The 114,786-nt window shown below is 52.7% G+C and carries 112 protein-coding genes, 1 other RNA gene and 1 other annotated feature (2 of these 114 running past the window's edge); of the genes, 51 read left to right on the forward strand and 62 right to left on the reverse strand.

What is annotated here, in order from left to right; all coding sequences use genetic code 11:
- Window positions 1-813, forward strand: partial view of an ATP-grasp domain-containing protein gene (locus RAHAQ2_RS15895; RefSeq protein WP_015698203.1) — the 3' portion only. It extends 468 nt beyond the left edge of the window; 813 of the gene's 1,281 nt are visible here — the last part of the coding sequence; the start codon falls outside the window, past its left edge; its stop codon occupies window positions 811-813.
- Window positions 814-815: 2 nt separating this feature from the next.
- On the forward strand, window positions 816-1,916 hold the full coding sequence (locus RAHAQ2_RS15900; RefSeq protein ID WP_015698204.1) for a phosphoserine transaminase: 1,101 nt from the start codon (window positions 816-818) through the stop codon (window positions 1,914-1,916).
- 77 nt (window positions 1,917-1,993) lie between these two features.
- On the opposite strand, the gene ypfH is transcribed toward RAHAQ2_RS15900, so the two are convergent.
- From ypfH to dapA, 7 genes are all read right to left on the reverse strand, one after another.
- Entirely contained in the window at window positions 1,994-2,644 is a 651-nt protein-coding gene (ypfH, locus tag RAHAQ2_RS15905; protein WP_015698205.1) for an esterase, read from the reverse strand.
- 108 nt (window positions 2,645-2,752) lie between these two features.
- The gene (locus tag RAHAQ2_RS15910) at window positions 2,753-4,738 is read right to left on the reverse strand and encodes a tRNA(Met) cytidine acetyltransferase TmcA (protein WP_015698206.1); all 1,986 of its coding nucleotides are present in this window, start codon (window positions 4,736-4,738) and stop codon (window positions 2,753-2,755) included.
- A gap of 1 nt (window position 4,739) precedes the next feature.
- On the reverse strand, window positions 4,740-5,192 hold the full coding sequence (locus tag RAHAQ2_RS15915) for a DUF441 domain-containing protein (RefSeq protein ID WP_015698207.1): 453 nt from the start codon (window positions 5,190-5,192) through the stop codon (window positions 4,740-4,742).
- A gap of 114 nt (window positions 5,193-5,306) precedes the next feature.
- Complete coding sequence (gene ypfJ, locus RAHAQ2_RS15920; protein ID WP_015698208.1) at window positions 5,307-6,182, reverse strand: KPN_02809 family neutral zinc metallopeptidase; 876 nt, start codon at window positions 6,180-6,182, stop codon at window positions 5,307-5,309.
- 224 nt (window positions 6,183-6,406) lie between these two features.
- A complete protein-coding gene (gene purC, locus RAHAQ2_RS15925) occupies window positions 6,407-7,120 on the reverse strand; it encodes a phosphoribosylaminoimidazolesuccinocarboxamide synthase (RefSeq protein WP_015698209.1) in 714 nt (237 codons plus the stop codon).
- Between the two features lie 56 nt (window positions 7,121-7,176).
- The gene (gene bamC / locus RAHAQ2_RS15930; protein WP_015698210.1) at window positions 7,177-8,256 is read right to left on the reverse strand and encodes an outer membrane protein assembly factor BamC; all 1,080 of its coding nucleotides are present in this window, start codon (window positions 8,254-8,256) and stop codon (window positions 7,177-7,179) included.
- Window positions 8,257-8,272: 16 nt separating this feature from the next.
- Window positions 8,273-9,154, reverse strand: coding sequence for a 4-hydroxy-tetrahydrodipicolinate synthase (dapA, locus tag RAHAQ2_RS15935; protein WP_013576553.1), 882 nt, complete (start codon window positions 9,152-9,154; stop codon window positions 8,273-8,275).
- Window positions 9,155-9,482: 328 nt separating this feature from the next.
- On the opposite strand from dapA, the gene RAHAQ2_RS15945 reads away from it, so the two are divergent.
- Window positions 9,483-10,115, forward strand: a complete 633-nt coding sequence (locus RAHAQ2_RS15945) for a type VI secretion protein (RefSeq protein ID WP_015698211.1) — start codon at window positions 9,483-9,485, stop codon at window positions 10,113-10,115.
- 65 nt (window positions 10,116-10,180) lie between these two features.
- Here RAHAQ2_RS15945 and RAHAQ2_RS25060 read toward each other — a convergent pair whose 3' ends face one another.
- Together RAHAQ2_RS25060 and RAHAQ2_RS15950 are read right to left on the reverse strand one after the other, a co-directional pair.
- Window positions 10,181-10,423 carry an Ogr/Delta-like zinc finger protein gene (locus RAHAQ2_RS25060; protein WP_015698212.1) on the reverse strand — a complete coding sequence of 81 codons (243 nt, stop codon included), beginning with the start codon at window positions 10,421-10,423 and terminating at the stop codon, window positions 10,181-10,183.
- A gap of 46 nt (window positions 10,424-10,469) precedes the next feature.
- Window positions 10,470-11,597 (reverse strand): phage late control D family protein, encoded by a 1,128-nt coding sequence (locus RAHAQ2_RS15950; RefSeq protein WP_015698213.1) that lies wholly within the window; start codon window positions 11,595-11,597, stop codon window positions 10,470-10,472.
- A 160-nt stretch (window positions 11,598-11,757) separates the two neighbouring features.
- Between RAHAQ2_RS15950 and RAHAQ2_RS15955 the strand changes: the two genes are divergently transcribed.
- Genes RAHAQ2_RS15955 through RAHAQ2_RS15980 form a run of 6 tightly spaced genes read left to right on the forward strand, consistent with a single transcriptional unit; the run spans window position 11,758 to window position 17,352 of the window.
- A complete protein-coding gene (locus tag RAHAQ2_RS15955) occupies window positions 11,758-12,954 on the forward strand; it encodes a phage tail sheath subtilisin-like domain-containing protein (RefSeq protein WP_015698214.1) in 1,197 nt (398 codons plus the stop codon).
- Between the two features lie 12 nt (window positions 12,955-12,966).
- Window positions 12,967-13,482, forward strand: a complete 516-nt coding sequence (locus RAHAQ2_RS15960; RefSeq protein ID WP_004956533.1) for a phage major tail tube protein — start codon at window positions 12,967-12,969, stop codon at window positions 13,480-13,482.
- Window positions 13,483-13,496: 14 nt separating this feature from the next.
- The gene (locus RAHAQ2_RS15965; RefSeq protein WP_015698215.1) at window positions 13,497-13,835 is read left to right on the forward strand and encodes a phage tail assembly protein; all 339 of its coding nucleotides are present in this window, start codon (window positions 13,497-13,499) and stop codon (window positions 13,833-13,835) included.
- 50 nt (window positions 13,836-13,885) lie between these two features.
- Window positions 13,886-13,960, forward strand: coding sequence for a GpE family phage tail protein (locus RAHAQ2_RS25995; protein ID WP_326490683.1), 75 nt, complete (start codon window positions 13,886-13,888; stop codon window positions 13,958-13,960).
- Window positions 13,961-16,891: a phage tail tape measure protein gene (locus RAHAQ2_RS15975; RefSeq protein WP_015698217.1), complete on the forward strand. Its 2,931-nt coding sequence runs from the start codon at window positions 13,961-13,963 to the stop codon at window positions 16,889-16,891.
- Window positions 16,892-16,902: 11 nt separating this feature from the next.
- Window positions 16,903-17,352, forward strand: a complete 450-nt coding sequence (locus tag RAHAQ2_RS15980; RefSeq protein WP_015698218.1) for a phage tail protein — start codon at window positions 16,903-16,905, stop codon at window positions 17,350-17,352.
- Window positions 17,353-17,468: 116 nt separating this feature from the next.
- Here RAHAQ2_RS15980 and RAHAQ2_RS15985 read toward each other — a convergent pair whose 3' ends face one another.
- From RAHAQ2_RS15985 to RAHAQ2_RS16060, 16 genes are all read right to left on the reverse strand, one after another.
- The gene (locus RAHAQ2_RS15985; RefSeq protein ID WP_015698219.1) at window positions 17,469-18,068 is read right to left on the reverse strand and encodes a tail fiber assembly protein; all 600 of its coding nucleotides are present in this window, start codon (window positions 18,066-18,068) and stop codon (window positions 17,469-17,471) included.
- Entirely contained in the window at window positions 18,068-19,162 is a 1,095-nt protein-coding gene (locus tag RAHAQ2_RS15990; protein WP_015698220.1) for a phage tail-collar fiber domain-containing protein, read from the reverse strand. Before RAHAQ2_RS15990 ends, RAHAQ2_RS15985 begins: the two co-directional genes overlap by 1 nt.
- Window positions 19,152-19,769 (reverse strand): phage tail protein I, encoded by a 618-nt coding sequence (locus RAHAQ2_RS15995; protein ID WP_015698221.1) that lies wholly within the window; start codon window positions 19,767-19,769, stop codon window positions 19,152-19,154. Before RAHAQ2_RS15995 ends, RAHAQ2_RS15990 begins: the two co-directional genes overlap by 11 nt.
- Window positions 19,762-20,673, reverse strand: a complete 912-nt coding sequence (locus RAHAQ2_RS16000; protein WP_015698222.1) for a baseplate assembly protein — start codon at window positions 20,671-20,673, stop codon at window positions 19,762-19,764. The genes RAHAQ2_RS15995 and RAHAQ2_RS16000 overlap by 8 nt, the downstream gene beginning before the upstream one ends.
- Complete coding sequence (locus RAHAQ2_RS16005) at window positions 20,670-21,035, reverse strand: GPW/gp25 family protein (RefSeq protein ID WP_015698223.1); 366 nt, start codon at window positions 21,033-21,035, stop codon at window positions 20,670-20,672. Before RAHAQ2_RS16005 ends, RAHAQ2_RS16000 begins: the two co-directional genes overlap by 4 nt.
- Window positions 21,032-21,667 carry a phage baseplate assembly protein V gene (locus RAHAQ2_RS16010; protein WP_015698224.1) on the reverse strand — a complete coding sequence of 212 codons (636 nt, stop codon included), beginning with the start codon at window positions 21,665-21,667 and terminating at the stop codon, window positions 21,032-21,034. The genes RAHAQ2_RS16005 and RAHAQ2_RS16010 overlap by 4 nt, the downstream gene beginning before the upstream one ends.
- A 179-nt stretch (window positions 21,668-21,846) precedes the next feature.
- Window positions 21,847-22,479 (reverse strand): phage virion morphogenesis protein, encoded by a 633-nt coding sequence (locus tag RAHAQ2_RS16015; protein WP_015698225.1) that lies wholly within the window; start codon window positions 22,477-22,479, stop codon window positions 21,847-21,849.
- Window positions 22,480-22,947 carry a phage tail protein gene (locus RAHAQ2_RS16020; RefSeq protein ID WP_015698226.1) on the reverse strand — a complete coding sequence of 156 codons (468 nt, stop codon included), beginning with the start codon at window positions 22,945-22,947 and terminating at the stop codon, window positions 22,480-22,482.
- A 2-nt stretch (window positions 22,948-22,949) separates the two neighbouring features.
- Window positions 22,950-23,486 carry a DUF2514 family protein gene (locus RAHAQ2_RS16025; protein WP_015698227.1) on the reverse strand — a complete coding sequence of 179 codons (537 nt, stop codon included), beginning with the start codon at window positions 23,484-23,486 and terminating at the stop codon, window positions 22,950-22,952.
- Window positions 23,483-23,872, reverse strand: coding sequence for a M15 family metallopeptidase (locus tag RAHAQ2_RS16030; RefSeq protein WP_015698228.1), 390 nt, complete (start codon window positions 23,870-23,872; stop codon window positions 23,483-23,485). Before RAHAQ2_RS16030 ends, RAHAQ2_RS16025 begins: the two co-directional genes overlap by 4 nt.
- Entirely contained in the window at window positions 23,865-24,194 is a 330-nt protein-coding gene (locus RAHAQ2_RS16035; protein ID WP_015698229.1) for a phage holin, lambda family, read from the reverse strand. Before RAHAQ2_RS16035 ends, RAHAQ2_RS16030 begins: the two co-directional genes overlap by 8 nt.
- A 9-nt stretch (window positions 24,195-24,203) precedes the next feature.
- Complete coding sequence (locus tag RAHAQ2_RS16040; protein ID WP_015698230.1) at window positions 24,204-24,407, reverse strand: tail protein X; 204 nt, start codon at window positions 24,405-24,407, stop codon at window positions 24,204-24,206.
- Entirely contained in the window at window positions 24,407-24,895 is a 489-nt protein-coding gene (locus tag RAHAQ2_RS16045; RefSeq protein ID WP_015698231.1) for a head completion/stabilization protein, read from the reverse strand. Before RAHAQ2_RS16045 ends, RAHAQ2_RS16040 begins: the two co-directional genes overlap by 1 nt.
- 98 nt (window positions 24,896-24,993) lie before the next feature.
- Complete coding sequence (gene gpM, locus RAHAQ2_RS16050; RefSeq protein ID WP_015698232.1) at window positions 24,994-25,824, reverse strand: phage terminase small subunit; 831 nt, start codon at window positions 25,822-25,824, stop codon at window positions 24,994-24,996.
- Between the two features lie 44 nt (window positions 25,825-25,868).
- Entirely contained in the window at window positions 25,869-26,915 is a 1,047-nt protein-coding gene (locus tag RAHAQ2_RS16055; protein WP_015698233.1) for a phage major capsid protein, P2 family, read from the reverse strand.
- Between the two features lie 38 nt (window positions 26,916-26,953).
- A complete protein-coding gene (locus RAHAQ2_RS16060) occupies window positions 26,954-27,793 on the reverse strand; it encodes a GPO family capsid scaffolding protein (protein ID WP_015698234.1) in 840 nt (279 codons plus the stop codon).
- 146 nt (window positions 27,794-27,939) lie between these two features.
- Here RAHAQ2_RS16060 and RAHAQ2_RS16065 point away from each other — a divergent pair, with 146 nt between their 5' ends.
- Window positions 27,940-29,655, forward strand: coding sequence for a terminase large subunit domain-containing protein (locus tag RAHAQ2_RS16065; RefSeq protein ID WP_015698235.1), 1,716 nt, complete (start codon window positions 27,940-27,942; stop codon window positions 29,653-29,655).
- Window positions 29,656-29,657: 2 nt separating this feature from the next.
- Window positions 29,658-30,704, forward strand: a complete 1,047-nt coding sequence (locus RAHAQ2_RS16070) for a phage portal protein (protein WP_015698236.1) — start codon at window positions 29,658-29,660, stop codon at window positions 30,702-30,704.
- Between the two features lie 404 nt (window positions 30,705-31,108).
- Here the strand turns inward: RAHAQ2_RS16070 and RAHAQ2_RS16075 are convergent, their stop codons facing one another.
- The 8 genes from RAHAQ2_RS16075 to RAHAQ2_RS16110 form a co-directional block, all read right to left on the reverse strand.
- On the reverse strand, window positions 31,109-31,417 hold the full coding sequence (locus RAHAQ2_RS16075; protein ID WP_015698237.1) for a hypothetical protein: 309 nt from the start codon (window positions 31,415-31,417) through the stop codon (window positions 31,109-31,111).
- A 108-nt stretch (window positions 31,418-31,525) separates the two neighbouring features.
- Window positions 31,526-34,033, reverse strand: a complete 2,508-nt coding sequence (locus tag RAHAQ2_RS16080) for a replication endonuclease (protein ID WP_015698238.1) — start codon at window positions 34,031-34,033, stop codon at window positions 31,526-31,528.
- Window positions 34,034-34,044: 11 nt separating this feature from the next.
- Window positions 34,045-34,959: a DNA cytosine methyltransferase gene (locus RAHAQ2_RS16085; RefSeq protein WP_015698239.1), complete on the reverse strand. Its 915-nt coding sequence runs from the start codon at window positions 34,957-34,959 to the stop codon at window positions 34,045-34,047.
- The gene (locus tag RAHAQ2_RS16090) at window positions 34,956-35,891 is read right to left on the reverse strand and encodes a Dam family site-specific DNA-(adenine-N6)-methyltransferase (RefSeq protein ID WP_015698240.1); all 936 of its coding nucleotides are present in this window, start codon (window positions 35,889-35,891) and stop codon (window positions 34,956-34,958) included. Before RAHAQ2_RS16090 ends, RAHAQ2_RS16085 begins: the two co-directional genes overlap by 4 nt.
- The gene (locus tag RAHAQ2_RS16095; RefSeq protein WP_015698241.1) at window positions 35,888-36,457 is read right to left on the reverse strand and encodes a 3'-5' exonuclease; all 570 of its coding nucleotides are present in this window, start codon (window positions 36,455-36,457) and stop codon (window positions 35,888-35,890) included. Before RAHAQ2_RS16095 ends, RAHAQ2_RS16090 begins: the two co-directional genes overlap by 4 nt.
- 101 nt (window positions 36,458-36,558) lie before the next feature.
- Entirely contained in the window at window positions 36,559-36,789 is a 231-nt protein-coding gene (locus RAHAQ2_RS16100; RefSeq protein ID WP_015698242.1) for a phage filamentation protein Fil family protein, read from the reverse strand.
- A complete protein-coding gene (locus tag RAHAQ2_RS16105) occupies window positions 36,789-36,983 on the reverse strand; it encodes a DUF4761 family protein (RefSeq protein WP_015698243.1) in 195 nt (64 codons plus the stop codon). Before RAHAQ2_RS16105 ends, RAHAQ2_RS16100 begins: the two co-directional genes overlap by 1 nt.
- Before the next feature lie 47 nt (window positions 36,984-37,030).
- Entirely contained in the window at window positions 37,031-37,291 is a 261-nt protein-coding gene (locus RAHAQ2_RS16110) for a hypothetical protein (protein WP_015698244.1), read from the reverse strand.
- A 106-nt stretch (window positions 37,292-37,397) separates the two neighbouring features.
- On the opposite strand from RAHAQ2_RS16110, the gene RAHAQ2_RS16115 reads away from it, so the two are divergent.
- Together RAHAQ2_RS16115 and RAHAQ2_RS16120 are read left to right on the forward strand one after the other, a co-directional pair.
- Window positions 37,398-37,691, forward strand: a complete 294-nt coding sequence (locus tag RAHAQ2_RS16115; protein WP_015698245.1) for a helix-turn-helix domain-containing protein — start codon at window positions 37,398-37,400, stop codon at window positions 37,689-37,691.
- A gap of 64 nt (window positions 37,692-37,755) precedes the next feature.
- On the forward strand, window positions 37,756-38,730 hold the full coding sequence (locus tag RAHAQ2_RS16120) for a phage integrase (RefSeq protein ID WP_015698246.1): 975 nt from the start codon (window positions 37,756-37,758) through the stop codon (window positions 38,728-38,730).
- A gap of 44 nt (window positions 38,731-38,774) precedes the next feature.
- On the opposite strand, the gene RAHAQ2_RS16125 is transcribed toward RAHAQ2_RS16120, so the two are convergent.
- Entirely contained in the window at window positions 38,775-39,401 is a 627-nt protein-coding gene (locus tag RAHAQ2_RS16125; RefSeq protein WP_015698247.1) for a hypothetical protein, read from the reverse strand.
- Window positions 39,402-39,808: 407 nt separating this feature from the next.
- On the opposite strand from RAHAQ2_RS16125, the gene RAHAQ2_RS16130 reads away from it, so the two are divergent.
- Together RAHAQ2_RS16130 and bcp are read left to right on the forward strand one after the other, a co-directional pair.
- Window positions 39,809-40,375, forward strand: a complete 567-nt coding sequence (locus RAHAQ2_RS16130; RefSeq protein ID WP_015698248.1) for a glycine cleavage system transcriptional repressor — start codon at window positions 39,809-39,811, stop codon at window positions 40,373-40,375.
- Window positions 40,376-40,400: 25 nt separating this feature from the next.
- Entirely contained in the window at window positions 40,401-40,868 is a 468-nt protein-coding gene (bcp, locus tag RAHAQ2_RS16135; RefSeq protein ID WP_015698249.1) for a thioredoxin-dependent thiol peroxidase, read from the forward strand.
- A 73-nt stretch (window positions 40,869-40,941) separates the two neighbouring features.
- On the opposite strand, the gene RAHAQ2_RS16140 is transcribed toward bcp, so the two are convergent.
- Complete coding sequence (locus RAHAQ2_RS16140) at window positions 40,942-42,006, reverse strand: AI-2E family transporter (protein WP_015698250.1); 1,065 nt, start codon at window positions 42,004-42,006, stop codon at window positions 40,942-40,944.
- A 260-nt stretch (window positions 42,007-42,266) separates the two neighbouring features.
- On the opposite strand from RAHAQ2_RS16140, the gene bepA reads away from it, so the two are divergent.
- Both bepA and arsC read left to right on the forward strand, forming a co-directional pair.
- Window positions 42,267-43,799 (forward strand): beta-barrel assembly-enhancing protease, encoded by a 1,533-nt coding sequence (gene bepA, locus RAHAQ2_RS16145; protein WP_193785527.1) that lies wholly within the window; start codon window positions 42,267-42,269, stop codon window positions 43,797-43,799.
- 27 nt (window positions 43,800-43,826) lie between these two features.
- Window positions 43,827-44,183 (forward strand): arsenate reductase (glutaredoxin), encoded by a 357-nt coding sequence (gene arsC / locus RAHAQ2_RS16150; RefSeq protein WP_015698252.1) that lies wholly within the window; start codon window positions 43,827-43,829, stop codon window positions 44,181-44,183.
- Between the two features lie 49 nt (window positions 44,184-44,232).
- On the opposite strand, the gene hda is transcribed toward arsC, so the two are convergent.
- The 3 genes from hda to upp form a co-directional block, all read right to left on the reverse strand.
- Window positions 44,233-44,940 carry a DnaA inactivator Hda gene (hda, locus tag RAHAQ2_RS16155; protein ID WP_015698253.1) on the reverse strand — a complete coding sequence of 236 codons (708 nt, stop codon included), beginning with the start codon at window positions 44,938-44,940 and terminating at the stop codon, window positions 44,233-44,235.
- A gap of 176 nt (window positions 44,941-45,116) precedes the next feature.
- On the reverse strand, window positions 45,117-46,409 hold the full coding sequence (gene uraA, locus RAHAQ2_RS16160) for a uracil permease (protein ID WP_015698254.1): 1,293 nt from the start codon (window positions 46,407-46,409) through the stop codon (window positions 45,117-45,119).
- A 210-nt stretch (window positions 46,410-46,619) separates the two neighbouring features.
- Window positions 46,620-47,246, reverse strand: coding sequence for a uracil phosphoribosyltransferase (gene upp, locus RAHAQ2_RS16165; RefSeq protein WP_013576561.1), 627 nt, complete (start codon window positions 47,244-47,246; stop codon window positions 46,620-46,622).
- Window positions 47,247-47,594: 348 nt separating this feature from the next.
- On the opposite strand from upp, the gene purM reads away from it, so the two are divergent.
- The 5 genes from purM (at window position 47,595) to ppx (ending at window position 54,050) form a co-directional block, all read left to right on the forward strand.
- On the forward strand, window positions 47,595-48,632 hold the full coding sequence (gene purM / locus RAHAQ2_RS16170; RefSeq protein WP_015698255.1) for a phosphoribosylformylglycinamidine cyclo-ligase: 1,038 nt from the start codon (window positions 47,595-47,597) through the stop codon (window positions 48,630-48,632).
- A gap of 36 nt (window positions 48,633-48,668) precedes the next feature.
- Window positions 48,669-49,307 (forward strand): phosphoribosylglycinamide formyltransferase, encoded by a 639-nt coding sequence (gene purN / locus RAHAQ2_RS16175; protein WP_015698256.1) that lies wholly within the window; start codon window positions 48,669-48,671, stop codon window positions 49,305-49,307.
- Window positions 49,308-49,527: 220 nt separating this feature from the next.
- Window positions 49,528-50,103: a spermidine N1-acetyltransferase gene (gene speG, locus RAHAQ2_RS16180; RefSeq protein ID WP_015698257.1), complete on the forward strand. Its 576-nt coding sequence runs from the start codon at window positions 49,528-49,530 to the stop codon at window positions 50,101-50,103.
- A gap of 310 nt (window positions 50,104-50,413) precedes the next feature.
- Window positions 50,414-52,483 carry a polyphosphate kinase 1 gene (gene ppk1 / locus RAHAQ2_RS16185; protein ID WP_015698259.1) on the forward strand — a complete coding sequence of 690 codons (2,070 nt, stop codon included), beginning with the start codon at window positions 50,414-50,416 and terminating at the stop codon, window positions 52,481-52,483.
- Between the two features lie 22 nt (window positions 52,484-52,505).
- On the forward strand, window positions 52,506-54,050 hold the full coding sequence (ppx, locus tag RAHAQ2_RS16190) for an exopolyphosphatase (protein ID WP_015698260.1): 1,545 nt from the start codon (window positions 52,506-52,508) through the stop codon (window positions 54,048-54,050).
- A gap of 78 nt (window positions 54,051-54,128) precedes the next feature.
- Here ppx and RAHAQ2_RS16195 read toward each other — a convergent pair whose 3' ends face one another.
- On the reverse strand, window positions 54,129-56,360 hold the full coding sequence (locus RAHAQ2_RS16195) for an EAL domain-containing protein (protein ID WP_015698261.1): 2,232 nt from the start codon (window positions 56,358-56,360) through the stop codon (window positions 54,129-54,131).
- Between the two features lie 744 nt (window positions 56,361-57,104).
- Here RAHAQ2_RS16195 and mgtE point away from each other — a divergent pair.
- A complete protein-coding gene (gene mgtE / locus RAHAQ2_RS16205; protein WP_015698263.1) occupies window positions 57,105-58,544 on the forward strand; it encodes a magnesium transporter in 1,440 nt (479 codons plus the stop codon).
- A gap of 203 nt (window positions 58,545-58,747) precedes the next feature.
- Entirely contained in the window at window positions 58,748-61,024 is a 2,277-nt protein-coding gene (locus tag RAHAQ2_RS16210; protein ID WP_015698264.1) for a diguanylate cyclase, read from the forward strand.
- A 13-nt stretch (window positions 61,025-61,037) separates the two neighbouring features.
- Here RAHAQ2_RS16210 and alkA read toward each other — a convergent pair whose 3' ends face one another.
- The gene (alkA, locus tag RAHAQ2_RS16215) at window positions 61,038-61,910 is read right to left on the reverse strand and encodes a DNA-3-methyladenine glycosylase 2 (protein WP_015698265.1); all 873 of its coding nucleotides are present in this window, start codon (window positions 61,908-61,910) and stop codon (window positions 61,038-61,040) included.
- A 173-nt stretch (window positions 61,911-62,083) separates the two neighbouring features.
- Window positions 62,084-63,475 carry a cysteine--tRNA ligase gene (cysS, locus tag RAHAQ2_RS16220; RefSeq protein ID WP_015698266.1) on the reverse strand — a complete coding sequence of 464 codons (1,392 nt, stop codon included), beginning with the start codon at window positions 63,473-63,475 and terminating at the stop codon, window positions 62,084-62,086.
- Between the two features lie 227 nt (window positions 63,476-63,702).
- Here cysS and ppiB point away from each other — a divergent pair, with 227 nt between their 5' ends.
- Both ppiB and lpxH read left to right on the forward strand, forming a co-directional pair.
- Window positions 63,703-64,197 (forward strand): peptidylprolyl isomerase B, encoded by a 495-nt coding sequence (gene ppiB / locus RAHAQ2_RS16225; RefSeq protein WP_013576575.1) that lies wholly within the window; start codon window positions 63,703-63,705, stop codon window positions 64,195-64,197.
- 11 nt (window positions 64,198-64,208) lie between these two features.
- The gene (gene lpxH / locus RAHAQ2_RS16230; RefSeq protein WP_015698267.1) at window positions 64,209-64,931 is read left to right on the forward strand and encodes a UDP-2,3-diacylglucosamine diphosphatase; all 723 of its coding nucleotides are present in this window, start codon (window positions 64,209-64,211) and stop codon (window positions 64,929-64,931) included.
- A 6-nt stretch (window positions 64,932-64,937) separates the two neighbouring features.
- On the opposite strand, the gene RAHAQ2_RS16235 is transcribed toward lpxH, so the two are convergent.
- The gene (locus RAHAQ2_RS16235; protein WP_015698268.1) at window positions 64,938-65,555 is read right to left on the reverse strand and encodes a MiaE family protein; all 618 of its coding nucleotides are present in this window, start codon (window positions 65,553-65,555) and stop codon (window positions 64,938-64,940) included.
- Window positions 65,556-65,735: 180 nt separating this feature from the next.
- Here RAHAQ2_RS16235 and purE point away from each other — a divergent pair, with 180 nt between their 5' ends.
- Entirely contained in the window at window positions 65,736-66,245 is a 510-nt protein-coding gene (gene purE / locus RAHAQ2_RS16240; RefSeq protein WP_013576579.1) for a 5-(carboxyamino)imidazole ribonucleotide mutase, read from the forward strand.
- Entirely contained in the window at window positions 66,242-67,306 is a 1,065-nt protein-coding gene (purK, locus tag RAHAQ2_RS16245; RefSeq protein WP_015698270.1) for a 5-(carboxyamino)imidazole ribonucleotide synthase, read from the forward strand. The genes purE and purK overlap by 4 nt, the downstream gene beginning before the upstream one ends.
- 97 nt (window positions 67,307-67,403) lie before the next feature.
- Here purK and ybbP read toward each other — a convergent pair whose 3' ends face one another.
- Together ybbP and ybbA are read right to left on the reverse strand one after the other, a co-directional pair.
- On the reverse strand, window positions 67,404-69,836 hold the full coding sequence (ybbP, locus tag RAHAQ2_RS16250; protein ID WP_015698271.1) for a putative ABC transporter permease subunit YbbP: 2,433 nt from the start codon (window positions 69,834-69,836) through the stop codon (window positions 67,404-67,406).
- A complete protein-coding gene (gene ybbA, locus RAHAQ2_RS16255) occupies window positions 69,833-70,519 on the reverse strand; it encodes a putative ABC transporter ATP-binding protein YbbA (protein ID WP_015698272.1) in 687 nt (228 codons plus the stop codon). Before ybbA ends, ybbP begins: the two co-directional genes overlap by 4 nt.
- Here ybbA and tesA point away from each other — a divergent pair.
- From tesA to RAHAQ2_RS16280, 5 genes are all read left to right on the forward strand, one after another.
- Window positions 70,490-71,119 (forward strand): multifunctional acyl-CoA thioesterase I/protease I/lysophospholipase L1, encoded by a 630-nt coding sequence (gene tesA, locus RAHAQ2_RS16260; protein WP_049796156.1) that lies wholly within the window; start codon window positions 70,490-70,492, stop codon window positions 71,117-71,119. The genes ybbA and tesA overlap by 30 nt on opposite strands.
- Window positions 71,120-71,240: 121 nt before the next feature.
- On the forward strand, window positions 71,241-72,017 hold the full coding sequence (locus RAHAQ2_RS16265; RefSeq protein WP_015698274.1) for an SDR family oxidoreductase: 777 nt from the start codon (window positions 71,241-71,243) through the stop codon (window positions 72,015-72,017).
- Window positions 72,018-72,225: 208 nt separating this feature from the next.
- Window positions 72,226-73,077, forward strand: coding sequence for a co-chaperone YbbN (locus RAHAQ2_RS16270; RefSeq protein WP_015698275.1), 852 nt, complete (start codon window positions 72,226-72,228; stop codon window positions 73,075-73,077).
- Between the two features lie 237 nt (window positions 73,078-73,314).
- A complete protein-coding gene (locus RAHAQ2_RS16275; protein ID WP_015698276.1) occupies window positions 73,315-74,235 on the forward strand; it encodes an SPFH domain-containing protein in 921 nt (306 codons plus the stop codon).
- Window positions 74,235-74,690 (forward strand): NfeD family protein, encoded by a 456-nt coding sequence (locus tag RAHAQ2_RS16280; RefSeq protein ID WP_015698277.1) that lies wholly within the window; start codon window positions 74,235-74,237, stop codon window positions 74,688-74,690. The genes RAHAQ2_RS16275 and RAHAQ2_RS16280 overlap by 1 nt, the downstream gene beginning before the upstream one ends.
- On the opposite strand, the gene cueR is transcribed toward RAHAQ2_RS16280, so the two are convergent.
- Window positions 74,687-75,091, reverse strand: a complete 405-nt coding sequence (gene cueR / locus RAHAQ2_RS16285; protein WP_015698278.1) for a Cu(I)-responsive transcriptional regulator — start codon at window positions 75,089-75,091, stop codon at window positions 74,687-74,689. The two genes, RAHAQ2_RS16280 and cueR, sit on opposite strands and share 4 nt — an antisense overlap.
- 91 nt (window positions 75,092-75,182) lie before the next feature.
- Between cueR and copA the strand changes: the two genes are divergently transcribed.
- From copA to ybaL, 5 genes are all read left to right on the forward strand, one after another.
- Complete coding sequence (gene copA / locus RAHAQ2_RS16290; protein WP_015698279.1) at window positions 75,183-77,726, forward strand: copper-exporting P-type ATPase CopA; 2,544 nt, start codon at window positions 75,183-75,185, stop codon at window positions 77,724-77,726.
- A gap of 49 nt (window positions 77,727-77,775) precedes the next feature.
- Window positions 77,776-78,576, forward strand: a complete 801-nt coding sequence (locus RAHAQ2_RS16295) for a TraB/GumN family protein (RefSeq protein WP_015698280.1) — start codon at window positions 77,776-77,778, stop codon at window positions 78,574-78,576.
- A gap of 254 nt (window positions 78,577-78,830) precedes the next feature.
- Window positions 78,831-79,310 carry a Cys-tRNA(Pro)/Cys-tRNA(Cys) deacylase YbaK gene (gene ybaK, locus RAHAQ2_RS16300; protein ID WP_015698281.1) on the forward strand — a complete coding sequence of 160 codons (480 nt, stop codon included), beginning with the start codon at window positions 78,831-78,833 and terminating at the stop codon, window positions 79,308-79,310.
- Window positions 79,311-79,355: 45 nt separating this feature from the next.
- Window positions 79,356-80,567, forward strand: coding sequence for an MFS transporter (locus RAHAQ2_RS16305; protein ID WP_015698282.1), 1,212 nt, complete (start codon window positions 79,356-79,358; stop codon window positions 80,565-80,567).
- Window positions 80,568-80,804: 237 nt separating this feature from the next.
- A complete protein-coding gene (gene ybaL, locus RAHAQ2_RS16310) occupies window positions 80,805-82,496 on the forward strand; it encodes a YbaL family putative K(+) efflux transporter (protein WP_015698283.1) in 1,692 nt (563 codons plus the stop codon).
- 61 nt (window positions 82,497-82,557) lie between these two features.
- Here ybaL and RAHAQ2_RS25065 read toward each other — a convergent pair whose 3' ends face one another.
- The 8 genes from RAHAQ2_RS25065 to dnaX form a co-directional block, all read right to left on the reverse strand.
- On the reverse strand, window positions 82,558-82,818 hold the full coding sequence (locus tag RAHAQ2_RS25065; protein WP_015698284.1) for a helix-turn-helix domain-containing protein: 261 nt from the start codon (window positions 82,816-82,818) through the stop codon (window positions 82,558-82,560).
- A 528-nt stretch (window positions 82,819-83,346) separates the two neighbouring features.
- Window positions 83,347-84,666, reverse strand: coding sequence for an inosine/guanosine kinase (locus RAHAQ2_RS16315; protein ID WP_015698285.1), 1,320 nt, complete (start codon window positions 84,664-84,666; stop codon window positions 83,347-83,349).
- Window positions 84,667-84,704: 38 nt separating this feature from the next.
- The gene (gene hemH, locus RAHAQ2_RS16320; protein WP_015698286.1) at window positions 84,705-85,667 is read right to left on the reverse strand and encodes a ferrochelatase; all 963 of its coding nucleotides are present in this window, start codon (window positions 85,665-85,667) and stop codon (window positions 84,705-84,707) included.
- 269 nt (window positions 85,668-85,936) lie between these two features.
- Window positions 85,937-86,581 carry an adenylate kinase gene (gene adk, locus RAHAQ2_RS16325; protein WP_015698287.1) on the reverse strand — a complete coding sequence of 215 codons (645 nt, stop codon included), beginning with the start codon at window positions 86,579-86,581 and terminating at the stop codon, window positions 85,937-85,939.
- A 252-nt stretch (window positions 86,582-86,833) separates the two neighbouring features.
- Entirely contained in the window at window positions 86,834-88,699 is a 1,866-nt protein-coding gene (htpG, locus tag RAHAQ2_RS16330; RefSeq protein WP_037040127.1) for a molecular chaperone HtpG, read from the reverse strand.
- Between the two features lie 167 nt (window positions 88,700-88,866).
- The gene (gene recR, locus RAHAQ2_RS16335; RefSeq protein WP_015698289.1) at window positions 88,867-89,472 is read right to left on the reverse strand and encodes a recombination mediator RecR; all 606 of its coding nucleotides are present in this window, start codon (window positions 89,470-89,472) and stop codon (window positions 88,867-88,869) included.
- Entirely contained in the window at window positions 89,472-89,801 is a 330-nt protein-coding gene (locus RAHAQ2_RS16340) for a YbaB/EbfC family nucleoid-associated protein (RefSeq protein ID WP_013576599.1), read from the reverse strand. Before RAHAQ2_RS16340 ends, recR begins: the two co-directional genes overlap by 1 nt.
- Window positions 89,802-89,842: 41 nt before the next feature.
- Window positions 89,843-91,786 carry a DNA polymerase III subunit gamma/tau gene (gene dnaX / locus RAHAQ2_RS16345; protein ID WP_015698290.1) on the reverse strand — a complete coding sequence of 648 codons (1,944 nt, stop codon included), beginning with the start codon at window positions 91,784-91,786 and terminating at the stop codon, window positions 89,843-89,845.
- Window positions 90,443-90,507: a sequence feature (DnaX frameshifting element), on the reverse strand. (Overlaps the previous gene by 65 nt.)
- Before the next feature lie 321 nt (window positions 91,787-92,107).
- Between dnaX and RAHAQ2_RS16350 the strand changes: the two genes are divergently transcribed.
- Window positions 92,108-94,171 carry an alpha-amylase gene (locus RAHAQ2_RS16350; protein ID WP_015698291.1) on the forward strand — a complete coding sequence of 688 codons (2,064 nt, stop codon included), beginning with the start codon at window positions 92,108-92,110 and terminating at the stop codon, window positions 94,169-94,171.
- A gap of 64 nt (window positions 94,172-94,235) precedes the next feature.
- On the opposite strand, the gene apt is transcribed toward RAHAQ2_RS16350, so the two are convergent.
- The gene (gene apt / locus RAHAQ2_RS16355; protein WP_013576602.1) at window positions 94,236-94,787 is read right to left on the reverse strand and encodes an adenine phosphoribosyltransferase; all 552 of its coding nucleotides are present in this window, start codon (window positions 94,785-94,787) and stop codon (window positions 94,236-94,238) included.
- Between the two features lie 183 nt (window positions 94,788-94,970).
- Window positions 94,971-95,339, reverse strand: a complete 369-nt coding sequence (locus tag RAHAQ2_RS16360) for a DUF454 family protein (RefSeq protein ID WP_015698292.1) — start codon at window positions 95,337-95,339, stop codon at window positions 94,971-94,973.
- A gap of 114 nt (window positions 95,340-95,453) precedes the next feature.
- On the opposite strand from RAHAQ2_RS16360, the gene priC reads away from it, so the two are divergent.
- A complete protein-coding gene (gene priC / locus RAHAQ2_RS16365) occupies window positions 95,454-95,990 on the forward strand; it encodes a primosomal replication protein PriC (protein WP_015698293.1) in 537 nt (178 codons plus the stop codon).
- A 95-nt stretch (window positions 95,991-96,085) separates the two neighbouring features.
- Window positions 96,086-96,259, forward strand: a complete 174-nt coding sequence (gene rsmS, locus RAHAQ2_RS16370; protein ID WP_015690305.1) for a pleiotropic regulatory protein RsmS — start codon at window positions 96,086-96,088, stop codon at window positions 96,257-96,259.
- Between the two features lie 60 nt (window positions 96,260-96,319).
- Here rsmS and mscK read toward each other — a convergent pair whose 3' ends face one another.
- Both mscK and acrR read right to left on the reverse strand, forming a co-directional pair.
- Window positions 96,320-99,715, reverse strand: a complete 3,396-nt coding sequence (gene mscK / locus RAHAQ2_RS16375; protein ID WP_015698294.1) for a mechanosensitive channel MscK — start codon at window positions 99,713-99,715, stop codon at window positions 96,320-96,322.
- Between the two features lie 169 nt (window positions 99,716-99,884).
- A complete protein-coding gene (acrR, locus tag RAHAQ2_RS16380) occupies window positions 99,885-100,523 on the reverse strand; it encodes a multidrug efflux transporter transcriptional repressor AcrR (protein WP_037040112.1) in 639 nt (212 codons plus the stop codon).
- A 141-nt stretch (window positions 100,524-100,664) separates the two neighbouring features.
- Here acrR and RAHAQ2_RS16385 point away from each other — a divergent pair, with 141 nt between their 5' ends.
- The 4 genes from RAHAQ2_RS16385 (at window position 100,665) to ykgO (ending at window position 105,546) form a co-directional block, all read left to right on the forward strand.
- The gene (locus RAHAQ2_RS16385; RefSeq protein WP_015698296.1) at window positions 100,665-101,840 is read left to right on the forward strand and encodes an efflux RND transporter periplasmic adaptor subunit; all 1,176 of its coding nucleotides are present in this window, start codon (window positions 100,665-100,667) and stop codon (window positions 101,838-101,840) included.
- A 16-nt stretch (window positions 101,841-101,856) separates the two neighbouring features.
- Entirely contained in the window at window positions 101,857-105,009 is a 3,153-nt protein-coding gene (gene acrB, locus RAHAQ2_RS16390) for a multidrug efflux RND transporter permease subunit AcrB (RefSeq protein ID WP_015698297.1), read from the forward strand.
- A 121-nt stretch (window positions 105,010-105,130) separates the two neighbouring features.
- Window positions 105,131-105,385: a type B 50S ribosomal protein L31 gene (locus RAHAQ2_RS16395; protein ID WP_015698298.1), complete on the forward strand. Its 255-nt coding sequence runs from the start codon at window positions 105,131-105,133 to the stop codon at window positions 105,383-105,385.
- A gap of 20 nt (window positions 105,386-105,405) precedes the next feature.
- Window positions 105,406-105,546, forward strand: a complete 141-nt coding sequence (gene ykgO / locus RAHAQ2_RS25070) for a type B 50S ribosomal protein L36 (protein WP_015698299.1) — start codon at window positions 105,406-105,408, stop codon at window positions 105,544-105,546.
- Window positions 105,547-105,666: 120 nt separating this feature from the next.
- Here the strand turns inward: ykgO and RAHAQ2_RS16400 are convergent, their stop codons facing one another.
- From RAHAQ2_RS16400 to RAHAQ2_RS16410, 3 genes are read right to left on the reverse strand one after another with little or no spacing between them, the layout of a single operon-like run.
- A complete protein-coding gene (locus RAHAQ2_RS16400) occupies window positions 105,667-106,545 on the reverse strand; it encodes a metal ABC transporter substrate-binding protein (protein WP_015698300.1) in 879 nt (292 codons plus the stop codon).
- 43 nt (window positions 106,546-106,588) lie between these two features.
- Window positions 106,589-107,446 (reverse strand): metal ABC transporter permease, encoded by an 858-nt coding sequence (locus RAHAQ2_RS16405; RefSeq protein ID WP_015698301.1) that lies wholly within the window; start codon window positions 107,444-107,446, stop codon window positions 106,589-106,591.
- Window positions 107,443-108,171, reverse strand: a complete 729-nt coding sequence (locus tag RAHAQ2_RS16410) for a metal ABC transporter ATP-binding protein (protein ID WP_015698302.1) — start codon at window positions 108,169-108,171, stop codon at window positions 107,443-107,445. Before RAHAQ2_RS16410 ends, RAHAQ2_RS16405 begins: the two co-directional genes overlap by 4 nt.
- A 376-nt stretch (window positions 108,172-108,547) precedes the next feature.
- Between RAHAQ2_RS16410 and RAHAQ2_RS16415 the strand changes: the two genes are divergently transcribed.
- The 3 genes from RAHAQ2_RS16415 (at window position 108,548) to RAHAQ2_RS16425 (ending at window position 109,756) form a co-directional block, all read left to right on the forward strand.
- Window positions 108,548-108,907, forward strand: a complete 360-nt coding sequence (locus RAHAQ2_RS16415; RefSeq protein ID WP_231572460.1) for a hypothetical protein — start codon at window positions 108,548-108,550, stop codon at window positions 108,905-108,907.
- A 231-nt stretch (window positions 108,908-109,138) separates the two neighbouring features.
- Window positions 109,139-109,507, forward strand: a complete 369-nt coding sequence (gene tomB / locus RAHAQ2_RS16420; RefSeq protein ID WP_015698304.1) for an Hha toxicity modulator TomB — start codon at window positions 109,139-109,141, stop codon at window positions 109,505-109,507.
- A gap of 45 nt (window positions 109,508-109,552) precedes the next feature.
- Window positions 109,553-109,756: an HHA domain-containing protein gene (locus RAHAQ2_RS16425; RefSeq protein ID WP_013576617.1), complete on the forward strand. Its 204-nt coding sequence runs from the start codon at window positions 109,553-109,555 to the stop codon at window positions 109,754-109,756.
- A 75-nt stretch (window positions 109,757-109,831) separates the two neighbouring features.
- Here the strand turns inward: RAHAQ2_RS16425 and RAHAQ2_RS16430 are convergent, their stop codons facing one another.
- The gene (locus RAHAQ2_RS16430; RefSeq protein WP_238532092.1) at window positions 109,832-110,791 is read right to left on the reverse strand and encodes a LysR family transcriptional regulator; all 960 of its coding nucleotides are present in this window, start codon (window positions 110,789-110,791) and stop codon (window positions 109,832-109,834) included.
- A gap of 136 nt (window positions 110,792-110,927) precedes the next feature.
- On the opposite strand from RAHAQ2_RS16430, the gene RAHAQ2_RS16435 reads away from it, so the two are divergent.
- Together RAHAQ2_RS16435 and RAHAQ2_RS16440 are read left to right on the forward strand one after the other, a co-directional pair.
- Window positions 110,928-112,739, forward strand: coding sequence for an adenine deaminase (locus RAHAQ2_RS16435; protein ID WP_015698306.1), 1,812 nt, complete (start codon window positions 110,928-110,930; stop codon window positions 112,737-112,739).
- Window positions 112,740-112,790: 51 nt separating this feature from the next.
- Window positions 112,791-114,140, forward strand: coding sequence for an NCS2 family permease (locus RAHAQ2_RS16440; RefSeq protein ID WP_015698307.1), 1,350 nt, complete (start codon window positions 112,791-112,793; stop codon window positions 114,138-114,140).
- 127 nt (window positions 114,141-114,267) lie between these two features.
- Here RAHAQ2_RS16440 and ffs read toward each other — a convergent pair.
- Window positions 114,268-114,364, reverse strand: an RNA gene (ffs, locus tag RAHAQ2_RS24690) — signal recognition particle sRNA small type.
- Between the two features lie 191 nt (window positions 114,365-114,555).
- Between ffs and RAHAQ2_RS16445 the strand changes: the two genes are divergently transcribed.
- Window positions 114,556-114,786 carry the 5' portion of an MGMT family protein gene (locus RAHAQ2_RS16445; protein ID WP_015698308.1) on the forward strand. 78 nt of this gene lie beyond the right edge of the window, so only the first 231 of its 309 coding nucleotides appear in the window; its start codon is at window positions 114,556-114,558; its stop codon lies beyond the right edge, outside the window.

A 114,786-nucleotide genomic window follows, 5' to 3' on the forward strand; every position in this document is an offset into this window, starting at 1 on the left:
ACGGAAAATCTGTTTCTGTTGCAGCAACTGGAAAATGTCACGGAACATTGGCCGGTGCCGGTCATCAATGCGCCACAGCATATCCCGAACTCCGAGCGCCATACCGCCAGCGGCCTGTTGCAGAACAAGCCGGGTCTGGTGATTGCACAGGCGCATCCGGTGACGTTTGCAGCGCTTACGGCGGTTGCGGCAGACGAAACCACGCTGCGCGATACGCTGCCTGACAGCGATTATCCGGTGATCCTGCGCCCTGCGGGTTCGCACGGCGGTCACGGCCTGGAAAAAATTACCTGTCAGGAAGAACTGGCTGACTACCTGACCCGCGTGCAGGTTGAAGATTATTTCCTGTCGCAGTTTATTGATTACAGCAATAAAGACGGTCAGTTCCGTAAGTACCGCATTTCGTTGATCGACGGCGTGCCATATGCCTGTCATATGGCAATTTCATCCCACTGGATGGTGCATTACGTGAATGCCTTCATGTATGAAGATATCCAAAAGCGTGAAGAAGAAGCCGCATTCCTCAACAACTTCCAGGTATTCGCGCGCCGCCACCAGCAGGCGCTGAAAGCGATTTATGACACGACGCAACTCGACTATCTCGGCATCGATTGCAGCGAAACGCCGGACGGCGAGTTACTGGTGTTTGAAATTGATCCGGCCATGGTGGTGCACGCGATGGATCTGGAAGTGATGTTCCCGCACAAACAAATCCACATGAATAACGTTAAAACAGCATGCCGCGAGTTGCTGTTATCCCGTGCCTTTGCGCACACCAACACCTCTGCTGATGCGTTTAAAGGACAAGAATAACTATGATTTCACGTAACGCCCTGAACTTCTCCGGTGGTCCTGGCGCATTGCCAGAAACCGTTCTCGCTCAGGTTGAAGCCGCGATAAAAGAAGTGCCGGAAGTGGGCCTGTCGATCCTCGGTATCAGCCACCGCTCAGACTGGTTTGCCGCCATTGTGCAGGAAACCGAAAACAACATCCGCACCCTGCTCGGCTTGTCGAAAGATTTCCATATCCTGTTCCTGCAGGGCGGCGCAACGCAGCAGTTTTCCATGGTGCCGATGACGCTGTTGCGCGGCCAGAAGCATGCGGCAGAATATCTTGATACCGGTTACTGGAGCAGTAAAGTTGTCACCGAAGCGCGTCGTGAAGGGCCGGTAAAGGTGCTATGGAGCGGCGAATCCTGCGGATTTAACCGACTGCCCTCGGACGACGAACTGGCATTTTCGCCTGATGCGCCGTATCTGCATTATGTCTCGAACGAAACGGTGGAAGGGTTACAGTTCCAGCGCGTTTTGGGCCGCGACGATGTGCCCCGTGTCTGCGATATGTCTTCCGATTTCCTGTCCAAACCCTGCGATGCCAACAAGTTTTCCGTGATCTACGCTCATGCGCAGAAAAACATCGGCCCGGCGGGCGTCACCATCGTGCTGGTGCACGATACCGTGGTGAAAGCGTCGTCTGACGAATTGCCATCATTCCTGAACTACCGCCGCCAGGTGGAATCTCATTCCAACCTCAACACGCCGCCGGTATTTGCGATTTATGTAGTGCTGCTGGTCACCCGCTGGCTGCTTAACGACGTCGGCGGTCTGGAAAATATGGAACAAACCAACCGCCATAAAGCAGAACTGCTGTATGCAATGCTCGACAACAGCGACGGTTTCTACAATGGCTGGAGCAGCAAAGCCGACCGTTCACAGATGAACGTTGCGTTTAAGTTGCCGGATGCGGATCTGGAGAAGAAATTCCTGGCCGAAAGTCAGGAAGCTGGCTTCTCCGGTCTGGCAGGGCACCGTGCGATTGGCGGCATCCGTGCCTCTATCTACAACGCCCTGTCGCTGCCAGCGGCCGAAAAACTGACGAACTTCATGGATGATTTCATGCATAAAAACCGCAGGTAATCCCCCTCAGTCAGACATAAAAATGCCCCCGGTTGTGATGCAGCCGGGGGCATTTTTTAATAAAAGTGGCAGCGAAATCAGTGCTGATGCGACTTCGGTTCGTAATTTTGCAAATGCGCTATCGCCGTATTAATCATATGGGAATCCAGCCCGTGTCCCATACCCGGCTGAAGATTGAGCGTACATTCACAGCCCAATGATTTCAGACGTTCTGCCGCACTTTTCGACTGGAATGGATTAATCACCGGATCCTGTTCGCCATGAATGAAATGCACCACCGTACCGGCGGCAATGGGTTTTTCCGGCAGCGTTGAAAAACGCCCGCTGAACGCGATAATGCGCGACGCCAGATGCTCTTCCACTTTCGTCGATTCCAGCGCCATGATGGTGCCCTGCGAGAAGCCGACTAATGTAGTGTGTTCCGGCGTGACGCCGGTTTTCTGCTGCCAGTCACGGACAATCTGCACAAACACGGGCATTGCGGCATCCACACGCGGCTGGCGATTTTGTTCAGTCACGCCCTGCACGGAAAACCACTGGAAGCCCCGGCCAAAATCACAAATATCCGGGCTGCCGACGCTGACCACCTGCGCCTGCGGGAATGAAACAGCGAAAAACTTACCGATTTCGCCCATAGAAATCGGGTTATCACCCACGCCATGAAATAATAAAATCAGCTGATTAGCCCTTTCTTCCGGTTCCCGGACGATGATCTGTTCTGAGCTCATGGCTCTCTCCCGTTGTCATTTAATGGGTTCACTATACGCCGCCTGCCGGTCAGTAAAATCGGGTTTTATTGAACGAGTCTTTCCATTTTTTGCAATGAAACCGCTGAGTTATCCGGTCATACCCGCGTCTTTCAATACCTGCTGCGCTTCCTCACGCCAGCGGGAAACCAGCGCTTTGCGACCGGAAAGCTGCAAGCTTTGTACAATGTCCGCCACACTTTTCCCCTGTTGCAGACAGGCACGCAACGCCGTCAGCGGCAAATCACTGTGCAACAGCACGCGGCTGAGTGCCGGTAAACTGCTCTCCAGCGGACGATGGGCGAACGCAAACCCGCGCAGTTCGCGCCAGTCGGCGTCATCGGGTTGCGTATCCGCAGGGGGGCCGGGCGGCAGGGTTAATTCCATCTGAGGCGCCAGCCAGCGCCAGTCACGGTGAAGCTGATGCACGGCGCTGTCCGCCAGTGCCTGCCCCGCCGCGCTCAGGGGTAATATCGCCATCGCGGCATAACATCCGCTGCTGGCTTCTTTGTGCGTACTGACGCGCACCAGCCGGAATCCGGCCTGTTGCCACAATGCCGCCAGATCCGGCGTATAGCCAAAACTGACTGACAGGAAGTCCAGTCCCGCCTGCTGCGCACGCTGTTTCTGCTCTGCTAACAACTGCCGGGCAATGCCCTGACGGCGAAACGCCGGATGCACCGCAATCCGGCTGACGCGCCGTGAACGCATCACGGCAGCCTCCGGGAATCCCGCGTGCGCGGCAAGGGACTGAGCCACCAGATTGCCGCGCGGACGCCGTCTTCCGGCCCAGACTTCCTGTGCCAGCGCTGCGCTAAGCCCGCCCTCATCCACCAGCCATAACGCGCCGGTCAGTGTATTTTTCTGTCGTGACGCGCTGAACGTCATGCCCGGCGCATCCAGCAGACGCCGCAGATCCAGCGGCGATGTGCGGTAATGTGCGCTGGTCAGCAGGCCGTAAAAATCCTCTAACAGCACCGGTTCACTCAGCCAGTCATCGGCATGAATCGGGAATATTTCTGATGTGCCGCCCGTCTCACCGGCCACCGGCAAATGCTCGTCAAACAGTAATAAATCGCTGATAAACGGCTCAAGCGTGTCGGATGATGACCAGCGGATAGGTGCGTTCAGTCGCAAGTCATGCCACTGCGGCAAAGACGTACAGAATTTGAGTAAGAATCCGCGTCCGGTGCCTTCATATCCCTGAACCGTGGTGGTGAGCAACACGCGCGGAAAAGCCGCGATAATTTCCGCCAGCATCGGTGCCGGAATAGCGGCGGCTTCATCGATGATCAGCCACTCAGCGCCGGTTACTGCGCCTTCGCGACATAAGGCAAGCAATGCATCGGGTGCGATAAAGCGGGCAGAGTCTGTTTGCGGATTAAGGATCTGGCTGGCTGAGGCTTTAGCCGGTGCGGTCACCCAACAGATGCCCGGCCACTGTCTGACCAGCATTCCCGCCAGCGTCGATTTCCCCCGCCCGCGCGGCGCGGTCAGCACCCACACGCCGGACTGAGCCTGCATCAGTTGTTTTAAAATCTGAGATTGCTCAGCGGTCGGCTGGCCATCGGGTGGCAACCAGTCGGGCGCAACCGGCAGCGGGGGGATATCAAAAGGCTGATCCTGCCGCCTCACCGTAATGCTGCGGTCTTGTTCGAGGAAAGACTGAAAACGGCGAATAAAACGTGGCGTCGGGATCGCCTGCGGTTGTTCGCTCCAGCGCAGGCTGTCCGCATCCGGCGTGTCAGCCCAGTCGTCCCATGCCGGTATCAGCAAAATCAGCCAGCTTCCGGCTTTCAATGTGCCCGAAAAGGCCGCCAGCGCCTCGATATTCAGGCCATAACGCGCATCAAACACACCGTGAAAGATCTCCTGCCCGAGCAGCGTATGCGCCGCTGAAGGCAGGCAGGATGTGACACCCTCAGGCGGCGAATCACTCAGCCAGAGCCAGTCACCGGCATTTTGTGCACAAAACTGTACGGCCTGTTGCTCACACCACTGCGTTTCGCCACTGAACACCAGCAAACGCCGGACACCCAGCCGCTGCATCTGTTGCTGTAGCAAAGTGACAGACATGTCAGGTTTTCCCGATAATCATCGATAGCAGACCGGCAGCAATCAGCGGCCCGACCGGCACACCTTTAAACAACGCCACGCCCAGCACGGTGCCGACTAACAGGCCAGCCACCAGATGCGGCTGCGTGCCCATCAGCGTCAGGCCACGTCCGCCAAGCCACGACACCAGCACACCGACCAGAATGGCGGCTATCGATTTCCAGTGGAAGAAGGAGTGCACGACGGTGCTGGCGCTGATTTTGCCGCTGGCAATCGGTGCCATCACGCCAATGGTCAGAATAATAATGCCGATGGTCAGTCCGTATTTTTCTATCCACGGGAAAAAGCTGTTCAGCGGCGTGATGCGTACCGTGAGAAGGAAAAACATGGCGATGGTAACGGCGCTGTTATGGCTGATAATGCCCAGTCCGGCGAAGACAAGTAAGATCAAAAGGGTTGGATCGAGAAAAGCCATGGCGTTCCCAGCGGTTCAACATGAAAATAAAAGAGAGGCTCGGGGAGCCTCTCCGGGTCGGTCATTGATTATTGAACAGTTTTTAGCGACAGACCAGCGCTTGTTGCCACTTCATCAGCGGCTGGCAAAGGTATTACACTGGTCAGGGTTACCGGTATCAAATCCACGTTTGAACCAGGTATAACGTTGCCGGGACGTACCGTGGGTGAAGCTGTCCGGCACCACGCGGCCCTGACTTTGCTGTTGCAGCCGGTCATCGCCGATGGCCTGTGCGGCATCCAGCGCTTCTTTCAGATCGCCCTCTTCGAGAACGTTTTGCTGCTGCATCGCGTGTCCCCAGACACCGGCGTAACAGTCAGCCTGTAATTCCATTTTTACCGATAGCTGGTTTACCACAGTCTGCGAAGCGCCCTGTTGCAACTGGCGAACCTTGCGTTCAGTGCCCAGCAGATTCTGCACATGGTGGCCCACTTCGTGCGCCACCACATACCCCTGCGCGAAATCACCGCCTGCCCCGAGCTTATCCTGCAATTCCTGATAGAAAGAGAGATCGATATAGACCGTGCTGTCCGCCGGACAATAGAACGGCCCCATTACCGACTGGCCGGTGCCACAACCGGTGCGGGTCGCGCCGCGATACATCACCAGTTTGGGTTCACGATAAGTCATGCCCTGCTTCTGGAAAATGTCTTTCCAGGTGTCTTCTGTCGAGGCAAGGATCACTGAGGTAAATCTGGCCTGCTCGTCATCTTTCGGGCTGATGGATTGTGATTGTGTTTGTTGCTGCATGCCGCCGGACTGACCACCATCAATCAGCGGCGTCAGGTCGATACCGTAATACCCGGCGACCAGCACCACGATGATGATCACGATACCGCTTTTGCCACGGATCGGCAGGCGCATTCCTCCGCCACCTAAACCACCACCGTTAGCTCCCTGTCCGCGTCTGTCTTCTACATTGTCGCTTTCGCGACGCCCTTGCCAACGCATAATCACCTCCAGACTGTTTTTGTAAGACTAGCCAGCACACGCGGTTAATACCATCCGCGAAGGGACGTAATTTTAGGGGAGTCAGAATTAAATGAAAGAAAACAGGGCAGGAAGACAAAAATAAAACACAAATAAAAGAACGGGAAGCGGGATCCGCCCCCCGTTTAGCGCCAGCGCAGACTGCGTAAACGATTGCGCAGTCTGGCTAAAAAATAATGCGCAGCTTAGTCCAGTTTCACACCAATACGGTGCGCGACTTCTTCGTAAGCTTCAATCAGGCCACCCAGACTCTGGCGGTAACGGTCTTTGTCCATCTTGTTCAGGGTTTCTTTATCCCACAGGCGGCTGCCGTCCGGTGAGAATTCATCGCCGAGCACCACTTCACCGTTGAACAGACCGAATTCCAGTTTGAAATCGACCAGGATCAGACCGGCGTCATCAAACAGTTTGCTCAGCACGTCGTTGGCTTTGTAGCTCAGCTCTTTCATGCGCGCGAGGTTTTCTTCGTTCACCCAGCCAAAGGTCTTGCAATACGATTCGTTAACCATCGGATCGTGCATCGCATCGTTTTTCAGGAACAGATCGAACAACGGCGGGTTCAGTTCCAGACCTTCTTCAATGCCCAGACGTTTTACCAGCGAACCCGCAGCACGGTTACGGATAACGCATTCAACCGGGACCATATCCAGTTTTTTCACCAGCACTTCGGTGTCAGACAACAGGCGTTCCATTTGGGTTGGAATACCGGCTTCTTCCAGCTTAGCCATGATGAAATGGTTAAATTTATTGTTAACCATACCTTTACGGTCGAACTGCTCAATACGCTGACCATCCAGTGCTGACGTATCGTTACGGAACTCCAGTACCAGAAGGTCCGGGTTTTCGGTGGTGTAGACGGTTTTCGCCTTGCCGCGATACAACTCAGCTAACTTTTGCATCTTTACTTACTCCAGTGGAAAAAACAGATGTAAAAAGGGGCCGGAGCCCCTTGGTATTATTTTGCGCTGCTCTGGCTAAACGCGGCCTGCATGACCGCCACCATCGCATCGTTCTGCGACTGGCTGAGAGCATGTCCTTTCGGATCAAGGAACTGCAAGCTACTACGGTTGTCGAGATCACCAACCTGAAGTTTGTAGTCACCGGAAGTCAGGCCCGGATCTTTCGCACCCAGTGTCTGCCACGCATCGTCGTTCAGTGGTTTGTAGGTCACAGACAATGTGCCTTGCGGACGGCTGCTGTCGGTCACTTTCATGCCAGCTTTTGCCAGGGCATTTGGCAGGCGATCCCACACAACACCGTAGTTCTCACGGACAATCAGCACCGGCAGGCCGGTATCATCTGCGCCGCTCTGAACGTCAATCTCACCGACACGACGGTTGTCGAGGCGTGCCTGAGTATCCTGCTGCACTTTATCCAGACTCGCCGTGATGGCGTTCATCATCTGGCTGTTGTAACGCTGGATTTCAGCCGATGTGGTCACCGGTTTATCCTGCTGTTTCAGCTCAAGCGTTTTCACCGTCAGCGCTAACTGGTAACTCTGCTGTTTCACGCTGACCTGATAACGGCCCTGATACTGGAAGTCTTCATCCGCACGATTCCAGTCAATGAAATCGGTGGTCAGTGTCTGGTTAGCATCATCACGGTTGGCAATTTTGAAGTTATTTTGCTCAACGGCTTTCACGACGTTATTCCACAGGTCACGGTTCTGCGCGGTATTTTCCAGCAGCACGGTACTGCTGTCGCCGGAGAACTGTGTCTGGGAGCCGTTAAGCAGCGCCAGTGGCTGGGACGGTGGACGGATGTCGAGCTGTTTGCCCACCGCGCCCTGCATTGAGCCTGCCTGAACTTCGTACGTTCCGTTCTGCACGGGCAGAATCATTCCGACCGGCGCTTTCAGCTCATGCAAACCTGACGCATCCAGGTAAGCTTCATCGCCACTCACCTGGCGTTTGTAACGTTGATCACTTGAACAGGCAGCCAGTAGCATGATCAGGGAAACCCCGACCACTTTCGCCACGGCCGTTTTCTGCAATCGGGTCATCTGGAAACTGTTCTTGTCAAATAAAGAGGCCATCAAATCTTCCTAAGAGTTACAGCAAACCGGCGCTTTTTAATGCTTCTTCCACGACCGGACGGGCAGCATCTGTTAACGGCGTCATAGGCAGACGCATCGTATCGGTTGCCATCAAACCCAGTGCCTTACAGGCCCATTTCACCGGGATTGGGTTTGCTTCTACAAACAAATTCTGATGCAAAGGCATCAGGCGCTGATTCAGGCGACGCGCTTCGGCAAAGTTGCCAAGCGCAGCCAGCTCACAAAGTTGGGCCATTTCACGGGCAGCTACGTTAGCCGTAACGGAAATAACGCCCTTACCACCAAGTTGCATAAAGTCCAGACCGCTGGCGTCATCGCCGCTCAGCAGAATGAAATCTTCATCATCAACCAGCACTTGGATCTGACTAACGCGACTTAAGTTCCCTGTTGCTTCTTTAACAGCAACAATATTCTTCAATTTTGCTAAACGCGCGATGGTCTGCGGCAACATATCGCAGCCGGTACGTGAAGGCACGTTGTAGAGAATTTGCGGCAGAGAGGTATTTTCAGCGATGGCTTTGAAGTGCTGATACAGACCTTCCTGCGTCGGACGGTTGTAATAAGGCGTGACTGTCAGGCAGCCAACAACGCCACTTTTTTCAAAACGTTGCGTAAGAGAAATCGCTTCAGCGGTCGCGTTTGCGCCGGTGCCTGCGATAACAGGAATGCGTCCATCAGCCAGTTCCAGCGTCTGTAAGACCACGTCACCGTGCTCTTCATGGCTCAACGTGGCCGACTCGCCGGTCGTGCCAACGGAAACGATCGCCGCAGTACCACTGGACACATGATAATCAATCAGTTTTTTCAGACTCGCGCGATCGACAGCACCTTTGGTGTCCATCGGCGTAACCAGTGCAACAATACTTCCCGTAAACATTGACCTTCCCCTCCACAAACAGGTCACTCATGGTACTTTTATAACTCATGTAACATGATGATTTTATTGATTTATCTTTAAATCACGACCACATATTGACCACGACTCAGCAAAGTACTACAAGCGCGTCCAACGGATTGTATCAGCGTTTATCTGCAATCGCAGCAGTTCAGATAATGCATGTAGCATAAAAAAGCACGGCATTATCTGCTTAGCAGTTTGGTTTTGACAACGCTTCGACAGAAACGCAGTCCGGTGGGCTTTTGCTTTTGGCTTAAGGTGATAGCATGTGGCGTGAAAGTCAGCATAAACATTAAGGATGATTTCCATGAAAAAATTAGTACCTGTTCTCTTTCCTCTCCTTGTAACCTCTCACGCCTTCGCGGCAAGCGAACCATCTATAACTAGTCAAATACCATCTGCGGCTATATCAAAGTGCCAATCCATCGCAGGCAGCAACGAGCGATTACAATGTTATGACAACCTTTTACCACCGGCCAAAGCTGAGGCCCAAACGGGTGATGTTGGTAAATGGCAGGTAACCATTGAGCAATCGCCCGTCGATGATTCTGAAAATGTTTCTCTTGTGCTCCAAGCCGATAAGTCAATAAATACACAATTTGGACAGTCAGTTTATCCAACGTTGGTAATCTCATGCACAGAAAAAAAATCAAGCCTATACATCAATTGGAACCAATATTTAGGCCTTAGCCAAACCACCATATTGCATCGTATTGATAAGAAAAAAGCCCTTAAAAATGCATGGAATAATTCGACGGATAATGAAGCTGCCTTCTATCCAAGCAGCAAAGTGATCCCGCTGGTAAAAGAGCTATCGGGGGCGCAGAAACTTTACTCACAAGTTACGCCATATAGTTCAAGCCCTGTTGAAGCTATTTTCTCATTGAATGGTTTATCTGAAGCGATGAAACCATTACAGAAAGCCTGCAAATGGCAATAAACAAAAAAAGCCCCGATAATTTCGGGGCTCAGATTACTGACCCACCTAAGTTGGTAGGTTTGCTTTTACAACACCAAACTTAACTGATCTTCGCCGTGATGACTTCGCGGGAAAACATCTTGAGGAACCAGCGCGCCGGGGGCGGGTTGTGTCTGGTTTAAAGATCCGTCAATTTCCGTCATGCTGGTAAAGCAATAACCGCATAACATGTTTTGACACTGGTGATAACTGCGCCGCACTAATACGCTCAACTCAACACTGGTACGAGTCTTTGCGATTGCACGGCAGCGAGGACAGCGCATTGCCATACGCGGGCCTCCTCTGGACTGGTTAATATCACGTCAAGTATAACGCTTAACCCGTTGATTCGTCACCCGCCTCAGCCGTCCATTCATCGATCTTAACTTCCAACTCCAGTGAGGTGGTAAAGCCTCCGCTACCGATATCATGTACACAACGGGTAATCGTCCAGTAACCATTATCAATCGTGGATTTAAAGCCCGATACGCTTGCCGGTTGTTCCGGGTACAAATCCGCCCGGCCTCGCGCCAACGTGATGGAGAATGACGCCGCGCCACGTTGTAACTGGCTCCACTTCGCCGCCGCTGCCCGCTTCGCAGCCTTCTCAGTTTTGAACGTTTTGCGGATCACGAATACGTTACCCTCCGCGCCTGCCATGTAATCCCCTTCCTTGCTGCTTGAGGCGGGTTCTTTGGTTTTCTTCGGCTTCGTTGTCCTGCGGCGTCTGCGGGTGTTTGTCTGTACCGTAGTTGCGGGCTTTTTCCCAAAGTTAAGATCCAGCCAGTAAGCAGTAACACCGGTATAAGCATCACGATCGGCAATGCTAAAGCTGTGCTTGTCGCCGCTGGCCCGCACAATGCTGATCGCAGGAAGTGGCTTACCGCTCTGGGTTAAACCCTGCCCCGGAGTAATGAACAACAACATGCCATTTTTGACGGTGGCAACCGCACCCAGCATATCCGCCATTCTGGTGAGAAAGCTGATATCTGATTCGCTGGTCTGGTCTGCGTGGTCGATCTCAAGCTTCGCCAGCTCTTCACTCACCCCGGCGCGCAGGTCATACCGGCTTGCTATGCTGGCAACAACATCGCCAACAGAAATATCATGCCAGGAGTATTCACGCTTCACGTTGAACGTGTCGCGAAAGTCTGCGCTGCGGGCGCTTATTGTGAGCTGGTCAGGCGGGCCACGGTGTGCAACCTCGTCAACTGTATACAGCCCTTTAAATACCAGCGGGTCATTATCCCAACCCAATGAAACGGAAATTTTCGCGCCGCGCGATGGCATAACGATCTGTCCGTCTGAATCATCCAGCGTGAGATCAAGTGTATCCGCCTCAAATCCCCGGTTATCCGTCAGCGACAACGAGATCAAACGATCATCAAGCGCCGTGAGTTGCTTACCCTCAATCTGAATACTGAACGCGGGGCGTGGTGAATAGCGCGCATCATCATCCAACATCTTATTGGTTCCCTCATTCGTGAAGGTACCATCGTCGCCACGCGCGCGCGAACAGACAACGCGGGGCTGTTGTTGCGGTCTGCTGACAACGCCCGTCTCTCGCACCAGTTGGCAATTGCCGCAATGATAAGTGGCAATCATTGACTGGCGAGGCAACTACATGGCCACAAATTACCATCACGGTGTAACCGTCACGGAAACCACCGATCTAAGCACGATGATCACCGATATTGATTCGGCGGTTATCGGTGTCGTTTGTATCGCTGACGATGCAGATGAAGACGCTTTCCCGCTGAATACCCCTGTACTCATTACCCGCGTGGCTAACATGCTGGGCAAGGCGGGCAAAACCGGCACCCTGTTCACCACCCTGAAAGCCATTTCAGACCAGGCCAGCCCGCAGACCATTGTCATCCGCGTGGCTGATGCGTCAAAAATCGTACCCCCGGAAGGCGGCACGGCACCGACACAGGATCAACTGGTTATTGGCGGTACTGACCCGGACACCGGACTTTTCACTGGTATGTATGCGCTGCTATCAGCGGAGATGCGTGTTGGCGTCCGCCCGCGCGTGCTTGCCGTTCCCGGCCTTGATACTCAGCCAGTGGCGGCGCAACTCGGCGTGATGGCTGAGAAGCTGCGCGCCTTTGCTTACGTGTCCGCAAATGGCTGTAACACCATCGCAGAGGCGAAGACGTACCGCGAGAATTTTGCCCAGCGTGAAATGATGGTGATCTGGCCTAACTTCATTTGCTACGACACCAACGCAGGGGTAAACGCCACCGTGCCGGTGGGTGCTCATGCGGTAGGGATGCGCGCCAAAATCGACGCAACGCAGGGCTGGCACAAAACTATTTCTAACGTGCCGGTAAATAACGTGCTGGGAATGGATCGCGATATCTATTTCACATTACAGGGCACCGACACCGACGCGGACGAGCTGAACGCGGCAGGCGTCACCACCCTGATCAAACAGGGCGGCTATCGCATCTGGGGATCGCGTACCTGCGACGAAGAAACCTACATCTTTGAGAGCTACACCCGTACCGCTCAGATTGTGGCGGACACCGTGGCAGAAGCGCACTTCTCTTACGTTGATAAACCGCTCACCCCGTCGCTGGTGAAAGATATCGTTGACGGTATCAACCGCAAGCTGACGTCCTATGTGACCGCTGGCAAGCTGCTGGGCGCGCGTTGCTGGTATGACCCTGAACCAAATACCAGCGAAACGCTGCGCAACGGGCAGCTCACCATCAAATATAACTACACGCCTGTGCCACCGCTGGAAAATCTCAGCCTGGTGCAGGAGTTCACTGATGAATATTTCGCTACGTTTTCCAGCGCAGTGAATAACTAACCGGGGGCGCGTATGGCTCTGCCTAAAAAACTCAAATACTTCAACATGTTCTTTGACGGTGATAATTATTTCGGCATGGTGCCGGAAATTACCCCGGCAAAGTTAACCCGTAAGACAGAGGATTATCAGGCCGGTGGTATGCCTGGGTCTGTCGCGGTCGATCTCGGCTTTGATGCGGGGGCGCTGGATATGGATATCACCCTTGGCGGCATGGATGCGGGACTACTGAAAAAATGGGGCATCGCAACCGCCGATGGTATGCAAACGCGTTATGCAGGTTCGTATCAGGATGATTCAACCGGCGAAGCGGTACCCGTTGAAATCCAGACGCGTGGACGCTTCACGGAGATGGATCCTGGCACCTCCAAAACCGGGGATGATACTTCCCATAAGTACACCCTGAAAAATACCTATTACAAGCTGACCATCAACAGTGAAGAAATCATTGAAGTTGATGTGCTCAATATGATCTACAAAGTTGGCGGCGTTGACATGATGGAAAAACACCGCGCTAACATTGGCTTATAAGGAATTACCGCACCATGACCAAAGTAACCGGTAAAGAAGTTGTCACGCTCATTGCCCCTATCGTTCGCGGTAAGTCGGAAATCAGCGAGATCACGATCACGCCAGTATTAAAGCAGGCCGGATCGCTGCGTGGCTTAAAAGTCTATGACGTTCTGACGTCGAACTATGATGCGCTGGTTGTTCTGCTGCCTCGTGTCACTGCTCCGGCGCTGACCGCTGACGAAATTGCCCGCATGGATACGTGGGACTTCTGCCAGCTCGCCAACGCGGTAGTTGATTTTTTGCAACCACCTTCGGATCAGAGCGTGACGGATACGGGCAGCGCGTCATCAGATGCCCCTGCGAACGCATAGAAAACTTAATGGCGGATATCGCCGTCATTTTCCACTGGCGACCAGCGGAGATGGACGCCATGACGGTAGAAGAACTTCTGTTATGGCGTGATCAAGCCGCTGCGCGCAGTGGCGGAGATCAATAAATGGCAGACCGCAATTTAAGTATCAAGGTTGCTTTCAGCGCCCTTAATAACATGTCTCAACCTGTCAACGCGGCGCGCCAAAGTGCCGCCGCGCTGGCTTCACAAATCAATCAAACAAAATCCAATATCAAAGGGCTTGAGCGTTCTGCAGCGAGCTTTGACCGGATTACTGCTGCCAATAAAAAAACCACCAACTCTCTGGCAGAAGCCAAAAACAAAGCGCGTGAAATGGCGGCGGCTTTCGGCCCGCTACGCCAGCGCAGTGCTGAGCAAGTCACCGCCCTCAATCAACAACGGGCAGCAATCCGCAACCTTACCCAACAGCAGAAAACTGAACAGACGCAGCTCAACCAGTTGCGCACCAGCTTCTACAGCGAAGGGATTGCGATCAGCAGTAGCAGCCGGGCAACGGAACAAATTAGCCAGCGCACCGCGCAGTACAACCGCCAACTTACTGAACAGCAGCGGCGGCTTAATTCTGTAACGCAGGCGCAGGCACGTTATGCGCGCTCTAAAGAAACCGGTGAGCGATTGCAAAGCTCAGGCATGAAGACCGCTGCAACCGGTGCGGCGATTCTTGCCCCCGTAGCCGTCGCCATCAAGAGTTACAGCAGCCTGGAAGACGCCATGAAGGGCGTATCCAAACAAGTTAATGGGTTGAGGGATGGCAGCGGCAACCGCACAGCACAATTTTCTGAGGTGCAAAAAGCCATCAAGGACGCATCTGAAAACCTACCCATGCCCAACGGGGCGGTGGATTATGCCGCGCTGGTCGAGGGTGGCGCACGTATGGGCGTTGCTAGCGGTGATGATCCATGGCAGAAGCAGAAGAAAGATTTGCTGGATTTTGCCAACACCGCCGCCATGGCATCAAAGGCGTTTGAGCTACCTGCCGATCAGCTTTCGGAAAGCCTGGGTAAAATCGCCGGTCTGTATAAGATCCCCATTCAGGATATTGGCAAGCTGGGTGACGTTATCAACTATCTGGACGATAACGCCAAATCAAAAGGCTCTGACATTATCGACGTGTTACAGCGCGTGGGTGGTGCTGCCGATCAGCTCGGCTATCAGAATGCGGCGGCACTGGGTTCCACTTTCCTGAGCCTAGGCGAACAGTCGGAAACAGCAGGCACCGCCGTTAAAGCGATGGTGCGAGAGCTGGGTAACGCGATGGTGCAACCGGATCGATTTATGGAAGGTCTGGACGCGTTGGGGCTAAATGCTGAGAAAGTGCAAAAGAACATGGCAAAAGATGCCATGAGCACCATTATGTCGGTAATGGAAGCCACCAAAAAGCTGGAGCCAGATAAGCAAATGAACGTGCTTACTCAGCTCTTTGGTGATGAATATGCAATGGCGGTTTCCAAAGTCGCCAATAATCTGCCTGAGTTACGCAGGCAGCTCGAATTAACCCATGGCGCTGCGTCGAAAGGCTCAATGAAGCGGGAATCAGGTATTGATAAAGATTCTCTCTCATCACAGTGGCAGATAACTAAAGCGGAGTTTGGTAACAATTTCAGCGCGCTGGGCGAAACCATGCGTGGGCCAATGATGGTGCTCATGCAATCGGTCGGCGGCGTACTGCAATCAATCAGGGGCTGGATTGAAGCCAACCCTGCACTGGTTGCCGCAATCATGAAGACCGTCGCCGCTATCGGTGCCATTCTCACTGTGCTGGGTACGCTTATGCTGGCACTTGGCGCGATTCTCGGCCCGATGGCGCTTGTTCGTCTCAGTTTCACCATGCTAACCGGTGGCGGCGGGATCGCATCAGTGATAAGCGGCATCACTCGACTGGGTAGCGCGTTCACATGGCTGGCGGGTTCCCCTATGCAGGCACTGCTGACTGCCGGGCGGATGGTCTTTGGCCCGCTGATCACTTTGCTGGCAGGCATTTCCGCGCCAGTCTGGGGATTGATTGCCCTCTTTGCTGCTGTCGCCATTGCGATCATTAAGTTCTGGCAACCAATCAAAGCATTCTATAGCGGTTTTTTTGCCGGTGTTATGGCTGCTCTGCAACCTATATTCGATTTGGTTTCCTCAGTATTTGCACCAATGGCACCATTATTTGATGCAATAGCATCAGCACTTAGCACGGTGTGTGGGTGGTTCTCCAATTTATTTGAGCCGATCCAGTTTTCAAGTGACGCACTAAAATCCTGCACCAGCGCAGGTGAAACTTTCGGCAAAATAGTTGGCGGGGCAATTTCGCTAGTATTAACGCCGGTAAAATTGCTTTACGAGGGGTTGCAACTCGTACTCGAAACACTTGGAGTTATTCCAGATGCCGCAGAACGAGCACGGCAAGCCGTTGAGAAAGTGAACACACAGAAAAAACTTACTGGGCTGGCGGATACGCTCGCCGGGGATCTGAAAGCCGTCACCGCGCAGGCGAAAAAGGAAGAAGATAAGAAGGAACAAAAGCGGAAAACGGAACAGAGCCAGCAGCAGCAGGCACTTGTTAATAACCTGAAAGGCCCGGCGAACCTTGCGCCGAAAATTAGCGGCAGTCTGGATAAAATCGCCAGCAACACGGCGGAGAAAAAAGACGGCCCCGGTGAAATCGTATTCAAAAACAAACTGCCATACATTCCGATCCGTGGTGGTTATTCCGAACCGGTGCAACAGGCCCAGCGGCAAACGCCATCACTCACGGCATGGATGCAGCAGCAGGCGGGTGCGCTGGTTTCGTCGGTAATGCCGTATAGCGTCCAGCAGTCTGCTGCACGTTCGCCCGTCTCTGCGGTTCCGTCTGCGGCATCCGTGGCGGCACTCATGCCTGGCGGAGACGTGTTTAACTTTGAGATCACTATCAACGACTCGGGCCAACTGGATGAGCAAAAACTTGTTCAGCGTATCCGTGAAGAGTTCACCATTGCCCAGCAACAGGCAGCAAGGCGCAAACGCTCACAACTGACTGACCACAGATAAGGGGAAAAACCATGATGATGATATTGGGCATGTTTCCGTTTGCCCTGCAAACCACGCCTTACCAGACATCGAACCAGGCCAATACCTGGCGACATGTCAAAAACGACCGCGTGGGAAAATCCCCGCGCTATCAATACATAGGCCCGGACGAAGAACCGATCACATTCTCCGGGACTCTGTACCCTGAAATCAGCGGCGGTGATGTGTCGCTCACCACGCTGGAGACGATGGCATATACCGGCAGAGCCTGGCCGCTGATTGAAGGCACCGGTAAGATTTATGGGATGTACGTGATCGACGGTTTAACCCAGAATCGGGCTGAGTTCTTTCAGGACGGGAAAGCGCGGAAGATTGATTTTACCCTCAGCCTGAAAAAAGTCAGTGAGGATATCAGGGAGAAGCTGGCGGAAATCACCAATGATGATGTGCTGTCTATGGTGAAAACTGGGGTAAATTTCTAACTTTATTTGTGCTGGCCAACACGATCAGCTTTGACAGTGTGGTACCGAAATCAACGAGCGCCGCCACTTTTAACCGTGCTGCAGCATGGTCACTTATGATGGTGCTCGTTATCAGTTTACACCTCCGGTTGCTTAGGCCAGATAATATCTGGTGCGGCAGACGTGTCTACAGCCTGCACAGCTTTAATGTAGTTCATCCAGGCTATCAGACTGGCTTTATCTCCATCACTGATGACGCCTAATTGCAGCTCAGTTTGCCAGAGGCTGATTGTTGCCTGAGCTTCTGTCAGTAACGCCGCTTTCTGCTGTTCTGCCGCTTTCACGTCTACTGAATGCTGCGCCTCAATATCCGTCACCCATTCATTGCCATTCCACGTATCGCATGGCGTGGATGGGGCCAGTGTGGTGGTACCCTCCGGGTAATCGCCTGGTATCATGATGGCAACCTCTTCGCCTGTTTCGATGTTGTAAACAGTTTCACCGCGATGATCTGCTACATATTCCCAGGCGGTAAAATCCGGCGATCGACATATGGCAAAATCTTCTTTGCTTTCTCCCGGTGACTCGGTGCATGAATAAGCCGGAATACCAATACCTAAAGCCAAATATTCCAAGGATGAAGACAAATATTCACGCGTTACACCATCATAGTTATATACCGTGATATCCCCCGGCGTTATGGCAAGTTCGTCTGCGTTCAATATAGCCTGAGTCATTACACCGCCCTCACTATGTAGTTAAATGCTATATTCCGTGGACGGGTACCCACAGATGTATAATATTGATTCACATTAATCGGGCGAGCCGAATCGGGGTTATCAGTTACCCTCCCATTACCCGGCCAGGCATTTTCTGCGGAAACCGCAACGAATCCTTTCATTGTTGCGCCATAATCAGCATCAAATATTGGATCGCCGCCAATACCTTCACATACATCTGGAATAGTCGCCTTATTAGGTACCGCACCCTCAACGCTAACCTGCTGTAAAGCATCCGGCCCAATTGATGTGGTTGTTAACGTTGCTGGCTCCCTTGATAACAGCTGACGATTGGTTACTCCATCCACGTTGCGACCATCATCCCACCCTCGGATGAATTCACCCCGCAAATCTGGCAAAGCTCCAGACGGGAAAACCGCAGCCAAAACCGGATAAAGAACCTTGTCAAATGTTGCACCGTTACATTTCAACCACCCCGCTGGAGGCATGGCGGCAGGATAAGGCAGGGGGATACCAGCGGGAATATATTGCACAATATCCGCCGTTTTAAGGTACTGCTGATGGGGATCGATAGCAGCAACATGCGCCGCCATTTGCTGATCAACATAGGCTTTAACTTGGATTATCTGATCATCAACATACTGACGGGTTGCCAGTACCACGGAGGGATCAATCTTGAGTGTAACCGCCTGGGTGCTGCTTACGATCAGAATGACGCGGATCACCTGCACCCGCCCGCTACCTTCTTGCAATAACGGCTTATAGGTTTCCGCACAGTTGGCAATAGCAATCAAATCACCTGCACTGTCATACAGCCCAATTTCACGGATCCACCACCCGCCCACGTCTTCCGGGATCACTTGCTCAGCAATAATCTGGTTGGCGTTTACCGGGTCAATGGTGAGGGTGTTGAGGGGGGCGCGGCGCAGCTCATGCACAAGCGCGGTTTGCGCAGGGTTTGGGGTTGGCAGTGCGCCGTTACCATCCCCTACTGCCATTTGAGTAATTTCAACCTGTTCACCCAATGCCGTGGCATTCGCCAGTTTCGCGGTACCGACATTGGTTAGCAGGGCATAATATTTAGTTGCCACTTTGTGAGATCTCCACGGTGTCTATCAAATGAATTGCACTGCCCACAAATTCCGCGCCACTCACTGAAATGGTTTCAGGAAAATAGGGGTACACGGTCAGCGTGTCGCCCAAATAAGCAGACGCGCCAACATAAAAAGGGCCGGTAGTCTGGAGGTGCAGACTCATGCCCAGCATGTGACGGCTACACGGCTTAACATCAGCAATCAGCCGCTCAAGTTCCTGATACGTTTCTTCGCTGATTCCTTCGTCTTCAACACCGATATCCAGCGTAAACGTGCCGGGGTCAGTGTCGATACTCCACCACTCGTTAACACGGATGAAGTACCCGAATGGCTCTACAACGCGCCGCATGGCCCCGGTTGTGCCTTTGTAACGGTGCAGGTAATACGCATCTGCAATAGCCTTACGCTTCGTTGTCTGGGGCCAGTTTTCATCCCATCGGTCAACGGAAAACGCCCATGCCAGATAGGGCAGCAAATCAACCGGGCAGGTGTAAGGATCCCAGAGCTGTCGCAGCGGTACCCGCACTTCCCCCAGAGACGCGCAGACGCGGGCGGCAACACGCTCAAGGCGTGAAGCGCTCGGCGGCAGCAGGGTTTTACTCATCGTACCCCCCAACCGTTATGGTGTAGCCAGTACAGTTTGACGCCTGAGAATCATCAAGCACCATATCAGCCAGCGGCTGCGCCAGTTCCACCCGCTGCACCCCTTCAACGTGCAGCGCGGCATAAATGGCAGACAGCCGGATATCACGCCCCAGACGGCGCTGATCGGCAATGTACGCCTGTAACTTCTGCTCGGATGCCTGGCGTATGGGTTCCGACTCCGGCCCCGGATAGATATACAGCGTGGCATCAATTTCATAAGGCACGATCTCCGCCGCCTGCACGGTCACGCGATCGGCAACCGGGCGCACTTCTTCGCCATTCAGCGCGCTGGCAACAATATCGATCAACTCCTGGCTGGCAGTGCCGTCACCCTCGCGTGAAAGCACAGAGACGGTGACGCAAGCTGGCGTTGGACTCACGGCAGACACATCAGCAACGCGCCCATCAGCGGACAGGCCGAAAAACTCATATGCCGCCGTTGGCCCGGCGACGCTCAGCCCTTCAAACGCCTGCGGGGTACGGACGCGCAGATCGGCATCTGACTCCATCACCGCAGGAACAGGCGGTACAACGCTGTCATCTTCCGGCGTAATAGTCAGGCGCTCTACATTGAAGTTTGCCGCCAACTGATCCAGATCACTGCCCACGGAGTACGCCACCATCACCGCGCGCGCCGCTTCGTTTACGCGCTGGCGTAGCAATAATTCGCGGTAACAGTTTTCTTCCAGCAGCATGGTGATCGGCTCAGACTCCAGCGAGAGAGTGCGGCTGATTGTTTCCTGTTCATCTTCCGGGTAAAGCGCGATAAATGCCGCCTTACGCTCATTGAACAGCGTTTCAAAGTCCAGCGGCTCAACCACTACCGGAGGCGGTAATTGTGAAAGGTCAATCGTGCCGCTCATGCCTGCACCTGCCTGCCGATCGTTACGTCTGCGGTAAAGGGTGATTGGGTATCGGTGCGGCTTGCCTTGATGGTGGCGATCATCTGCCCCGCCCCGGTTTCCGTCAGCACAATATTGCTCAGTGAGATACGCGGCTCCCAGAGGAACAGCGCGCTGTATATCGCGGACATAATGCGAAGACGCGTTACGGCATTGCCTGGCTGATCAATCAGGTTATTGAGCTGTGAACCGTAGGCGCGGCGCATGACGCGAGAGCCAACAGGCGTTAACAAAATGTCATTGATGGACTGAGAAATATGCTCATTATCGGTGAGTACTTCGCCGGTTTCAGCGTTCATCCCGCTGTATCTTGCGCCGGTCATTGCGGGCCGTCCGTCTGGCTTCCGCCACGCTCTACGCCGCCATGTTTATGGGTATGCACCACAATGCCATTTGATGTAATGCTGCCGCCGCTGTGCTCAATATTGCCGGTCATCTTGCCGCCCTGTTTCATCTCAAACGTGACACAGGACAGCTTTTTAGTGCAGATCACTTCCGGCGTATCAAGGGTGATTGAGGTTGTTGCGGTGCAGGTAATTTTGGGGGCGGTTGCTGCGATAGACTCCAGCGCCTCCACGGATGCACTTTTAACACCCGTAACCACCAGCGCACCGGTTTCCGGGTCATAGGAAACTTTTGCACCGTCAGGAAATTGGATCACATCTGACGCCGCACCGCTATCCGGTGGCTTCACACTGTCGCTGTACAAGCTGCCCATAATGACGGCGTTTTCCAGATCGCCGCATGGGGCAAAAAGTAATACCTGCTCGCCTGCTGTGGGTGCCCACCACGTAACCGCCGTTCCGGCGCGCATAGCCGCCCAGCGGATCCAGTCCGTTGTATTCTCACCCGTTGAGACTCGCGCAACCGGTGGCTCAGCAGTAAGATCAACCTCCGCCACCGTACCAATGCGGACGAGGTTACAGATCAGGCGATAGAGTTCATTCAGATTCATAAGCTGGCTTACGTTATTAAATTTACAGCCAGTTTCATGATCCACGCGCGCGTAAGCAACGCGCTGGCGTTGTCAGGAGTTGGTAACAATGGATGGCGGTACCGGCAGACACTGCCAGTTATGACAGTGGCGGGAAAAGCATCGAGCACCGTCACTTATAACAGTGCTGCAGCAAGGCGTCAGGGTTGCAGAGAATTGACGATAGTATCCGCCAGCCAGTCAAGATCGCTTTCCGTGAAGCCCAGCAGCTCGCGCGCCGGGTAACGAGTGCGGGCACCGGGTGCCACGGTGTCAACCTCACCATACTGGTGAACACTGGCAATCTCGGCGGTATGCCCGGAGTATCCCACAACGGCAGCGCTTGCGGTGCCGTATGCTTTGAGAAAGCGGGCAGTACGCAGACGGCGAAACATCTTTTCTTTTCGGGTGGTGGTGCGTTTTGTCTGGTTAAGATGGATCTCAATATAGCGCTGAATATCGCGCTTATAGAATGTGCGCAATGCCCCTTTATCCACATCATAACCGGTGATGGCGCGTTGTTCCCCGCGCCCGGTGGTTCGCCAGTTGCTCAGCTCGCGTGTTTCATCTTTCCACAGGAATTTAATTCCGCCCTGAGTGCGTAAAATCTTACGACGGCGCGGCGTATAGCTCTCTCCGCTGGGGTTTTTCTGGCTGTTGATTCGCTGTTGCTGACGTTTGCGCAGGCCAACAGCCACCTCACGCGTGAGTTTACGACGCTGGCCCGGTGCGAGCTGTGCCGCCACGGTTGCCAGATAATCATCAAGGGCATGAAACAGCGGATCAGCGCTCATTTAGTCCGTCCACGTTTCACCGCTTACCGTGTCTTCAAATACCAGTGACCAGGCACCCAGCTCCGGCCCCGGCATAGGATCGGCGCGGTGATGAATCACCGGCTTACCGTCCTCAACTTGGACAATAACCGCCTCATTGGCCTGAATTTTGATAAGCACATCCATGGTGGAATTGCTGAGAATATCCGCTTCAAAGGTGATGCCATCGCGGGCACGGTCAGGATTGAATAACAGTTCAGGCTGATACAGGCGCGCCCATGCCAGAATTGGCAGGCTGAGGGTATCCAGCGGCTCAGGATAATCCATTGCCAGCACTTCAATGGTGTACTCATATTCAAACGAGGCAGAGCGCTGCCCGGTGCTGACCATGCGCCCCTTCTGGACGTAGACCGCCAGATTATCAGGGTTGTCACGCAACCACGGCACCGCCTGGCTAATATGTTGGCGGAGTAAATCGGGTTTTAACATCGTTATTTCTCCACCGCTTTGGCCCCTGCCAACGCATCATAAGCCGCCTCACAGGTCAGCCCTCTGATCCTTGCCTGATCAGCAGTTGCCGCCAGTTCTCCCGCTCGCTGGTCAGCACGGCGGAACAGCTCGGCAAGCAGTTCGCTGCCGGTGGTGCCTGCCGTGCCTTCGCTGGCAGATGCGGCACGGCGGGCGCGCTCACTTGCTGCCAGTCTGGCGGCGAGTTTTGCGGCTTCATCATGCAGCCCGTCAGAAACAGCGCGAGCACGATCAGCATCAGCAGCGGCCTGAGCAATCTGCCCCTCAGCCCTTTTCTCAATCGCATCTATTTCACCCTGTCGGTGTTGTTCTTCGGCTCTGGCTTCTGCTTGCCGCTTTGCCAGCGCGGTAGCGTCGTTTGCATCTCGCTGTTTCCATTTCAGTGACCACTCTGCGTTAGCCTGGCGGGCACCAAACCACGAACCAGAAAGGAAGGCACTACTCAGAATTAGCGCAACCAGAAGGCCGCGCCAGTGTCGCCTGAGCCAGTCCAGAATCATGCAGGATAAGCCGCATAAGGAAGCTGAAAGTGCGGGCCGTCTTTCAGCGTTGTCCAGTCACCGCCCCACTCAACGGGAACATTCAGCTCTTTGCCCGCCTGTTTGAAGGCTTCGGAAATTTGTTGGTAATATTTCCAGTCCCATGAACCTGCCGGCGTGGGATACGCAAACACATCAACCGCATGGCCTGAAATATGCCTGCTGTTCATCGTCTGGCTTTTCCCCTCAGCAACAAGTTGCTTTTGTCGCTCTACAGAGCGAAGCCCTTCGGTAACACCAAAATCAATGGCAGAAAGTTGAATGGCGCGGCGGACGACTTTCACAAGGTCAGCGTTAACACCTTTCAGATTATTTTCACTTCTCTGACTAAATTTAAATTCACTCATTTCCTTTCGCTCCCCCGATACGGGTTTCAATAAAGCCAGTCACTTTGTTGCGCACTTTGTCCGCACCCATAAAACCGATTGACGCCCCAATGAAGGTAACGGCATTCGATGGCAAGCCCAGATACTCAAGCGAACCCGCTACTGTCAGCGTAACGATTCCGCATACCAGTGAGCCGGTGGCGGTTTTCAGCAGTGATTGACCGTCATAAAGACTCATAAGCGCCGATATGCTCAGCGCTGCGCCTGCGGCGTAAAGCGTCGGCAAATATGTAGCAATCCATTTCATTGTTTCTTCCAGCATCCCCGGAGGTACGTTGCTCATAGCAGTCCCTCAGTCCCATAGCTGTACGGTTTCCCGCTGGGTTGGTGGTGGTAATTCCGGGAGGTAAACGACTTGCCCGGCACTCAGCATCGGGCCGCTGTTACACAGCCCCGGATTGGCTTCATGTACGGCTTCGGTTACTCCCGACGTCCTGCCGTAATACCGCCAGCAGAGTTCATCAACGGTGTCATCCTGCTGCGCCTGCACGTTCATCAGCACAGCTCCGCAAGGCCGCGATCTTCATTCTGTATATCGCGAATTGACCAGCGCACATCACGCCAGAGCGTATCTATCTGGGTACTGAGCGCCTGCGCGTGGTCATCCCCTTTACTGGTGGTATCAATATCGCGATACCCCTCAATCAGCAGGGCTTTGGTCAGTGACCAGACAGCATTTTTATAGCGCCAGACCTTCACCGATTCGCCATTCACCGGATCGGCGGGGATCTCCGCCAGAGTCAGATAACCGGCATCAATCTGAACCTGGCGCCACAGAAAAAGCTGATCGTTGACGTGGGCCACTGCCTCAATGGTGCGGGACATAAGGCGATCGGTCGTCACCTGGCCGTCAAGGCGCATAGCGCGGCGAAGATCAGCCAACACAATGACGGGCCAGAAAGGCAGGCTTTCAACCTTTGCGCCGCCATCGTCCGGCGCGGGTTCTGATGGCGGTCTTACTGGTTCAGTGGCGACCAGGCTCATACAAGTACTCCATAGGGCAGGCGGTGGACGGCGTGACGCAGTAAAGGCTGGGCCTTATTACGTCACACCGTGCCGCCTGGTGCGCGGGGGCACATTCGTTATGGCTTCGCGGTTTTCCGCGTTGCCTTATTCTTTGCTGCCGGTTTTGTCTGGCTATTTTTCGGCTTTTGGGCTGCGGGAGTGCGCGGCATTTTCTCCGGCACGGTTTTCGCTTCCGGCTGTACCGGTAGCGCATCGCCCTCACCTTCTCCGCTGTTGGCTGCGGTTAGCTTTTTGATATTGCGATCCAACAGTTCGATATCACGCGCCACGCCAATTTTTGCGTTGAGTTTGATAGCTTCCTGCAAATGCGACCGGGCGAGTTGCTGGGATTCAACATCCTGATTAAGGCGCACGGTGTACCCCATGACTTTAAACAGCTTGGCCCTCACCTGATCGGGCATATCTTCATGTGTGGTGATGCCGTTCAGCGCGTTGATATTGTCAATACTCACGCTCGCCTTAGCAGGGTTCGCTTTGAAGGCGGCAAGGATGGGATCGCAGATCTCTTCAACCAGTACCGTGGCGGTGGTGCGCTTGTACTGGTCTGGCATCGGGATTTTATGGCGCAGCACGTACTGGCCTATCAGCAGCGCCTGCGCGATATCTCCGGCATCTGCCGCCCAGATCATTACGGTGGTGATCACTTCATCCGCCTGCCCCGTATCAGCAGCCAGTGCGCCATCAATCCACGGCTGATAATCCGGCAGGCGCTCGCTTTTCAGCTTCGCCTTACCGGCATTCGACTGGATGCGGCTGAGGTCGGCTTTATCCATGCGCAGGCGGAAAAGCACCTGCTCATATGCTGTTCTATCTGCGGTAGTAGCCCCGCGATTACTGCGACGCTCAGCCATCACCCGATCAAAGTGTTTTTGTGCTGGTGTTAACATTTATGCCCCCTGTGCAGGCCAGCGAGGTGCTGGCCTGCGGCGTCTTATGCTGCCGGGTCTGGTTCGGCGGCGGTGATGCCTTCGATCAGACAGCCATAGCCGTAGTCTTCAATGACGTAAGCATCATTAGAAGAGCTGTACGTTGAGACGCGGTTATATTCCGGCTCCTCAACGATGCGGCGACGGTGTCCACCTTCCTGCCAGTAAATGGACAGGTTTTCCCAGGAGGTAATAAACATGCTGCCGTCGGGGAAAAACGGCGCAATGAATGACGGCAGGTTGCCGATCGTTTTACGCGACGCAATCAACTGCCCGGCAAGTGCTTCGGAGTTCGGGTTATTGGTGCTTACGGCGTTGATGATTGGGAATGAACGGTTAACCGTCAGATTACGCCCGGTGATCACCACCAGATCAGGCGAATCCTTGTACCACTCATCCATAAGCGAATTGACCGCATCAAAAACGATTGAGTCATAGTTACCGTAATCACCTTTGGCAACCACCTGGTTGGTGTCATCACGACTGGTCACAGTGACATCTTTCATCACGCGCTGAGCTGCATTAGTACGGTACTGCTGGAGCCAGCCAACACCGCAATCCTGCAACAATGGATTGGCGGCACGGTCTGATTTTTCCGCGTAACTGGTACCGTTAAAGCCGATCATGATGCGATCGAGCGCAATGCGCTTGATGATCTGATTGCTAAGGCGCTTCTGAAAGTCCTGGAATTTTGCCCAGGCATCAAGCTGCGTATACGGCGTAAAGGTATCGGCGTTCACCTTGTTACAGGTGTACTTATTCGAATCCAGCGCCGCCAGATTGGTAGGTTGACGGCGATCGGTGGTGGAATTGTTAGTACTGGAAATCGGGCCGCTTACGCCCAACCCAATTTTTTCACCGTTCTGATCGTTGACGCCGTAAATATTGATTAACTTAAGCATCTCAGACGACTGCTGGACCTTGTCCTCAAGCGTCTGTTCAACGCTCGGATCAATGCTGTACGCCTTGGTGATGTGGGCAGGGCTGATGTGGTTGAGTTCAGCCTGTCGCTGAATGTACTTATCAAACAAATCGCGGGTTGTATTGCGCATCTTATTTTCCTTTCCTGTGCCTGACGCACTGAGCTATATCAGCAATCAGCCAGATGTTGAGTTGATTGACCATCGCCGCCAGTAGCAGCCGGGCGCTGGTTGTACTGCTCGGCGTCCTGACCTTTCAGTTTCTCTTCCAGCGCTTTGAAGTCTTTACGCAGGCTTTCCAGTTCGGTGGCGTCAGCCTTACCTTTCACCGCAGCAGAAAGCTGGGTTGTACTGTCCAGCAGCTTGCCCTGGCTCTCAGCAATCGCCTCGATGGCCTCACGGTTTTCACCGTTCTGCTGGCTAAACTGCTGTTGCGTACCACCCAGCAACGCCTTAATACGGGCAAAGAAGTTTTTGCCTTCATCCTGCGGCGGCTGTTCATCTTCAAATTCCATCGTGGATTCCACGGCGGCGGTGAAGAAACACGCCTGATCGTGCTTGCGTGATGACAGCGGGTTAACGGAGTTTTTGGCACAAAACTCCATCATTTCCGTGCCCAGGCTGGCAGGGCTATCGGTGCAGGCCAGTCCCATCAAATAGGCTTCGCCGGTATCAGCAAAAGAGGGATGCACTTCAATACTGTGATAAATCTTCTGGCGGCTTTTTTTGAGGGCAACCAGATCATCAGTGGCATCAACCTGCACATACAGGCCCATTTTGCCTTTCAGCGGTTCCTCAGTGATTTCCTCTGCCTTGACGGAAATAACATCACCGTAAGCACGGAAATCACTGTTTGGCGAATAGCCCCGAAGGTGCTCCAGATTGACGCGGGCACCGTATACGGTTGGGTTAAAGCGTTGAGCCATCTGCACAATGTGCTGACGCTCCAGCGTCCGACCGTCGCAGGTGGCACCCTCGACAGCAACGCGAAATGGTTTTGACTTTGGCATGTCGAAATCCCGAATGAGTGAGTGATATTAACCAGTGCCCCTATCATTCCCGCCCCAGTCGGATCGCGCAAAGTGTTGCCGTTGTTGCCGTTTTGCGACAATGACAACCCGGAGCGACGCGCGCGCGGGCGCTGTACTCTGCAAACATGAAACAGACTTCACACGATGAGCCACGGATTGCCGCTAAGGTCATGTACTGGCAGGCATACAGCATCACGCAGATCGCCAAATCGATCGGCGTGAGTACCAACACGCTGTATTCATGGCGGCGCCGCGATAAGTGGGACGAATCCACAGCGCTGGAGCGCGTACAGGATCGGATGCAGGTGCGGTTATTACGTCTGACAGAGAAGCCAGACCTGACGGCGCATGACTTTAAAACCATCGACCTGTTAACGCGCCAACTGGTACGGATGGAGCGCGAAGAGCGCCACAGCGAAGAGAAAGGCCGCGAGAAGAAGCAAAAAAACCACTTTACCGAAGAGCAGATCGGGGATCTGCGCGCCCTGGTACTGGATTCGCTCTACGAACATCAAAAACGCTGGTACAAACAGCGCGAACGCCGCAACCGCTTTATTCTCAAATCGCGCCAGATTGGTGCCACCTGGTACTTTGCACGCGAGGCGCTGTTACGGGCACTGGAAACCGGCAACAACCAGATCTTTCTGTCAGCCAGCCGCGCCCAGGCGTTCCAGTTTAAGAAGTTCATCCAGCTACTGGCGGCGCAAGTAGGCGTTGAGCTGAAAGGCGGCGACGCAATCACCTTGAGCAACGGCGCAACGTTTTACTTTCTCGGCACCTCAACAGCGACGGCACAGAGCTACACCGGGGATCTGTATCTGGATGAAGCATTCTGGATCAGCAATTTCCTCAACCTGCGCAAAGTCGCGGCAGGCATGGCAACCCATGAAGGGCTGCGCCGCACCTACTTTTCCACGCCATCCAGTGAAGAGCATGAAGCATACGCATTCTGGACTGGCGACCTGTTCAACAAGGCAAGGCCCAGAGCGGAAAGGGTTGAGATAGACATCAGCCACAAGGCGCTGAAAAACGGCAGGCAGTGCGGGGATGGGATCTGGCGGCAAATTGTCACCATTGAAGATGCGGTAAAACTTGGCTTTAACCGGGTGAAGATCGAAACCATCAAGGCAGAAAACTCGCCAGAAGATTACGACAACCTATACCGCTGCCGCTTCGTCACCGTAGGGGAGCGGGCCTTTAACTACAACGCCATGATCGGCTGCTGCGTTGACGGTTTCAACGATGATGTTTGGCCCGACTGGAACCCGTTCGCGCCCAGACCAATAGGCGATCGCGGTGTATGGGTTGGCTACGACCCCAACGGGGGAAGCGGTAACGGTGACTCTGCCGGGCTGGTCGTCATAGTTCCGCCAGCGGTGCCGGGTGGCAAGTTCCGCATCATTGAACGCGTCCAGCTTCGTGGAATGGAGTTTGAGGAGCAAGCAAAAGCCATTCAGGCACTGACGGAGCGTTACAACGTCCAACACATCGCCATTGACGCCACGGGCATTGGTGATGCCGTCTGGCAATTGGTAGTCAAATTCTTCCCGCTTGCGGTGAAGTACCAGTATTCCGCCCCGCTCAAGCGCGCCATGGTACTTAAAGCGCTTATGCTGATCCGTGCCGGTCGTCTGGAAGTGGATGCGGGAATGCTGGATCTCGTCCAGTCATTTATGACGGTTCGCAAGGTGCAGAAAGGCGGCGTTATGACCTACGTTTCCGACCGCAAACGCGGCAGCAATCACGGCGATCTCGCCTGGGCATCAATGACAGCTTTGTTTAACGAGCCGATCGGCAGCGAAAGCGGCGGCGGTAGTGACAGTTTTGTAGAGGAGTTTTAAACGTGAGCCGCAAAAAGCAAAAGTTTCAGGCCAAACCGCAGCCGACTGCCAGCGAACAAACCGCAGGCATTGAGTCGTTCAGCTTTGGCGACCCCATTGCCATCACCGATCGAAGCATGTTACGCGATTGCATGGAGTGCGCTGATAACGGCATATATTTCGAACCGCCGATCAGCCCCTACGGCATCGCCCGGATGTTTGATTCCACCGCCTATCATCAGTCACCGCTGGTCTTTAAGCGCAATGTGATCACATCGTGCTATGTTCCCCACCCGTTACTAAGCAGGCAGGAGATGAGCGCCTGGGTGCTTGATTACCTGGTGTTTGGCAACAATTACATGGAAGTACGCCGCAACATGCTGGGCGAGCCTATTACCCTGAAACACGCACAAGCAAAATACACCCGGCGCGGCAGCGATCTTAAGAAAGAACAATATTGGTTTATAACCCGTCGCGATGCGGATTACCCCTTCAAGCCCGGCAGCATCTGCCAGATAAAAAACCCCAGCATTCACCAGGAGATCTACGGTGCGCCGGAATATATGGCCTCACTCCAAAGTGCCATGCTCAACAATGAAGCCACCATATTCCGCCGTAACTACTACATTAACGGCAGTCATGCCGGGGTTATCGTTTATCTGACTGACCCGATCGCCAACAACAAAGACGTTGAGAGCCTTAAAAATTCATTGAAGGACGCACGCGGCGGGGGCGCATTTAAAAACCTGTTTGTTTACGCTGCGGGCGGGAAAAAAGACGGCCTGCAGATCATGCCGTTCAGCCAGATAGCAGCTAAGGATGAGTTTACCGGCATCAAGGATGCAACGCGGGATGATATGCTTGCCGCGCATCGCGTTCCGCCTCAACTGATGGGGGTGATGCCAGGCAACGCTGGGGGGTTTGGTGACGTTGAGAAAGCCGCCCGCGTCTTCTCCATCAATGAACTGACGCCGATACAAGAGAGTCTGAAAGAGCTGAATGACTGGTTGGGCATTGAGGTGATCCGTTTTAACCCTTACGCCCTGGCAACCCCATCAACAGCCGCCTGACCATTCAAAAATATTGATACCTCACCCCGTCAGCGGGTGAGCGCAACCACCCCACAAACCAAACGCCATATAAGCCCCTCAGCGCCACGCTGACAGGGGTTTTTCTTTTGCACCCCCTGACCTGACCACCACGCAACCGCATCAAAATAGAGCCGCACAAGCGGGAAAACGGGCGCAAACAAATGCACCCTCCTTACCCCCTCAGCGCGCGATGGTTCCCCCGCCTCGCCCGCACACAGATCCCCCGTCTTTTTGTGCAATCTTGCAGATCACGGCAGGCCGCGCCGCGTCTGGGCTAAGTTGACAAAAGTACCATCAAAAAAATTGTGCATTTAGATGCAGATTTGCGCGGTGATTTTTCCAGAAAAAAAAAGCCTGTTTCCAGGCTTTAAATAAAACTATTTTCAGAACGGAAATGAGGGTGACAATGTTTCAAAATTGTTTCCAACCCAACTTTTCACTGCCAGAGTGCTTTGAACATCACTCGGCAGATAATCATGGATCATCCACTCACAAATCTGCCTTGTACGAATTGTTAAATCAGCATTATCTTTCCCATGAAGGGCATTAAGAAAATAAAGCACTTCATATTTTTCATTGCGGCTGAAACGCTTGCTATCGGAAATAATGAGATTTGGGTTATCACCCGCAGACCTCGCGTGATTTACATACTCATGTCCGTAGAGCAAATCGCTTTCTTTCATTTGTGGCATTTTAACTCCTTAGCTGCTGTGTAAAATCATCTGCCCAATGGGCTGAGCCAGCATAATACTCAACCGGTAATTCATTAAATGCCCTGATGTTTTTTTATGTTCTACATCTCAATTTACGTGCTGCAGTTTTCTAATGCTGTTAAACCGCTGCAATAAGTTTCGCGCGCGCGTCCCGTAATCAGGTTTGCTCTGCCGGACGTTCCCACAGTGATCAACCTGGTAGAACTTCCCTCCGATATTTACAACATGCCCAGCAGCCAACCGGCGCAGGACATGCGGAGACAACTCCCAACCAATTGAGTGGGCGTATTTACTGAGATTTGAAACAAGTTCGTCCGCCGCCTGGGTAAATGACTGTTCTCCTTTAGTTTTTTGGCGCGGAGTTGTGGACGATATTTGATGATTCCGCCGTTCTGGCGGGTGATTTCTCAACCTGCGGAGTAGCGCGCGCCGCGCTTTGTCGTCCATCCGGTCAAAATCGGGGATTTCTGGCGGTAATGTGCTGTCAATTTCATCAACAGGGGGAGCGTTAACGGCCTCATTTTTGGCTATTTCTTGCTCTCCCGTAGAGTTATTGACAGAACTCCAAGGGACGGCGGGGCCGTCCTGAAATGCAGAAGCCTCCACGGCTGACACGCTGCGCGCGTCGCCTTTGGTGGCTTGTTTGATACGTATCTTCCACTTAACCAGGCGCGTACAGATAAGGGAAACCTCCCCCAAAAGCGGAGAGAAAACACCGAAAATCTTTTTTGGGTTTTCGCCGTAGTCGTTTTGTTCTTCGGCTTCTTCATAGGCGATCCGTACCGTGTATAGTTCGCGCGGTATCAATACACCGCCTTGCCTGGTGATATAGCTGGCGAAACAGCCCACATCAGCAGCCGCAAGCACAGCATCCATGGCTGGATCAGCGAGCATCTGAGCGCCGCGCTTGAACGTACCGGCTTCTTTCTGGATGTTTTCCAACTGATTATTGAGCTTGCGCAGCTCACGCCACACCGTCACCGGTGGCTGACCGAATGGCTGGAACTGGCGGATACAGTGCTGAGAAGCCCACGCCATAGCGTATTTGGCGGTTTCTTTTAAAGGTTTCCCCGTTTCATCATCCAGTTCACCGGCCAGCGCATAACCATCAATATTTTTACTGATGTACTTCGCAACATAGGCGGTAGCACTGCCTTTCGCCGGGTCCATTTTCTTGGCTTTAAAACGCGCGCCGGTATTCCGCCCCAGCTCTGTGCGGTCTTCTTTTGTGAAGTAATCGCGCAGGATCTCAATAGTCTCTTTGACCTCATCAGGCGGCATGAATAACAGGGCGTGCCAGTGCGGCGTTGCATCGTGATGAGGCTCTGCAACCCGGAAACCATACGGACGAAGGCCACGGCGTTTTAATGCAGACGTAGCACGGCCCCATACTTTGCATAAATATTGCTGAGCCTGGCGCGGTGAAGCGTGTGACCATTTGGGGTTTTGATGCCCGCTGTGGATGTTGCTGTGATATCGGGATGGACAGGTGATGGTAAGGAATACCCCTTCATCCCCCCGATCTATAGCGACGAACTCAACGCCTTCCATGCGGGCCATTAATTCATGGCGCCGGATCGCCGGATTGCTTACGCTGGCATTCACCATATTTTCCAGTGAGGCCACGTTGCCATCTTCGTCAACCAATTCATGAGCCTTGAAGAAATCACGGTTTTTTCGGCGCTGTTCCTGCCACTGGTTTAAGGCGTCAAAACTCACATAAGGCATCCGCTTTTTATGGATCACGCCGATGGCACGAAACAGGTTTTCGCGCCATTCGCAGCGCATACGCCAAAGTTTCCGCCCCCACCAATCAGGTGAAGTAATACGCAGGATTGAAGAAAACACGCTGAGCCGATCAAGCGTGCAACGCCATAACGGTGGGGTTACTCGCAGTCCAAACACCTCATTTCCAAGATGGCGATAGAGCCAGAAAAGATCATCATCTTTAATTGTTGCCGGGGTGGCCTTGAGGGCATTGCATTCAGTTTCAAACATTTCGGCCACGCGGCTGGCGATCTGATTCGCGGCGGTAAGCACTTCGCGTTTGCTGTATTCCGCCAAATGCGTCCAGCGTGTACGCCAATACGTCACCAGTTCTGATGAGCTGGCATCACGCGCAGTCTGGTGCGCGCGCACGGCTTCCAGACGCAGCAATGCCTTTTTCACGGTACCCATGAAAAAGGCATTGATGTGTCTTTCTTCTCTATTTTTTCTCAGCCAATCGATTTTCTGCCGGTATACCTCACGGATGAAAAAAGGCTGTTCAGCAAGGCGCTGCTCAATACCAGCAGGGCTGTCAGCCCATTGCCTGGAGTCATCAAAATACTGCTCCCGAATCACTGACATATAGTCATGACGGAGTAGCAAACTGGTATTGTCAGGTTCGCGAAATTCTAATATCCGCACCTGTTCTGCAAAGCTGACTTTGTCGCTGGGTTTCCATATTCCTGAGCGCTTAATCAGGCGGGTAAGATGATCGTCAACCAGCGGATGAACTGGCATTTCATCCGCTGTAATTTCATCAGAGGCAGGCGCGTCATAATAGGCGGAAATTGCCAGGCGCGGCGCGTTCCAAGGGTAAGCCCAAATCATTTAAGCCCCTCTCAACCCTGCTGATTAAGCGCAGTGATAATTTGGGCCATTGCCTGTGGTGGAACAGCATTACCAGCCATATGAACAGCCATCTTTGATGTTTTTGGCCGGTGGTAATCTTTCGGAAAGCTCATTGCAGCCATCACCTCGTCAACGCTGATCATCCTCATGCGAGTGCCATCCACTATTGCCCAGCGGTCACGCGTTGTTATGGTGCCAATTGGCCGATCAAGTGAACGCCCATTCTTCGTGCTGCCGTAATAGCTGATCAGGAACCGATCGCCAAACTGTTTACGGCCATTTGTAATGCGCTCAAGTGTCGCAACGGCACGGCCAGGCTTATTCACCATTGACCAAGCGCCTGCGTTCAGGTCAAGAAAGGTGCTTGCCGCTACGTGTTCATATTTTGGAAGCCTAAGAAACAGCGGGGCTTTACTTCTGGTACATACGATGAACATGCGCACTCTGTTTTGAGGAACACCCAAATCAGCACAATCAACAATGTGTGGCGCAAGTTGATAACCAAGGGCATTCATAGCTGCTGACCATGCTGGGTAAAGCGACCATTCAAGAAATTCAGGGACATTTTCTATAATGGCTTTGAGGGGCTGATGAAACTCCAGAGCAGACACAACGGCCCAAGCGGTTGACCGGCTTGCGTCATGCTGAGGGTTGCCCGATTTTTTTCCACGGGCTTTGCTGTGCCCCTGACAGCAGGGGGAGGCAATCAGCAGATCGTGGGCTGGTACTGCTGACCAGTCCGCCTGGTGCAAATCCTGACAAACGTGGTGCGCACCGGGGTGGTTCAATGCGTGAATGTCCACCGCATCACGCCAGTGATTACCTGCCCACACCACTTCAATACCGGCCATACGGGCGCCGGCTGATGAACCACCGAATCCTGAAAATAAATCTATCGCTTTCATAACACCTCTCCCCCAGCAAAGGCTCCGCCTTCAACCATTTCGTTATAAGTCGCATCTCCCATCGCGGGCCCGCAGTCTGGGCAGCTCCCGCCACCGGCCCGATCACAACCAGGGCACACCTTAAGTACGCCGATCACTTCTTTGGCCTTATGGCGGTTCCCCGCATCAGTACTTACAGAGCGCTGAACGTTGATTTCATGGAGCTTGAACGGGCGGTATATTTCGCGGGTGGCGGCGGTGTCGCTATTTGAGATCACTACCAGAACGCCATATTTACGGTTTGCGGCCAGCAGGGAATTGACCAGTTGTTGATGATGGTCAGCGGTAAAGGAATGGGTATGATACTGGGTGAAGTTCGCCGTTTCACTTTCTGGCAGATATGGCGGATCACAGTAGATAACAGCATCGGTTCCAACCATCACAGCAACGGTATTCTGGAAAGAGCTGTGAAGGAAAATGGCCTTGGTATCGTTGGCCTTTTCAGCAAACTGCCGGATCTCTTCTTCTGGGAAGTAAGGCGCTGTTTTATGTTTGCCGTAAGGTACGTTATAGCCACCCTTCTGGTTATATCTGCACACACCGTTATAGCCGTGACGATTCAGGTAGAGAAAGAGCGCGGATTTTTCCAACCCACTGGCCTGAGAATTGAATATTTCGCGGTTGTCCTGGTAGGCGCTGGCGTTGTTATCTTCTTTGAACATCACCCTAGCCAGTGCGATCAGTTCATCAGTGTTGTCTTTTGCATGTTGGTACAGTCGGATCAGATCAGGGTTGATATCCGCCAAAATATACCGGCGATAATCGGTATTGAGGAACACAGCGGCGCCGCCAACGAAAGGCTCAATGAGGCAATCAGCCTTTGGCAGATGTGTTAACAAATCGGGCAGTACGCGAGTTTTACCGCCTACCCACTTCACGAATGGGCGGCTCATAACATCGGTTCCTTATCGGCGATCAAATGCTGGAAGATGTGGGAAACATAGATTGATTTATGCACAGCATCATCAACGGCACAGCCTGGCTTCCCGTTAAATGCCAGATCTCGCGCATGATCAAACCCAATAAATTTGCCCAACTCACAAACGGTTTTTACATCTAAATCGGCCTCAGATTCCCATGGCACTGGCAAACTTATCCGCTCATACGCAACGCGAAGGTGCGCAGCAACTTCTGCCCCCCAAACCTTGGTATATTCCAACCCAACCGGAAATTGATTATCTGAAATGAATTGACTGAGTTGTAACAGAGCTTCGGAAAGGCAAGGTGATCCATTGCTTACCAACTCAGACCGCGATTCTGGATCCAGACGCAATAAGGTCTTAATCTCGCCGCCACTGACCTTGTCCCCATAATTCACAGAACTATCAATATCTACACGCGTGTAAAATCGCTTACCAGTGCAGCCGGTTGAAGGCTCAAAAAATACAGCGCCAATCGCCGCAATGGGTGAATTCCCCTTACGGCTTAACGTTTCCAGACTTAGCATTAAATGATTCATATAAACAATCCTGAATTTTGGATGAGTTAATCCGCCGCCACTTAATAAAATGGCAACAGTGAGAAAAAGTTAATTAATGAAACGTGGTTTAGCGCTAGAAATTAAAGCAACTTATTGAACAGAGAAATAAATGAAGCAAATAAGCCTTTGTTTATCTTCTTCGTATAAACAAAAGGCTTACTCATACCTTTAATAAAGCGCACCTTATTCGGTTCTGGTTTAAAGAAACGCCCGTCAGGCGTTTCAATCCAGCCGTTAACGTGGCGGTGGTGCGTCACCTGACAGCCTTGCTTCAACAGGCTGGCAAGTGACGGATGCTGGTTTATATTCATTACTGCGAACTCCCATCACGGATTTGATCAACGGTTTTCATCGCTTCCGCTAATGCAAAATCACGCCCAAAATAATTACCATCACTTAACACGTTATACGCTGTTCTCATTGTTGCTGAGTTGCGCGGACATTTATGAATAGTAAAACCGCGATAAACATAACTATGGCGACTTAATTGAATTAATTGGCTCATATTATTTTCCAGCAATTATAACCAGTGGTTTGACATAATTACTTTTCTTAAACCTTCATTCGCAGCGCTTCCTGCGCTTCTTCGTAAGCAACCAGGAACTCATAAACCATGTTTACTTCGCGTTCCTTGCCTCTTTTCTTCTTTGAGATGGTAAGGCGATTTTCATTGGCTTGCTGTTGCACTGTTCTGACTGTCTGACCGGTGACTTCTGCATAAGCCGAAAGGGTCAACATTGGATATGGAAGGCAAAAAACTACCGGGCAATCTGGCATTTTTACCATCAACGGCTTGGGCTTGCGTGTTGGCATGGTTTATCCTTCTAGATCATGCCGGATTTAACCGGACTTTATCGGATTAAGGTTCCATATAAGGAACCAGTGACGAAATACTAGTTCCAGATAGGGAACCTTGTCAATGGACTTAAGCGAAAAAATCAAAGCAATCAGAACAGCAGAGGAACTGAGCCAATCAAAATTCTGCGAAATCATGGAAATGTCGATCAGTACATTAAAAAAATACGAAGGGGGACATGCAGAACCTGGCGGGGCGGTACTGGTAAAAATCACACAACACCCCAGATTCGAAAAATATGCGCTTTGGTTAATGACCGGTAAGACGTCAGAAGCAGCGGGGCAAATATCTCCGGCTCTCTCCCCTGATGGGCAAAACGAAATATCCAACCGCCAAAACGGCCAAAAGGCTGGTTAACAGCTTTGAATATCATGTTAAGTTGGTCTACTGGTGGAATATGCTATGAACGGAATTATTTCGAATGACAATCACTAAACTCGATAGTGGCAGCTACCAGGTAGACGTTCGACCAAAGGGCCGCGCCGGTAAGCGTATTCGCAAGCGGTTTGATACAAAAGGTGAAGCGCAGCAGTATGAGCGTTGGGTGATCGCAACACAAAATAATAAAGATTGGCTGGATAAGCCGACCGATCGCCGGACTCTCACCGAATTTATTGATCTTTGGTGGAAGTACAAAGGCCAGTCACTGAAAACGGGCGCACAAGCAAAGCTCCACCTCATGGCTATAGCTCGCGATGTTGGCAACCCGCCCGGCACGAAAATGACGAAGGGGATTTTTTCAGATTACAGAGCAGAACAACTTAAGCGGGGATTAAAACCGGCAACCGTTAATAAGTATCAGAAGCTACTGAGTGGCGTTTTCACAACGCTGATTAAAGCAGGCCAGTATAAAGATGTTAATCCTATGAAAGGAATTGATTTACTAAGTAAAAATCAATCTGAAATGACATTTTTAACACAAGACCAGATCCAAATTTTTTTAAGCGCTTTGACAGGCGATAACCTAAAAACAGCCCGGTTATGTTTGGCTACCGGAGCGCGTTGGAATGAAGCTGCGACCCTTTCTCGTTCTGCGGTGATGAAGCATAAAGTGACTTTCATCAATACCAAGAACGGGCTAAACAGAACCGTGCCGATATCCTCATCACTCTACGATGAAATTATGGCAGGAGATGGCAACCGCCTGTTTCCTGACGTCCACTATTTAAACGTGAGGCGCGTACTCAAATCAGTGATACCTGACCTGCCAGACGGACAGGCAACCCACGTTATGCGGCATACCTTCGCGAGTCATTTTATGATGAACGGCGGCAACATCCTGACCCTACAAAAAATATTAGGCCATGCGTCAATTGTCCAGACGATGGCATATGCGCACTTTGCCCCAGATTATCTAAATGATGCGGTTCGATTAAACCCACTGGAAAATCAATAATCAGAAAACAAAAAACCACCCGAAGGTGGTTTCTTTGTGCCCCATTATGATGGAAGCTTTAATTTAGAGATGATTGCCAACCGATTTTGATAATGCTCTGGATCACCCCACAGCCAGTGCTCATAGTGGCCCACTTCATCATCAGTTTTAATATCATGTAATTCGCATGTCATCATGTCGTACGCATAGACTTTTAGGCCATAGGCTAAAGCGTCATACATGCGAGCCTGCCAGAAAGACATGCCGTCATGAGTCTGGTTCATGTCAGACACAATCACGTCATATTTCTCAAGTAAGTAACTCAAGAAAATCAACCCAGCTAAGTCGTGAAGCTCTTTCCTATGTTCGCGTTTTTGCGTTCTCCAAACCAGAACCTGCGTAACCGGGCGACAATTAAGAAAACTATCAGGCTGGATAAGCACTCGGTTGTAGTACGCTACATCTTCGGAAACATCGTTAATCAACGCCAACTCAAAGTGGCTTTGAGGTATTTTGTCTTTTAGGCGATCGTCAATACGGACGATACGGTACCCCGGAGAAACCGTGAGGCCCGTAATACAGATTTCTTGTCCATTAGATAATTGGGAGTAAAGGGCACGGTTATCCACGCCTTCGTTCAAATGAGCGAAAACTTCGTTAACCTTTGTAGCATTCACCAACTTAGTCGGCATAACCTACCCCCTAATTACAAGAAAAACTGTCACTAGCTCCAGTGTACAACTGTGGTTGTATGTAATCAATTTTTGATTACATCGTTCGGACTTGAATGGACTCATGCGGATCTATGCAACGAGAGGGCAAGGCAAAATCATCACGACTACACATAGGTGAATGTGATCCACATTTTGACCAAAATACCCGGATTGCACCGGATTGAATCGGATTTTAAACGTTAAATAATGCTGATAGTAGAAGGGTTGAGGCAGTTACGGCGCGGGTTTTAAATTTTCAAATAGGGACTCATGGTACTTTTGACACCCCTGCAAAAGCAAGCAATCAACGAGCGGTAACCGCTTGTCCGGCGGTTTTTTTTATGTTTACCTTGGGAATACTCCCAAGCACGACAGGAAGACCTATTTTGCCGCAGCCACAACAACATTATCTCGTGATCACCGCGTTAGGCGCTGATCGTCCGGGTATCGTCAACACCATTACCCGTCAGGTCAGCAGCTGCGGCTGTAATATTGAAGACAGCCGTCTCGCGATGCTCGGTGATGAATTTACGTTTATCATGCTGCTTTCCGGTAGCTGGAACGCGATTACGCTGATCGAATCCACCCTGCCGCAAAAAGGCGCAGAGCTGGAATTATTGATTGTGATGAAGCGAACCAGCGCACATGAACGCCAGCCAATGCCTGCTACGGTCTGGGTGAAAGTGGAAGTGAAAGACTCTCCGCATCTGATCGAACGTTTTACCGATTTATTCGATACGCATCAGATGAATATCGCCGAACTTGCCTCAAAAACCCGCCCGGCAGATGCCACCACACCGGCGCAGTTATCGATTCAAATAACGGCGCACAGCGCAGCCAATACCGATGCGGCAATTATTGAGCAGGCGTTTCATCAGCTATGTACAGAACTGAAAGCGCAAGGCAGTATTAACGTGGTTAGTTATTCTGAGAATGAAGATAAACTGCAGTAATCGCTAAGAGATATGGAGAAAGACAATGAGCCCACTGAAAGCCGGTGACCCTGCGCCGCAATTTAGTTTGCCCGACCAAGACGGTGAACAAATTAATCTGGCCGACTTCCAGGGACAGAAAGTCCTGGTCTATTTCTATCCTAAAGCCATGACGCCGGGTTGTACCGTACAAGCCTGCGGACTGCGCGATAACATGGATCAGTTAAAAAGTGCCGGCGTTGAAGTGCTGGGGATCAGCACCGATAAGCCGGAAAAGCTGTCGCGTTTTGCTGAGAAAGAACTGCTGAACTTCACCTTGCTGTCCGATGAAGATCATCAGGTCTGTGAACAGTTTGGCGTCTGGGGTGAAAAATCCTTTATGGGGAAAACCTACGATGGCATCCATCGCATCAGCTTCCTGCTCGATGGCAATGGCAAAGTCGAGAAAGTGTTCGACGATTTCAAAACCACCAATCACCATGACATCGTCATGGCCTACCTCAACGGTAAATAGCCGAAACGGTCAGAGTGTGGAGACAAAAAAAGCGCAGACGCGCTTTTTTTATTGGGTGCCGTAAGCTGAAAAATCAGACCGTTTTGTTCAGCGATTCATCCGGCCAGACGTGAACCACGGCTTTGACCAGTGTCGCCAGTGGTATTGCAAAGAACACGCCCCAGAATCCCCACAATCCGCCAAACACCACGACAGAAAGAATAATCACCAGCGGATGCAGATTCACCGCTTCCGAGAACAGCAACGGCACGATCACATTCCCGTCCAGCCCCTGCACTACCAGATAGGCGACGAAAAGCGTCCAGAAATCCGCACCCAGCCCCCACTGGAACATCGCGACAATCACCACCGGAATGGTCACCAGCATCGCGCCGATATACGGAATCAGCACGGATACACCGACCAGCACTGCCAGCAGCAACGAATAATGCAGACTCATCACCCAGAACACCAGATAAGTGGCCACACCGACGATAATCATCTCAAGCACTTTACCGCGAATATAATTGGTCACCTGCTGATTCATCTCCACCCAGACCTGTCCGGCCAGTCCGCGATCCCGTGGCAGCACACGACGTACGGCATTCAGCATCTGCTCTTTATCTTTAAGCAGGAAGAACACCATCATCGGCACCAGAATCAGGTAAATCGCCAGCGTCAGTAAACCGACCAGCGAGGCCAGTGAATATTTCACCACTGACTCACCCAGCCCGGATAATTTGCTGCGCATGTTTTCCGCCATCATGTCGATGATGCCCGCATCCACCAGCGCCGGATAACGTTTCGGCAATGTCGCGGCAAAATCATAGAAGCGGTTCAGCATGCTCGGTAAATCGGTCATCAGGTTCACGCCCTGCTGCCAGGTCACCGGGGCAATGACGAACATACCGAGCAGTAAAATACCGGCGAAAATAATCAGCACCACGCTGACCGACAGTGTGCGGGAAAGCCCGACATGTTGCAGGCGAACCGTCGGCCATTCCAGCAAATAGGCGAGCACGATCGCCACCAGAAGCGGCGCAAGGATGCCGTTGAGAAAATAGAGAATGCAGAACCCTGCGACCAGAATAGCCAGCAGCGCAATAGCCTGCGGATCAGTGAAGCGCCGGCGATACCACTGTAATAACATATCCAACATGAAGAAAACGCTCCTGTAATTTCGGGTCTGGCGTATACGCGCTGTTCGTTCCCTGCGCGCTCAGACACAAGTAACTATTTAAAGAATTCGTTGTCACACAACGGTAGCTTCAGAGTGTTTTAAACTCTCACACGGATAGCTACTATAGTGACCGGCGCAGAGAAAAGCGCCAGAAAATAATGGTCTGACTGACTGTTCGCAGAAGAAAGGCTCGCAAAGCTCATCGGTATTACGGTTAACTTATTGGGAAGCAAATGTTTATGGTCATGCGGTTGAAAAAAAGGGTGATTGCCCTGGGTCTGAGCAGTCTGCTCGCGGGTTCCATACTGCCCGCTGGTGCGGATGACAGTTCATTCTGGTCAACCCCTGCGGGCTCCGCAAAAAGCCCGAGCTCGCCGTTAGCCCCGCCGGTAAGCGACCAGTTACCGGATATTGGCACCACCGCGGGCGGCACACTCAGTATTAATCAGGAATTACAGATGGGCGATTTTTATGTCCGTCAGATGCGCGCCAGCACGCCGCTGATTAACGATCCGCTGCTCAATCAGTATATCAACGAACTGGGGCAACGGCTGGTGGCGCATGCCTATTCCGTACGCACTCCGTTCCATTTTTTCATTGTTAATAACGATGAGCTGAACGCCTTCGCCTTCTTTGGCGGCAATGTAGTGCTTCACTCGTCGCTGTTCCGTTATACCGATAACGAGAGCCAGCTGGCCTCCGTCATGGCGCACGAAATCTCCCACGTGACCCAGCGCCATCTGGCACGTGCGATGGAAGACCAGCAACGTAACGCCCCGCTCACCTGGGTGGGCGCACTGGGGTCGATTCTTCTGGCAATGGCCAGCCCGCAAATGGGCATGGCTGCGCTGACCGGCACGCTTGCCGGCACGCAACAAGGTATGATCAGTTTCACGCAGAGCAATGAACAGGAAGCCGACCGTATTGGCATTCAGGTCTTACAGCGTTCCGGGTTTGATCCGCAGGCAATGCCAGCCTTCCTGCAAAAACTGGCGGATCAGGCAAGCTATTCAACCCGTCCGCCGGAAATGCTGCTGACGCACCCGTTACCTGACAGCCGTCTGGCCGATATCCGTAACCGCGCCAACCAGATGCCGCACCCGATTGTGCAATCGTCACAAGATTATCTGCTGGCAAAAGTGCGCATACTGGGTATGTACGGTTCCGAGAATTTTCCGCTCTCCGATGACTATCTGCAAAAACTGAGCAACGGCAATATCCGTGAGCAACTGGCGGCGAAATATGGCCATGCGCTGCAATTTTATAAGGCAAAAAAATACGATCAGGCACGGACGATCCTTGAACCTTTGCTGGCACAAAATCCAGGCAACGAATGGTTGCTCGATTTAGCCACCGATAATGATATCGACAGCAAACGTGCGCCGCAGGCGATAGCCCGTCTGGAGCAGGCTGGTGCGGCCAGCAGTTCCAACGCCGTACTGCAACTCAATCTGGCCAACGCTTATCTCGAAGGCGCGAAACCGGCCAATGCCATTAAAATCCTCAACCGCTATACTTTCAATTATCCGGGTGATCCGAATGGCTGGGATTTATTATCTCAGGCCGCGGCGGCGCAAGGGCTGCGCGCGCAGGAACTGGCTGCCCGTGCGGAAAGCGTGGCATTATCGGGCCATCTCGATCAGGCGATTGAAATGCTGAGCAATGCCAGTGCATTACAAAAATTAGGCAGTCTGGAACAGGCCCGTTACGACGCACGAATCGACCAGCTTCGTCAGTTGCAGCAGCGATTCCGTCAGTATCAGAAAGGCTGATTTCAGTGCCAGAATGGAGGAAGTTTTATGCAACGCGACGTCGCAATCTATCATAATCCGGCATGTTCAAAGAGCCGTGAAACCCTGCAGTTGCTGGAAGCAGAAGGTATTGAACCGGAAGTGATCCTGTATCTGGAAACGCAGCCGTCAGTGGATAAGCTTAAGGAACTGCTCGGACTACTGGGCTTTCGTTCAGCACGCGAACTGATGCGCAAGGGCGAGCAGATTTACAAAGATATGAATCTGAAAGATAACGACCTGAGCGAGGAAACGCTATTGCAGGCGATGGCCGATCATCCGCGGCTGATTGAACGTCCGATTGTCGTCGCCAACGGCAAAGCGCGTTTAGGGCGTCCGCCGGAACAGGTGAAAGAGATTTTATAACCCCGCTTTCAGTCCGGGTTCAGCTAACGAACCCGGACATCCCTTCCCGTCACAGCCCGAGAATATCTTTCACGAATGGGATCGTCAGTTTCCGCTGCGCCGTAATAGAAGCGCGATCAAGCTGATCGAGCGTCATAAACAGCGTACGCATTTCCCGATCCAGACGTTTGAGCAAAAAACGGCCCACGTCTTCCGGCAGTTCAAACCCGCGCAGTTTGGCGCGCAACTGCAATGCCTGAAGCTTTTCTTCATCGGAAAGTGGCTGAAGTTTATAGATTTGCCCCCAGTCGAGGCGGGAAGCCAGATCCGGCAGGCTCAGATTGAGCTGACGCGGAGGACGATCGCCGGTAATAAACAGGCGCGTACGACCGGTTTCAAGAATGCGGTTATAGAGATGGAAAACAGCCGCTTCCCATTCATCATCACCGGCAATGCCTTCGATATTATCGATGCACACCAGCGCCAGATGCTCCATACCGTCCAGCACTTCAGGCACGAAATAAGCGCGTTTGTCTAACGGCACATAACCGACCGCCTCACCGCGTTGTGATAATTCGGCGCAGGCTGCATGCAGCAAGTGGCTGCGGCCGCCGCCTTCGCGTGACCAGAAATAAATATAAGTGCCGTGTTCCTGATGCAATGCGCTCTGAATGGCAGAAAGCAGAGAGGGGTTTTCCCCCGGATAAAAACTGGCAAAGGTTTCATCATCGGGAAGATAAAGTGGCAGGGAAAGCTGTGCCGGCGTATTCAGAAGCACCTCAACCAAAGCGGCATAATGACCGCAGATGTTGTCACGTCAATAAAAGGAACTGCCGAATTCTAGCAAGGATCCGTCCTGAAATGAACTGTGCCCGGTGCAACCGCTTGCGATCCGAGCACCTGACCGGCTGACACCACGCCCGCCGGTCAGGGTTTCAGACAAAAAAGTCTGCATCAGACGGGCGGATTTTCCCGCTCATCTTCCACATCAATGATCTGTTCTTCACCACGGAAAATCTCGATCACTTTGAACAGCAGACTCAGGAAAATCCCCACGATCGTGGCCAGCGCCATGCCTTTCAGCTCCGCCGCACCAATGTGGATCTTAGCCCCGCTGACGCCGATGATCAGGATCACCGCGGTCAGGATCAGGTTCTGCGCTTTGTTGTAATCCACTTTTGATTCAATCAGCACGCGGATACCGGATGCGCCAATCACACCGTAAAGCAGTAATGAAACGCCGCCCATCACCGGCACCGGCACGGCCTGAATGGCGGCTGCCAGTTTGCCGATACAGGAAAGCAGGATAGCCAGAATAGCCGCGCCGCCAATAACCCAGGTGCTGTATACCTTGGTGATGGCCATGACGCCGATGTTTTCACCGTACGTGGTATTTGGCGTTGAGCCGAAGAAACCGGACAACACCGTCGACAGCCCGTTCGCCAGCATTGAACGGTGCAGACCCGGATCACGCAGCAAATCTTTCTTCACAATGTTTGCCGTCACCACCAGATGCCCGACGTGTTCGGCAATAACCACCAGCGCCGCAGGCAGGATAGTGAGGATGGCAACCCATTCAAAACGCGGCGTATAGAAGGTCGGCAGCGCAAACCAGTGTGCGGTTTCGATAGCGGAGACATCCACCACGCCCATGAAGAATGACAGTATATACCCCACCAGCACGCCGATCAGGATCGGGATAATTGCCAGGAAACCGCGGAACAACACGGAACCCAGAATGGTCACAGACAATGTCACCAGCGAAATGGTGATGGTAGTAGAATCCACCGCCGCCCCCCCGGCAGGTAACAGCCCCGCCATATTCGCCGCCACACCCGCCAGTTCCAGCCCGATGACGGCAACGATTGCGCCCATCGCCGCAGGCGGGAACATCACGTTAATCCAGCCAATCCCGGCTTTTTTAACAATCAGCGCCACCAGACAGAACAACAGCCCGCAGGCAATAAAACCGCCAAGCGCCACTTCATATCCCATCGGTAACAGCAACAACACCGGAGAAATAAACGCAAAACTTGAGCCGAGGTACGCCGGTATCTTCCCTTTACAGACAAATAAATACAGCAAAGTCCCTATGCCATTAAACAGCAGCACCGTTGCCGGGTTGATCTTGAACAGAATGGGCACCAGAACGGTGGCACCAAACATGGCAAACAGATGCTGGAAACTCAGGGGGATTGTCTGCAGCAATGGCGGACGTTCGCTTACCCCGATGACACGACGGGTCATGAATGTGATCCTCTCAATGGTGTTTGTGATGTTGTGTTGTTTACAGCCTTTTGCTCGAAATAATTCGGGTTGCAGGAAGGCGGCAAGCCCGTGAGTCCCCGGGAGCATAGATCACTCTGTGACCGGGGTGAACGGGCGCAGCCAACGCATCTGCAGCCTGAAGTATGACGAGCAAAAAAAAGCCGACTGATTAGTCGGCTAAACGCTTATTTACTTCGTACCAAATATCTTGTCGCCCGCATCACCGAGCCCCGGGATGATGTAGCCTTTATCGTTGAGCCCCTGATCCACCGAGGCGGTGTAGAGCTCAACGTCCGGGTGCGCAGCTTCGAGAGCGGCGATGCCTTCCGGCGCGGCAACCAGTACCAGTACCTTAATGCTCTGGCAGCCGGCTTTTTTCAGCAGGTCGATGGTGGCAATCATAGAACCCCCGGTGGCCAGCATCGGGTCAACGACCAGGGCCAGACGTTCTTCAATGTTAGAAACCAGCTTCTGGAAATACGGCACAGGCTTGAGGGTTTCTTCATCACGGTACACGCCGACTACGCTGATACGCGCGCTTGGAACGTGTTCCAGAACACCTTCCATCATGCCCAGACCGGCACGCAGAATAGGCACCACGGTAATTTTCTTGCCTTTAATCTGATCAATTTCGACCGGGCCATTCCAGCCTTCGATGGTCACTTTTTCAGTTTCTAAATCGGCAGTCGCTTCATACGTCAGCAGACTTCCCACCTCAGAAGCCAGTTCGCGAAAACGTTTCGTGCTGATGTCGTTTTCACGCATCAGGCCCAGCTTGTGTTTCACCAGCGGGTGTTTCACCTCGACGATCTTCATTATTTATTCTCCTAAGGTGGTTGAGCTGCAAAAAAAAATCGCGAGATTATAACGCCATTCTTTTTGAACGCCACAGCCAATTGCCTGATCCAGATCAACTTATCCTTCTTCATTGAAGCCGCAGCTGCGTTAGCGGCTCTCTCTCACCCGAATCACTGACTCAAGTCAGCTCATCGGGATTCGCTCGTTTGCTGCCTTGCTGCAACTCCAATGACTTCGGCTAAGTGTTGTATCTTTAAGTATAGATAGTGACTCTGAATAAGGCGCTCGCAAACGTTTGCTTCCACTGTTAGAATTGCCCCGCTTTATTCTTCAACCACCAACCCAAACCGCCGTGGGGACTTCGCAGTGACCGACAAAACCTCTCTCAGCTATAAAGACGCAGGCGTAGATATCGATGCCGGTAACGCATTGGTAGACCGCATAAAAGGTGTAGTAAAACAGACTCGCCGCCCTGAAGTGATGGGCGGACTGGGCGGTTTTGGTGCCCTCTGCGCGCTGCCGCAAAAATATCGTGAACCCGTACTGGTTTCGGGTACCGACGGCGTTGGCACCAAGCTGCGTCTGGCGATGGATTTGAAACGCCACGATACTATCGGTATCGACCTGGTCGCAATGTGCGTCAACGATTTGATCGTTCAGGGCGCTGAACCGCTGTTTTTCCTCGACTATTACGCCACCGGTAAACTGGATGTCGATACGGCTGCCAGCGTGATCACCGGTATCGCAGAAGGCTGTAAACAGTCTGGTTGCGCGTTAGTCGGCGGCGAAACCGCTGAAATGCCGGGCATGTACCACGGCGAAGATTATGACGTGGCAGGCTTCTGCGTGGGCGTGGTGGAAAAATCAGAAATCATCGACGGCAGCAAAGTGGCTGACGGCGATGTGCTGATCGGCCTGGCCGCCAGTGGTCCGCACTCCAACGGTTATTCTCTGGTGCGCAAAATTCTGGAAGTCAGCAAGACTGACCCGGAAACCACCGATCTGGCAGGCAAACCGCTGGCCGATCATCTGCTCGCACCGACCAAAATTTACGTGAAATCGATCCTGAACCTGATCGAAAACGTGGAGGTTCACGGCATCGTCCACCTGACCGGTGGCGGCTTCTGGGAAAATATCCCACGTGTATTGCCGGACAACACGCAGGTGATTATCGATGAATCAAGCTGGCAGTGGCCGGATGTCTTTACCTGGCTGCAAACCGCCGGTAACGTCAGCCGTCACGAAATGTACCGCACCTTTAACTGTGGTGTCGGCATGCTGGTGGCTCTACCTGCAGAGCTGGCCGATCAGGCGATTGCATTACTGAATGATAATGGCGAAAAAGCGTGGAAAATTGGCTACATTAAAGCCTCTGACTCCGCTGAACGCGTGGTTATTGAATAATACCAGTAAATCAACTGACTGAAGACGGGTAGCAAAATGAAAAGGATTGTGGTTCTGGTATCGGGCGAGGGAAGCAATTTACAGGCCCTGATCGATGCCTGCCAGCAGGGACGAATCAACGCAACACTCTGTGCGGTCTTCAGCAATAAAGCAGCAGCGTACGGGCTTGAAAGAGCCCGTTTAGCCGATATCTCCGCGCACGCGCTGGATGTTAAGGCTTACCAGGACCGGGCAGCATTTGACGTTGCGCTGGCGGATGCCATAGAAGCTTACCAGCCTGATCTGGTGGTACTTGCCGGTTATATGCGTATTCTGACCGCTGAATTCGTCCAGCGCTTTGCCGGACGGATGATCAACATCCACCCTTCCCTGTTGCCAAAATATCCGGGTCTGCACACGCACCGTCAGGCCATAGAAAATCAGGATACGGAACACGGCACATCCGTGCATTTCGTGACTGAAGAACTCGACGGGGGGCCGGTCATTTTACAGGCCAAAGTACCGGTATTTGCTGACGATACAGAAGAAGATCTGATTGCCCGCGTGCAAACGCAGGAACACAGCATTTATCCGCTGGTGGTCAGCTGGTTCGTTGACGGGCGTTTGTCACTGCAAAACGGTCAGGCGCTGCTGGATAACAATCCGCTTTCTGAACGCGGATATGCAGAAGATTAATCTACCATTGCATCACGATTTCACTATAAACCGGCCCCGTGCTGGTTTTTTATTTTCCTTCATTTGACATTTGTTTACATTTCGCCCGATATAATGCACATCCCGGCGCACGTTTAAACGTCGTTTGTGCGCCGACCTTCATCTGACACACGGTTGTTTCAGATCTCATATTTACGAAGGTTACCCTCATAAAACGGCTTTTATAGTTGAGGAACACCCCATGTTTAGCCATAACAGCGTCAGATTACGTCCACTGGAAAAGGACGACCTGTCGTTTGTTCATCGTCTTGATAATAACGCCAGCATCATGCGTTACTGGTTTGAAGAACCTTACGAGGCTTTCGTCGAACTGACCGATTTGTATAACAAGCATATCCATGACCAAAGCGAACGCCGCTTTATTATCGAATTCGAAAGCGGACCGGTCGGCCTGATCGAACTGGTGGAAATTAATCATATTCACCGCCGCGCCGAATTTCAGATAATCATTGACCCGCAGCATCAGGGCAAAGGTTTTGCCGGGGACGCTGTCCGTCTGGCGATGGATTATGCCTTCTCCGTTCTGAACCTCTACAAACTGTATTTAATCGTGGATAAAGAAAATAAAAAGGCGATCCACATTTACAGTAAATTAGGGTTCGAACTTGAAGGAGAACTGAAGCAGGAATTCTTTGTGAACGGTGAATATCGCAGCGCCATCCGCATGTGTATTTTCCAGCCGCAGTTCCTGGCGAAATACAAAACCAAGCCTGTTCAGGTCAAACCTGAATCCCTGATTGGCGCCAGCGCGGTTTAATTCTACCGCAATAGAAATCTGTAAAAATAATGACCGGTGAAGGATGCAAATGTCCTTCATCGGTAACACTTTTCTCTCTTTTGACGCCCCGTTAAAAACTCTCCTGAAATCATCCTTTGTTATGTTGGACTTTCCTGTCAATCTTTCGCAATATTGATAGTAGACACTAGGCCCCTCTCACAGATGGCTTCCTGCTGCGCTGGCCCCTTAAAAGGCGGGCAACACGAAGAATATGTTGAGCTACATTGCGGTGTTTTCAGGCAAATTTGCCTGTATGGGCCAGGTTGCAAGCTAAATGAACGGAGTGAAAATGGGTCAGGAAAAGCTTTATATTGAGAAAGAACTAAGCTGGCTGTCCTTCAATGAACGCGTGTTGCAGGAAGCGGCTGACAAAAGCAATCCCCTGATCGAACGGATGCGTTTTTTAGGGATCTACTCCAATAACCTGGATGAGTTTTATAAAGTCCGTTTTGCCGATTTAAAACGACGGATCCTCATCAGCGAGGAGCAAGGTTTTCTGGGCGCATCCCGCCATTTGCTGAAAAAAATACAGGCGAAGGTGCTGCGCATTGATCAGGAATTCGACAGTCTTTATAACGATTTGCTTCTGGAAATGGCGCGTAATCAGATCTTCCTGATTAACGAGCGTCAGGTTTCCGAAAACCAGCAAGCCTGGCTGCGTCAGTATTTTAAGCATCAGCTGCGCCAGTACATCACACCGATTCTGATTAACCACGATACCAATCTGGTGCAATTCCTCAAAGACGATTACACCTATCTGGCGGTTGAAATTATCCGCGGCGAAGAGATCCATTACGCGCTGCTGGAAATCCCGTCCGATAAAGTGCCACGTTTCGTTAACCTGCCGCCGGAAGCGCCCCGCCGTCGTAAACCGATGATCCTGCTGGATAACATCCTGCGTTATTGTCTGGATGATATTTTCAAAGGCTTCTTCGATTACGATACGCTGAACGCGTATTCGATGAAAATGACCCGCGACGCCGAATACGATCTGGTCACGGAAATGGAATCGAGTCTGCTGGAACTGATGTCATCGAGCCTGAAACAGCGTCTGACTGCCGAACCGGTACGTTTCGTTTATCAGCGCGATATGCCGGATGAAATGGTCGAACTGCTGCGCGGTAAACTCGGTATCTCCAATTATGATTCAGTGATCGCCGGTGGCCGTTACCACAATTTTAAAGATTTCATCGGGTTCCCGAACGTCGGCAAAGCCAATCTGGTGAACCGTCCGCTACCACGCCTGCGCCATTTGTGGTTCGATAAATTCCGCAACGGCTTTGCGGCGATCCGCGAACAAGACGTGCTGCTGTATTACCCGTACCACACGTTTGAGCACGTACTGGAACTGTTGCGCCAGGCATCGTTCGATCCGAACGTGCTGTCGATAAAAATCAATATTTACCGCGTGGCGAAAGATTCCCGCATTATCGAATCGATGATCCACGCCGCGCACAACGGTAAGAAAGTCACGGTGGTCGTCGAACTGCAGGCACGCTTCGATGAAGAAGCCAATATTCACTGGGCGAAACGTCTGACAGAAGCCGGTGTGCACGTTATTTTCTCTGCGCCGGGCCTGAAAATTCACGCAAAACTCTTTCTTATTTCCCGCCGCGAAGGCGATGAAATTGTCCGCTATGCTCATATCGGGACCGGTAACTTTAACGAGAAAACGGCGCGTCTTTATACCGACTATTCACTGCTCACCGCCGATGCGAGGATCACCAACGAAGTCCGCCGCGTCTTCAACTTTATCGAAAACCCGTACCGCCCGGTGTCGTTCGAGCATCTGATGGTGTCACCGCAAAACTCGCGTGACATGCTTTACCGTTTGATCGACCGGGAAATTGCCAACGTTCAGGCTGGTGGAAACGGCGGCATTACGCTGAAAATCAATAATCTGGTGGATAAAGGACTGATTGACCGTCTCTACGTGGCCTCAAACGTCGGGGTGAAAATCCGCTTGCTGATCCGCGGTATGTGTTCACTGGTGCCGAATTTACCCGGCTTCAGCGAAAATATTCAGGTCACCAGCATCATTGACCGTTATCTGGAACACGATCGCGTCTATGTGTTTGAAAACGGGGGTGACACCAAAGTCTTCCTGTCTTCTGCCGACTGGATGACGCGTAATATTGATTACCGTATTGAAGTGGCCGTCGCCCTGCTCGACCCGCGTCTGAAACAACGCGTTCTGGATATCCTTGAACTGCTGTTTAGTGACACAGTAAAAGCCAGAGTGATTGATAAAGACCTGAGCAACCGGTATGTTCCACGCGGAAATCGCCGCAAAGTCCGTGCGCAACTGGCGATTTATGACTATCTCAAAGCGCTGGAACAACAAAGTCAGCAAGCCTGAACCCCTGGAGCGTTACACAACTATGCCCCTTAAAAGCAGCCCACAGAATGCCAAGCCACAGGAAATTGCGGCGATCGATCTCGGGTCGAACAGTTTCCATATGGTCATCGCACGCGTCGTTAACGGCGCGCTGCAGGTCCTGGGACGCCTGAAACAACGCGTTCATCTGGCCGATGGCCTCGATGCCAAAAATGTGCTCAGTGAAGAAGCCATTCAGCGCGGGCTGGATTGCCTGGCTTTATTCGCCGAACGCCTGCAGGGGTTTGCGGAAAATAACGTCACTATTGTCGGCACGCATACCTTGCGTCAGGCAGTGAACGCCGAGGAATTTCTCAGGCGCGCCAAAGAAGTCATCCCCTACCCGATTGAAATCATTTCCGGTCAGGAAGAAGCGCGACTTATTTTTATGGGCGTTGAACATACGCAGCCGGAAAAAGGTCGCAAGCTGGTGGTCGATATCGGTGGCGGCTCAACAGAACTGGTCATCGGAGAAGATTTCGAGCCGTTACTGGCCGAAAGCCGCCGTATGGGCTGCGTCAGTTTCGCGCAAATGTTTTTCCCCAATGGCGAAATCAGCCGCAGTAATTTCAAACGTGCGCAGCTCGCTGCCGCGCAAAAACTGGAAACTCTGGCGTGGCAGTATCGTCTGCAAGGCTGGCAGTATGCTTTGGGTGCGTCCGGCAGTATTAAAGCGGCCCATGAAGTGCTGGTCGCAATGGGCGAGAAAGACGGCTTAATTACCCCTGAGCGGCTGGAAATGCTGACCGAAGCGGTACTGAATTTTAAGCATTTCAGCGCACTGGATTTGCCGGGCTTATCGGAAGACAGGCAATCGGTGTTTGTGCCGGGGCTTGCCATTCTGCGCGGCGTGTTCGATGCACTGGCAGTCAAAGAGCTGCGTCTTTCTGACGGCGCGCTGCGTGAAGGTGTGCTGTATGAAATGGAGGGTCGCTTCCGTCATCAGGATATCCGTACCCGTACTGCGAAAAGTCTGGCTGAGCATTACAATATTGACCGTGAACAGGCGCGCCGCGTGCTGGATACCACAGAACAATTGTATGCCCAGTGGCTGGCGCAAAATACCAAGCTGGTGCAGCCGCAACTCGAATCACTGTTGAAATTCAGTGCCATGTTGCATGAAGTCGGTCTGAGTATTAATCACACCGGCATGCACCGTCATTCCTCGTATATCCTGCAAAATACTAACTTGCCGGGATTCAACCAGGAACAGCAAACGTTGCTGGCTACCCTGGTACGTTTCCACCGCAAAGCCATCAAGCTGGAAGAACTGCCGCGCCTGAATCTGTTCAAGAAAAAACACTACATTCCGCTGATCCAGCTTCTGCGTTTAGGCGCATTGCTCAACAATCAGCGCCAGTCGACAACAACGCCTGAATCCCTGCGGTTATCCACCGATGATAATCACTGGACACTGCGTTTCCCGGCTGGCTATCTGGCGCAGAACAACCTGGTTCAGCTGGATTTCGAAAAAGAACAGAGTTACTGGGATGACGTGACGGGCTGGAAACTGATGCTTGAGGAAGAAGACGGCATTGGAGGAAACTAAGCGTTTCGCTGCAATAAAAAAGCCCTCTGGCATCTGATGCTCAGGGGGCTTTTCTTTCCGGCCGGCAGGCAGGCAATTTCAGGGGGTCGGGAATTCCAGCAGTTTGTTTAACGGTTCCGGTTTACCCACCAGATAACCCTGCATGTAATCCACACCTAACGCGTGCAGCGCGGTTTTCTGTTCTTCAGTTTCCACATACTCGGCCACAATCGACAGATGCTTCATGCGCGCCACCTGACAGATTGACTGCACAATGTAGGCGTCCAGCGAATCAGTCAGCATATTGCGCACAAAGCTGCCGTCAATTTTGAGGATATCGGCCTGAATCTCCTTCAGACGACCGTAGCTGGCATAGCCTGTACCGAAGTCATCAATCGCAATCCGGCAGCCGTAAGAACGCAATTCCCGCATCGCCATGTCGGCATATTTCATGTTCTGCAATAAATGCGACTCGGTGACTTCCAGCACGATCTGGAACGGTTCCACCTCATATTCCAGCATCAGCGTTTTAAAATCGCGGGTAAACGTCGGGCGGCACAACGTTGAGGGCGTGAAATTCACCGCAAAACGCAGGCTCGGCAACCGAACACGGTTCTGATTAATAAACATCAGCGTATGTTTCAGCACCCACATATCCAGCTGATACGACAAACCGAATTCATGCACCACAGGCAGGAATTTATCCGGTGTAACCAGCTTTTCATGCGCACCATCAGACATACGCAGCAGGATTTCATGATAACTGTCGCCGCGTACCCCGAAGATAGGTTGTGCCATCAGCACGAAGCGATCGTCATCCAGTGCCCGCTGGATTTTATGCAGCATGTCGACTTTTTCTCTGATCTCCAGTTGCACCTGACTGTGATCGTTTTTATTCGATTCCGGCTGCCCGGTGGTCAGGGAAACTTCGGCAATACCGCTCAGTTCGCCCAGTAAAACCGGCAGATGTTCCACCGGCGAATACACCGTACAGTACGATAAACCTATATTGGGATGCAGCGGCAATCCGTTCCAGATCAGACGGAAATCTTCCAGATAATCATGCAAATTCTGCAATTTTTTATCCGTGTCTTCGCAGTTAAGCCGTAAGACTAAATCATAACCCGGCAAATGATAGACCCGCTCACCCGCCTGCAGATAAGGTTTCAGTCCGAGCGCCAGTTGCTGTTTAAACTGGATGCGCAACTGCATGCCGTAATTACGGCTCAGCATATCCATATCCGAAACACGAATAAAACACAGCATGGAACGCGGATAGCGCGCCAGATCACGGTTGAAGGCGCGCAGGTTAGGCAGGCCAAATACCGGATCCTGCAACGCGGCGGCACTGGATCTTTTCATCAGCAAACGCTGTCGCGAAGCAATGGCCGCCATCAGCAACAACGTAATGGTATAAACCAGCATCAGGGCGGAGACGAACACCAGATTATGAACAAAACTCTGTTCGGAGATAAAACCCTGATAAAAATTAAATAAAATCGTCAGGGTGAAAGTCCACACGATGCTGATAAAGTAATAACCGTAGCGCCATGCCCCAAACAGCAATACCGGGAACAGTAGCGTCAGCGTGTAATCGCTGAGTAAAATCTTCATAAACGGCTCACTCAGTCCCTGCAGACACAGCAGCGTGACCATGACACCCAGAGCCGCAAACCACAGCACCATCTCAGTAAACTTCACGCCCGGTGCCAGTTCTTTACGCAACCTCGTGCACACCACACGTAAATAATGTGGCTTGCGGATAATACGTATCAGCAGATAAATCACATGCGAGTTAAGCAGAATACCGAGGATCATCGCCTGTAAATTGACCAGTGTCCTGAGGGTGAAAAAGTCCCGCGTCGCCATGCCGAGATAATCGGGCAGCAGTCCGCTTTCAATCACAATCTGCAATACGATGACTAAAAATAACGTCAGGAAAATCAGCAACCAGCCAACCCGGACTTTCGCCAGATTCATCAGCCCGAGCGGTGCGGACCAGCGGCTTCCCGCCTGCCAGCGATAACCCAGCCAGGCCAGAGACAGTGCGGCGAAATAAATCACCGTCATCAGTGTGCCCATCTCGAAGCCAACGCGCAGGTAATAACGCAGGAAAAGCGTCAGGGCGATGCCTGGCAATGCGGCCCAGTCAAATACCATCAGTAGCGCGACGCAGGTCGCTATCGGCATATAAATAAGATAAGTACGGCCATCCGGCAGGGAAATCATCGGAGAAAGCCACGACGTCACCGGGATCAGCATCAGCGCACAAATCGCGGGAAGTCCCCACCATTTATGGCGCATGTCTTGCCAGGAAAAATTTTTACGCATCAAGTCCATCTAAGTTTTGCGCATGAACGTCATGCGGCAGTGAAGGGTTCAGGGTATAACGGACATCAGACAGGCAGTCCGGTGACGGTGGCCACAGGTTCCGTCCTCAATTATCGTCGTAAAAACGTCATCTCACAGAAAAAGCGCAGAAGAAAAAAGAATACAGCGGAGGCCGGGACATAAATTTTAAAATATGGCTGGATTCTAATGTGACTTATCTTAAATCCCTTGATGTATATCAATAAACACAATCTTTATGATTTGACAAAAATTCATCTCAAACAAATTCATCGCGTGATTAATGAAATGATTTTTATTGGCAAGTGAATGCGCTCATTGCTACGAATAATGAAAAGTCTTACGTTTTGATGGATTTATAACGCCTTAAACCACAGGTTTACGTTTAATCCGATTATCTGGCTGCCTGTTTAGATGTGTTATATATTGTAAACGCTATCATTTGCGCCTCTTCTTCATTCCTTCACCGGAGCAACGATTTACTTAAGCGATTAAATTATGTCTCGAAAAACCAACATCAGAATGACGAAAATCGTTTTAGCGATAAGCTTCATTATTTTGTTCGGGCGTCTGGTCTACTCCGCTATCGGAGCATATTCCCATCATCAGGATCAAAAACAAACCCGGACCGCTACGCAAGCTGTGGAGCCACAGGAGCCGACTCCCGAAAAAACCTGTACCGGCACGCTGAAAACCTGCCGTTACTCAAAGGACTAAGGATCTCAAATGTCTGGTGGAAAACCGAAAAATTATGGCCAGAAACTGGCTGAAAGCCGCAGCAGGATCCTCGATCTCCTTCTGAACACCGATGACCTCGCCGACAGTATTCTGGGCGAGGAACCTGACGTTGATGGCGACACGCGCGCACAACTGATGGACAACACCGCCGAGCTGACCTCGCGGGTAAAAAGTCTTCACGCGGCGGACGTTGCGGACGTACTGGAAGCACTACCGATACGTGAGCGTCTGGCGCTGTGGCGGTTGGTAGAGCCCGCTGCACGCGGCAAAGCGCTGGTGGAAGTCTCAGAAACCGTCTGGGACAGTCTGATCGAAGAAATGAGCGATAAGGATTTGCTCAAAACCATGTCACTGCTGGATGTGGACGATCAGGTTTATCTGGCAGAGTATTTGCCCCGCGACCTGATTGGCCGCGTACTGACCTCGCTGGATCCCCGTCAGCGCGAGAAAGTCCGCGAAGTCATGAAATTCAGCAAAGAATGCGTGGGCCGCATTATGGATTTCGAGTTGCTGACCGTTCGCCCGGATGTCTCGCTGGGCACTGTTCAGCGCTTTCTCCGTGCGCGCAAGTCAATCCCGCAGGCGACCGATAAAGTCTTTATTACTGACCGGAAAAATACGCTGCTCGGCGAATTGCCGCTGACCACCATTTTACTGAACTCACCGCATACGCTGGTTTCTGACGTGATGATCACCGATCTCAGCAGTTTTGAACCAGAGGACAAAGCCGAAGACGCCGCCAGTGCGTTCGAGCGTTATGACCTGATCACCGCTGCCGTCGTGGATAAAAAAGGCAAACTGATGGGTCGCCTGACGGTGGAAGAAATCGTTGATTTCGTCAATAACGACACTGACAGCAACTTACGCCGGATGGGGGGCTTAAGCCCTGAAGAGGATGTTTTCTCGCCAGTGACTAAAGCCGTGCGTAACCGCTGGGCATGGCTGGCCATCAATCTGTGTACGGCGTTTGTGGCTTCCCGCGTGATCGGCCTGTTTGAACACACTATTTCGCAGCTCGTTGCGCTGGCCGCGCTGATGCCCATTGTTGCCGGTATCGGCGGGAATACCGGGAATCAAACCATCACCATGATTGTCCGCGGGCTGGCGCTGCACCATGTTCAGCTCGGCAATCTGAAATTCCTGATGTTCAGGGAGCTGGGCGTGGCACTGATCAACGGTCTCGTCTGGGGCGGATTAATGGGAATTGTCACCTGGCTGCTCTACGGCAACTGGGAGATGGGCGCGGTAATGACGCTGGCGATGGTGCTGAATTTGCTGCTGGCCGCACTGATGGGCGTCGTGATCCCGCTGACCATGGTACGCCTGGGCCGTGACCCGGCGGTCGGCTCCAGTGTAATGATTACCGCACTGACAGACACCGGTGGATTCTTTATTTTCCTCGGCCTTGCCACTATTTTCCTGCTTTAACGAATGAATTCCGGCTTTCTGGCCGGAAAATTCGTTATCTATTACAACGTAATGTAGAATTTATATTAATAATTAATGCTGATATTCCGGTATTCATCATCCCCTGCCGCAGCTCATCCTGCTGTAGCGGCTTGATAACAGAAACAAATAAAGATCACTGCGACTGCCTGCACCGTTCCGTCAGCCAGAAAAAGGTTTCCACTGTGGAAAATAGCAAACCGCCCTCGCCTGGGTTTAATCAGGCAAACTGGACATCCTGCTTACTTTTAGGCATCTCAATCTGCCTGCTGGCCTTTGCCTGCATGAGTATTATTCAGAAGTCGTCCAGCCTCGCCGGATTGTGGCTGCCAACGGCATTGCTGATCCCGGTTTTATTCCACCACCGCTATCGCGACTGGATCCCGCTGTTGTGCGCCGCCGCTCTGGGTATCGCGGCAGCACATACGGTTATCGGCACGCCCCTCTTCCGCTACCTGCCTTATCTGCTCAATAATCTTATTGAGGCCTCTCTGTGTGCGGCGTTATTGCGCAGAATGTTGCCGGCACAAGACCCGCTTTCCGGGCTGGGTTCCTGGGGAAAATTCTTTTTCGTCGCGGTGATCTTCTGCCCGCTGGTCAGCGCGTTAATCATGCTGTTACTGATTGCGCATATTCATTCTCCGGCGGAATTACAAAGCCGCTTTGCGACCTGGTTTATGTCAGAAGCCGTGGCGATCCTCGCCCTCACGCCGCTGGGGCTTATCTACCAGCGCGGCTATCTGGTTAAACTGCTCACATCGCCGCGTTTTTTCGGACTGCTTCTGACGTTAGTGCTGACACTGGCCGCCGGTTTTCTGGCGCTGAAATGGCTGCCTTATACTTTCGCGTTTATCACCATCCCGCTGCTGTGGTCCGCCATTCGTCTACCCCGTATAGAAGCATTCATTATTTTTCTGTCGATGACGCTGATGATTGCGTTACTGCATACCAGCGGCATTATCTCCGTTCAGCAGCATCTGGCGGCGCATATTCCTGAGGGGTTAATTTTCCTGCCGTTGCTGCTGATTCTGATGCCTGCGAATGCCATGGCGATGGCGATGCATGCGCTGAGCACTGAAAAATCCCACATCACGCAAAGTGAAAATCGCTTCAGAAACGCCATGGAATACTCAGCGATTGGTATGACGCTGGTATCGCCGGAAGGCAAACTGCTGCAGGTGAACAAAGCGTTATGTCATCTGCTGGGATATGAAGCGGAGTATCTGACGACCCTGACATTCCAGGAGATTACCTATCATGACGATCTGGGCAAAGACCTGGCGCTGTTGCAGCAACTGCTGAACGATGAAATCCAGAGTTACACCCTGGAGAAGCGGTATCTGCGCCGCAGCGGCGAAATTATCTGGGCATTCCTCGCCGTATCACTGGTGCGCGATGAACATCATGAACCGATGTATTTCATTTCTCAGATTGAAGATATTAACGAACTCAAGCATACCGAAATGACCAACAAGCGTCTTTCGGAAGCGCTGCATGAAGAAAAAGAACTGCTGCATATCACGCTGAATTCTATCAATGAGGCGGTGATCTCAACCGACCGTAACATGAATATTACGTTCATGAATCCGGTCGCAGAGAAAATGACCGGCTGGACAGAACAGCAGGCTCAGGGGCAACCGGTCAGCCGCATTGTGCTCATCAGCAAAGGCGCGGGAGGGCCGCTTATCGACGATCTTTTGCAGTTTGATATCAATGAAAACCTGCACTCTTCGGTTGAGCGTTCGCTGGTTCTGCACGGCCAGCACACCGCTTTGTTTGATGTCCAGCTGGCAGTGTCACCGCTGCGTACCCTGAAAGACGAACCGATTGGTATTGTGCTGGTGCTACAGGATGTCAGTAAATCCCGCGAACTGATGCGAAAACTCAGTTACAGCGCCTCTCACGATTTACTCACCGGCTTGTCGAATCGTGGCAGTTTCGAATCGAGCCTGAAAAAAGCGCTGAATCTGACGGCCACACAACGTCAGCCTCACGGCCTGGCGTTTATCGATCTGGATCATTTTAAGGAGATTAACGACACCGCAGGTCATGCCGCAGGGGATGAACTGCTGCGCCAGATCAGCGCCCTGATGCAGGAAAATATCCGCAACAGCGACCGGCTGGCACGGCTGGGCGGTGATGAATTTGCGCTGATCTTATTTGATTGTCCGCCGGAACGGGGGCTGGGAACGCTTCAGCATCTGGTGGACAAAATCAACGATTTCAAATTCATATGGGAAGAAAATGCCTACCGGATCGGTGCCAGCGCAGGGATGACGCAGATAAATGATGCGAACGTTACCGGCAGCGAATACATGGCACAGGCGGATATGGCCTGCTACATCGCCAAACACAACGGACGCGGGCGGGTTTATAAATATGATCCGGTGCAAAAAACCGCCACCGCACACACCAGCGGCGCGATCCCGCCCGCAGGCTATCAGTCTGGCACAGGGAGGTGACGTTGATGCCCGTCTACGGCGTGTCCGGCTGCCAGTCGTTATTGAACCATAAATGCAGCGTGGCGTAGGTGCGCCACGGTTTCCAGACTTCAGCATAGCGGGTAATTTTCCCCGGCGTCATGCCCGGAAAACGCTGTTTAATCAGATAGTCGCCACCGAGAAAAATATCAGGCGCAGACCAGGCACGCATTGCGACATAACTGGCAGTCCAGTTGCCAATCCCCGGCATCGCCAGCAGCTGTTTTATTCCGTTCTGCACGTCATTGATGTCATTGAGCGGCAAACGCCCTTCTTCCACTGCCTGCGCAATATTAATCAGACAGGCCGCACGTTTGGCCTGTACGCCAATACTCCGTAAATCATCCACCGTTAACTGCCCGATCGCTGCCGGAGACGGAAACAAATGCGTCAGCACAGCAAACGGCGTACGCACCGGTTCACCCCATTTTTCGGTCAGCCGCGTTGCCAGTGTCGCCGCCATTTTTACGCTCACCAGCTGTCCGAGGATCGCCCGCACCACCAGTTCAAAACGGTCAGCACATCCCGGCAGGCGTAATCCCGGCGCATTTTCTGCCAGCGCCCCCAGACCGTCGGCGATAACCTGTGGCTGCGCGTCCAGATCCAGCAACCGCCGCACCTGTGCAGCGACGTTCTCCGCAACCGGCGAAAGCGACGACGACACTTCCAGCTCAACGCCATTTCGCTCAGGCAACGGCCGCAGCCGCAACCAGCCGGTCAGGCGTTCGCCGTTGTGCATCACCGCCAGCGTACGCTGATAGTATTCGCCATCCTGTTGCTCGACGCCCTGCAATGCACGCGCGCCGAGAAATGCCGTCATCCACTGCCAGTCATACGGGGGCTGATAGGTCAGAAACAGAGTTGTCACAGGATGATCCTTATAAAAAAGCCTCCCGGAAGGAGGCTATATGTCTCGCATCTCCAAAATAACTGGAGTTGCAGCAAGGCGGCAAGTGAACGAATCCCGGGGAGCTGACATAAGTCAGTGACCCGGGTTTGCGAACGCAGCCAACGCGGCTGCGGCTTCAGGTATGAAGGAGATTATTTTCTACGCCAGGTGGTGCCTGCCGGTCCGTCTTCTAACACGATACCCATTTCATTGAGGCGATCGCGCGCTTTATCCGCCATGCCCCAGTCTTTGCTGGCGCGGGCATCGTTACGCTGTTTAATCAACGCTTCGATTTCAGCCACTTCGTCATCGTTATCCGCCTGAGCTCCGGATTTCAGGAACTGCTCCGGATCCTGCTCCAGCAGGCCAAGCACGCCTGCCAGTTGCCGCAGTTCCGCCGCCAGACCGTTGGCCGCAGACAGGTCTTCCGTTTTCAGACGGTTGATGTCACGTGCCATATCGAACAGCACGGAATAGGCTTCCGGCGTGTTGAAATCATCGTCCATGGCCGCACGGAAGCGCGTAACAAAAGCCTCACCACCGGCTGGCGTTGCAGCGGCGTCAGTGCCGCGCAGTGCGGTGTACAGACGCTCCATCGAGGTACGCGCCAGTTTCAGGTTTTCTTCGCTGTAGTTTAGCTGGCTGCGATAGTGACCCGACATCAGGAAGTAACGCACGCTTTCCGCATCATAATATTTCAGCACATCGCGCACGGTGAAGAAGTTATCCAGTGATTTGGACATCTTTTCGCGGTCGATCATCACCATGCCGGAGTGCATCCAGGTATTCACATACGGGCCGTCATGGGCACAGCTTGACTGCGCAATTTCGTTCTCGTGGTGCGGGAACATCAGGTCAGAACCGCCGCCGTGAATGTCGAAATGCGCACCGAGCTGTTTGCAGTTCATCGCGGAACATTCGATATGCCAGCCCGGGCGGCCTTTGCCCCACGGAGATGTCCAGCTCGGTTCGCCCGGCTTGGACATTTTCCACAGTACGAAATCCATCGGATTGCGTTTCACGTTGGCTTCGACTTCGACGCGCGCCCCCGCCTGTAACTGATCCAGATCCTGACGGGACAACAGTCCGTAATCCGGATCACTTTCCACCCAGAACATCACATCGCCGTTCGACGCGACATAGGCGTGGTCACGGTCAATCAGCGTCTGCACGATATCGATAATTTCGTGAATGTGCTGCGTGGCGCGCGGTTCAGAGTCAGGTGGCAGAATGTTCAGTGCAGCAAAATCAGCGTGCATTTCGCCAATCATACGGTCGGTCAGCGCCATAAACGTTTCGCCATTTTCAGCGGCACGTTTAATGATTTTGTCGTCGATATCGGTGATGTTACGCACATATTTCAGGTCATAACCCAGGTAGCGCAGGTAACGGGATACCACGTCGAAAGACACAAAAGTGCGACCGTGGCCGATATGACACAGATCGTAAACAGTGATCCCACACACGTACATCCCGACTTTACCGGCATGAATTGGCTTGAATTCCTCTTTTTGGCGACTCAGGGTATTAAAAATCTTCAGCATCAGGCTATTCCGTGTGTTGGGCGTAGAAAATGACGTTGGCGCGTTTAAGCGACACTACCGCGTATAATATAACGAAAATGATTTCACCGAAACGGCATAAGGCCGCCGGACGGGCTTTAGTCATCACAAAGCCGCTGCTGACGGCAACTTTTGAGTTATGGTATAAGAAAAGGCTATAGTAGCCGCTCTTACTAAGAGCACACATCAACATTAGCAGGATGATAATTATGGTCACTTTCCACACCAACCACGGCGACATCGTCATTAAAACTTTCGCTGACAAAGCGCCAGCTACGGTTGAAAACTTCCTGAACTATTGCCGTAAAGGCTTCTACGACAACACAATTTTCCACCGTGTGATTAACGGTTTCATGATCCAGGGCGGCGGTTTTGAGCCAGGCATGAACCAGAAAAACACCGATGCGCCTATCAATAACGAAGCAGACAACGGCCTGAAAAACACCAAAGGCACGCTGGCGATGGCACGTACCAACGATCCGCACTCTGCCACGGCACAGTTCTTCATCAACGTCACTGACAACGATTTCCTGAACCACAGCGGCAAAAACGCACAAGGTTGGGGTTACTGCGTATTCGCAGAAGTGGTTGAAGGTCAGGACGTGGTTGACGCGATCAAAGCGGTGAAAACCGGTCGCAGCGGCATGCACCAGGACGTTCCAAAAGAAGATGTTGTGATCAAAAGCGTCACAGTCAGCGAATAATCAACGTCGGGATGACCACGTTTTTTATCGCAGATATCCATCTTTGCGCACAGGAACCGGCAATCACTGCCGGTTTTCTGCGTTTTCTGCGTGAAGATGCGCCGCAGGCCGACGCCCTGTACATCCTCGGCGACCTGTTCGAAGCCTGGATTGGCGACGACGATCCGCAACCGCTTCACGCCGATATCTCCGCCGCACTCAATCAGTTACACCAGCAGGGCGTGCCCTGCTTTTTCATTCATGGCAACCGCGATTTTCTGCTCGGCAGACGCTTCGCCCGCGACAGCCTGATGACACTGCTGCCGGAGAAAAAAGTGCTCGAGTTGTACGGACGCCGCGTGATGATCCTGCACGGTGACACGCTGTGCACCGACGATGTCGCGTATCAGAACTTCCGAAAAAAAGTCCACAACCCGCTGATCCAGAAACTTTTCCTGATGCTGCCGCTGAAATGGCGACTGGCGATTGCCGCCAGAATGCGCGCCAACAGCAAGGCATCAAATCAGGGTAAATCACTGGAAATTATGGATGTGAACCCGCAGGCGGTGGTCAGCGAAATGCAGATGGCAGGCGTCGAGTGGATGATCCATGGTCATACCCATCGCCCGGCCATTCACGAGGTACCGCTGGGAAATAAAACCGGCCACCGCGTCGTACTCGGCGCGTGGCACGAGGAAGGCTCGATGGTGAAAGTCACCGCCGATAACGTCGAGCTGATCAGATTCCCGTTTTGAGTCACCTCAAAATATGACTGGTACGCCTGAATGGAAGCGGAATTGCTCGTCCGGCGTGAGTATCAGTTCCGCTTCAATTCTGCCAAACTCTTCTACCCGCTCGCTGATATCTGTCCCGGCGTATTGCTCTGCCAGTGCCAGATAATCGGCGAAATGCCGTGATTCTGAACGCAGCAGTGAGGTATAAAAGCGCGACAAGGTTTCATCAAGATGTGGCGCAATTTTGGCAAAGCGCTCGCAGGAACGCGCTTCGATGTATGCCCCGATAATCAGCCGGTCAACCAGAATATTCAGATCATCATGATGACGGGTATGTTTGATCATCCCGCTGGCATAGCGCGACGGTGAAAGCTGGGTATAAGTAATATTGCGTTTTTGCATGATTTCCACCACCTGCTCAAAGTGGTGAAGCTCTTCCCGTGCCAGACGCGCCGCGCAAAACAGCAACTCGGTGCGCTCAAGGTATTTGGTCATCAGGCTCATCGCCGTGGCCGCCGCCTTCTTTTCACAATTGGCGTGGTCGATCAGCATTACCGTCTGATTTTCCAGCGCCACATCCACCCACAGAGCGGGTGTTTCACAGTGAAGAAAATCATAAATCGGTGCCAGTAAAGCCTGGGTCATAAATCAGTTTCCGGTGAGGTTTGTCATAAACAGAATGGCTCGGATTATACAAATCTGCTGCAAACTTCTCATCAAAAATGCGCCGTTTCCCGGCGACGCAACCGTTTTCCTCCCTCGCGGAGCGTGCTATCATTTGCGCCCTCGCAGTTTCTATTTCCGAATCACAGGAGCTTTACAGACATGTCATCCAACGTTACCCCGGCAAAAATCGCCATCGTTATGGGGTCTAAAAGTGACTGGGCGACCATGCAGTTCGCCGCCGACGTCCTCACAACGCTGAATATTCCTTTCCATGTCGATATCGTCTCCGCTCACCGTACGCCGGACAAATTGTTCACTTTCGCAGAGCAGGCTTCCGCTAACGGTTTTGATGTGATCATCGCCGGTGCCGGTGGTGCAGCGCATTTACCGGGCATGCTGGCAGCGAAAACGCTGGTGCCGGTGCTGGGTGTGCCGGTGCAAAGTGCTGCACTGAGCGGCATCGACAGCCTGTATTCCATCGTGCAAATGCCGCGTGGCATTCCGGTCGGTACGCTGGCGATCGGTAAAGCGGGTGCCGCCAACGCCGCGTTGCTGGCGGCGCAGATTCTGGCGCTGCACGATGCTGAGATTGCCAAAAACCTGGCCGCGTGGCGCACCGCACAAACTGACGAAGTGCTGAATAACCCCGATCCGCGGGAGGAAGCATGAAGCCGGTTTGCGTACTCGGAAACGGCCAGTTAGGCCGGATGCTGCGCCAGGCCGGTGAACCGCTGGGCATCGCCGTGTATCCCGTCGGCCTTGATGCCGAACCGGAAGCCGTGCCGTATCAGCAAAGCGTTATCACGGCTGAAATCGAGCGCTGGCCGGAAACGGCGCTGACCCGTGAACTGGCGACGCACAATGCGTTCGTTAACCGCGATATTTTCCCGCGTCTGGCTGACCGCCTGACGCAAAAACAATTGCTCGACCAGCTCGGTCTGGCGACCGCGCCGTGGCAGTTACTGGCTGATGTCGCCGAATGGCCGCAGGTTTTCTCACAGGTCGGCGAACTGGCGATTGTTAAACGCCGCGTCGGCGGCTACGACGGCCGTGGTCAGTGGCGTCTGCGTTCCGGGGAAGAAAATACCCTGCCACAGGATTGCTATGGCGAATGCATCGTTGAACAGGGCATCAATTTTTCCGGCGAAGTTTCGCTGGTCGGCGCGCGGGGTCACGATGGCAAAACGGTCTTTTATCCGCTGACCCACAACCTGCATCAGGACGGCATTTTGCGCACCAGCGTTGCGCTGCCACAACCGGATACTGCCCTGCAACAGCAGGCTGAAAGCATGCTGTCGGCAATCATGAACGAACTGAAGTATGTCGGCGTGATGGCGATGGAATGTTTCGTGGTCAGCGAAGGTTTGCTCATCAATGAGCTGGCACCGCGTGTGCACAACAGCGGTCACTGGACGCAAAACGGCGCATCCTACAGCCAGTTTGAAATGCATCTGCGCGCCATTCTCGGTCTGCCGTTGCCGAAACCGGTGGTGAGCACACCGTCAGTGATGGTGAATCTGATTGGCACGGATGTGTCAGAAAAATGGCTGAGCCTGCCGCTGGTCAATCTGCACTGGTATGAGAAAGATGTGCGTCCCGGCCGTAAAGTCGGGCACCTGAATCTCAACGACGCCAGCGCCAGCCTGCTGAAAGACAACCTCAACGCACTGGTCCCGATGCTGCCGGAAGAATACGCCAGCGGCATTGAATGGGCAGTTGAAAAGCTTTGATTTGATCGGCTCCCTCCCCTGCGAAGGGGAGGGTTGGGGTGTGAACTGAACCCCTAAACTTGGACACCAGGTTAGTGCAGGGGGAGGCGTTTAGAAACTACGAGTCGTATTGCCGGAACAGCGCCCGCCCCCGTAGCAACCGCACACCCAGCCAGCCCCCGCAAACCGACAGCAGCACCGCGCTGACCACCGGTACCGCAATCCACATCAGATAATTCGGTTCCCATGGGAAATCGAAAACCTGGCGTTGCAGCAACCATAACGCGGCTTCCGCACCGATGGCGGCGGCGACTCCTGCCACCAGCCCGAGCACGGCAAATTCACACCACAATGTCCGGTGCAGCATTTTTTTGCTGGCCCCCAGCGTGCGGTACACAATCAGCTCCTGACGGCGCTGGCGCATACCGACCTGAATCTGCGCCAGCAACAGCAAGCCGCCGCACAACATCACCAGGATCACCATCACTTCCAGCGCCCTGCTCACCTGCTGCAACACCAGTCCGATCTGACGCAGGATTGAACCGATATCCAGCAGACTCAGCGTCGGGAACTGGCGGTTAAGCTGCGTGATCGTGCGGTCATCACCGTGATACCGGAAACTGGTCAGCCAGCTTTGCGGCTGTGCATCCAGCGCACCCGGCGGGAAGATGAAGTAGAAATTCGGCTTCAGGCTGTCCCAGTCCACTTTACGCAGGCTGGTGATTTTGGCGCTGAACTCCTGCGTATCACCGCTAAACGTGACGGTATCGCCGAGTTTGAGCCCCAGACGCCCCGCCAGTCCTTCATCAACCGACACTTCACCGGCTTTTGGCGGCCCGTTACCGGCGACCAGCGGATTATGATCCGGCAGCCCTTCCATCCAGGTCAGATTCAGCTCACGGTTCACCGCTTCGCCGCCTGCGTCATCCGGCTTAATGATGTCGGTGGCAATCTGGTCGTTAATTTTGGTCAGACGAACCCGCACAATCGGATAGAAGGTTTCCGGTTCCGCGTTATGCTGATGCAGGAAATCCGTCACCTGCGGAATTTGCTCTTTGGTGATATTGAGCAGGAAGTAATTCGGGCTGTCCGGCGGCAGTTGTTGTTCCCAGCGGTCCAGTAAATCCCCGCGCATCACCAGCAGCAACGCCAGCAACATAAACGACATCGAGAACGCCGCCAGTTGGCTGAGCGTCACCCACGGCTGGCGCAGCAGGCGGTTCACCGCCAGACGCAGCGGTAACTGGCGGAGCGTCAGCTTGCGTAACAGCAGCAGAGCGCCCCAGCCAATCAGGCCAAGCAGCAACGAAAGTACCAGCACGCCTGCCAGCAATGACCAGAGCAACGAACTGCCGCCCATCAGCGCCGCCAGCAAACCGACCACGACCACCACCATCACCGGCAGGAAATAACGCAGCGGCCAGACGTTCGCCACCACATCCTGACGCAGCACCCGCAGCGGCTGGGTTGCCAGCAACTGACGATACGGACGGATGCCAATCAGCAGAGAAATCACCACCATCGCGCCCATCGACCACACCCAGGGCCAGCCACCGGCAGGCGGTAATTCTGCAGGCAAAACCGGCGCCAGCACTTTCATCAGGATGACTTCAAATACCAGCCCGACCACGCTGCCGCACAACCCCGCCAGCACCAGCACCGCGAGCCACTGTCCGATAATCAGTTTTTGCAGCGCCTTTTTCCCGGCACCCAGCGTTTTCAGTACCGCAACCAGATCATAACGGCTGCGGCAGTAATGCCCCATCGACACGGCAATCGCGGCGATTGACAGCATCAGGGTCAGCAGTGCCGACAGCGTGAGGAATTGCTGAGAGCGCTGTAATGATTTGCCCAATGCCCCGTCGGAATCTTCCATCCCGCTCCAGCGTTGATCCGGCTTAAGCAGGCCTTTTATCGCCTCACCATAACTCTGAATGGCCTGCGGTGAACCGGCAAACATATAGCGATACGTCAGACGACTGCCCGGCTGAACAGCGCCGGTTTTCGCCACGTCATCCAGATTCATGATCACACGAGGCGCGGTCTGGAACGGGTTAAAACCTGAATCCGGCTCCTGAACAATCACACCGGCAATTTTCAGCGTGGTATCGCCCACATCCAGATTGTCACCGACTTTCACGTTCAGCAGCGCCAGTAAACGCGGCGCAACCAGCACCGTTCCCGGCTCAGGTTTCAGCCCTGCCGGTTCGGTTTGTAACGTGCCATACAGCGGATACGCCAGATCGGTGGCTTTCACCGCCGCCAGTTGCGGCGTTTCGCCCGCAAAAGTCATGGTCATGAAAGAGAGCTGACGGCTGACTTTCAGCCCCTGCGCCTGCGCATCCTGCAACCAGGCTTCGGTGATCGGACGGGAGGAACTCAGCACGCGATCCCCGGCAATAAACTCGCGGCTTTGCTGACTCAGACCTTTGTCCATACGGTCGCTGATGCTGCCGAGCGCCAGTACACAGGCCACCGCCAGTGTCAGCGCCAGCCAGACGATCAGCAGCGATGGCGAGCGCCATTCCCGCCAGAACCAGCGCCAGATCATGCTTCCTCCCATAATTTCCCGTCGCGCAGGCGTAACCGCCGCTGACAACGCGCTGCCAGTTGTTCGTCATGCGTGACCAGAATCAGCGTCGTCGCCGCATCGCGGTTCAGTGAGAACAGCAGATCAACGATACGTTCGCCGGTCACGCGATCCAGATTACCGGTCGGCTCATCGGCAAAGAGCAATTTCGGCTTGCCGATAAAGGCCCGCGCCAGCGCCACACGTTGCTGTTCGCCGCCGGAAAGTTGTGCCGGAAGATGGTGAAGACGTTCGCCCAGCCCGAGGCTTTCCAGTAACTGCACCGCCTGCTGACGGCTGCTGCTGTCACTTTCGCCGCGCAATAACGCAGGAAGCTGAACGTTTTCCAGGGCGTTGAGTGTCGGCACCAGCATGAAAGACTGAAATACAAAGCCGACATTTTTTGCCCGCAGCGCCGCGCGCCCTTCCTCATTGAGTTCGCCAAGGGATTTGCCCAGTAATTTCACATCACCATGGGTTCCGTCATCCAGCCCGGCAAGAATGCCCAGCAAGGTGGATTTACCGGAACCGGATTCGCCAATCAGGGCAATTGTCTGGGCAGGTTTGACAACCAGCTCCACACCGGACAGGATGGTGAGCTGACCTTCACCCTGACCGACGTGCTTACTTAGATGATGAACTTCAAGAACATTTTCCGCTGGCATCTCCCCTTCCTTATTTTGTCAGTATTATTGAGTTTTCGCGCCGTTGCTGCTGATAACTTGCTGATTATTGGCGACAGTTTGAGTGCAGTTTATCGCCTTCCGGTCGCCGAATCCTGGCCGACATTACTGAATAACGCATGGCAAAAAGAAGACAGTAAGCCCACCGTTATCAACGCCAGCATCAGCGGCGATACCGCTGAACAAGGACTGGCACGCCTGCCGTCTTTACTGCAACAACATCACCCTCGCTGGGTGCTGATTGAACTGGGCGCCAACGACGGGCTCCGCGGTTTCCCGCCACAAGCGCTTTCCCGGACGCTGACGCAGGTGATCACACTGGTCAAACAGGCTGGTGCCCAACCCCTGCTGATGCAAATCCGTCTGCCGCCCAATTATGGCCGCCGCTACGGCGATGCGTTCTATGCCATTTATCCGGCGCTGGCAAAGCAGGAAAATATCCCGCTGGTGCCGTTCTTTATGGAGCAGGTCGCCGTAAAACCTGAATGGATGCAGGACGACGGTTTACATCCGGCCCTGGCAGCCCAGTCGTTTATTGCCGGATGGATGTCAGAAAAACTCACGCCGCTGCTGACGCATTAAGGTTAAAATACGACGAATAAAATAATACCGGGACGTGAGTAAAACCAAGACGTTACCTTTTTTCCCCGACTCCCTAGTAAATCACAGTCATAAAAAATAGGGACACCTCACAGGTAAAGTTATGCAAAAAGCAGTATTAATCACCGGTTGTTCCAGCGGTATCGGGCTGGTTGCCGCACAGGATTTGCGCGCACGCGGTTATCGGATCCTGGCGGCATGTCGGAAAACTCAGGATATCGACACACTGCAGCAGATGGGTTTTGAAACGGTTCAGTTGGATCTTGATGACAGACAGAGCGTCGAGCTTGCAGCCGCCGAGGTCATTGCGCTGACAGGCAACCGTCTGTATGGCTTGTTTAATAATGCGGGTTATGGCGTTTACGGCCCGCTCAGCAGCATCAGCCGCGAGCAGTTCGAACAGCAATTTTCCACCAATTTGTTTGGTACACATCAACTGACACGGCTTCTGTTACCCGCCATGTTGCCGCACGGCGAAGGTCGCATTATCCAGACCAGCTCGGTAATGGGGCTGATCACGACGCCGCGCCGGGGCGTTTATGCCGCCAGTAAATTTGCGCTGGAGGCCTGGTCCGACACGCTGCGCATGGAACTGCATGGCACCGGTATTCAGGTCAGCCTGATTGAACCCGGCCCGCTGAGCAGTAATTTCACCGCCAACGTGAATCAGTCGCAGACCGGCCAGCCGGTAGAAAATCCGGGCATTGCCCGTCGTTTTACACTCAAGCCGGAGGCGGTTTTACCCAAACTGCACCATGCTTTAGAAAATCCGCGCGCTCGCCTGCGTTATCCGGTCACCCTGGTCGCCCATGCACTGACCCTACTGAAACGCCTTTTACCCGCGCGCGTACTGGACAAATTATTACGCGGAAACAGCTAAGTAAAAGCGATAAGGGGTTGAAGCGGCAAGAGTCGCCCCCATTTGTTCTTAAATACTTTAATTTTCTATACCCTAAATAATTCGAGTTGCGGGAAGGCGGCAAGCCCACGAAGACCCGGGAGCTTAGATAACTAAGTGACCGGGCTGAGTGAGCGCAGCCAACGCATCAGCAGCTCGAAGTATGACGGGTAGCGGAGAGACAGAATTCATGCTTCCTACAATTATCGATATCAACGAAACCAACCTGCACCAGACACTGGAACAATCCATGTCCGTGCCGGTGATGTTCTATTTCTGGTCTGAACGCAGCCAGCATTGCCTGCAACTGGGCCCGGTACTCGACAAACTGGCCGTGGAATACGCCGGTCAGTTGATTCTGGCAAAGGTGGACTGCGATACCGAGCAGATGATCGCCCAGCAGTTTGGCCTGCGTTCGATCCCTGCCGTTTACCTGTTCAAAGACGGTCAGCCGGTCGATGGTTTCCAGGGGCCGCAGCCGGAAGAAGTGATCCGCGAACTGCTGCAAAAAGTGCTGCCGAAAGAAGAAGAGCTGAAACTGGCCGAGGCGCAGGAACTGTTGCAGGCGGGCAATGTTAATGACGCCCTGCCGTTGCTGAAAGAAGCCTGGCAACTGAGCAATCAGCGCAGTGATATCGGTCTGCTGCTGGCAGAAACACAAATTCATCTGAACCGCACCGACGATGCCGAAGCCGTGCTGGCAACCATCCCGTTGCAGGATAAAGATTCCCGTTATCAGGGGCTGATTGCGCAAATCGAGTTGCTGAAACAGGCCGCCGACACGCCGGAAATTCAGTTGCTGCAACAGGAATTACAGCAGGATCCTGAAAACGCTGAACTGGTGGTCAAACTCAGCCTGCAACTGCATCAGGTCGGACGCAACGAAGAAGCACTGGAACTGCTGATGGCTCCGCTGAAAAAAGACTTAGGTGCGGCGAACGGTGCGGCGCGTAAAACGCTGATGGATATCATGGCGGCACTGGGCACCGGCGATGCGCTGGCAGCGAAGTATCGTCGTCAGCTATATTCTTTACTCTATTGATCCACCCGGCTTCACCGTAAAACACGATGCGCGCGTCATTTAACCGGACGTGCGTTTTTTTTGGCTTTTCCCCCGCCTTTTATCCCCTGAACTATCCTTTTATTAATACGATGACTTAACGATTTGTGCGACAATTGAGGACGCGCCTGACCGGTCGGTGAGTGCGCCAGGGACATGTTTTTATTGGATTATTCCCGCGTGAATAGTCAGAACACAATTTTACAGGAGTTTACTACTATGTTTGACCTCATTCCCATCCCTATCCTTATTCTGATCGTGCTGGCGTTGCTGATGGTGTACGCCGGGATCAAGATCGTGCCACAGGGCTATCAGTGGACCGTCGAGCGTTTTGGCCGTTATACCAAAACCCTGATGCCGGGACTGAATCTGGTGGTGCCGTTTGTTGACCGCATAGGCCGTAAAATCAATATGATGGAACAGGTGCTGGATATTCCGTCACAGGAAGTGATTTCCCGCGATAACGCCAATGTGGCCATCGATGCCGTGTGTTTTATTCAGGTTATTGATCCCGCACGCGCTGCCTATGAAGTCAGCAATCTGGAGCAGGCTATCGTCAACCTGACGATGACCAACTTCCGTACCGTTCTCGGTTCGATGGAACTGGACGAAATGCTGTCACAACGTGACAATATCAATGCACGTTTGCTGCATATCGTCGATGAAGCCACTAATCCGTGGGGCGTAAAAATCACCCGTATTGAGATCCGCGACGTGCGCCCACCGGCTGAACTGATCTCCGCGATGAATGCGCAGATGAAAGCCGAACGTACAAAACGTGCCGACATTCTGGAAGCTGAAGGCGTACGTCAGTCCGCCATTTTGCGTGCTGAAGGTGAAAAACAGTCGCAAATTCTCAAAGCCGAAGGCGAGCGTCAGTCAGCATTTCTGCAGGCAGAAGCGCGTGAACGTGCGGCGGAAGCGGAAGCCCAGGCTACCAAGATGGTATCCGAAGCGATTGCTGCCGGTGATGTGCAGGCGATTAACTACTTCGTGGCACAAAAATATACCGATGCGCTGACGAAAATCGGTACTGCTAATAACAGCAAAATCATCATGATGCCGCTGGATGCCACCAGTCTGATGGGATCTATCGGCGGCATTGCTGAACTGCTAAAAGAAACCAAAGGCGGCAAATAATGCTGCATGATTTCATGGCAAATCCGCACGTATTCTGGCTGTCTCTGGGCGGCCTGTTGCTGGCGGCTGAGCTGACCGGTGCGAGTGGTTACTTGCTGTGGAGCGGCGTGGCGGCGGCCCTGGTGGGCGTTGTCACGTGGATCCTGCCGCTGCCATGGGAATGGCAGGGGACAGCGTTTGCGTTGCTGACCATTCTGGCAGCATGGCTGTGGTGGAAATGGCTGAACCAGCGGGTGGATAAATCTGCCGGTAATTCAGCCCTGAATCAGCGGGGCCAGCAATTAGTGGGCACTTACGCCACCGTACTGGAACCGGTAACGAATCAGTTCACGCGGGTACAAATCGGTGACAGCAGCTGGCGCGCGATCTGCACCACGCCGCTCAACGTCGGTGACAGAGTCGTTATCACCGGCGTGGAAGGCGCAACGCTGCGCGTGGAACCTGATGCCGGTTAATGTTGCTTTTGGCAACAGCCGCTGAGATTGTCGATGATCGGGCAATCCGCCCCGTCATCGCCGGGACAGGACTCGGCGAGCGTCAGTAAACGTTCACGCATCGCTTTCAGTTCTTCAATATGCCGCGCAATTTCGGCGGCCTTTTCTAATGTCCGCGCTTTCACGTCAGCGCTGTGCCTGTCAGGATTATGGAACAGCGCCACCAGTTCCTGACACTCTTCCAGCGTAAATCCGACCTGCCGCGCCTGGCGCAACAATGTCAGTTCTTCGATATGTTTTTGTGCATAGCTGCGGTAGCCGTTTTCACTGCGAGCCGGTGCGGTGACCAGCCCTTTCTCTTCATAAAAACGAATCGCTTTGCTGGTCAGCCCGGTTTTTTTCGCCACATCACTGATGTTCATTTTACCTCCTTGACCTTCCCCTTGCTGGAAGGTTTATGCTCTATAACTAGTGAAATTTGACAATCAGGTCAAGGCAAAAAGGAAATTCATCATGACGACTACCGTATTATCCCTGCAAGGCTTGTCCTGCGGGCACTGCGTTGCTTCAACGCGTAAAGCGCTGGAAGCGGTTGAAGGTACCACCTCTGTTGAAGTGTCTCTGGATAAAGCCGTTGTCCAGGGCGATGTCAGCAGCCAGAGTCTGATCGACGCCGTGGTTAACGCCGGTTACGACGCGCAGGTTGCAGGAGATGCATCCCCAAAATCTGAGCCGCTGACCGATAAGGCGAGTGTTTTGCCGGAACCCCTGTCAGCGGCCGCGTCACCTGTTCCGGCTGAAATTCACGCCCCGCAAGCCGCTGACGACAGCGTACAGTTGTTGCTCAGCGGCATGAGCTGCGCCAGTTGTGTCAGCAAAGTGCAACGGGCGCTGGAAGGCGTGGACGGCGTCGAACGGGCACGGGTCAATCTGGCGGAACGCAGTGCGCTGGTCAGCGGCGATGCGGATCAAAATGCGCTGATTGCCGCCGTTGAACGTGCAGGTTACGGCGCTGAAATTATTATCGACGAAACCAAACGCCGTGAGCGCCAGCAGCAAACTTCACGCAAAAGCATGATCCGTTTCAGCTGGCAGGCTGCGGTCGGCCTGGCTGCCGGTATCCCGATGATGTTATGGGGATTGCTCGGCGGCGAAATGATGGTCACTGCCAGCAATCAGACCGGCTGGCTGATTGTCGGCCTGCTGACACTGCTGATCATGATTGTCGCTGGCGGGCATTTCTACCGCAGTGCATGGAAAAACCTGATGCACGGCAGCGCCAATATGGACACGCTGGTGTCACTCGGTACCGGCGCAGCGTGGATTTTCTCCTTCGCTGTCAGCCTGTGGCCGGACGTGTTTCCGATGCAGGCCCGCCATCTTTACTATGAAGCCAGCGTGATGATTATCGGCCTGATTAATCTGGGTCACGCGCTGGAACAACGCGGACGTCAGCGTTCATCAAAAGCGCTCGAACGTTTGCTGGATCTCACCCCGCCGACCGCGCGCGTCGTCACCGCAGAAGGCGAGAAAACCCTGCCACTGGCGCAAGTGCAGCAAGGCATGACGCTGCGTCTGACCACCGGTGACCGTGTGCCGGTTGACGGTGAGATTCAAAGCGGCGAAGCCTGGATGGATGAAGCCATGCTGACCGGCGAACCCATCCCCCAGCAGAAATCGCAGGGTGAAAAAGTCCATGCGGGGACGCTGGTCAAAGACGGCAGCGTGCTGTTTCGCGCGGATGCCATCGGCAGCCAGACCACCCTTTCGCGGATCATCAAACTGGTGCGCGAAGCTCAGAGCAGCAAACCGGAAATCGGTAAGCTGGCGGATAAAATTTCTTCTGTGTTTGTTCCCGTCGTGGTGCTGATTGCTCTGTTCAGCGGCGCAATCTGGTACTTCTTCGGTCCGCAGCCGCAACTGATGTATACGCTGGTGATCGTCACTACCGTGCTGATTATCGCCTGCCCTTGTGCGCTGGGATTAGCGACGCCGATGTCGGTTACCGCAGGCGTTGGCCGTGCGGCAGAATTCGGCGTACTGGTGCGTGATGCCGATGCGCTGCAAAAAGCCAGTACCCTCACCACGCTGGTATTTGATAAAACCGGGACGCTGACGGAAGGCCAGCCGAAAGTGACGGATACACACACCTTTAGCGGCATCAGTGAACATCAGGCGTTGCGCTTTGCCGCCGCGCTGGAAAAAGGATCACACCATCCGCTGGCACAGGCGATTGTTGAAAAAGCTGACGGGCTGGACATTCCTGACGTGCTGAATTTCCGCACCCTTGGCGGCCTGGGGTTACGCGGTGACGTTGACGGTACGGCGTTATTACTGGGTAATCAGGCGCTGATGCAGGAAAATGACGTGGATACCGTTGATGCCAATACGCTGCTGGAAAGCATGACAGATGAAGGCGCGACGCCGGTCTTGCTGGCCGCAAACGGCAAACTGGCCGCACTGTTTGCGCTGCGCGACCCGTTGCGTGAAGACAGCGTCAGCGCCTTACAACGTCTGCATCAGCTTGGGTATCAGCTGGTGATGCTGACCGGCGATAACCCGCGTACTGCGCAGGCGATTGCCGCACAAGCGGGAATCGATAAAGTGATTGCCGGTGTGCGTCCCGAAGGCAAAGCCGATGCTATCAAAGCGTTGCAGGCCAAAGGTCAGCAGGTCGCCATGATCGGCGACGGCATTAATGATGCACCGGCACTGGCGCAGGCAGATGTCGGGATTGCAATGGGTGGCGGCAGCGATGTTGCTATCGAAACAGCGGCGATTACGCTGATGCGCCCGAGCGTGCACGGTGTCGCCGATGCACTGGCGATGTCGCAGGCGACACTGCGTAACATGAAGCAGAACCTGCTGGGCGCGTTTGTGTATAACGTGATTGGTATTCCGGTTGCCGCCGGTGTGCTTTATCCGCTGACCGGTACCTTGCTCAGCCCGGTAGTGGCGGGTGCGGCGATGGCTTTGTCCTCCATTACCGTCGTCGCGAATGCAAATCGTCTGTTGCACTTTAAGCCGAAAAAACAAGACGTTTCCTCTGTTCGCTAAAACGCTGACGCGTTAGCATGGTCTCTCATTTTTCGGGAGACCATGCATTATGGCGCAGTTTTACAACCGGGTGATCCGCTGGCTTCGCAGGCTGTTTCCCGTCGAGTATTCGTATCCCGCCATTGATATTCAGCTCCCCGGCAACCGCGCACTGCATCTGGTCGGCAGCATTCATATGGGTACGCAGGATATGCAACCGCTGCCTGCGCAACTCTTGCGCCGCCTGCAAAAAGCCGATGCGCTGATTGTGGAAGCCGATATCAGCGGCACGGAATCTCCCTTCAGCATGACCGGTGAATTTCCGCCACTGGCCGAACGCCTGCCTGAATCACAATATCTGCACGTCGAACGTCTATGCGAAGAACTGGGCGTATCCATGTGGACACTCAATCCGTTGCCGTCGTGGCAGATTGCACTGATGTTACAGGCCACGCAGGCGCAACGCCTCGGATTACGGGGAAATTACGGCATTGATTATCAGCTGTTGCAGACCGCCAAAAAGCAGGGGACGAGAATCATTGAACTGGAAGGGCCACAGGAACAGTTCGAATTATTGCAGCAGTTGCCGGACAACGGCCTGTCACTGCTGGAAGATACCCTGACGCACTGGCACACCAATGCCCGCCTGCTGCAAACCATGATCAGCTGGTGGCTGGATACCAAACCGGGGCTGGCGGTCGAGCCTCTGCCCAATACTTTCAGCAGCGATTTGTACGACATACTGATGAATCAGCGTAACCTGCGCTGGAAACAACTGCTTCTGGATCTTCCGCCGGGGAACTACGTCGTCGCCGTCGGCGCACTGCATTTGTATGGCGAAGGGAATTTGCCGGAATTACTGAAAGATTAAAAAAATGGCCGATATTTCTATCGGCCAGTCAAAGAGGAATTTCATTTTATTAGTTATAGCTTCAGTGCCAGCCTTTACAGGCACAGCACCGGCGGGCACAGGGTACCAATCTGTGTTGGGTCTTGGCAATAACCATTCATTGCTCTACTATTTCTTCCTCGCTTAATAATCGAACTTTATTGTTTAATTTCATCAGATTGAACGGCTGACGAAATTTCGAACAAAAACATAAAATAAAACAGAGGAGACAGGCTATGACCCCTGCCGTATTACTCCTGGAAAAGAATAAAGTCAGCTTCACCCTTCACCCGTATGAACACAGCAGCGATGAAACCAATTTTGGCGATGAAGCTGTAAAAAAACTCGGTCTGGATGCCCGTCAGGTTTACAAAACCTTGCTGGTATCGCTGAATGGCGATGCGAAAAATCTGGCCGTGGCGGTCACGCCGGTAGCCTCCCAACTGGACTTAAAAAAAGTCGCGAAAGCGCTGGGGGCGAAAAAAGCCGATATGGCGGATCCTATGATTGCACAACGTGTTACCGGTTATCTGGTCGGTGGCATCAGTCCGCTCGGGCAGAAAAAGCTGTTGCCCACGGTGATCGACAGCCCGGCACAGACGTTCGCTACCATTTATGTTTCAGGCGGTAAGCGCGGTCTTGATATTGAACTGGCGGCAGGCGATCTTTGTCGCTTACTGAAAGGTCAGTTTGCTGAGATCGCGAAAATCGGCTGACGGACCGGTACTCTGCACCTCTACAATAAGAAGGCTTCCTCCGCTATGACAGACACGACGTCAACGCCGGCCAGCCCGCAGAAAGACGCCGTCAAAAAGACTGCGTTTTCCATTCTGGCGGCGATCAGCGTTTCTCACCTGCTTAATGACATGATCCAGTCGCTGATACTGGCGATTTATCCGTTGCTGCAAAACGAGTTTTCCCTGAGTTTTACACAGATCGGGCTGATCACACTGACGTATCAGATCACCGCATCACTGTTGCAGCCGCTGATCGGCTATTACACCGACAAGCATCCGCAACCCTATTCTTTGCCGGTCGGCATGGGCTTTACGCTCTCCGGGCTGCTGTTGCTGGCTGTGGCGCAGAGTTTCCCTGTTGTGCTGCTGGCGGCGGCGCTGGTCGGGACGGGCTCTTCGGTTTTCCACCCTGAATCTTCGCGCGTGGCACGCATGGCTTCCGGCGGACGTCACGGGCTGGCGCAATCGCTGTTCCAGGTCGGCGGTAATTTCGGGGCTGCCCTCGGCCCGCTGCTGGCTGCGCTGATTATTGCGCCTTACGGTAAAGGCAATGTGGCGTGGTTCTCCCTGGCGGCGCTGCTCGGCATTGTGGTGTTACTGCAAATCAGTAAATGGTATCGCCAGCAAAACCTGATCGCCAAAACGCGCGGACCGGTGAAAAATCAGGTGACCGTGCTGCCACGTAAAACAGTGGTGATGTCGCTGGGTATTTTGCTGATCCTGATATTTTCGAAGTACTTCTACCTGACCAGCCTGAGCAGTTATTACACTTTCTACCTGATCCACAAATTTGGTGTATCTGTGCAAAGTGCACAAATCCATCTGTTTATTTTTCTGTTTGCTGTGGCAGCGGGCACCATTATCGGCGGTCCGGTGGGCGATAAGATTGGGCGCAAATACGTCATTTGGGCTTCAATTCTCGGCGTCGCGCCATTTACACTACTTTTGCCGCATGCCAGTCTGATGTGGACCAGCATCCTGAGCGTGATTATCGGTGTGATCCTGGCCTCTGCATTTTCGGCGATTCTGGTCTTTGCGCAGGAGCTGATGCCGGGGAAAGTCGGCATGGTATCGGGCCTGTTCTTTGGACTGGCCTTTGGTATGGGCGGGCTGGGTGCGGCAGTGCTCGGCTATGTGGCGGATAAAACCAGCATCGAGCTGGTGTATCAGATTTGTGCCTTCCTGCCGTTGCTCGGGATCCTGACGGCATTCCTGCCGAATATTGAACGTAAATAGCCTTTAACCTTTCCTTACCGGCTGCCGATAGTTAATTATCGGCAGCGTCTGAACCCTTATTCCCTTGATATCTGCCTTATAAAACCCATTTAAATCCCGCGTTGGAATTTTTTTTATCGTCTGCTGATTATTTTAAATAAAAAAGTCCAAAATTCCCCAACGTAAAAACGATTTTTACCATAAACTTAGAAACAATCAGCAACATATTTGCTTTATGCATAACCAGAAGGAGTCTGAATGCATCATTCTACGCCTCTCATCACTACCATCGTCGGCGGTCTGGTCTTAGCGTTCCTGTTAGGAATGCTCGCCAACCGCCTGCGAATTTCTCCTCTGGTTGGCTATCTCGCTGCTGGCGTGCTGGCCGGTCCGTTTACACCGGGCTTCGTTGCAGACACTTCACTGGCACCGGAGCTGGCAGAAATCGGCGTCATCCTGCTGATGTTTGGCGTCGGTTTGCATTTTTCGCTAAAAGATTTACTCGCCGTAAAGTCGATAGCCATTCCTGGCGCTGTAGCGCAAATCGCGGTAGCGACGCTGCTTGGGATGGGGTTATCGAGCCTGATGGGCTGGGATCTGGCCACCGGCCTGGTGTTCGGGCTGTGTCTGTCCACCGCCAGTACCGTGGTGTTGCTGCGGGCGCTGGAAGAACGGCAACTGATTGAAAGCCAGCGCGGGCAAATCGCCATCGGCTGGCTGATTGTTGAAGACCTGGTGATGGTGCTGACGCTGGTTCTGCTGCCTGCGTTCAGCGGCATGCTGGAAAGCCATCACTCCAGCCCGGTAGAACTGCTCACCGGGCTTGCCGTGACGATTGGTAAAGTGATCGCGTTTATGGTGCTGATGATGGTGGTGGGCCGCCGTGTAGTGCCGTGGATCCTCGCCAAAACCGCCAGCACCGGTTCACGCGAACTGTTTACGCTGTCTGTTCTGGCTTTAGCGCTGGGCATCGCTTACGGCGCCGTGGAATTCTTTGATGTGTCGTTTGCGCTGGGTGCGTTCTTCGCCGGTATGGTGCTCAATGAATCCGAACTTAGCCAGCGTGCCGCCCATGACACACTGCCGCTGCGCGATGCGTTTGCGGTGCTGTTCTTCGTGTCGGTCGGCATGTTGTTCGACCCGATGATTCTGGTGCGAGAACCGCTTACCGTGATCGCCACGCTGGCGATTATCGTGTTCGGTAAATCGATCGCCGCCTTCATGCTGGTAAAGATGTTCGGGCATTCCAAACGCACCGCACTGACGATTTCCGTCAGTCTGGCGCAGATCGGCGAATTCGCCTTTATTCTCGCCGGTCTGGGGATTTCGCTGGGACTGCTGTCTGAACATGGCCGTAATCTGGTGCTGGCGGGGGCAATTCTGTCGATCATGTTTAACCCGCTGCTGTTCACGCTGCTGGAAAAATATCTGGCGAAAACTGAAACCATCGAAGACCAGAGCGTTGAAGAAGCGGTTGAAGATGAGAAGCAAATCCCGTTCGATTTGTGCAATCACGCACTGCTGGTGGGCTATGGCCGCGTGGGCAGCCTGCTTGGCGAAAAACTTCAGGCCGCCGGTATCCCGCTGGTGGTGATCGAAAACTCACGTCCGCGTGTTGAAGCGCTGCGCGATCAGGGCATCAGCACGGTGCTGGGTAATGCCGCCAATCAGGAAGTGATGGATCTGGCGCGTCTCGACTGCGCGCGCTGGCTGCTGGTGACCATTCCCAACGGTTATGAAGCCGGTGAAATCGTCGCATCAGCCCGCGTCAAGCGGCCAAATATTGAAATTATTGCCCGTGCGCATTATGACGATGAAGTCACCTATATCCTGGAGCGCGGTGCGGATCGGGTGGTGATGGGCGAGCGGGAAATCGCCAACAGTATGCTGGGTATGCTGCAAATCGATATTATGACCGAAGACGAAAAACGGCCGTTTTGTCCGATCTGATAATCTGTGACTGCTTTAAAATAAAGGCGCAGTTCATCGCTGCGCCTGTTTAAGCCCCTTGCTAAACCAATTGCTTCTCTCTCACTGCCCTTCTGATTACCTTCCCACAATCATCAAAATAGCGGCTTGGCCAGATGACCTCTGGCGCAACACCCACAGCGCTGGCAATCAATATTTCGCCTTTTGGCCACGGGCGTGACAACGCGTTTGATAGTGTCGAAGAGGATAAACCTGCCGCGCGTGAAGTTGCCGCGAGCGTAGTGCCCCTTTTACGTAAGGCAGCAATGATGTCAGCAGGATGCCAGTCATTTTGATTGCTCATTCTTCACCTCCGCGAGTAAGCAGCAGAAGGAACGGCAGGAAAGTGGGGGTATGTGAAATTCTTTTCATAGTGCAACTCCAGATAATGAGGATGTTTAATTCTCCAGAATATCCGGGGTGCAATTCCCGACTGCGGATGTGCCGCAGCGCACGGATCATACCGTAATGACTTATTGACTGCCAATATGCAAATCAGTTACCTGAGAGGCTGATTCAGAGAAAATTCAAGCTGTTGCAGGGGATTACATCGTGCGACGGGTTTTGATTTAAGAAGCCTGAGGCTGGTTCCAAAATACCGCCGGAGGAGAGGTGAAAAACCGCGTGTCTTTTTACGCGGGTTGTAACCCGAACGGAGGGAACCGCAAAGCGGCGGGATTTTGCGGCTATCACTTCGCTGGCTGAAACTTAGCCTCAAGCGACAGCGCGCAGTAAAAGAGCCGGAGATTCTTAAGAGGCGCGGCGACAGGCGCCTCTTAAGGCCAGTTTGGGTGGCAACCCAAGGTCTTGACGTGGACAGCCACCTGGCTCCTTATCGTTCCCAGTAACTCTCTTCGAGGCTGTCTTCGCGTTCCGGCAGGCCACGCGTCAGACGCGGTGAATGCTGGTTCAGCACCTGATAACTCACACGGTTGGCATATTTACACACCTGCGCCAGTGAGGAATAGGTCAGATATTCGCGGGCATGTTTGCTGGAATTCGGCACTGAAGTCCGGTGGAAACCGTTCGCGGCGATATCGTGCAGCAACGCCGACAATGCACCATCACCCGCGCCGTTGGTGTTCATGATTTTTTCCGGCCCGCCCATGTATGGCGCGATATGGGAATAAATTTTCAGCGGTTGCTGACAACAGTCACGACGCATCGCGCGGCTGAATTCGTATTGATTGAATTCGGCAATCGCACCCGGCAGCAACGGATGCTGAGTGGTACGCTTGAACTCGTCTTCGGTGTAACTCGCCATAAACAGGCCATTCGGCCCGGCGGTACACAGAACCAGATCCACCCAGTCCAGCGCTTTATCAGCCGCCATCAGCGGATCTTTCAGGCCAGTCAGCGCATAACCTTCGTCTTCATTCATCGCCAGGATCGAGACGTGATCGTCAATAAAATCGCGCCATGCCTGGGGATCTTCCGCAATAACGTATTGTGTGCCCAGCGTTAACACCACCGGCACATGATACTTTTTGGCGTATTCAATCGCCTGCATGGTGGCTTCCGGCATCGGTTCGCCCGGCTTACTGCGCAGCAGATACGAGGTCAGTAACAGCGCAGAAGCCCCGGCAATCACATCTTCCGGCACGCTGTGCGCATGCAGTTCATTCATTTTGCCCGGGCTGATGGCAAAGGTGCGCTCGCCGGTATCGCTGATCAGCGTAAAGCAGCGACCTATCGCACCATCCACGCCTTGCAGGAAGTTAAGATCCACGCGGCTGGAGGTATTGCACAGATAGCGATACGCGTAATCACCAATTTTAACATTGTTACACATCACGCCCAGCAGCACCGAACGGTCATCGGCCAGCACAGAATAGTTGTGCAAAGTATTACCGACAGTGCCACCCGCAAACTGATGCGTGATCAGGGCGTTGCTCATCAGTTCCTGATACAGCGTTTCCGACATCTCATCATCAAGAATGTTGGATTCTCCGGGCGTCAGCCCGTAGCGGGCCACAAAATTTTCATCCACACGTGCTTCGATATCGACCATCGTCTGGTCGATACCAACGATATAAGAGGCCCCTGCATCCGATTCCGGCTGCATCTCCTGCAACATAGAATCACGCAATAAAGGGTCGCGCGCACTGACCGGAAAATAGTGTTTGGACTTACGTTTACCAGGAAATTTCATGCATTATTCTCGGGAGATTCAAAAAACTCAGGCTTCCTTCAGAAGTGCTGAGTGACCAGCTGTTGCAGCAAATCAATATGCTCCGGCTGGTCGTTTAAGGCGTCAATATATTCGAAGCGCTCGCCGCCTGCATGAATAAAAATTTCACGGTTCTCGCCTTTGATCTCCTCCAGCGTCTCCAGACAGTCTGCTGCAAAGCCCGGACAGAGGATCTGGATGTGCTTAACACCCTGAGCCGGAAGGCCTTTCAGTGTTTCATCCGTGTACGGCGTCAGCCACGGCTCGCGGCCAAAGCGTGACTGGAAGGTCAGCATAATTTTGCCCGCAGGCAGTTGCAGCGCGTCGGTCAGCGCCTGCACGGTATCGCGGCAACGCTGTTCGTAGTCATCCCCTTCAGCCACAAAACGCTTAGGAATGCCGTGGAAGGAGAGCACCAGGCGATCCGGTTCGCCATGCTGCTCAAACGAACGCAGGATGCTGGCCTTGAGCGCGGAAATGTATGCCGGATGGGTGGCGTAATCACGGATAAAGCTCAGTGAAGGCAGGCGGCGCTGAGATTTCAGCACCCGCGCAACGCCGTCAAACACCGCCGCGCTGGTTGAGCAGGAATATTGCGGATACAGCGGCAGCACCACCATTTTGGTGACACCCTGCGCCAGCAGTTTTTCAATCGGCTCCTTCATGCCCGGCTTGCCGTAGCTCATCGCCAGCTCAACCGGTGTACCCGGCAGGCGTTCTGCCAGGGCTTTCTGCTGGCGACGGCTGTACACCATCAGCGGTGAGCCCTCTTCCATCCACACCGCTTTATACAGTTTGGACACGCGCGGAGAACGCAGCGGCAGGATCACCAAATTCAGGACAGGCCACCACAGCCAGCGGGGCGTATCTACCACACGGATATCACTCAAAAATTCAGCCAGGTATTTTTTAACGGCCTGCGGGGTCGGAGCTTCCGGGGTGCCGAGGTTGACCAGGAGAACACCGAATTTGGTCTGCGTCATGCTGAATTTCCTAAATTGAAGGCACTGAAGCCAGTGCAAAAAGTGATGGGCGCCACCGTTTATTTGTCAGGCAGTAAAGAGGCGCAGGCCATTGTAACGAAAACAAAGAGGATCGGAACAACGGCAAAAGCTATTAATGCGAACAGTTATTAATACCCTTCATACTTTACGTGGCAAATGCGCCGGCTGCGTTTATTCACGACTCGCTGACTTCAGAAAAACAAACGGGGCGACCGAAGTCACCCCGTGATAGCGTGCAGAACAGACGATCAGCTCAGAATGGCAGCCAGTTCGTCACGCACAGCAGAGACCTGTTGTGTGCCGTCAATTTTGACGTACTTTGTGTTGCCCGCTTCGGCTTCTTTGCTGTAGTAGGACACCAGCGGCTCAGTCAGCTCATGGTATTCCACCAGACGTTTACGCACGGTTTCTTCCTGATCATCTTTACGGGTGATCAGTTCTTCGCCGGTCACATCGTCTTTACCTTCCACTTTAGGCGGATTGTAATGGATGTGATAAACGCGACCAGAGCCAGGGTGCACGCGACGACCTACGATGCGATCGACGATCAGTTCGTCAGGCACGTCGAATTCCAGCACGTAATCCACTTTGATGCCCGCGTCTTTCATGGCATCAGCCTGCGGAATGGTACGAGGGAAACCGTCTAACAGGAAACCCTTACGGCAATCTTCCTGCTGAATACGTTCTTTCACCAGTGCGATAACCAGTTCGTCGGTTACCAGTTTACCGGCATCCATAATCTCTTTTGCTTTCTTGCCGAGTTCACTTCCGGCCTTCACAGCGGCGCGCAACATATCACCGGTAGAAATTTGCGGAATACCAAATTTCTCCATGATGAATTGAGCCTGAGTACCCTTACCTGCGCCCGGAGCGCCCAGCAGAATGATACGCATTGCGTAAATCCCCTTGCATGTAATTTTTATGAATCTCGAAAAACGCTCAACCATACCATTCTGAGCACTTTTGCTCAAGGAACAAGCCCTGCTGAAATTGGGGTTAAGCCTGCGCTGACTGGCGTTTTATTCACTGTGCCCGCAAGCCCACGGGCAGCCGGATAACGGCTCCGCCTTACGGGGAGTTTTCTATAAACAAAAAAGGGTGTCGTGTTAACGACACCCTTCCGGTTTAACGGTACGACGTGCGAATTACGCCTGAAGCAAGGTATTCATACGGCGGATAAACAGGTTTGGATCTTCCAGCGTGCCGCGTTCTGCAAACAGCGCCTGATCCAGCAACAGCTCGATCCATTCGCTGAACTGATCTTCGTCAGCCACATCAGAAGCACGTTTTACCAGCGCGTGTTCCGGGTTCAGCTCAAAGATGTATTTCACTTCCGGCGCGTCCTGACCCGCAGCAGCAAACAGTTTGGCCATTTGCGTGGTCATTTCATCAGCACCGGTGGTCACAATAGCAGGCGTGTCGGTCAGACGGTGCGTCAGACGCACTTCTTTCACGCGATCACCGAGCAGGGTTTTCACCCGCTCAACAAACGGTTCCAGCGCTTTTTCGGCTTCTTTCTGCTCTTCGCTTTCGTCAGCCAGTTTGTCCAGTGTGTCATCTGCCTTGCTGACGGACTGGAAGACTTTGCCATCGAATTCAGTCAGATAGCTCATCATCCATTCATCGATGCGGTCAGACAGCAGCAGAACTTCAATGCCTTTTTTGCGGAACAGCTCCAGATGCGGGCTGCTCTTCGCGGCGGCATAGCTGTCGGCCGTGATGTAGTAAATTTTGTCCTGGCCTTCGACCATCGACGCCACATACTCTTCCAGCGACAATGTCTGCTCGCTGCTGTCGTTGCGGGTGCTGGCGAAACGCAGCAGTTTGGCGATCGCTTCTTTGTTTGCGCCGTCTTCTGCCGGGCCTTCTTTCAAGACCAGACCAAACTGTTTCCAGAATTGCAGGTATTTTTCGTTGTCGTCTTTCGCCAGTTTTTCCAGCATTTGCAGAACACGTTTGGTCAGCGCACTGCGCAGGTTCTGGGTAATGCGGCTGTCCTGCAGAATTTCACGGGACACATTCAGCGGCAGATCGTTGGAATCTATCAGACCGCGCACGAAACGCAGGTAGTTCGGCATGAACTGCTCGGCTTCGTCCATGATAAACACGCGCTGAACATAGAGTTTCAGGCCATGCTTGTGATCACGGTTCCACATATCCCACGGTGCCTGTGAAGGGATATACAGCAGGCTGGTGTACTCCTGCTTACCTTCAACGCGGTTGTGGCTCCAGCTCAGCGGATCGCTAAAATCATGGGAAATGTGTTTGTAGAATTCTTTATATTCGTCGTCGGTGACTTCCGCTTTACCGCGGGTCCACAGGGCCTGCGCCTTGTTGATTTGCTCCCAGGTGACGGTGTCGTCTTCTTCGTTACGGGTTTCAATTTCAACCGGCAACGCAATATGGTCGGAATATTTGCTGATAATGGAACGCACGCGCCAGTCATCCAGGAACTCGTCCTGATCTTCGCGCAGATGCAGGGTAATTTCAGTCCCGCGATCGGCTTTCTCGATATCGGCCAGGGTGTATTCACCTTCACCGGCCGATTCCCAGAACACGCCTTCTTCCGCGCTGGCACCGGCTGCACGGGTGCGCACGGTGACTTTGTCAGCCACGATAAAGGCCGAATAGAAACCGACACCAAACTGACCAATCAGCTGGCTGTCTTTCGCCTGCTCGGAACCGACAGATTGCAGGAACGCTTTGGTACCGGATTTGGCGATGGTACCAAGGTTGTCAATAACTTCGTCGCGGCTCATGCCGATACCGTTATCGCTCAGCGTCAGTGTGCGTTTTTCTTTATCAAACGCCAGACGGACATGCAGCTCGCCATCACCTTCATAAAGTTCAGGCGCAGACAACGCGCGGAAACGCAGTTTATCAGCGGCATCTGAGGCGTTGGAGATCAGCTCGCGCAGGAAAATTTCTTTGTTGGAATACAGGGAGTGGATCATCAGATGAAGCAGTTGTTTTACTTCAGACTGGAATCCGCGTGTCTCTTGTCCTTTCATACTCATCAAATTACCTCAATCCAGATACTGTTATTGACCAAATCAGACGTTGAGGAATAAGTGGGGTTAGGCGTCGTGCTTTTCAAGCGCAGGGAAAATTTTTTAAGAAGAAATGCAGAGGGATAGCGGAAGAAAACGGGGCGCAGAAGACCGCGCCCGCATAACAGTCAGAACCGGAAGGGATGACGTCCGGCAAGGGAATGCGACAGCGTGGTGCCGTCGACCATATCCAGTTCGCCACCGACCGGCACACCGTGCGCGATACGGCTCGCCAGCACGCCGTACTGGCCGCACATTTCAGCGATGTAGTTGGCGGTCGCTTCACCTTCGACCGTCGGGTTAGTCGCGAGGATCACTTCCTGAATATTTTCACTTTCAAGACGCTCTTCCAGACGGCCTAAACCAATGTCGTCAGGCCCGATGCCATCCAGGGGCGACAGGTGGCCCATCAGCACAAAATAGCGACCAGAGAACTGACCGGTTTGTTCTATCGCGTGAATGTCCGCCGGACTTTCCACCACACAAATCTGGCCGTTTTCTTTACGCCGTGGATTGGCGCAAATCGTACAGATTTCCTGCTCGGTGAAGGTCCGGCAATCGGCACAATGGCCAATTTCAGACATGGCACGCGTTAAAGACTGTGCCAGCCGCATTCCGCCGCTGCGATCACGTTGCAACAACTGGAATGCCATACGTTGCGCAGACTTCGGGCCAACGCCCGGCAGGCAACGCAACGCCTCCATTAAAGATTCAAGGAGAGGGCTGGTTTGCATCAGAACGGCATCTTAAAGCCTGGTGGCAATTGCATGCCGCCAGACACGGCTGCCATTTTTTCTTTCTGAGTTTCGTCGATACGGCGTGCTGCATCGTTGAACGCCGCAGCGATCAGGTCTTCCAGCATGTCTTTATCGTCTTCCAGCAGGCTTGGATCGATTTCAACACGACGCACGTTGTGTGCACCGTTGATGGTGATTTTCACCAGGCCAGCGCCTGACTCACCGGTCACTTCCAGCTGAGCGATTTCCGCCTGAGCCTGTTGCATTTTTTCCTGCATTTGCTGGGCCTGTTTCATCAGGTTACCAATGCCGCCTTTTCCAAACATAGTCTTCTCTCTCAGCAATGGCCGCGTCACAATCGCGGCGTTTAAATGGGGCGAATACTTTCTTCATCCAGCTCAGCGTCGAAGAAACGGCGCAAAGTCTGGATGTTGTTATCCGCAATAATAGACTGACGCGCCTGCGCCAGTTTTTCTTCATAAATGGCCTGTCGCCATTCCAGCGGCGTCTTCACCGCCAGATTATCATCTTCCAGCACGGTCAGTTCAACCGGCATCTGATGCAGTGCCGATAAGGCATCCGTCAGCACTTTCTGTGCAGACGGCGAATTCAGATGCTTTTGCGATGAACGCAGGTGCAGGCAGATTTTGCCTGGCTCCGGCTGCTCGCGGTACGCATTCAGCGCCAGTTGCTGCACCAGTTTAGGAATGGTCATCCGGCTGATCTCAGCCGCCCATTCATCACGTTCAATCGCTTCTTCCGCCAGACGGGAAGCCAGTTCCGGCGATTTTTCGTGTTCCAGCGCGGTGCGCAACGCTTTCGGTGTCGCCACCGGCTCCGGTGCGACCTCCGGTTCCATCATCGCTTTCCAGCGATACGCCTCTTCTTTTATCGGCGCGGCAGGTTCTTTCTTCACGGCCAACGTCTGCGCACGTTCAGTCACCGAAGCGAGGCGCTCCAGTGCTGAGGTTGCCGGCCGCGCTTTTCCTGGCGCTGCCGGCTCAGCTTTTTTTGGGGTGGTACTCCCCTGCCTGAGCAATTGTGTTCGCGCCTGTAAAAGTTGCGCGGTGGAATCCGGCATCGCCGCCGGTTCAGCAGTTCCCTGCGGCGGCGGGGCATTATAATTTTGCTGTGTTGGCTGTTGCGGCGGCGCCTGATGTACGGGCTGTGGTGCCACATACGCCGGTGCGGCCACCGGTTGCGGAGCCGGTTCAGCAATAATCACTTTCGGGTGGAAGGCCAGCGCGCGCAACAGCGTCATTTCAACGCCCATGCGTTTGTCCGGTGCATAGGCCAGCTCTTTGCGGCCAATCAGCAACGTCTGGTAATAAAGCTGCACATCAACTGGCGGAATGACACGCGCCAGTTCGCGCAGGCGTTGTTCAATCGCCGCGTAATGATTATCGAGAACCGACGGTAACAACTGAACCATCGCAATACGGTGCAGCAGCGCCAGCGTTTCCACCAGCAGGTTTTCCCAGTCGACCCCGCGGGATGCGGCCTGTTCCACCTGCGCCATCATCTGACCGCCATCGGCGCTCACCAGCGCTTCGAGCATCGCCAGCGGTTGTTCGTCGTCCAGCGTACCGAGCATTTGGGCGACGGTTTCCGTGGTGACGGCCCCCTGCCCCATCGCGATCGCCTGATCGGTCAGACTCAGCGCATCACGCATACTGCCGTCGGCCGCACGGGCCAGCAGTTGCAGCGCACGCGGTTCCGTGGTGATGGTTTCCTGCGTTAATACATGTTCGAGCTGTTTGCGGATCTGTTCAGCGTCCAGCGCTTTCAGATGGAACTGCAAACAACGCGATAAAATGGTGACCGGCAGCTTTTGCGGATCGGTGGTTGCCAGCAGGAATTTGACGTGCGCAGGCGGCTCTTCCAGCGTTTTCAACAGCGCATTGAAGCTGTGGCGCGAGAGCATGTGCACTTCGTCAATCAGGTAAACTTTGAAGCGGCCACGCGCCGGTGCGTATTGCACGTTATCGAGCAACTCGCGGGTGTCTTCCACTTTGGTACGGGATGCGGCATCGATCTCAATCAGATCGACAAAACGGCCCTGCTCGATTTCGCGGCAGTTATCGCACACGCCACAAGGCGTGGAGGTGATCCCGGTTTCACAGTTAAGCCCTTTCGCCAGCAGGCGGGCGATGGTGGTTTTCCCTACGCCACGGGTACCGGAAAACAGGTAGGCGTGATGGATGCGCCCGAGCGACAGGCCATTGGCCAGCGCGGTCAGCACATGTTCCTGTCCGACGACGTCGGCAAAAGTTTGGGGGCGCCACTTACGGGCAAGAACCTGATAGCTCATTAACACTTCATCGTTGATTTATAATGAATAATTTGACGATACACGAAAAAACATCGTTTAACCCGTCTTTCTGCGCTGGTCTGCGAAACGGAGACTGAAGACCCGGCATAATGATGCCTGAGCCAGACTACCACTTCTTAGTGTACCAGCAGGGTCGCCATCATTCCTATTACTTTACTTTTGCGTACCGCGCCGCAGTTTCTCCGCCTTCTTCCTCCTCCTGACAATTCACCTCACGGGATGAGGGCAAATTTTGCGCTTTCATTACACTTAAATTCACCTCTGTTCTGATAATGCTTCCTGCCTGTCGTAAGGAGAGCCATGAAACACCTGACACTGCCTTTATTACTGCTCATTTCCCCCGCCGCCCAGGCCACCTGGACGCTGCAAGGCTTCCCCGGCTTCGCCGAACCGGTCAGCGGAATATTCACCAGCCACGCCACGTTACCTAAGGGACAACGCACGCTGGAATTACATCAGAATAATCAGTGCTGGCAACCGTCGGCTGCGGTAAAGCTTAACGAGATGCTGTCGCTGCAACCCTGTGAAAACCACGCGCCGGTTTACTGGAAACAATTCCGCGCGGGAGATTATCAGGTTCGAATTGATACCCGCAGCGGGACACCGACGCTGCAACTCAGCCTGAAAACAGCGGAGGAAGCCGTCGCTTCTGTGGCGAAAACCTGTCCGCGCCGGGATGGTAAACCGCTGACCGTCGATGTCTCCGGCACTTTTGCTGAAGGTGAAACCGTCCGCGATTTTTACTCCGGCCAGAGCACCAGCGTGACGAAAGGCCACATCACCATGATGCCCGATCCGGCAAGCGGCGGTTTGCTGTTGCTGGAATCAGCAGAACGTAAAACGCCGGTCACATTCAGCTGGAAAAACGCCACGGTGTATTTTGTGCTGACCGATCGTTTCGACAACGGCAATCCGGATAACGATCACAGCTATGGCCGTCACCGCGACGGCTTGCAGGAAATCGGCACTTTCCACGGTGGTGATCTGGCCGGACTCACGACAAAACTCGATTATCTGCAACAGCTTGGGGTTAATGCGCTGTGGATCAGTTCACCGCTCGAGCAGATCCACGGTTGGGTCGGCGGCGGCACCAAAGGCGATTTCCCGCATTATGCCTATCACGGCTATTACACCCTCGACTGGACCAAACTCGATGCCAATATGGGTACCGGCGAAGATTTACAGAAACTGGTCAGCGAAGCGCACAAACGCGGGATCCGCATTTTGTTTGACGTTGTCGTTAATCACACCGGCTACGCCACGCTGGCGGATATGCAAACGTTCCATTTTGGCTCGTTGTATCTCAAAGGCGATGAAATCGAAAAAACGCTGGGCAAAAACTGGACTGACTGGAAACCCGGCCCCGGCCAGAACTGGCACAGTTTTAATGATTACATCAATTTCAGTGACAAAGAGGGTTGGAGCACCTGGTGGGGAAAGAAATGGATCCGCACCGATATTGGCGATTATGACTCGCCCGGTTATGACGATCTGACCATGTCACTGGCCTTCCTGCCGGATATTAAAACGGAATCCACACAAGCCAGCGGCCTGCCTGTTTTCTATCGCCACAAGCCCGACACTGCCGCACGCGAAATCCCCGGCGCAACGCCGCGTGATTATCTGGTCACCTGGCTCAGCCAGTGGGTGCGGGATTATGGCATTGACGGATTCCGCGTGGATACCGCCAAACACGTCGAAAAACCGACGCTGGCATTACTTAAAACCCGTTCAACCGAAGCACTGAAACAATGGAAAGCCGCCAATCCTTCAAAGGCGCCCGATGACGCCCCCTTCTGGATGACCGGCGAGGCGTGGGGCCACGGCGTGATGAAAAGCGATTATTACGCCAATGGTTTTGACGCGATGATTAATTTTGATTTTCAGGATCAGGCAGCAGCGGCGCTGAATTGTTTTGCCAACATCGATGCAACTTATCAGCAGATGGCGGAAAAAATGCAGGATCTCAATGTCCTCAGTTATTTGTCATCACATGATACCCGGCTGTTTTTCGCTGCCGATGCCAAAGGTTCTCTGCCATTGCAGCAGCGTGCGGCAGATTTGTTACTGCTGGCACCGGGCGCGGTACAGATTTATTACGGCGATGAAAGCGGCCGTGAGTCCGGCCCGACGGGTTCCGACCCTTTACAGGGAACGCGGTCTGACATGAACTGGAATGAGCTGGCTGGCCCGAAACAGGTGTTACTCAGGCACTGGCAAAAACTGGGGACTTTCAGGGAACAACATCCGGCGGTGGGTGCAGGCATGCATAAATCACAGCAGACGGCGCAATACTATGCCTTCAGCCGTCAGCAAGGTGACGATAAGGTGATGGTGGTCTGGGCAGGAGATAGCGGAAAATAGCGGCGCAGAAAGCAAATGGCCTCGCGTTTAACGGCGAGGCCAGTTCATACCCACTCTACAAGCATCAATGACCGTCGAAACAGACCAGACTGTAGCAGTTGATATTTGAATCGTTCAGGCGTTTTTCACCGCCCAGTTCCGGCAGGTTGATGATGAATGCGGCATCGGTCACTTCCCCACCCAGACGGCGGATCAGTTTCGCAGTGGCTTCAATTGTGCCACCCGTTGCCAGCAAATCGTCGATCACCAAAATTTTTTCGCCAGGCTGAATGGCATCAACGTGGATTTCAAGGCTGTCAGTGCCGTATTCCAGATCGTAGGTTTCGCTGATGGTTTCACGCGGTAATTTGCCCGGTTTACGCACGGGAACAAAGCCCACGCCCAGAACCAGCGCAACCGGTGCGCCAAACAGGAAGCCACGTGCTTCAGTGCCGACCACTTTGGTGACGCCGGCATCGCGGTAACGATCGGCCAGTAACTGAATGCTTGCAGCGTAAGCTTTTGGATCTTCCAGCAAGCTGGTGACATCACGGAACAGTATGCCTGGCTTAGGATAGTCAGGGATGGTTTTGATACTGTCTTTAATAAACTGTAGCTGCTGTGCGGTAGCGGTCATAATGTAATTGCCTGATAAAGCTGCTGTTCATACTTAAACGCGGGCGGTCAAATGTCCCCCGTCATGCCTTTACAAAGCATGTCGTTCAAGGAAGGAAATTGGGAGCGCACCGACGTACGAGATGCCCAAATCTATGCAAAGCTGCTTTAAAAAGCAACCCGCAGCCGGACATGATCGCCTGTTTTATTGCTCAAGGTCAACCACTGGTAATCGCCACATCATGATCAGTAACGCAAACATCATGCAAACCAATAAAATACGCACCCACAATATCGGCACGAAATAGATCGAAATAGCGAAAGTCACCACAATCAGCGCGACCGCTTTCGGTTTTACGCCTTTCGGTAACGCGCGATGTGTGTGCCAGTGGCGCAGATAGCTGCCAAACCATGAGCGGTACAATAACCACTGATGAAAGCGTGGCGATGAGCGGGCAAAACACCAGGCGGCCAGCAGTAAAAAGGGTGTCGTTGGCAGCAACGGTAACACCACGCCAAGCGTCGCCAGCACCACACACAACCAGCCAACGGTAATCAGTAGTACGCGTTTCATGCATTTCCTTCGGTTTCAAACAGGCCATGTAGCCGATTTGCAGTTTCTCAATGTAAACAAGTGCGCAGAGGCTGTCATACCGGTAAGCTACGCCAGAGTTTAAGGGAGATTATCGTGAGCACAGAACGAATTTTACATGTCCTCGATCAGCAGATTGAAACACTGGCTCGGGAAATTGAACCGATCGGCCATGTTTCTGCCTCGCAGGCACGGTTTGATATCGCACTTTTCTCAACCAAAGGTACCCGGCTGCGCGATTATCTGGCAGAAATTAAAACCAATTTGCAGCAACTGAATCAGGAAGTCGTCGAAAAACGCTCTGCGCAGGTAGCATTTATCGCCGAACGGCTGGTGGCACAAATCACCGCCATGCAGCGCGAACTGGCGACCCAGTCTCTGCGTAAAACGCACCAGACACCGGAACGTAAAAGCCATGATAATTACACTAAACTGGCGGAAACTCAGCAGTTCGAGCGGCGTCTGATTGCAATGATTGAAGATCGGGAAACCACGCTGGGTCATCTGGCGACGTTCAGCGATCAGCAGCGGGTGCAGAAGGAACTGGCGGCGCTCGAAGGGCGTTTAATGCGTTGTCGTCAGGCGCTGGCTAAAATAGAGAGACAAATCGAGCGGCAGGAAAAAGGTTTTTGAATCTTTATCACATTTTTTTAATCCGGCGTTCAGGCCGGGCCTTTTCTTATCTATAATAGTAAGTCCAAAACCTGCTAATCATAATGTTGGCCTATATGTCCGTAGAAAATGCGCCCCCCGAACTTCAGCTTGCTGTCGATTTGATTTACCTGCTTGAGTGCAATGAAATTGCCCCTGAAACCGCGCTTGCAGCACTGGAAATCGTACAACGCGATTATCAGGAAAAGTTGAAAAACAGTAAAAGTACGCTTTCGATCAGTTACCTTTAACCCGCCCCGCTGCCTGTTTCAGGGGAACCTGTCGCTTTCCCCTGAATGGCACGGAATTTCTCAGCGCTGTGGCAATGCATCCGGTTCATCGCCCGGTTGTCGCATGACACGTTTCACTTCCTGCACTTCTCTACCGTCCTGATTATGCAGATACACTTCCAGCTGATTGAATGCGATATTGATGCCGTTTTCGCGGCAAAGCTTATCAATGCTGCGGTTGAGTTCATCCACGGTATAACTACGATCCCCCAGCTCACGCACATATACACGCAGTTCGTGATCGAGCGTGCTGGCCCCGAAATTCAGGAAGAACACCAGGGGCCCAGGGTCACTCATCACACGGGCGTTTTCATGCGCCGCCTGCAATAAGATCTCTTTCACTTTGTCGAGATCAGAACCGTACGCCACGCCGAGTTTGATCAGCACGCGGGTGACGGTGTCGCTCAGCGACCAGTTGATCAGTCGCTCAGTCACAAACGCTTTATTCGGGATAATCACTTCTTTGCGGTCAAAGTCGATAATCGTGGTCGCGCGGATACGAATGCGGCTGACGGTGCCCGAGAATGTCCCGATGGTCACGGTATCGCCAATGCGCACCGGGCGTTCGAAGAGAATGATCAGCCCTGAAACAAAGTTCGCGAAGATCTCCTGTAAACCAAAGCCCAGCCCGACCGACAGCGCTGCCACCAGCCATTGCAATTTATCCCACGAGACGCCAAGCGATCCGAGCGCCGTTACTGCGCCAATCACCGTAATGGAATAGGTCAGGATGGTAGTGATGGCGTAGGATGTCCCCTGGCGCAATTGCAGCCGTGACAATACGACGACTTCAAGCAACCCCGGCAAATTTCGCGTTAATACATACGCCACAATCACCGCCAGGAAACCGAGCAGGAAATTCCCCAGTGTCACCGTTTGCTGAATGACCGCACCCGCTACCGTGCTGGAGTAATGCCACAAAGTAATGCTGTCCAGATACGAAATCACCGTCAGCAAATCCGACCAAATCCAGTAAAACACTGTCGCGAAAATAAAGAACAGACCCATCGTGGTCAGACGCAATGACTGCTGGTTGATCTGATCTAATCCGATCTGTGGCTCTTCGACCGGCTCGTTACCTTCCGCGCCATCTTTCGCCGCGATAGTCTGGCGACGCGCCAGCGCACGGCGATAAGCCAGACGCCGCGCGGCAACGCTTAATCCGCGCAATGCCGTGAGATAGGTAATGTTCCAGAAAATCAGCAGATACAGGCTGTCAATCCAGCGGCCAGCCAGACGCAGCGTGGTGTAAAAATATCCGGAGACCACCAGTCCGACGAAGAAAACCGGAGCCAGCGCAATCGCCGTCACTACCACCAGGCGAATACTGTGCGAATCTTTTTCGCGCCAGCCATCGCGCGCAATCGGAAAGACCAGAACGGCCAGGGCAAGCATCGTCAGGAAAATCACCACCTGACCGATAATGTCATCCACCAGCCCGAGCGGCGCTTTCTCACCGCGTACCGACCAGAAAATCAGTGGCAACATCACCAGACTCAGACGAATGACAGAACGGCGATAATGCGCACAGGTGGCCGCCGGCATAGTGAAATGTCGTTCATTTATGCCGCCCGGTTTGAGAAGGCGATAACAAAAGCCCATCACCAGCAGGAAAACTGCCAGCCGTTGCGCCAGCGTCCATAAGAAATCACTCGGCTCGATATCACACACCGAAAGCCAGTAGCCAACACCGAGTATCAGCAGCACGCCCGGCAAGACATTCAGCGCCATTAATGCCAGCGCCTGCGGCGTATGCAGCTGACTGTCCCGCTTGAGCTGTCCGACATCTTTACCCAGCATTTCAATCCGCTGGTTGATGTATTTCCTGCGCCATAACAGCAACAAAATAACGATTAACAACGGGATCGTCACCGGCAGGGAATGCAGTGCACCCAGCATCAGTTCACCCGGCGGAATACTGACATGCAGACCGCTTAGCTGATTTTTTACTTCATCTGGTAATGACTTGATGAACTCCCAGTTCATCGGTTTGTTGCTGCTCACCCAGAAAATCTGCTGGGTCAGCGTTTCGGTCAGCGACTGATTGATGCTCAGCAATTGTTGCTGGTTAATCTGTAAACTGATGGCCAGAGATAGCTGATTACCGAGTTGTTTATTCAGTTGATCAAGCAGTTCCCGTCGCATGTCGACAATCTGATCCAGCGCATCGCTGATATCGCTATTAATGGTTTCTTTACTGTTGCTGACCACGCCCTGAATGTAGCTGTCGCCCTGGAATAAGGCATCACGCTGCTGATTAATCTTAAACTGTTCGAGACGCAGATCGGCAATGTTCGTGCTCATGTCCGTGATCAGACCGGAAGGCGGGATGGTATTTTGCTGTTGCTGATACAAAATGCGCGACAGCAGTAAACTGCCCTTCAGCACCGTGATTTGCTCTTTGAGATCATGCTCAGCCTGAGCCGAACGGTCGAGCCAGTTTTTCACTGTGATGTTTTTCTGCACCAGTTGGTTGCCCTCTTCCGTTGCAGCAATCAGGCGTTCACTGAGCTGGCGGTTAATCCCGAGTTCCTGCGCAACAAGCGGATCATTTTGAATGTCAGAGGTGTCGTCCGGAGTCTGGGCTTCTTTTGCCGTGCGTTCAGACAAAATCAGCCGTTTTCCGTTGACCACTTCCTGCAACAGTTGCGCGGTATGTTCCAGCTGATTGATGTGCGCATTGGTGTAATCGCGCTGTTTTTGCAGTAGATCTTGCAACGTCGTATTGGCTTCAAGGCTCTTGCGTTGCAGATCAATCTGCGCGGTCAGCAAAGCCTGCTGCGTCACCAGCATATTTTGCTGGGTAGTGCGTAAATCTTGCTGACCGGGCGACATACCATTGAGCAGATTGCGGATTTTCTGAATAGCCAGCGAATAAGTATACATCGCGTTCTGCACACGTTCCGGCTGGGTTTGCAGGGAAATCAGCTGGGTATTAAATGTGGATAAATCTTCCTGAGAAGACTGAAGATCGTCGAGCGTATCGTTAAGACGATTTTCCAGCTGACGCAACGATAATGCGCCAAGTTGCGCTTTGTTGACGTCATCTTTGGGATTATTTTTGATCTGCTCAAGGCCATCCATCGCCACGCGTAATTTCTGCGGCGCTTCCGCGACCTGTTTTTGCAGCTGATTAACTTCCTGTTTCACCCGCTCAAGCGCATCAAGGTATTCCAGGGTGTGGATCAAATCCTGTTGCGACAGTTTATCGACCGGCGTCAGGTTTTTTTGGCGATTTAACGCATCAAGCTGGTTCTGAACTTCATTACGGCCCGGAATATCATTACTGGCCGCATGTCCGGGGAAGGAGAAAAGAAACAATGCAACGCACATCACACACGTAAAAAAACCTGTCATCCCCTTTTTTTTCAGGAGAGAAATTACGTCAGAAGAGGCGGCCATAAACCGGATAAACATACGTCAGTGTCAACTCATACCAAATGAATAAGAGGTGATGACAATAGCAGCGTTCGCGATGAAAGGAAGGAGAAAAGCGTATCTGAATACAACATCAGAGTGTTTATTTTGTCACCAGAAAGGAGAATAAATTTGCAGGCTTATTAATACCACGGAAAGCAGTAATACATTATTTTACCCTGGCAAGAAAGGGAGACTGGCGTAACATATCGATATACGTATCCACAAACCTTCCGGCATCGCCTTCTAAATCAAAGCTTTCAGGAATAAATAACCAGTTTTCCATTAAACCGGTAAGATAGGCACGTAAAATAATGGCGGCCTGGCGGGTATCAAGAGTGGCCGGGAGCTGCTTTTCTTCTATACAGCGTACGAGAATACGCTCGATTTTACCGTATCCTTCCATATAGAGCGCCTTGCGGGCTTCATGAACTGATGTCATCTCCCCAACAAATTCACATTTATGGAATATAATCTCCATCAATGCCTTACGCTGGCTATCAGTGACGGTGGCGACCAGAATGTAAATAAGGATTTCGCGCAAAATACGCAGTGGATTATTCGGAAACTTTGTCTGATACTCTACTTCGAGCACTTTTATCCGGGATTCATAAGCTTCCCAGATCGCGTTAAACAGTTCCACTTTGTTCCTGAAATGCCAATAAATTGCGCCCCGTGTCACACCGGCTGCATTTGCAATATCAGTCAGTGATGTCGACGATACTCCACGGGCAGAAAATTCACGCACAGCCGCATCCAGAATCTGTTGTCTGGTTTCCAGCGCCTGTGATTTGGTTTTTCGTGCCATCGGTTTATCTTTATGGGGAGTTTGATTTACATACATTCTTGAATGTATGTAACATAGCACGCACATACTAAAAGCGCAGCAATGGATTTGGAATGTTGTGATCCATTGGACAATTTGAAATCGGACACTTGAGGTTTATTTATGAACAAAAACAGAGGGTTAACGCCTCTGGCGGTAGTTCTGATGCTATCCGGAAGCTTAGCACTTACAGGATGTAACGATAAAGAAGCTCAACAAGGTGCGCCACAGGCTCCGCAGGTTGGCGTCGTTACCCTGAAAACTGAACCGCTTAATGTGACTACCGAACTTCCAGGTCGTACTGCTGCTTTCCGCATTGCTGAAGTACGACCACAGGTTAACGGTATCATTCTCAAACGCAACTTCGTTGAAGGCAGCGACATCAAGGCCGGTACCTCTTTATATCAAATTGATCCTGCCACTTATCAGGCCGCGTATGACAGCGCTAAAGGCGATCTGGTAAAAGCTCAGGCGAATGCACAAATTTCCCGTCTTACCGTGACCCGTTACAAACCTCTGCTCGGCACCAGCTACATCAGTAAGCAAGATTACGATACAGCGGTCGCGACTGCAGCGCAGGCTGATGCTGCGGTAGTCAGTGCAAAAGCTGCCGTTGAGTCTGCTCGCATCAATCTGGCTTACACCAAAGTGACCTCCCCTATCAGCGGACGTATCGGTAAATCGTCTGTGACAGAAGGTGCACTGGTGTCTAACGGCCAGACCACTGCGCTGGCAACCGTGCAACAACTCGACCCTATTTACGTTGACGTGACACAGTCCAGCAATGATTTCCTGCGTCTGAAACAGGAACTGGCTGACGGTTCATTGAAACAGACTGACGGTAAAGCGCAGGTCAAGCTGCTGATGGATAACGGTAAAGAATATTCACAGCCGGGTACATTAGAATTCTCTGATGTGACTGTTGATGAAACTACCGGTTCCATTACTTTACGAGCCATCTTCCCGAATCCAAACGATTCCCTGCTGCCGGGTATGTTTGTGCGCGCGCGTCTCGATGAAGGTGTTAACAACAATGCTCTGCTGGTACCACAGCAAGGTATCACCCGTAACCCACGCGGTGATGCAACAGCGATGGTTGTCGGCGCTGACAATAAAGTTGAACTTCGTACTGTGACCACGACGCAAGCGATAGGCAATAAATGGGTCGTTACAGAAGGTCTGAAAAGTGGCGATAAAATTATCGTGACAGGTCTGCAAAAAATTAAGCCAGGCGTACAGGTTACTGCACAGGAAGTCGATCAAAACGCAGCAGCGCCCGCTACAGCGACGAAGTCTTAATAGGAGCCGGTAATTCATGGCTAAGTTTTTTATAGATCGTCCCATCTTTGCATGGGTGATCGCCATCATAATCATGTTGGCGGGGGGATTGGCAATTCTTAAATTGCCAATTGCACAGTATCCAACCGTTGCGCCACCGGCTATCCAGCTGACCGCAACCTATCCGGGCGCGGATGCGCAGACGGTACAGGATACCGTTACTCAGGTTATTGAACAGAACATGAACGGTATCGACAACATGATGTACATGTCGTCGACGAGTGATTCGTCCGGTACTGTTCAGATTACCCTGACCTTTGCTTCCGGCACTGATGCGGATATCGCACAGGTACAGGTTCAGAACAAACTGCAGCTCGCAACCCCGTTGCTGCCGCAGGAAGTTCAGCAACAGGGTATCTCCGTTGAGAAATCGAGCAGCAGCTTCCTCATGGTTGCCGGCTTTATTTCTAACAATGGTTCAATGACCCAGGATGACATCGCCGACTACGTCGGTTCCAACATCAAAGATCCTATCAGCCGTACTGCCGGTGTGGGTGACGTTCAGCTGTTTGGTGCTCAGTACGCAATGCGTATCTGGATGGATCCGAGCAAACTGAACAACTTCCAGCTGACGCCGGTTGATGTCATTAATGCCATCAAAGTTCAGAACAACCAGATTGCAGCCGGTCAGTTAGGCGGTACGCCACCAGTTCCGGGACAGCAGCTGAACTCTTCTATCGTGGCTCAGACGCGTCTGAAATCACCGGATGAATTCAGTAAAATCATCCTGAAAGTGAATCAGGATGGTTCTCAGGTTCGCCTGAAAGATGTGGCAAAAGTTGAACTTGGTGGTGAAAACTACGACGTTATTGCCCGCTTCAACGGACAACCTGCTTCGGGTCTGGGTATTAAACTGGCGACCGGTGCTAACGCCCTGGATACTGCCGCTTCCGTGAAAGCCACGCTGGCTAAACTGGAGCCATTCTTCCCGTCTGGCTTACAGGTTGTTTATCCGTACGACACAACGCCGTTCGTTAAAATCTCGATTAAAGAAGTAGGCAAAACGCTGTTTGAGGCCATCGTCCTGGTATTCCTGGTGATGTTCCTGTTCCTGCAAAACTTCCGCGCAACCCTGATCCCAACCATCGCGGTTCCGGTGGTTTTGCTGGGGACCTTTGCAATCCTGGCGGCGTTCGGCTACTCGATAAACACCCTGACGATGTTCGGGATGGTGCTCGCGATAGGCTTGCTCGTCGATGACGCCATCGTCGTGGTCGAGAACGTCGAGCGCGTCATGGTCGAAGAGGGTCTGCCGCCTAAGGAAGCCACCAAAAAATCCATGGAACAGATCCAGGGAGCTTTGGTCGGGATCGCGATGGTGCTGTCCGCAGTATTCATCCCGATGGCCTTCTTCGGCGGTTCAACCGGTGTTATCTATCGTCAGTTCTCCATCACCATCGTTTCTGCCATGGTGCTGTCGGTTCTGGTGGCGATGATTCTGACGCCAGCACTTTGTGCGACCATGCTGAAACCGGTCGCCAAAGGTGAGCATCACGAGAAGAAAGGTTTCTTCGGCTGGTTCAACAAGAAATTCGAGCAAAGTACGCACCACTACACCGACAGCGTCGGTAACATTCTGCGCAGTACCGGCCGTTATCTGGTGATTTACCTGCTGATCGTGGTCGGCATGGCATTCCTGTTCATCCGCCTGCCAACCTCCTTCCTGCCGGAAGAAGACCAGGGTGTGTTCCTGACCATGGCGCAATTGCCTGCAGGTGCGACTCAGGAACGTACGCAGAAAGTGCTCGATGAAGTCAGTAACTACTATCTGACGAAAGAAAAAGCTAACGTGGAATCCGTGTTTACCGTGAACGGCTTCGGTTTCGCAGGTCGCGGGCAGAACACCGGTATCGCGTTCGTCAGTCTGAAAGACTGGTCAGAACGTAGCGGCGCTGAAAACAAAGTTCCTGCGATTGCAGGCCGTGCAATGGGCGCATTCAGCACCATTAAAGACGCACTGGTGTTCCCGTTCAACTTACCGGCTATTGTTGAGTTAGGTACGGCGACAGGCTTTGACTTCCAGCTGATTGACCAGGCTAACCTTGGGCATGACAAACTGACACAGGCACGTAACCAGTTGCTGGGCATGGTGGCTCAACATCCTGACTTGCTGACTCAGGTTCGTCCAAACGGTCTGGAAGATACGCCACAGTTCAAAATCGAAATTGATCAGGAAAAAGCAACGGCACTTGGCGTTTCAATTTCCGACATCAACACGACATTGGGCGCATCGGTTGGTGGTAGCTACGTCAATGACTTCATCGACCGTGGTCGTGTGAAGAAAGTGTACGTTCAGGCTGAAAATAAATACCGTATGTTGCCGTCAGATATTAACAATCTGTATGTCCGTGGCAGCGCGGGACAGATGGTACCGTTCTCCGCGTTCTCAAGTGCGAAATGGGAATACGGTTCACCACGTCTGGAACGCTATAACGGTTTGCCATCCATGGAAATTCTCGGTCAGCCGGCTCCGGGTAAAAGTTCGGGTGCTGCAATGGAGATGATGGAGTCTCTGGCTTCTAAACTACCAAATGGTATCGGCTATGACTGGACCGGTTTGTCTTATCAGGAACGTCTGTCTGGTAACCAGGCTCCGGCCTTGTACGCTATCTCACTGATTGTCGTCTTCTTGTGTCTGGCCGCATTGTATGAAAGCTGGTCAATACCGTTCTCGGTTATGCTGGTGGTTCCGCTCGGTGTTGTGGGCGCACTTCTGGCAGCCACGATGCGCGGTTTGAGCAACGACGTATACTTCCAGGTGGGCCTGCTGACAACCATCGGGTTGTCCGCGAAGAACGCCATATTGATTGTTGAGTTCGCCAAAGACCTGATGGACAAAGAAGGTAAGGGTCTTATCGAATCAACGCTTGAAGCGGTTCGTATGCGTCTGCGCCCGATCCTGATGACATCCCTGGCGTTCATCCTCGGCGTTATGCCGCTGGTTATCAGCTCCGGCGCAGGGTCCGGTTCACAGAATGCTGTAGGTACCGGCGTTATGGGCGGGATGATCACGGCGACCCTGCTGGCGATCTTCTTTGTTCCGGTCTTCTTCGTGGTGGTTCGTCGCCGCTTTGGTAAGAAGAGCGAGGATATCGAACATACGCACAAAGTAGAGCATCCGACGCTGTAACCGGATCTCCCACCTAAACGAAAGGCCGCTTATGCGGCCTTTTTTTTCGCCCGAGACTTGAACCTGAAAACGGATGGGTGCATAATTATTGTTATAGTATAACATAACACTTAGAGGCATTATGAAACCCGCTATTCATCCTGCGTACCGCACTGTGGTTTTTCACGACACCAGTGCTGACGAATACTTCAAAGTCGGCTCCACCATCTCGACGGACCGCACCATTGAACTGGAAGGGGCAACCTACCCGTATATCACCATTGAAGTGTCTTCAGCCTCTCACCCTTACTACACCGGTAAGCAGAAAGAGTATTCCAAAGAAGGCAGCACAGCGCGATTCAATCAACGCTTCGGCAGCTTCCTCGGTAAGAAATAAATGACATCAGGGAAATCGTTATGCAGGTTCTGAGTTCATTACGTTCAGCGAAAAAACGTCATCCGGATTGTCGCGTAGTCCGCCGAAAAGGCAGGATCTATGTAATTTGCAAAAGTAATCCACGTTTTAAAGCCGTACAGGGCAAGAAGAAAAAACGTTAACAACGCCTCTTTCCTTCCGTACCCAAAAATAAAAGCCCCGTCGCTTGCCCGGCGGGGCTTTTTCTTATGCTAAGACATGATGTAAACCTCCCCACAGCAGCGCGGTGAAGAGGGATAATCTTATTTCATGCTGGCGACAATCGTCTCAACGTTATGCTTAAACGCTTTCACGTACGTTGTCGCTGGCCCTTTCGGCCCGGACAATGCTTCAGGGTATAACTCACCACCAGGCTCAGCACCGCTGGCTGCTGCGATTTGTTTAACCAAACGCGGGTCGGTCTGATTTTCGATAAAGTAAGTTTTCACTTTCTCCGCTTTAATCTGCTTAATCAGAGAGGCCACACCGCTGGCACTTGCTTCAGCTTCAGTAGAAAAACCCACGGGTGCCATAAAACTGACGTGATATTCCTGACCAAAATAGCCGAAAGCATCATGGCTGGTCAGCACTTTACGTTTTGACTGCGGGATACCGGTAAATTCAGTTTTTGCCCATGCATCCAGCTTTTGCAACTGTTCAATATAAGCAGCGCCACGCTGACGGAAATAATCCGCATCTTCCGGATCCACTTTAATCAGCGCATTCATTACGTTAGTGGCATAAATCACGCCATTCGCCATACTGTTCCACGCATGCGGGTCGGTGATTTGTTTACCGTCTTCTTCCATTTTGCGTGAGTTTACGCCTTGCGACGCTGTCACCAGATGACCTTTATAACCCGACGCAGTCACCAGGCGATCGATCCACCCTTCCAGCCCCAGGCCGCTGACAAAAACAACATCCGATGAATTGATGGCTTTGCTGTCTTTAGGCGAAGGTTCGAAGCTGTGCGGATCACCGTCCGGCCCGACTAACGTCGTGACTTTCACATGATCACCTCCGACTTCCTGAACGATGTCCCCAAGAATTGAAAAGCTGGCTACCGCATTGACGGTTTTAGCCATCGCCAGCGGGCTCGACAGCAGGGCAGCTACTGCGAGTGATATAGGTAATACTTTCATCATGTCCCCTTAATTGTGATAGTGCTTATTAACGTACTGCTGCTTAACTTCGCGAGGCGGTTAACATCCCGCCCCGCTTTCCAAATAAAACCGAAATAAAGAAAATCACTGTCGCACTCAGCACTATCGCAGGCCCGGCGGGCAGCGAGGCGTAATAAGACCAGACGAGTCCTACTACGCTGGCAATCGCACCAATAATCATCGCGCTCAGTAAGGTATGAGGCAGATCGCGGGCCCAGAAACGGGCACTGGCGGCAGGTAACATCATCAGCCCGACAGACATCAGGGTCCCGAGGATCTGGAAACCCGCCACCAGATTGATCACTACCAGCGCCAGGAAAATGCCATGGATCGCTGCCAGCCATTTCCCCGCGCTGACGCGCAGGAATAGCGAATCAAATGATTCAATGACCAGTGCGCGATAAATGCATGCCAGAACCAGTAAAGAGAGGCTGGCGATAATGCCGACCATAATCATGGCGGAGGAATCGATAGCAAGAATTGAGCCGAACAGCACATGTAAAAGATCAACGCTCGAACCGCGCAGGGAAACCAGCGTGACACCAAGCGCCAGAGAGCCAAGATAGAAACCGGCGAAACTGGCATCTTCTTTTAATTGTGTACGGCGACTGACCAGCCCGGAGAGCATCGCAACAGCCAGACCTGCGATAAAACCGCCAATTCCCATAGCGACCAGCGACATCCCGGAGATCAGATAGCCAATCGCTGCGCCGGGTAATACAGCATGCGAAAGCGCATCTCCCACCAGACTCATCCGGCGTAATAACAGGAAAACGCCTAATGGCGTGGCGCTGATTGATAATGCGATGCAGGCAATCAAAGCCCGGCGCATGAAGCCGAATTCAATAAAAGGATCGGCAAGCAAATGAAAAAGCATCATGAATTTGCGACTCCCGTCGTCAGGGAGAACGGTTCTGTCGTAATACAGGCATGCGCCTGATGAGGAAAATGACCGAGAACATCCTGCGCACTTCCCCATAAATTCTGCTGCGCGCTGAGATAAAGCACATGGGGAAAGTGTCGGGCAACCATCGAAATATCATGCAAAACCGCGATGACGGTTTTGCCTTCCTGATGCCATTTCGCGATGACTTTTAACAACAAATCGGTGGTTTGAGTGTCGATACCCGTGAACGGTTCATCAAGCATAATAAGAGGTGCCTGTTGAACCAGTAAGCGGGCAAACAGCGTCCGTTGCAATTGTCCGCCGGAAAGCGACCCCACGGGCAGGTGCGACATTTCCGTCATGCCCACTGTCTCCAGCGCCTTATCAACGGCTATTGCAGACTGTCGGTTTATGCCACCGAATAACCCACTTTGCGGCCAGCATCCCATCGCGACCAGATCAAATACGCTGATAGGGAAACCGCGATCCAACTCAGCCTGTTGCGGCAAGTACGCCAGCCGGGGACGTTTTCCGCCAGTGAAGGTAATATTGCCCGTCACAGCCTGCTGCAAACCGGCCAGTGTTTTAAGAAAGGTGGATTTGCCGGCACCATTGGCGCCGATGATAGCCGTCAGGGAGCCCGACCTGAATTGTCCGTTTAGCGGCATGGCCACCGCCTGACGGTCATACCCCACTTCGACATTATTAACAAAAATCATGGTAGTGAAATTGCCCAGTAAATAGCAGCCCATAAAACAGCGAGCACAGCCAGCACAGCAACGCAGCGTGCCAGCGAAGAAAGTGTAAAGAGTGTTTTTGTCATGCCCCCTCCAAATCGTTATAATATAACATCACAAGAGGGTCTGAGTATCAATACATGAACTGTTTCAGTTTTTTACGGGCCAGGAGACGGCTGGCAAAGTGGCAGGGGGCACGGATTCATACTGTTAAAAAAGGGTAAAAAAAAGTGAATAAGTTGTAATCTGTATTACAATCAGAAAGTTATGAAATTTTGCGTTAGAAATTTTTTTCCTTTCTCAAAACACATCCTGATGAAAGTATGCAATAATGTAGAGGTATGTAGCTAAGAGGTGGATGCCTTTGAAGAAATTAATCCCTTATGTTATTAAGGGGAATGTTCTTACGGTTGATGAGTTACAACAGATTATTGAACCTGCTTTATCTGAAATTGAAGAATCCCTAATTGGCGATTTAACTTATTTTTCAGAAAATGCACATTATGAAACAAATTCTTTGCAGATCGTGTCAATAACACAAATTGACAAAAACTATTATTCAATGACTTACCAGTTCAAATGGACGATTTTCAATGGTTGTCTGGACATTAATGCTGATGAGTTAACGAAGCAAAGTGTCACATTCCGTGTTAAACCTGACGGGCTGGAGTTTGATATTATTGAATCTTTCCAAGGTTCTGCTGCTGAAGAATTGTAAGTTTGAGTAATACGTTTGCACAGCTTTCTAAAAATGAATTATATTTAAAATACCGGCTGTATAATAAATCCTTTAAACCTCATCCCGAAGACTATTCCTTGCGATTGTCTTTGATGTTTAAGCCAGTTCATAGCGTTTTTTAGTGAGAGCCGTTTCCTGTAAGCCATTAAGTTTTGTTGTTTACTCACAGAGTGTTATCAACACCGAATAAACCATTACGGAGGGGATGATATGGATGAGTACTCGCCTAAGCGGCACGATATCGCTCAGTTACGCTACCTGAATGAAACGCTGTACGATGAAGGGATTGCGACACTGGGTGACAGTCATCACGGTTGGGTTAACGATCCGACTTCAGCTGTTAACCTGCAACTCAATGAACTGATTGAGCACATTGCATCCTTTGTGATGAGTTTTAAAATTAAGTATCCGGACGATAACCATTTAAGTGACCTGGTTGAAGAGTATCTGGATGATACCTACACCCTGTTCAGTAATTATGGAATTAACGATTCTGATTTGCGCCAATGGCAAAAGACCAAGAAGCGGTTATTCAGAATGTTCTCAGGGGACTACATCTGTACCCTAATGAAGACATGAGTAATAATTTATATGCAGTCATCAGATAAAAATCAAAAGGCTAAGATGAACAAAATCGACTATTTGATGCGTTTACGTAAATGCACCACTATCGATACACTTGAACGTGTTATTGAGAAAAATAAGTATGAACTGTCCGACGACGAGCTGGAATTGTTTTACTCGGCAGCTGACCATCGTTTAGCGGAGCTAACGATGAACAAGCTGTACGATAAAATCCCGGTGTCAGTCTGGAAATTTGTACGCTGATCTATAAAGCCTGGTCGGAATATGTTCCGGCCAGGCTGCTTAATATTTAACCAAAATATCGTTAATATTATTTAACTATATCTGGTCGTTAAGGCTTTCTGCTTTCTCTTTGATCTGCTGATGAAATGCTTGCAAGAGAAACTGAAAACATTGTTCCGTTTTGGGTGAACGTAATGGTGCAGGTTTGCGCATCATCGCCACCGTTCTGCTTAATGTTGGCTGCTGCAAATGAATCACCGTTAATTCATTATCGTTAAGGGTTGCAGTATATAACTCTGGTAATATTGCTAATGCCAGGCGCGAGCGCACCAGTCCATATAACGTCTCCTGAAAATCCACGCGATAATTCACCCGTAAATTCAGACGATGACTCTCACTGAGTGATGTCACCAGCCTGCTGACATTCCCTTTTGAAAACAATGCAATATCTCTTTTCAGCAGTTGCCGCCAGGGAATATTATGACCTTGAGAAAGCGGATCATCTCGTCTGATAACAGCCACAAAAGGATCTTCCAGTAGCGGATAAACAGCCAGCGTTCCCGGCACCGTACTGTCTGTTGCACCGATACCAAAGTCCACCGATCCGTTATCCAGTTCCAGTAATAATGCGTCGTTCGTCAGGTCATGGAACTCCACACGCATATCAGGGAAATATTCCGCCAGTAATTGTGGAACCACCGGAAATAACAACGTGCTGACCGAAGGCACTAATCCAATACGTAATGTGCCATCCCCGCCCTGACGCATAATTTGCTGCATATCATCGAAAACGCTATGTGCGGTATTCAATAAGCGTTCTGCATAGGGCAAAACAGCCTCACCCTGTTCAGTCAGGCTCACTCCCTGTGCCGTCCGGTTGAGTAATTTCCCCCCTAATACCGATTCAATTTGCCGAAGCGCGCTGCTCAGCGCGGGCTGACTGATTGCCAGCCGATTCGCCGTATCGGTAAAACTGCGCAGTTGCGCCAGCGTCACAAAATATTGAATTTGCTTGAGGGAAAGGGCAGGCAGCCGGCGCCAGGGTTCAGACATAATGAGCAGCTATTCCACGAAAAAAGAAAACGTTTGCTCAGCATAACCGCATCTTATAAACGGATAAAATAAATCATCTGGGCAAAGCCTCCGCCGCTCCCTACATTAGCCTCATCATTGTTCAAATCCGGAAATCGTTATGACCGACAGCATCGCCTCCCGGCCCCTGCGCCAGCGGGCCATTAACGCTGCACTGGGAAGGATCCCTTTCGACCGCCTTCTGGTTAATGCCCGCGTTATCGACATGGTCACCGGCGAAATTCGCGAAGCCGATGTCGGTATCACCGGCAATATGATTGCCAGCGTTCATCCGCGCGGGAAGTTCAGGCAGGCTGAAAATGTTGATGACTTATCAGGAAATTACCTTTCTCCCGGCCTTATCGATACGCACGTTCACATTGAAAGCTCGCATTTACCACCGGAAAAATATGCAGAAATCGTCGTTGCTCAGGGCACGACAACGGTATTTTGGGATCCGCATGAACTGGCGAATGTACTGGGGGTAGCCGGTGTGCAGTACGCCGTCCAGTCCAGCCGTCATCTGCCATTACGCGTAATATGTGCTGCCCCTTCCAGCGTGCCCTCAACGCCGGGCTTAGAGATGTCCGGCGCAGATTTCCGGGGTCAGGAAATGCAGACAATGCTTAGCTGGCCGGAAATTGCAGGTGTCGCCGAAGTAATGGATATGTATGGCGTACTCAATGGCAGCGAGCGAATGCTGGAAATCCTCGAGGCCGGATTAAACAGTGGAAAGCTGATTGAAGGCCATGCACGCGGCCTTAAAGATGAACAGTTGCAGGCGTATCTGGCCGCCGGTGTGACGTCAGATCACGAACTGACGTCGGCTGAAGATGCGCTGGAAAAGTTGCGTGCCGGCCTGACGCTGCAAATTCGCGGCTCGCATCCTTATCTTCTGCCTGATATCGCAACCGCTTTGCTCGCCCTTCCCCATCTTTCATCACAAATAACATTGTGTACTGACGACGTACCGCCCGATCATCTGCTGGAAAAAGGCGGGCTGATCGCCCTAATCAAGCTCCTGATTTCCTACGGATTACGTGCAGAAGATGTACTACGCATGGCAACGTTTAATGCCGCCATCCGCATGCAACGTGCAGATTTAGGACTGATTGCCGCAGGCCGTACGGCAGATATTATCGCGTTTGACTCACTGGAAAATCTTCATCCGCGTGCGGTATATGTTGGCGGAACCTGTGTGGCCCGGCAAGGCAAGCTGCTGTTCACCCCTGCCGCTGCAAGCGGAGTGGTTCCTCCCCGAGACACCCTGCGTTTACCGCCCCTGAACGCCGGTGATTTCCGGCTGAAAATTCCGGGGCTGAATAATGGCAAAGCGCGGTTGCGTAATATTAAAGGCGCGCGCTTTACGCAATGGAGTGAAGTCACCGTTGCCGTACGGAATGGCGCAGCAGAGATCCCGGAGGGCTTCAGCCTGATTTGGGTTCAGCATCGCCACGGTCGCCACGACGCCACACCGAAAATGGCATTACTCGAAGGCTGGGGAGAGTTACGCGGAGCCATTGCGACCTCTTACTCGCACGATTCCCATAATCTGGTGGTTATCGGCCGGGATCCAGCCGATATGGTGGTTGCAGCCAATCAGCTGATTGCCAGCGGCGGCGGTATGGCGTTGAGCCAGCATGGGAAATTGCTGGCCAATATCGATATGCCGATTGCCGGAATGTTGTCTGATTTACCGGCCACAGAATTAGCGAAGCAGTTTAAAAACCTGCGCGAACTCAGTGCCCTGATCGCCGACTGGGAACCGCCTTATCGCGTTTTTAAAGCCATCGAAGGGACTTGTCTGGCGTGTAATGCCGGCCCGCATCTGACCGACTTAGGGCTCACGGATGGCGGATTGCGTGAAATCGTCAATCCGGTTCTGGAAATCTGGCCGGAAGAAACTGAGCACGAACAAAACCACCCGGCGTAAGAAAGAGAGCGAACACCACATGATAAGAATTATTTTCAGGGGAATTTAAGCATGTCCGAAAGTTCTGTGAAAAATGTTACCGTCTCAGCTGACGAAAGCTGGATACAACGCCGCTTCCATCTGCACCAGCGCCAGACCAAAATTAAAACGGAATGTCTGGCAGGCATCACCGGTTTTCTTGCGGCGGCGTATTTACTGGTGGTGATCCCCGGTTTACTGGCCGTCAGCGGTATGGATAAAGGCGCAGCTACCACCGGCGTGATCCTGGTATTTGTGCTGGGTTCTCTGCTGATGGCCTTTTACGCCAACCTGCCCTTTATGGTCGGGCCGGGCATTGGCGGCTCGGTGCTGGTCGGTATTACGCTAGCGGGCGACGGCATTACCTGGCCCATCGCGCTAGGTATTGCATGCTGGTCGGGGATTTTATTTTTCGTGATGACGGTGTTTGGCTTGCGTGAAGTGGTCACCCGTTCTGTTCCGCAGTCGATCAAGCTTGGACTGACCGCTTCTATTGGTATTTTCGTTGCGCTGCTCGGCTTCCGCAATGCGGGATTGGTAATGGCAAATGCCAAAACACACGCGCTGGCTCTGGGAGATTTTACCGCGCCGGGTGCATTAATTGCGCTTCTTGGTCTGCTGGTCGCCGTGGGCTTACAGGCACGTAAAGTACCGGGTGCCATTTTGTGGGCCATTTTGCTGGCGACGCTGGCGGGCATACCCTTTGGTGTCACGCATTTGCCTGGGCAATGGATCTCCCTGCCGCATTCTGTTGCTCCGTTGTTGGGCAAAGTCGATCTAATCGGTGCCATCAACATCGCCTTTCTGCCATTCCTGTTTATCTTTTTCGCCTCAGAATTCTTCTCGACGATGGGCACCACCCTGGCTGTCGGTGGTGAGGCCGGATTGCTCGATGAACACGGCAATATGAAACACATCAACCGGCCTTTCATGGTGGATTCCATTGCTGCGGCGCTGGGTCCGATCGTCGGGATCCCTGCCGCCACCGCGCTGATCGAATCCTCCGCGGCTGCCGAAGCGGGCGGGAAAACGGGCCTGACCGCGCTGGCAGCAGCCATAATGTTTATGCTGATGCTGTTATTTACCCCGATTGCGCTGATGATCCCGAAAGAGGCAACCGCACCGGCACTGATTCTGATTGGCCTGAACATGTTCAGTAATTTACGAAAAGTAGACTTAGCTAATTTTACCGATGCGTTGCCAGTACTGATGATGGTGATGATTACGCTGATTTCCAACAGCTTTGGTACCGGTATCGCCGGCGGGCTGCTGTTTTACGTCATCATAAAGGTGGTTGCCGGAAAAGCACGTGAAGTGCCTGTTGGCCTTTATATTTTGGCGATCCCGCTGGTGTATTATTTTGCGACGCTGGTTCATCACTGAAGTTGGCAAATCAGACAGAGGGTACGTGAAAACGTGCCCTTTTTTATGGGCGCAAGCTGGCTGGTTGTAGGTTTACGGAGAAATGAGAGAGAAAAGATGAATCGGGAAACGCCTGAAATGGTGGAGGCCCTGCCAGCTACATCCCGGCACACGCGACACCTGCCATGGCTGCTTCCTTCCGGACCTGACCAGGTTGACAAGTTAGCGTTGCGGGAGAACCAACAGGGCCCCCATTGACGTTGTCGGCTTCATTTCTCTGCTAAGAGAATTGAAGCGATGGGCATTATCTGTGATGACCGAAGCAAAAGCAAGTTAACCGCCGACAAGCGTTGTTTTCTTAAACAATATGCCTGAATCAGAAGCAACAGAACCTTGATTTTGCGTCATACTGGCGCAAATCACTGAGGAGGATGTCATGTCGGAACCCGATAACTTTCGCCAGCGCGTATTTCAGATTATCGCCGCCATCCCGGCCGGGCAAGTCACAACTTACGGTAACGTCGCACAGCTGGCCGGTTCACCGCGCGCAGCGAGACAGGTCGGTGGCGTACTCAAGAAACTGCCGGAAGGCAGTACCCTTCCCTGGCATCGGGTGATTAACCGGCACGGCGAAATATCCCTGCAGGGTGAAGACTTTAAACGTCAG

This window comes from Rahnella aquatilis CIP 78.65 = ATCC 33071 (genome assembly GCF_000241955.1).
Taxonomy (GTDB): domain Bacteria; phylum Pseudomonadota; class Gammaproteobacteria; order Enterobacterales; family Enterobacteriaceae; genus Rahnella; species Rahnella aquatilis.

Bases quoted from the DNA above. Each gene is read 5' to 3' on its own strand.
- RAHAQ2_RS15900 (WP_015698204.1), top strand. From the start codon at position 816: ATGATTTCACGTAACGCCCTGAACTTCTCCGGTGGTCCTGGCGCATTG.
- ypfH (WP_015698205.1), bottom strand. From the start codon at position 2,644: ATGAGCTCAGAACAGATCATCGTCCGGGAACCGGAAGAAAGGGCTAAT.
- RAHAQ2_RS15910 (WP_015698206.1), bottom strand. From the start codon at position 4,738: ATGTCTGTCACTTTGCTACAGCAACAGATGCAGCGGCTGGGTGTCCGG.
- RAHAQ2_RS15915 (WP_015698207.1), bottom strand. From the start codon at position 5,192: ATGGCTTTTCTCGATCCAACCCTTTTGATCTTACTTGTCTTCGCCGGA.
- ypfJ (WP_015698208.1), bottom strand. From the start codon at position 6,182: ATGCGTTGGCAAGGGCGTCGCGAAAGCGACAATGTAGAAGACAGACGC.
- purC (WP_015698209.1), bottom strand. From the start codon at position 7,120: ATGCAAAAGTTAGCTGAGTTGTATCGCGGCAAGGCGAAAACCGTCTAC.
- bamC (WP_015698210.1), bottom strand. From the start codon at position 8,256: ATGGCCTCTTTATTTGACAAGAACAGTTTCCAGATGACCCGATTGCAG.
- dapA (WP_013576553.1), bottom strand. From the start codon at position 9,154: ATGTTTACGGGAAGTATTGTTGCACTGGTTACGCCGATGGACACCAAA.
- RAHAQ2_RS15945 (WP_015698211.1), top strand. From the start codon at position 9,483: ATGAAAAAATTAGTACCTGTTCTCTTTCCTCTCCTTGTAACCTCTCAC.
- RAHAQ2_RS25060 (WP_015698212.1), bottom strand. From the start codon at position 10,423: ATGGCAATGCGCTGTCCTCGCTGCCGTGCAATCGCAAAGACTCGTACC.
- RAHAQ2_RS15950 (WP_015698213.1), bottom strand. From the start codon at position 11,597: ATGTTGGATGATGATGCGCGCTATTCACCACGCCCCGCGTTCAGTATT.
- RAHAQ2_RS15955 (WP_015698214.1), top strand. From the start codon at position 11,758: ATGGCCACAAATTACCATCACGGTGTAACCGTCACGGAAACCACCGAT.
- RAHAQ2_RS15960 (WP_004956533.1), top strand. From the start codon at position 12,967: ATGGCTCTGCCTAAAAAACTCAAATACTTCAACATGTTCTTTGACGGT.
- RAHAQ2_RS15965 (WP_015698215.1), top strand. From the start codon at position 13,497: ATGACCAAAGTAACCGGTAAAGAAGTTGTCACGCTCATTGCCCCTATC.
- RAHAQ2_RS15975 (WP_015698217.1), top strand. From the start codon at position 13,961: ATGGCAGACCGCAATTTAAGTATCAAGGTTGCTTTCAGCGCCCTTAAT.
- RAHAQ2_RS15980 (WP_015698218.1), top strand. From the start codon at position 16,903: ATGATGATGATATTGGGCATGTTTCCGTTTGCCCTGCAAACCACGCCT.
- RAHAQ2_RS15985 (WP_015698219.1), bottom strand. From the start codon at position 18,068: ATGACTCAGGCTATATTGAACGCAGACGAACTTGCCATAACGCCGGGG.
- RAHAQ2_RS15995 (WP_015698221.1), bottom strand. From the start codon at position 19,769: ATGAGTAAAACCCTGCTGCCGCCGAGCGCTTCACGCCTTGAGCGTGTT.
- RAHAQ2_RS16000 (WP_015698222.1), bottom strand. From the start codon at position 20,673: ATGAGCGGCACGATTGACCTTTCACAATTACCGCCTCCGGTAGTGGTT.
- RAHAQ2_RS16005 (WP_015698223.1), bottom strand. From the start codon at position 21,035: ATGACCGGCGCAAGATACAGCGGGATGAACGCTGAAACCGGCGAAGTA.
- RAHAQ2_RS16010 (WP_015698224.1), bottom strand. From the start codon at position 21,667: ATGAATCTGAATGAACTCTATCGCCTGATCTGTAACCTCGTCCGCATT.
- RAHAQ2_RS16015 (WP_015698225.1), bottom strand. From the start codon at position 22,479: ATGAGCGCTGATCCGCTGTTTCATGCCCTTGATGATTATCTGGCAACC.
- RAHAQ2_RS16020 (WP_015698226.1), bottom strand. From the start codon at position 22,947: ATGTTAAAACCCGATTTACTCCGCCAACATATTAGCCAGGCGGTGCCG.
- RAHAQ2_RS16025 (WP_015698227.1), bottom strand. From the start codon at position 23,486: ATGATTCTGGACTGGCTCAGGCGACACTGGCGCGGCCTTCTGGTTGCG.
- RAHAQ2_RS16030 (WP_015698228.1), bottom strand. From the start codon at position 23,872: ATGAGTGAATTTAAATTTAGTCAGAGAAGTGAAAATAATCTGAAAGGT.
- RAHAQ2_RS16035 (WP_015698229.1), bottom strand. From the start codon at position 24,194: ATGAGCAACGTACCTCCGGGGATGCTGGAAGAAACAATGAAATGGATT.
- RAHAQ2_RS16040 (WP_015698230.1), bottom strand. From the start codon at position 24,407: ATGAACGTGCAGGCGCAGCAGGATGACACCGTTGATGAACTCTGCTGG.
- RAHAQ2_RS16045 (WP_015698231.1), bottom strand. From the start codon at position 24,895: ATGAGCCTGGTCGCCACTGAACCAGTAAGACCGCCATCAGAACCCGCG.
- gpM (WP_015698232.1), bottom strand. From the start codon at position 25,824: ATGTTAACACCAGCACAAAAACACTTTGATCGGGTGATGGCTGAGCGT.
- RAHAQ2_RS16055 (WP_015698233.1), bottom strand. From the start codon at position 26,915: ATGCGCAATACAACCCGCGATTTGTTTGATAAGTACATTCAGCGACAG.
- RAHAQ2_RS16060 (WP_015698234.1), bottom strand. From the start codon at position 27,793: ATGCCAAAGTCAAAACCATTTCGCGTTGCTGTCGAGGGTGCCACCTGC.
- RAHAQ2_RS16065 (WP_015698235.1), top strand. From the start codon at position 27,940: ATGAAACAGACTTCACACGATGAGCCACGGATTGCCGCTAAGGTCATG.
- RAHAQ2_RS16075 (WP_015698237.1), bottom strand. From the start codon at position 31,417: ATGCCACAAATGAAAGAAAGCGATTTGCTCTACGGACATGAGTATGTA.
- RAHAQ2_RS16080 (WP_015698238.1), bottom strand. From the start codon at position 34,033: ATGATTTGGGCTTACCCTTGGAACGCGCCGCGCCTGGCAATTTCCGCC.
- RAHAQ2_RS16085 (WP_015698239.1), bottom strand. From the start codon at position 34,959: ATGAAAGCGATAGATTTATTTTCAGGATTCGGTGGTTCATCAGCCGGC.
- RAHAQ2_RS16090 (WP_015698240.1), bottom strand. From the start codon at position 35,891: ATGAGCCGCCCATTCGTGAAGTGGGTAGGCGGTAAAACTCGCGTACTG.
- RAHAQ2_RS16095 (WP_015698241.1), bottom strand. From the start codon at position 36,457: ATGAATCATTTAATGCTAAGTCTGGAAACGTTAAGCCGTAAGGGGAAT.
- RAHAQ2_RS16100 (WP_015698242.1), bottom strand. From the start codon at position 36,789: ATGAATATAAACCAGCATCCGTCACTTGCCAGCCTGTTGAAGCAAGGC.
- RAHAQ2_RS16105 (WP_015698243.1), bottom strand. From the start codon at position 36,983: ATGAGCCAATTAATTCAATTAAGTCGCCATAGTTATGTTTATCGCGGT.
- RAHAQ2_RS16110 (WP_015698244.1), bottom strand. From the start codon at position 37,291: ATGCCAACACGCAAGCCCAAGCCGTTGATGGTAAAAATGCCAGATTGC.
- RAHAQ2_RS16115 (WP_015698245.1), top strand. From the start codon at position 37,398: ATGGACTTAAGCGAAAAAATCAAAGCAATCAGAACAGCAGAGGAACTG.
- RAHAQ2_RS16120 (WP_015698246.1), top strand. From the start codon at position 37,756: ATGACAATCACTAAACTCGATAGTGGCAGCTACCAGGTAGACGTTCGA.
- RAHAQ2_RS16125 (WP_015698247.1), bottom strand. From the start codon at position 39,401: ATGCCGACTAAGTTGGTGAATGCTACAAAGGTTAACGAAGTTTTCGCT.
- bcp (WP_015698249.1), top strand. From the start codon at position 40,401: ATGAGCCCACTGAAAGCCGGTGACCCTGCGCCGCAATTTAGTTTGCCC.
- RAHAQ2_RS16140 (WP_015698250.1), bottom strand. From the start codon at position 42,006: ATGTTGGATATGTTATTACAGTGGTATCGCCGGCGCTTCACTGATCCG.
- bepA (WP_193785527.1), top strand. From the start codon at position 42,267: ATGGTCATGCGGTTGAAAAAAAGGGTGATTGCCCTGGGTCTGAGCAGT.
- arsC (WP_015698252.1), top strand. From the start codon at position 43,827: ATGCAACGCGACGTCGCAATCTATCATAATCCGGCATGTTCAAAGAGC.
- uraA (WP_015698254.1), bottom strand. From the start codon at position 46,409: ATGACCCGTCGTGTCATCGGGGTAAGCGAACGTCCGCCATTGCTGCAG.
- upp (WP_013576561.1), bottom strand. From the start codon at position 47,246: ATGAAGATCGTCGAGGTGAAACACCCGCTGGTGAAACACAAGCTGGGC.
- purN (WP_015698256.1), top strand. From the start codon at position 48,669: ATGAAAAGGATTGTGGTTCTGGTATCGGGCGAGGGAAGCAATTTACAG.
- speG (WP_015698257.1), top strand. From the start codon at position 49,528: ATGTTTAGCCATAACAGCGTCAGATTACGTCCACTGGAAAAGGACGAC.
- ppk1 (WP_015698259.1), top strand. From the start codon at position 50,414: ATGGGTCAGGAAAAGCTTTATATTGAGAAAGAACTAAGCTGGCTGTCC.
- ppx (WP_015698260.1), top strand. From the start codon at position 52,506: ATGCCCCTTAAAAGCAGCCCACAGAATGCCAAGCCACAGGAAATTGCG.
- RAHAQ2_RS16195 (WP_015698261.1), bottom strand. From the start codon at position 56,360: ATGCGTAAAAATTTTTCCTGGCAAGACATGCGCCATAAATGGTGGGGA.
- mgtE (WP_015698263.1), top strand. From the start codon at position 57,105: ATGTCTGGTGGAAAACCGAAAAATTATGGCCAGAAACTGGCTGAAAGC.
- cysS (WP_015698266.1), bottom strand. From the start codon at position 63,475: ATGCTGAAGATTTTTAATACCCTGAGTCGCCAAAAAGAGGAATTCAAG.
- ppiB (WP_013576575.1), top strand. From the start codon at position 63,703: ATGGTCACTTTCCACACCAACCACGGCGACATCGTCATTAAAACTTTC.
- lpxH (WP_015698267.1), top strand. From the start codon at position 64,209: ATGACCACGTTTTTTATCGCAGATATCCATCTTTGCGCACAGGAACCG.
- RAHAQ2_RS16235 (WP_015698268.1), bottom strand. From the start codon at position 65,555: ATGACCCAGGCTTTACTGGCACCGATTTATGATTTTCTTCACTGTGAA.
- purE (WP_013576579.1), top strand. From the start codon at position 65,736: ATGTCATCCAACGTTACCCCGGCAAAAATCGCCATCGTTATGGGGTCT.
- purK (WP_015698270.1), top strand. From the start codon at position 66,242: ATGAAGCCGGTTTGCGTACTCGGAAACGGCCAGTTAGGCCGGATGCTG.
- ybbP (WP_015698271.1), bottom strand. From the start codon at position 69,836: ATGATCTGGCGCTGGTTCTGGCGGGAATGGCGCTCGCCATCGCTGCTG.
- tesA (WP_049796156.1), top strand. From the start codon at position 70,490: ATGAACTTCAAGAACATTTTCCGCTGGCATCTCCCCTTCCTTATTTTG.
- ybbA (WP_015698272.1), bottom strand. From the start codon at position 70,519: ATGCCAGCGGAAAATGTTCTTGAAGTTCATCATCTAAGTAAGCACGTC.
- RAHAQ2_RS16265 (WP_015698274.1), top strand. From the start codon at position 71,241: ATGCAAAAAGCAGTATTAATCACCGGTTGTTCCAGCGGTATCGGGCTG.
- RAHAQ2_RS16270 (WP_015698275.1), top strand. From the start codon at position 72,226: ATGCTTCCTACAATTATCGATATCAACGAAACCAACCTGCACCAGACA.
- RAHAQ2_RS16275 (WP_015698276.1), top strand. From the start codon at position 73,315: ATGTTTGACCTCATTCCCATCCCTATCCTTATTCTGATCGTGCTGGCG.
- RAHAQ2_RS16280 (WP_015698277.1), top strand. From the start codon at position 74,235: ATGCTGCATGATTTCATGGCAAATCCGCACGTATTCTGGCTGTCTCTG.
- cueR (WP_015698278.1), bottom strand. From the start codon at position 75,091: ATGAACATCAGTGATGTGGCGAAAAAAACCGGGCTGACCAGCAAAGCG.
- copA (WP_015698279.1), top strand. From the start codon at position 75,183: ATGACGACTACCGTATTATCCCTGCAAGGCTTGTCCTGCGGGCACTGC.
- RAHAQ2_RS16295 (WP_015698280.1), top strand. From the start codon at position 77,776: ATGGCGCAGTTTTACAACCGGGTGATCCGCTGGCTTCGCAGGCTGTTT.
- ybaK (WP_015698281.1), top strand. From the start codon at position 78,831: ATGACCCCTGCCGTATTACTCCTGGAAAAGAATAAAGTCAGCTTCACC.
- RAHAQ2_RS16305 (WP_015698282.1), top strand. From the start codon at position 79,356: ATGACAGACACGACGTCAACGCCGGCCAGCCCGCAGAAAGACGCCGTC.
- ybaL (WP_015698283.1), top strand. From the start codon at position 80,805: ATGCATCATTCTACGCCTCTCATCACTACCATCGTCGGCGGTCTGGTC.
- RAHAQ2_RS25065 (WP_015698284.1), bottom strand. From the start codon at position 82,818: ATGAGCAATCAAAATGACTGGCATCCTGCTGACATCATTGCTGCCTTA.
- RAHAQ2_RS16315 (WP_015698285.1), bottom strand. From the start codon at position 84,666: ATGAAATTTCCTGGTAAACGTAAGTCCAAACACTATTTTCCGGTCAGT.
- hemH (WP_015698286.1), bottom strand. From the start codon at position 85,667: ATGACGCAGACCAAATTCGGTGTTCTCCTGGTCAACCTCGGCACCCCG.
- adk (WP_015698287.1), bottom strand. From the start codon at position 86,581: ATGCGTATCATTCTGCTGGGCGCTCCGGGCGCAGGTAAGGGTACTCAG.
- htpG (WP_037040127.1), bottom strand. From the start codon at position 88,699: ATGAAAGGACAAGAGACACGCGGATTCCAGTCTGAAGTAAAACAACTG.
- recR (WP_015698289.1), bottom strand. From the start codon at position 89,472: ATGCAAACCAGCCCTCTCCTTGAATCTTTAATGGAGGCGTTGCGTTGC.
- RAHAQ2_RS16340 (WP_013576599.1), bottom strand. From the start codon at position 89,801: ATGTTTGGAAAAGGCGGCATTGGTAACCTGATGAAACAGGCCCAGCAA.
- dnaX (WP_015698290.1), bottom strand. From the start codon at position 91,786: ATGAGCTATCAGGTTCTTGCCCGTAAGTGGCGCCCCCAAACTTTTGCC.
- RAHAQ2_RS16350 (WP_015698291.1), top strand. From the start codon at position 92,108: ATGAAACACCTGACACTGCCTTTATTACTGCTCATTTCCCCCGCCGCC.
- apt (WP_013576602.1), bottom strand. From the start codon at position 94,787: ATGACCGCTACCGCACAGCAGCTACAGTTTATTAAAGACAGTATCAAA.
- RAHAQ2_RS16360 (WP_015698292.1), bottom strand. From the start codon at position 95,339: ATGAAACGCGTACTACTGATTACCGTTGGCTGGTTGTGTGTGGTGCTG.
- rsmS (WP_015690305.1), top strand. From the start codon at position 96,086: ATGTCCGTAGAAAATGCGCCCCCCGAACTTCAGCTTGCTGTCGATTTG.
- mscK (WP_015698294.1), bottom strand. From the start codon at position 99,715: ATGTTTATCCGGTTTATGGCCGCCTCTTCTGACGTAATTTCTCTCCTG.
- acrR (WP_037040112.1), bottom strand. From the start codon at position 100,523: ATGGCACGAAAAACCAAATCACAGGCGCTGGAAACCAGACAACAGATT.
- RAHAQ2_RS16385 (WP_015698296.1), top strand. From the start codon at position 100,665: ATGAACAAAAACAGAGGGTTAACGCCTCTGGCGGTAGTTCTGATGCTA.
- acrB (WP_015698297.1), top strand. From the start codon at position 101,857: ATGGCTAAGTTTTTTATAGATCGTCCCATCTTTGCATGGGTGATCGCC.
- RAHAQ2_RS16395 (WP_015698298.1), top strand. From the start codon at position 105,131: ATGAAACCCGCTATTCATCCTGCGTACCGCACTGTGGTTTTTCACGAC.
- ykgO (WP_015698299.1), top strand. From the start codon at position 105,406: ATGCAGGTTCTGAGTTCATTACGTTCAGCGAAAAAACGTCATCCGGAT.
- RAHAQ2_RS16400 (WP_015698300.1), bottom strand. From the start codon at position 106,545: ATGAAAGTATTACCTATATCACTCGCAGTAGCTGCCCTGCTGTCGAGC.
- RAHAQ2_RS16405 (WP_015698301.1), bottom strand. From the start codon at position 107,446: ATGATGCTTTTTCATTTGCTTGCCGATCCTTTTATTGAATTCGGCTTC.
- RAHAQ2_RS16410 (WP_015698302.1), bottom strand. From the start codon at position 108,171: ATGATTTTTGTTAATAATGTCGAAGTGGGGTATGACCGTCAGGCGGTG.
- RAHAQ2_RS16415 (WP_231572460.1), top strand. From the start codon at position 108,548: ATGCCTTTGAAGAAATTAATCCCTTATGTTATTAAGGGGAATGTTCTT.
- tomB (WP_015698304.1), top strand. From the start codon at position 109,139: ATGGATGAGTACTCGCCTAAGCGGCACGATATCGCTCAGTTACGCTAC.
- RAHAQ2_RS16425 (WP_013576617.1), top strand. From the start codon at position 109,553: ATGAACAAAATCGACTATTTGATGCGTTTACGTAAATGCACCACTATC.
- RAHAQ2_RS16435 (WP_015698306.1), top strand. From the start codon at position 110,928: ATGACCGACAGCATCGCCTCCCGGCCCCTGCGCCAGCGGGCCATTAAC.
- RAHAQ2_RS16440 (WP_015698307.1), top strand. From the start codon at position 112,791: ATGTCCGAAAGTTCTGTGAAAAATGTTACCGTCTCAGCTGACGAAAGC.